This is a genomic window from Halomonas halocynthiae DSM 14573 (genome assembly GCF_000425725.1).
Taxonomy (GTDB): Bacteria; Pseudomonadota; Gammaproteobacteria; order Pseudomonadales; family Halomonadaceae; genus Halomonas; species Halomonas halocynthiae.
Genome location: NZ_AUDZ01000016.1, coordinates 1 through 115,343, shown reverse-complemented (window position 1 = coordinate 115,343; position 115,343 = coordinate 1). Strand labels below are relative to the sequence as shown.

Sequence of the window (115,343 nt, the reverse complement as noted above, 5' to 3'; positions counted from 1 at the left end):
GAACCCTTCGTTGAGTAAGTTCACCGCAGCTGATTAAATTGCTGCACCGCACAAAGACTAGACTTGCCTGTTTTATTTTGCAAGGTGGCAGCCTACAACGCGCCACCCAGCATGCATTACCAAATCAACTTTTTCTTGTGCCACGAGAACTCTTTTCACCCGAGTTGCGCGATGTCGCTGATGCACGACCGGCCTTGCTTTTCTGGGCAGAGGTGCCAGCCGCACTACTTTTACCTGAGCGGGCTTCATCGTCTGGTTGCGCCGCATCAGCCGACGACTGGTTGCGCGATGCACTGGCCGCCTTACCTAGCATATCGAGCATCATCTGCTGATATGAGCCGAAGTTAGCAAGCCCTTGGGAAAGCCCTTGCGAGAGACCTTGCCCTAACCCGGGCTGTTGCAGGAACGGCTGCATCAGGCTCATCGGATCATAGCCATCAACGCCTGATTCCATCTGCGTTTGAATACGCTCCAGCAAGTCCTTCTGAAACGCTTCAACATCAGGTAGCCCTAAAGAGCGGCGAAACTCATCCGGGGTTAGATCAAACTCAACATTTATTTTCACTGGCATGCCCTCTCGGTTGATTCAACAGGGCGAAAATGCCAAGCAGGTTTCTGCTAGGCATCCTCGCCAAGGACGCATCATCCGAGTGTAGCACTCACTCAGGGGGGATATGCACTAACTAATAGTCAGCGCAGACGTGGTGTTGTCACGCTCACATCGGCATTTTGGGCACGCTGACGCAGCAAGTGGTCCATGAGCGTCAGCGCCATCATGGCTTCGGCGATTGGTGTGGCACGAATCCCAACACACGGGTCATGACGCCCCTTGGTAACAACCTCCACAGGCTGGCCATTCACATCAATGGAACGCCCGGGGATCGTGATACTGGATGTTGGTTTCAACGCCAAATGCGCAATCAATGGCTGACCACTAGAGATACCGCCCAATACCCCCCCCGCATGATTAGACAAAAAACCTGTTGGTGTCATTTCATCACGGTGTTCGCTACCGCGCTGGGTAACAGCGTCAAACCCATCACCGATCTCAACACCTTTAACCGCATTAATACTCATCAGCCCATGGGCCAGCTCAGCATCCAGGCGATCAAATACTGGCTCACCCAACCCAGGAGGCACCCCTTCCGCCACCACGGTAATTCTCGCACCCACCGAGTCCTGGTCTCGGCGCAGCTGGTCCATATAAGCTTCAAGCTCTGACAAACGCGTAGGATCAGGGCAGAAAAATGTATTATTATTCACCGCGTTCCAATCGCGTAACTCCAGAGTAATAGGCCCGAGCTGGCTCATATAACCACGCACCTGAATACCCTGACTGGCGAGGTATTGTTTAGCAATTGCACCCGCCGCTACCCGCATCGCTGTTTCCCGAGCACTAGAACGCCCACCACCCCGGTAATCGCGTCGACCGTACTTATGGTGATAACTGTAATCCGCGTGGGCAGGGCGGAATTGGTCCTTAATGGCTGAATAGTCTTTAGAGCGCTGGTCAGTATTCTCAATCATCAGGCCGATAGAGGTGCCGGTGGTCTTACCTTCAAATACACCAGACAGGATGCGTACCTGATCTGGCTCCCGGCGTTGAGTGGTATGACGCGACGTGCCCGGACGACGGCGGTCCAGTTCGTACTGAAGGCTCTCTTCGCTGATAGCAACGCCCGGAGGGCAGCCATCAACAACCGCGCCCAAAGCCGGGCCGTGGCTTTCGCCAAACGTGGTGACACTGAACAGCTTGCCAAAGGTGTTGCCGGACATGGGTGCTCCTCGAAAATTGAATGAATGATTTCAAACAAAGGATGCAGCATGAGCCTCAAGCTCAGCAGCACTCAGTGCAAATACACCCTGGCCACCGCGTTCAAACTCCAACCACATAAACGGTACGTCAGGAAAGGCTGCCTCGAGATGACGATCAGAGTTACCAACTTCAACAATCAGTACGCCATCATCCGTCAGGTGTTCACGCGCTTCACGCAAAATACGGCGCACAATATCAAGGCCATCGTCCCCAGCACCCAACGCCAAGCTAGGCTCGTGGCGAAATTCCTGCGGCATAGTCGCCAGGTCCCGGGCATCCACATAGGGCGGATTAGAAATAATCAGTTCATAGCGCTGCCCCGTCACCCCAGCAAATAGGTCTGACACCAATGCACGCACACGATCACCGACACTGTGACGGGTAATATTAATGCGCGATACGTCTGAAGCGTCAGGACAAACATCAATCAAATCGACTTCACAGCCAGGTAAATGAAGCGCTGTGGCAATACCTATGCAGCCAGAGCCTGCACACAAGTCGAGGACTCTGGCGGGAGGCTCATGGGGGAACCAAGCACTAAAGCCATCCTCAATCAGTTCAGCAATTGGTGAGCGCGGAATCAACACACGCTCATCTACCATGAAGGGGAAGCCAGCAAAAAACGCCTCACCCAGTAGATACGGCAGCGGGCGGCGGCTGACAATGCGCTCTCGGGTAATTGCTACAATGCGCTGACGCTCCATCGGTAGCAGTCGGGCATCCAGCACACCAGGATCAACGTCCCATGGCAGATGCAGCGCACCCAGCACCAGCGCCACGGCTTCGTCCCAAGCTGAGTCGGTACCATGGCTGTAGTGCAACCCTGCCAGGTGAAACTCACTGGCTGCCCAACGCAGGTAATCACGCAAAGAGATTAGCTCTCTGGCAAGCTCTGCATCATCAAAGGTTAACGTAGAAGACGCGGGGAAACGGGCAGGCTCGTCCACGGGATATCATCCTGTTCAGCGGTTCAGCAATGGCATAAAAATCGGCTAACCTTGATTGTACCTTCGCCAGCGGTTCACAGCCACGTCTGGAGCGTTATACTGACGGGCTGTAGTCTACGTCTCTTAGCCACTTTCAATCCCTGAGTGTTCACGATGAGCCAGCATTCTTCTCACCACCATCCGGATCACCTCGACCCGGAGGATGTCAGCGCCTTTCGCAACGCGTTGAGCGAGGCTGGCGTACGCCGCATTGAAAGCAACCAGGCTGACCCAGGCAGGCCAAAAACCCGCGATCAGAGTTCGCAGCGGCGGCGCGAAGCGGCCGCCAGTCATGATCCGACCCATCAGATGGGACGCTCTTCAGATGGTCGTGTCACACCGGTTCGCCCGTCGGAGGTGCTGGAGTTTGCTGTTCCCGATCTACCCTACCGCACGCGCAGCCAGCTCAAACGCGGCCAAATCACGTGGGAGGCAGGGCTAGACCTGCATAACTACACTCTGGACCAAGCCAGAGCAGAGCTAGAGTCATTTCTTAATGACGCGCGTGCGGCCAAAGCGCGCTGCGTCATCGTCGTGCATGGCAAAGCATGGGGTAGCACCGCTGATTATCCGGTCATTAAAAGCCATGTAAATGCTTGGCTACGCGAGTGGCCCAGCGTACTGGCCTTTTGCTCAGCCATCGAAGCCGATGGAGGTGCCGGGGCGGTGTATGTACTCCTCAAGCGCAAACACGCGGCGGATGCGAACAGGTAACGCTACCCTACCTAGCACGCAGCAACAGCCGCTAACTCAGGGCGTTACTGGCTTGGCTGTTTCAGCATATTCATAACGATCCAACGCCTGTTCCGCCAAATGTTTGCCTAGTGCAATCAGTGCCTCAGCACGATGGAACTCATAAGCCCCACACACGGTTTTTGGCACTTCAATCAACAAATCAGGTGGATAACCCGCAACTTTATATTTAGCCAGTGCCGCCTGAGTGGTGTCAAAAGCGGCCAACACGATATCCAGCCGCCCCCAGTCAGCGCCTTTTGGCAATGCCGGCTGGCCCGCCTCTTCACTACTAGCATTGCCCAGCCAGCGCGACGTCAGATCACGCATGTCACTCAGCCAGCGGTCCGGCCCTGCCTGCTCCACGGTGTTTTTCTGCGTACTTTCCTTTTCCCGCGCTTTTTCTCGAGCTAGGTCGCTGGCTGGCAGCAGTGACTCCAACGATACCGGTGAGGGCGTATGTGCCGTCGCGTTAACGGCAATCACCAGGTCGGCACCATTGGCGACGGATGGAATAATCGGTAATGGATTGAGTAGCCCGCCATCAACCAGCATCTGATCACCGCGATGGCTTGGCGTAATAACCCCAGGAACCGCAATCGAGGCACGAATGGCATCAAGTAACGAGCCGTTTTGAAACCAGACTTCACGCTGGTGAACAAGATCGGTCGCGACAGTGGTTACCGGAATTGGTAGGTCCTCAATATTCACCTCACCTATCAACTCTTCAAGCTTGCTCATCACCTTAGCGGCTCGCATGGCCCCCATTGGGTTCAGAGTGACATCCACTAGCTTTAACAAATCAAGGTAATCCAGCTGGGTCACCCAGTCGCGATAGCCTTTTAACTGGCCGGCTGAGTAAACCCCAGCAACTAGCGCCCCCATGGAGCAACCTGAAAGCGCCACGACGTCGTAACCCCGAGACGTCAGCACGTCAATAACGCCGATATGTGCATAGCCTCTCGCTCCGCCGCTGCCCAGCACCAGCCCGACCTTCTTACCATGACGCATTGTGTTGACTCCTCGCCCTCTCGTGATAGGTAGTTATGTTGTGCCATCAGCAAGCTAGGTAGCTAGCTTTTCTCCCAGCGCGGCAGCCACGGCACTCACATGAGCTAGCTCAAGATGCAGATGGTGGCCGCCCGGCAAGACTCTGCGCTGCAAGGCAGGGACAGCCGCTCGGGCACTGACCGCTCGCGCCTGCTCTCCTAGAATGCCTGCTTCCCCTTCAATCAACAGCGTGGGGCAACGGATGGCGGCCAGCATGGCGTCAAGCTGCTCCGGTGTCAGCCTCACCGGTGATGGTCGCAACAAACGCGAGTCGCTTGTTAGGGTAAGCTTGCCGTCGGCCGTGGGCTGCAAATTACGCTGCACCACCGACGTAATGGTGTCGGCATCCACCGGCGTCGCACCACCAGCCACACGCGCATTCACTGCCTGTTGTTGAGTGTCATAACACGGCCTGCCGCGTCGTAAGCGGCGTTGCGACAACAGCGCGCGGCGCAGCTGGTCCGGCGCATCATCAGCCTGAGTCGTGAGCGCACCTAAGCCATCAATAAGACGCAACTCAGCCACTCGTTCCGGCAAGGCAGCAGCAAGCAAACACGCCACACCAGCCCCCATGGAGTGCGCCAACAAAGTGACGCTTTCCAGTGCCAGTTCATCGATGACATCCAGCACGTCGTAGCAGTAGTCCCACAGAGCATAATCATATTCACCAGGCAGGGCTCGAGACTGCCCATGCCCACTGAAATCAATGGCAATAACTCGAATACCCAGCTGCTGCACTAACAACGGAGCTAAGCGTGAAAAGCTTGCCGCATTATCTAACCAGCCGTGCAACGCCAGCCATACCGGCGCTTGGCTATCGCCCCAGCTCAGCGCCGCTAAACGGCCATCGGCAAACTGACAGGCTGTCGCCTCGCTCTTCTTACTCATGCTGATGCGTCCTGTTTTGCCGCAACCCCGTGTTCACTGGTTAGCTTATCGATCATTTTAAGCAGTGCCGAACGCGTCTCCTCTGGGTACTCCATCGGAAACATATGACCACCGGGCACTTTCTCCAGAGCAATACCGCTTGCCATGATTTTGCGACAGCGTCGAGGTGTCAGCAGCTCTGACTCTTGCCCAGCCAACAGCCCTAGTGGCACGCTGATACGCTTTGGCAAACGGCTCAAGTGGTGTGGCAGATGACGAAATATTTCAACTTCAATCTCGGGCTCATACGTCAGCACCCGTTCACCGTTGGCAAGCGACGTTGACGCGCCTTCTAGGTAGTCATCTAGCGCTTGGTCGGTAAAGCGGCGAAACAGCCCCCGCGACTTGAGGTAGTCGCGCATCGCCTCACGGCTAGACCATTGAGCGCGGCGTCCTTTGCTACGTCCCGCAGGCGTCACGCGGTCGGTCAGTTTCATCAACTTGGCAAGGCGCATAGCCTTAGCATCAATCCCCAGCATCAAGGGTGGGTCAAGCATCACCACACAGCGGAAGTGCTGCGGTGCAGCCAGTGCGGCCATGCTCATCAGCACGCCGCCCATAGAATGGCCAACACCAACAACTGGCGTCGGTATGTCCGCTAAGTGAGTCAACAATTCATCGCGCAGTGCCAACCAGTTGTGGCCTACCTGAAAGTTTTGGCTATGGCCCAGTTTGTCAACCGCATAAATAGTAAAGCGTGACTCAAGAGGCGCCAGAAAACTGCGATAGCTGCGCCCCGGAAAGCCATTCGCATGCGAAAATAGCAACGGCTCGCGCGGGTCATTGGCACAATGTGGCATATCGGATTCTCTTTGATTCAATCGGGGCTCCTTGGCTGGTGGTCTACAGACGGCGCCGTTCTACGCTGGAGCTAGCAAGCTAACGATAATACCATGGTCAGCCACGTCAACAGCTTGGCGCTTATCAGCGCTCAGCGACCCAGGAGTGCAATGTGAACCGGCCCAAACGTCCAACGAAAACTCGTAACCGTATCTTTTTCATTACCGTACTGGCAGCCCTCATTGTCGGGTTCTGGATAGTAAGAGGATGAGCCTTTTTGAGGTTTTTCTCAGCACACTAAACGTGACTCTGCCGGTGTTTATGATGGTATTCATCGGCATGCTACTCAAGCGGCTGCGCTGGATAGATCAGGCGTTCATTGCCACTGCATCATCATTGGTGTTCAAGGCCACGCTGCCCACCCTGGTCTTCTTGTCGATTATTCGAGCCGACCTTGATGCCACACTCAACCCGACACTGCTAGTATTTTTCGCGCTGGCCACTTTGGTTAGCTTTCTACTTAGCTGGGGCTGGGCCAACCTACGCGTGCCTAAGCCAGACCGCGGGGTCTATATTCAGGGAGCGTTTCGCGGCAACTGCGGTATCGTCGGCTTGGCTCTGGCGGCAGGTATGTACGGCGAGGCAGGTTTGTCACTTGGTGGTCTTTTATTGGGCGTCGTCATACTAACCTACAATGCGCTATCCGTGATTGCACTCGCTACCTATCAAGACGGTCAGCTCACCGACTGGCATAACTTGCTGAAACAGGTCATCACCAATCCATTAATACTGGCTGTGATAGCAGCGCTGCCGGTAGCTGCCAGCGGCCTCTCATTGCCGGCCTGGGTAGCAACATCCGGCGATTACTTTGCTTCTTTGTCACTGCCATTAGCCCTCATCTGCGTAGGTGCCATCTTGTCTGTTGAGTCGCTACGCCACTCGGGGCAACGAGCACTGGGAGCCAGCTTAATGAAAATGGTCACGCTGCCGTTGCTAACTACCGGGGCGGCTTGGCTGGCAGGGCTTCGCGGCATGGAGCTGGGGGTGCTGTTCGTATTTTTTGCCAGCCCCACCGCCGCCGCCAGCTTTGTGATGGTCAAGGCGATGGGCGGCAATGCCACACTGGCCGCCAACATCATCGCCATCAGCACGTTAATGGCGAGCTTAACCATTACCTTTGGCGTATTTGGTCTACGCTTGCTCGGAGTCGTCTAACCGTCAACCAAACCGCATGGCCTGGTTAGGCTTACCTAAACGTCTCGGCAAGCCTCACGCTCTCTCGGCGTCATCATATGGCGCAGTCTAGCTGCGCCCGACGCCCATACATCAGCTTCAAGATCAGCCACCGCGGCAGTAACAAAGCCCAGGCCACCGTCTGCCCGCCCATCCACTAAGCAGCCGGTAAGCGCACCGACCAAGGGCATATGACTCACCATCACCAGTGGTTGTTGAGCGGGCTGATTAAGCAGCCAGTCCACCACTTCGCTGGGGCAGCCCTCTGGCGTAATTAATTCGAGAGTCTCAACGTCAACAGGTATTCCGGCATGCACCAGAACATCGGCCACCAGCGCTGCCGTTTGCTGAGCACGACGGTAAGGGCTGGCCAGCAGCCTCGGGCGTGCCGCTAAGCCAGCAGCAGATGCCTCTAGCTGAGCCGCCAACCATCCCCCCATGCCACGAACTTCCTGCTGACCGCGCTGGGTTAATTCGCGCTCATGGTCCACTGCACCAAAAGCAGCGTCACCGTGACGCATAATCAACAGCCGTTCAGTCAGGCTCATGACGCCCCTCCCCGTCGGCACCCTGTGTGTCACGGTGCGATTGCAGAACGTCTTCACGAGACAGTACAAATTCAACATCACTACTGTGATCGCCCTGCATCAGCAAACGCGCCATTTCCTGAGCCGGCACACCGCCAAACAACACCTGAAAGAGCCCTTCGGCCAGCGGCATGTACACACCGTCCTGATGCGCTTTATCACGCACCAAGCGCACGGTATTAACGCCTTCGGCAACCTGGCCCAGTGCCTCGACGGCCTCATCCAGTGTATGGCCCTGTCCCAGCGAGAACCCCACCCGATAGTTACGCGACAAGCTCGACGAGCAGGTCACTATCAAGTCACCCACACCAGCCAAGCCCAAAAACGTCATAGGGTTCGCACCCTGGGCAACCGCAAAGCGACTCATCTCAGCTAGCGCACGAGTCATCAACATACTGCGGGTATTTTCACCGGTACCCAGCGCAGCCGCCATACCGGCAGCAATGGCGTAGATGTTTTTCAACGCACCGCCAAGCTCTACCCCGTAACGGTCGTTGCTGGCATAGACGCGAAAATAACTGCACGACAGCGCCTGCTGTACCCGAGTACGGGTCAACGAATCTTCACTGGCAACCACCGTGGCAGTGAGCTGTTTCTCCGCAACTTCCGATGCCAGGTTCGGGCCTGATAACACACCAACCCGAACAGAGCCGGTTTCTTCTTCCAGCACCTGACTCATCAAACGAAACCCATCCTGTTCAATGCCTTTAGTGGTGCTGACTAAAATCTGTTCGCTATCAAGATAGGCGCGCGCCTGACGCACGACCTGTCGAAATGCCTTTGAAGGAATTGAGACCAGCACCAATTCAGCACCGCTAACCACACCAGCGATATCCGTCGATGCCGTAACGACAGGATTAATCGCGTAATCCGGCAGGTAGCGGCCATTACAATGCTCTCGGTTGATCTGCTCTGCTAAAGCACTATCACGCATCCACTGGCGCACCTCAAAGCCATTATCTGCGGCCATACTGGCAAGGGCGGTACCAAAGCTTCCCCCACCGAGCACGGCAACCCGCATTGGTTTGTCTACCATTGGGCGACTCCACATGTGAATAAACCTTGATGAGTCAATACATATGCCTGTCAGTGTAACGAAAAGAGCCCAAGCCGGCATGCGGCTCAGGCTCTTAGCGTGGCTGTTACAGCCAGTATAGCGCTACAAATCAGTCAAGCTGAGACAGCAGTGAATCAACGCTTTCTCTAGCATCACCGTAGAACATGCGCGTGTTCTCTTTATAGAACAGCGGGTTCTCGATGCCGGAATAGCCTGTTCCCTGCCCACGCTTACTGACAAATACCTGCTTGGCTTCCCACACCTTAAGCACCGGCATACCGGCGATAGGGCTATTGGGATCTTCCTGAGCGGCTGGGTTAACGATGTCATTAGAGCCAATAACAATCACCACATCTGTTGAGGCGAAGTCATCATTAATTTCATCCATTTCCAGCACGATATCGTAAGGAACCCTAGCCTCAGCCAGCAGCACGTTCATATGACCAGGCAAACGCCCTGCCACTGGGTGAATACCGAAACGTACTTCCTTACCGGCATCACGCAGTTTGCGTACCAGGTCGCTTACCGCATTCTGCGCTTGCGCCACCGCCATGCCATACCCCGGCACAATAATAACGCTTTCAGCTTCGTTAAGCGCACTGGCTACACCGCCGGAATCAATAGCCACCTGCTCGCCTTCAATCTCCGCTGCCGGCCCAGTACTGCCACCAAAGCCACCCAAAATCACGTTGATGAACTTGCGGTTCATCGCTTTACACATGATGTAGGACAGAATCGCGCCAGAAGACCCCACCAGTGCGCCCGTTACGATCAGCAAATCGCTGGAAAGCGTGAAACCAATCGCTGCGGCTGCCCAGCCTGAGTAACTGTTTAGCATCGAGACCACCACCGGCATATCGGCACCGCCGATTCCCATGATGAGATGCCAGCCGATAAAGAACGCCAGCAATGCCAGTAGCAGCAAGGTCCAGACGCCCGCACCATTGAGGTACAAAATCGCCAGAAGCAGTGACGCCACCGCCGCGCCCGCGTTGAGCATATGCCCACCAGGGAACTGCTTAGGCTTGCCGTCAATCTTGCCAGCCAACTTGCCAAAGGCAATCACTGAACCGGTGAAAGTCACCGCGCCGATAAATACACCCAGCACCACTTCAACCTGCAAAAAGGTCAATTCAGCGGGCGTTTTGGTAGCAACCATCGCAGCAAACGCTGAAAACTGGTCGCTCGCGCCACCCAACATCTGGCTGGCCAGCACACGACGACGCTCTAAGTCCGCATTGAACCCCACAAACACCGCTGCCAAACCCACAAAAGAGTGCAGCGCCGCAACCAGCTGCGGCATCTGTGTCATTTCAACCCGCTTGGCGATATAGGCGCCGATAACGCCACCAATAACCACCAGAGGAATCATCCAGCCGAAGCCACCAACCCCCGGGCCCAGCGCAGTAAAAACCACGGCGACCGCCATACCAACGATGCCATACCAAACCGCACGCTTGGCTTTCTCCTGGTTACTCAACCCCCCCAGGGAGAGGATAAACAAGACACTGGCCGCAATCGCAGCAGCAGTGACAAACTGTTGTCCTAACATTGATTATTCTCCACCGATCAGGATTTCTGGAACATGGCAAGCATGCGGCGCGTGACCAAAAAGCCACCAAAAATATTGATTGACGCAATCAATACCGAGATGCCCGCCAAGAAGGCAACCAGCCCACTACCTGAACCAAGCTGCAGAATTGCCCCCAGAATGATGATACTGGAGATCGCATTGGTCACCGCCATCAGTGGTGTATGCAACGAGTGACTGACATTCCAGATCACTTGATAGCCAACAAAACAAGCCAGTACAAACACAATGAAGTGCTGCATGAAAGACGGTGGCGCAACCATGCCTAACAGCAACATCAAAGCACCACCCACTGCCAGCATGGTGATTTGGCTCTTGGTCTGCTTTTTGAACTCGGCCTTCTCAACAGCCAACTTTTCTTCACGTGTCAGCTCTTTTTCTTTAGGCTTGGGTTTGGCCGCGGCAATAGCTTTTACTTTGGGCGGCGGCGGCGGGAAAGTAATCTCGCCCTGATGGGTCACCGTTGAGCCGCGAATGACATCATCTTCCATATCATGCACAACCTGACCGTCTTTCTCAGGTGTCAGGTCAGTGAGCATGTGGCGAATGTTGTTGCCATATAACAACGAGGCTTGAGTGGCCATACGCGACGGAAAGTCGGTAAAGCCAGCGATGATTACCCCATTGTCGGTAACGATACGCTGATCCGGCACAGTGAGATCACAGTTGCCACCGCGCTCGGCGGCCAAGTCGATCACCACCGAGCCCGGCTTCATAGCCGCAACCATATCTTCCAGCCACAACTTGGGAGCCGGACGTCCAGGGATCAGCGCCGTGGTGATGACAATATCCACGTCCGGCGCTTGCTCGCGAAACAGCGCCAACTGCTTCTCACGGAACTCGGGGCTCGACGGCGCAGCATAACCACCACTTTCCGAGCCGTCCTGGCTGTCTTCAAAGTCGAGGAACAGGAACTCAGCCCCCATGGACTCAATCTGCTCAGCCACTTCTGGGCGCACATCAAAAGCACGCACTACTGCGCCCAAACTGGTGGCGGTGCCGATAGCCGCAAGGCCCGCCACACCCGCGCCCACCACCAGCACTTTAGCTGGAGGCACTTTACCCGCCGCAGTGACTTGACCGGTAAAGAAACGACCAAACTGATTGCCCGCTTCAATAACCGCTCGATAACCGACAATATTTGCCGTAGACGATAGCGCATCCATTTTCTGGGCTCGCGAAATACGCGGCACCATGTCCATGGCAATGACAGAAGCACCTGCTACTTTGCAGCGCTCCAGCATGTCTTCATTCTGGGCAGGCCAGAAGAAAGAAATCAGCGTCTGATCTTTACGCAAATAGTCCGCTTCTGTCTCGCTGGGCTCGCGGACTTTGACCACAATATCCACTGCCTGCCACAACGCCTCAGCGCCCTCGACAATGGTTACACCTGCGGTTTGATAAGCGTCATCAGTAAAGCCTGCGGCTTCACCAGCACCAGCCTGCAAGTAGCATTCATGGCCAAGTTTTTGTATCTGAAGCGCACTGTCTGGGGTCAGCGCAACACGCGCTTCGCCGGCAGCTGTCTCTCTGGGTGCACCAATCTTCACCTTGGACTCCCTCTTTGTGTATGGAACATGAACAATAAACGTAGCTGCATAGAATTACCCTACCCGAGAGTAATGCACAAGCCGGTTAACTTATACAGGCAGAGCTACCAGCGAATTTCCGTACATAGGATCATCTTGTTGGGAGGCCAAAGCCTCATCAAAATTCAGCCCTAACGCGCTCGCCACGCCAGCGCCATAGGCAGGATCAGCGGCATGACAATTACGAATGTGGCGAAATTTAATATACTTCGCCGCATCGCCCATAGCGCGAGCGGTGTTATCAAACAACGCCTGCTGCTGCTCTGGCGACATCAAGTTAAACAACTTGCCAGGCTGCTCAAAGTAATTGCTGTCATCGGCATGAAAGCTCCAGTGCTTGGCATCACCTTTAAGCTTCAAGGGTGGCTCAGAAAACGTCGGCTGGGCCTGCCACTGCTGGTAGCTGTTAGGCTCATAGTGCGGCAAGCTGCCATAGTTACCATCAGCTCGGCCCGTACCATCACGCTGGTTACTAAACACAGGACAGCGCGCCTGATTAACCGGCACTTGGTAGTGGTTAACACCCACCCGGTAGCGCTGCGCGTCAGCGTAATTGAAAAGGCGGGCTTGCAGCATGCGATCAGGGCTAACACCAATGCCTGGTACCAGGTTTGCTGGTGAAAATGCCGCCTGTTCAACATCTACATGATAGTTTTCCGGGTTACGATTCAGCTCAAACTCGCCCACTTCAATCAGCGGGTAATCTCCTTGATACCAGACTTTAGTTAAGTCAAATGGGTTGTCGCGCATTTCGTCTGCTTCCATCTCAGGCATGACTTGCACAAACATTTTCCACTTGGGGAAATCGCCACGCTCAATAGCGTCATACAAATCCCGCTGATGACTTTCCCTATCGTTGCTGACCGTATCAGCGGCCTGTGCGTCGGTCAGGTTTTCAATTCCCTGCTGCGTTTTGAAGTGAAATTTGATCCAAAACCGTTCGCCTTGCTCATTCCAAAAACTATACGCGTGAGAACTAAAGCCATGCATATGGCGATAGCTTTTGGGGATACCGCGCTCACTCATGGTAATCGTGACTTGATGAAGTGCTTCGGGCAGCAGGGTCCAGAAATCCCAGTTATTATCGGCGCTACGCAAATTGGTCCGTGGATCGCGCTTGACGGCCTTGTTCAGGTCTGGAAATTGGCGCGGGTCACGAAGAAAAAACACCGGCGTGTTATTCCCGACCAGATCCCAGTTTCCTTCTTCTGTATAAAACTTAAGCGCAAAGCCACGAATATCGCGCTCTGCATCAGCGGCACCACGCTCACCCGCAACCGTACTGAAACGCGCAAACATCTCGGTTTGCTTGCCAATTTCGCCAAAAATTTTAGCGCGCGTGTATTTCGTGATGTCATGAGTCACTGTGAAAGTCCCAAAGGCACCCGAGCCCTTGGCGTGCATACGGCGCTCGGGAATCACTTCACGCACAAAGTTGGCTAGCTTTTCATTAAGCCAGTTATCTTGAGCAAGCAAGGGGCCACGCGGCCCAACAGTCAAGCTATCTCGATTGGTAGGCACCGGAGCGCCAGCATTCGTGGTGAGATGCGTCATTGGACACTGTGATTTTTTTCCTGAGTCGCTCATTGCTGTCTCCTGCTGGTTTTAACGTCGTGGCCCTAGAGTAATTCTCAGCCACTTAATTAGTCACGACAATCAAAGCAATCAACCCAATAGCAAAACACTATAAAACGGGCCAAACAGTACGCAACAACCTTACGCCATCTATTTGGCATATAACACAGAACCCCGCCGAAGTGGCGGGGTTCGAAGGACTTCACACTGAGTCTCGTCTAGCGTGTATCAAGCGCTCAATAGTGCGTTAAGACGTTGCACATAGGCCGCTGGGTTATCAAGGTGACCACCTTCCGCGATAATTGCCTGATCAAGCAGAATACGCGCCAAGTCAGCAAAGTTATCACCTTCGGTGCCTTCCAGACGAGCCACCAGGGCATGCTCGGGGTTAAGTTCAAGAATCGGCTTAACCTCGGGTAGTGCTTGGCCCGCGGCTTCCATGATGCGCCGCATCTGGAACCCCATTTCATGCTCTGGCAATACCACACAGGCTGGCGAGTCGGTCAGGCGGTGAGTTACTTTAACCTCTTGAACTTCATCAGCTAACGCCTCTTTCACGCGCTTAACCAGTGCCTCTTTCGCCTTAGCGGTTTCTTCTTGGGCTTTTTTCTCTTCCTCGTTTTCTACATCGCCAAGGTCTAGATCACCCTTGGCCACGTCAGCAAGCTTTTTACCATCAAATTCCGTGAGGTGGCTCATCAGCCACTCATCAATACGGTCTGACAGCAACAGCACCTCAATGCCTTTCTTACGGAAAATTTCTAGGTGCGGGCTCGACTTCGCAGCATTGAAGCTGTCAGCGACGATGTAATAGAGGGTCTGCTGACCTTCCTTCATACGAGACACATAGTCAGCCAACGACTGGTCTTGGGTCGCGCTATCAGTGTGCGTCGTGGAGAAACGCAGCAGCTCCGCAATTTTGTCGCGGTTGGAGTGGTCCTCTCCCGGGCCTTCTTTGAGCACACTACCAAACGTGTTCCAGAAGGACTGATAAGCCTCGCTATCTTTGGCCAACTTCTTGAGCATGTCCAATGAGCGCTTGGTCAACGCACTCTTGATCTTGTCGACCTGAGGATCCTGCTGCAACAACTCACGCGACACATTCAGCGACAAATCGCGGGTATCGAGGACGCCCTTAATAAAGCGCAGATACAGCGGCAAGAACTGTTCGGCATCATCCATAATAAATACACGCTGTACATACAGCTTGATGCCCCGAGCACCGTCGCGCTCGTATAGATCAAATGGCGCTCGGCCCGGCACATACAACAGGCTGGTGTACTCAAGCTTGCCTTCGACCTTATTGTGACTCCAGGTCAGCGGATCAGAGAAGTCATGAGCAACGTGCTTATAAAACGCCTTGTACTCGTCATCACTCACCTCGGCCTTAGGGCGTACCCACAGCGCCATGGCTTCGTTGATAGTTTCCCACGTTGTGACTTCGCTACCTTCAACCTCATTGCCTTCATCATCTTTGGCGGTTTCGGTTTTGGGCATGCGTACCGGCACTTCGATATGATCGGAGTACTTACGTACCAGGCTTTGTAAGCGGTAGTCGTCAGCAAACTCTTTGGCGTCTTCCTTAAGGTGCAGCACAATCTCCGTGCCATGCAGTGGGCGTTCCACATCGGCCACACTAAACTCACCCTCACCACGCGAGCGCCACTCAACACCCTCGGCATGCTCTGTGCCCGCTTTGCGAGTGCGTACCGTCACCTCATCGGCAACGATGAAACCAGAATAGAACCCCACACCAAACTGACCAATCAGACGCGCATCTTTCTGCTGCTCGCCAGACATCTGCTTAAGGAACTCAGCCGTACCACTACGCGCGATAGTACCCAGGTTCGCAATCACTTCATCACGGCTCATACCGATGCCATTATCGCGCACCGTCACTGTGCCTGCTTCCTGGTCATGCTCGATTTCGATACGCAGTTCGCTATCGCCCTCATACAGCCCGTCGTTATCCAACGCAGCATAACGCAGCTTGTCGCAGGCATCCGCGGCATTTGAAATCAACTCACGCAGGAAAATTTCCCGGTTGGAGTACAGAGAATGAATCATCAGGTGCAACAGTTGCTTCACTTCGGTCTGAAAGCCGAGTGTTTCTTCGCGAGTGGCGGTGGTCATTGTTTCTGAGCCCTCTTTTCGTTAGTAAGGTCGCTGTCTTAACCGGTGGAATATGCCACCAACTTTATAGATACCAGCGATATGGGGGCCTTGGCTGGCTTTTCAAGCCGCTACAATTGCGTTTCGTCCTGCCGTTGCTACTCGTTATAAGAAGAGGCTTTACCAAGCACAAAGTGTAAGCGTGCCGTTGCTATCGGCGTTTCCGAGTCATCCTGCCAGGCGCTGACCCTGACATTCGCCAAGCGTCGTCCCTCGCGCAGTACGTCACATTGCGCGAAGGTCGGCACTGTTCGCGCTGTTCGCAAGTAATCAATAGACAAATCAACAATGCGCGGTAATGTCGGCACATGAGCAACACGCAGTAAATCAAGAGTTGCGGCTGTTTCCATAAAGGCCGCAACAACGCCCCCATGCAAGGCTGGAAGCAAGATATTACCCACATTGCTATCAAACGGTTCAAGGCGAAATAGCAGGCTCTCTTGCTCATGGTCGAGTGTCGCACTGATACCTAAATAACTGGCGTACGGAATGCGTTCAAGCCAATCGCTGATATCGACACGATTAAACACATCAGTCATGACCGCCCTCCTCTACGTCGTCGCTGGCAAACAGTGCTTCGGCAAAGCCTGGTGGCGTATTGCGCATACCCAGACGCACAAAATTAGCAATACCTCGAGCCACCGGCTGGCTGCGAGTTTGCCATACTAACCCTTCCGTAAAGACGACCGATGCGCTGACCGACACCGCACGCGCCTCAGCGATAATCGCTTGACCTTCCAACGCTGGCCGATAGTGGTCAACGCGTAAATCCAGCGTGGGGCATACTTCTGGGCTAGGTAACGCCGGTAGCACAGCAGCACCACACACCGTGTCGAGCAGCATGGTGAGCGCACCGCCATGCACTAATCCACGCGTTGAGTCACCCAGTAAGTCTGTTCGCCAGGGCAAACGAAAACGCACACCGTCAGGCCCCGCGGCAACAACCTCAACACCCAGTTCACGGGTATGCGGAACCAGCATGACCATCCGCCTGACAGCACGCAGCCAATCATCACTGCTTGGTGTGAAAACACGGCTCATGGATCACCTCGTCAAAGCAGGTAGGAAAGCACAAAGGAGGGTGCCGACTCAGTCGACATCTAATCAAACGTTTGTATTACGCTAACTGCCGAGCGGCAAGCTAGCAACATTATTTGAACAGCACGCCACGATGCCTAACGGCACCAGCAATCATGAATTGTGGCCTCGCCCCTCATCAAACCACAGGCGGTACGCCGCAATGTTTTTATCTACCTGGGTCAGCATCCATCCCACAATAACAACATCATCAAGCAGGCCAATGATGAGCAGAAAGTCTGGAATTACGTCCAGTGGAGAAAGCAAGTAAATACCAGCCCCCGTCATCCATAGTATTGCCGCCCAAGGAACTGGCCGGTACCGACCGCGCAGCACATCAGCCAACATCGGGCCAAATAGCCTAAGTGCTCGCCACATGCGCGCAAACAACAGCGGGCGACGCTTGAGGCGCTGCAACACACTGAGTTTGGGGGGGCTGTTGTCGCGTTTTGTCATAGGGTAAAGACTCCTTTTCTCCCCGCATGGTTAGCAGAATGGTTGTCATATTGGCTGGCTACTTTGCCGTTATTGGGGCACCCTTAAGTCAGGGCAAGCAGGTTAACCATAGCGATTTCAACCTTTGCTTTCCCGCACCACGCTTACCCTAATTAAGAGATGCCCCATGCACTGGCCAATCCGCTCCTTATCGCGCCGCCTGCCGGCTTTATTACTGTGCATCAGCACGCCTTGGCTTTCTTCATCACTGCATGCCAACGACGATAGCGCGCTACGTCAAGCGCTAGCATCAGCACGCGCCGGTGACTGGAGTGCTATCGACCATAGCGCCATTGCCGGTCATCCACTTGAAGGCTATGTGGAATATCACTTGCTCAAGCGACAGCTTCCTAATATTTCGGCAGATGACATTGTCAGCTTCACCAGCCGCTATCATGATTCGCCACTGGCGGGCTGGATCCGTGGAGAAGCCATTTCAGCCTATGGCGATGCCAGACGTTATGACGACATCTTAATGGTGGCTGACGGTGAGCCCAACGGAGCGGAAAACCGCTGCCACTATTTCACCGCACAACTCAAGAACTCACCCAACGCTGCCGCCATGGGCGGACGAGAATTGTGGCATAGCGGCCAATCTCAGCCGCCTGCTTGCGACACCTTGTTTAGCATCCTGCAATCACGAGGTGCCATCGGCCCAAACGAAAGCTGGGAGCGGCTTACGCTAGCTTGGCGTGATGACAACCCAGGCCTAGTCGGCTATTTGGGAAAACAGTTAGACAGCAAGTGGAGTTCGGGCCTAGCAACATTGCACAGTGCCGAGACGCCTCCACACTTGCCAGCCCAGCTACCTGCTTGCGTGGGTAGCAACTGCAGCGGAAACGGCGCGCTGTATTCCGCCATTATGCATAGAGCAACACGTGCCAATACAACCGCAGCGTTAGCCGCCTGGCAGCGCTGGGCACCCAATGCGGCTATATCAGGCGAACGCAAACGCGCTATTGAGCATGACCTTGCCTACTACATTCTGGCTCGCGATATCGAGTCGCAGTACGCCTGGGTTGACAGCGTTTTACCCGCACTGAACAGCGAAACCTTACTTGAGCTGCGCATTCGTACCGCCTTACGTGAACGCGATTGGCATGGCGTGCTCACCTGGGCCAACCGACTTCCAGCCGACGCTGCCAACGATGCACGCTGGCAATATTGGAAAGGCCGCGCACTAGAGCAGCTGGGCAACAGCAGCGAAGCCCAGCAGGCTTACGCTAACGCCGCAACACAGCGTGAATTTTTCGCTTTTGCGGCGGCGGATCGTCTAGAGCAGCCCTATGCACTGAATCTGTCCGACACCACGGTTAGCAAAGACCTGCAGCGCCAAGTGGCGGCCCTACCACCAGTGATTCGCGCGGAAGCACTCTTGCGCATTAACGAGCCGGGGCTGGCGAATAGCGAATGGTATGGTGCGGCCGCTCAGCTAGACCCTGAGTTAGCTCGCGGCATGGCCGATTATGCGTTACAGCGCGGCTGGCCCGCACGCTTAGTGCAAACCACCATTGCTGCCAAACAGTGGGATGCCCTGCCGTGGCGCTTCCCTGAAGCCTACCGTGATGATTTTATGAACTGGGGGCACACCACCGGCGTCGACCCTTATCTGCTAATGGCCATTGCGCGCCGCGAGAGTGCCTACAATCCCGAGGCACTCTCGCCCGCAGGGGCTCGTGGCTTGATGCAGCTAATGCCAGGCACTGCCACTCAACTTAGCCGCCAACTGGGCATCGCAGACCCAGGACCTTACGGGATACTCGACCCAGCCTTGAATATTCGCTTCGGCAGCACTTATTTACACGACATGCTCAACCGCTACGATAACAACCGCTTAGCAGCAACCGCGTCTTACAATGCAGGGCCGGGCCGCGTTGACCGCTGGCTCGCCACCAGTAACGGTGAGTTTGATCTCTTCGTTGAGAGCATTCCATTCCGTGAAACGCGAGACTATGTGCAGGCCGTGCTGGCGTACCGTGTCATCTTTGAAAGCCTGGCCAATAACGGCAGCACACAAGGTGTCTCTCTACTCACACCTGCCGAGCGTCAGGCTGACTATGGACCTTCATTGATGCGCCGCTAATACCAGCCATCGAGATAAACGCGCGTCAGTTAACCGCCTTCAACTACGCAAACTGCCCCAGCGCTTCCTGAGGAAAACAGGGCTGGGGCAGTATTAGTCAGCGCGCTCTGCTATACCGCGAATAGCGGAATATGGCGTTACATCGACTGACGTGTCAGTGCCAGCTTCACTCCCAGCAGCACCAGTACGCTCCCAGTCACCCCATTGAGCCAGCGCGCCACGCTACGCTTTCCCAGCCACTGGCCGGCACGTCCTACCATAACTGCCACACCAATTTGCCACCCATTGGCAATGACGAAATGTATTCCAGCAAGCCACAGCGACTGACTCAAGGCAGCCTCTCCTGGCGCGATAAACTGAGGCAAAAACGCCATATAAAAGATGATTGTCTTAGGGTTCAGTACATTGCATAGCAACCCTTCTCGCAGCGCACGCCACGCCGAAACACTGACTGCCGAACTGCCTGTTACCGCAGCTACCGGCAGCTGATACCCCGCTCTCGCCGCTTGCAGACTATTCAACCCAAGCCACACCAAGTAACCAGCACCAGCCAGCTTGAGTGCGGAAAACACCCAAGCTGACTGAAGCAAAATCAAAGAGATACCCAGTGCCGATATGGTTGCATGCACAAACAGCCCTAAACAAATCCCAAGGCTGGTCATGATGCCCTCACCCACGCCACCACGAGTCGTGTTGCGAATTACCAGTAAGGTATCAACTCCCGGCGTCACACTTAGCAACGTAATCGCAATTAAAAATGACCAGAGGTGAGTATCACCCATCACCCTGCCTCAGCCTTTCTGCTCAGCATGTTTAAGTGAGATCTGTTCATTTAATGTCCAGAAATCATAGAGGATACCTAGCCCGAACAACCCCACTGTCAGCAAATAGATCAACCCACTGATCCATTTGCCCATATAGAAGCGATGCAGACCAAATATCCCCAAAAAGGTTAACAGCAACCAAGCTACCGTGTAGTCAATCGGCCCTGCGCGAAAGCGTAGATCCGCCTCACGGTCCATGCCAGGAATCAGAAAAAGATCAATCAGCCAACCGATGCCCAGCAAACCAAGCGTAAAGAACCAAATTGTTCCGGTCACAGGCTTTCCATAATAGAAGCGATGCGCCCCCAGAAAACCGAATATCCAAAGCAGGTAACCAATCAGCATGTTATGGGTGCTAGATGGAGAGAGCGTCGTCTGGTTCATGAATTTATCTCAAGAGTATCCTGGGTTGTATGGCAGGCGCTGGACGGCCTGCCTGTTTATGCTACAGTGAATCCTGCAAATGGTTAACACAGTGTGTACGCGTGAACGTCTTGGCGCAGTACCGCTGTTGCAACCAGGCGCAGCTTGAGTTGACAAGCTTAGCATTGCTCACTGCATTTCGGCTCTATCGACCGACATGCATCATGTGAACAGCCTGCTTATCTTTCTCAGGCAAACTCGGGTCTATGGCAAGGTTATTCACGACCTGCCGCCCTAGCATCAATATTTAGTTAGTTAAGGAAATCGAGAAATGGCAACTGGCACCGTCAAGTGGTTCAACGACACGAAAGGCTTCGGCTTCATCTCTCCAGACGATGGCGGCGATGACCTCTTTGTGCACTTCTCCGAGGTTCAGGCTGAAGGCTTCAAGTCTCTGCAGGACGGACAGAAAGTATCTTTCGACGTCACTCAGGGCAAAAAAGGTCTTCAGGCTTCCAACGTTCGGCCTGAATAAACCTGACACAGCGCGATCAAGGCCTTTGGCCGTGATCCGACGCTTGAAAACAGCGGCATAACCGCAGCTGTTTCTTGCTGTAGCAGAAGGCCTGCCCGCTGGCAGGCCTTTTTTGTTTCTACTCACTTGCTGTTGGCTACGTTATCCACTACTTGCGCTACTTTTCTTTCTGCTCTCGAGCTGACGATCGCGCCTCACGCACCTCTTCGGGCACATCACGCTCAGCTTCCTTGAAGCTTGATTCAATCTGACGACTAGCCTCTTCAAAGCGCCTTTCAGTTTCTTCCAGGGCAGCTCGCACCTTAGGGTCTGAGCTTGGCCGCAAAATATCTTCAATATCTTGAGACTCTGCACTGGGTTCTACTGGGCTTTCTTGCTCAACCTCGCGAAAGCGTTGCTCCAACTCGCGCTGAGCGGCTTCAAACTGTCGCTCAGTTTCCTGAATGACTTCATCTGCCCCTTTATTGGACTCCAGGGCCGTGCCAAACGTCGACTCAGGCAAGTCATCAGCTGCAGCACCAGCATCAGGCGTCTGAGCCTGTTGCCCTGGTGGGGTAACACTGGACGAAAACTCTCCCTCCTGCTCATTACCCTGCTCTTCTGCGTCCTGACCGTCATCAGCCCGACTCTCCCGAGGCTGATTTTCAAGGGGCTGACTCTCTCTAGCTTGACTCTCTCGAGACAGGCCTTCACTAGACTGTGCCAGCAACTCAGCCGAACTGATCAGACCAACAGCCAGCATGAGCACCGCCAAACAACGAAAACGCATCAACGACTCCTCTTTCACCCAGTATTTCTCACAGATTCAGACATTCATTGACCCTAAGCCAAGCAAGACGTTCCATGCTAAGCGCTAGACGACGTTGCAACATGACGAGCCTTAATCAACGGGCTATGTAATGGTGCAACAAGCGACAACGCCAGCGGGTTCATTTTAACCTTGAAGCCATCTTTCCAGCAGGGCTCCCCGTCCAACGTTAACGGCATGGTTTCATCGCTTTCAAAACTGAGCCAAGCACTACGAAACGTTTCAACATAGGTGCCTTTTTGTGGGCGGCTCTGCAGCTCACGGCGCATACCCCACATATCACGCAGTGACGCCACATCTCTTACCGCGAGCACATCTAACAGGCCATCATCAAGCTTAGCATCAGGGGTTAAGCGCAGTCCTCCTCCCGCACTAATGCCGTTACCCATCGCCAGCACAAACAGGTTGCCATCGTGTTCACCGTTTTCCCACTCCAAACGCCCTGGGTAAGGACGATACTGCCAGGCGCGCAACGCACCAATCAAAGAGTAAGCGCCACCGCCCAGCAAACGCTTAAGGCTTTTGGGTGTACTTGAGGTGATCTCGGCTCCGAAGCCTCCCGTTGCCATATTGATGAAGTACCGGTTATCCATCGACGGGATATCGATTGGGCGCGCGCTCAGAGTTAAGGCGGCTATCAGGGCGCGATAGGATGACATGGGCAAGCTCAGCGAACGCGCCAAATCGTTGGCCGTACCTAACGGCAATATACCCAGCGTCGGACGCTGCTTAGCGGGAACGCGCATCAACCCATTCACGACCTGATGAACCGTGCCATCCCCCCCACCAGCAATCACTCGCTCAATCCCGTCTTGACCAGCTTGCTCAGCAAAGTGTGCCGCATCTTCTGCACTGTGCGTAATACGCACATCCAGAGAAAAGCCTTCTTTACGACAGTTACTGATCGCTGAGCGTAGCGCAAAGCGGCGCGCAGCTTTACCGTTGAGAATCAGTCTCGCCATTAAACATTCCTTACCGCCGCCCTCGGAGCGTTACGTCCAATGTGAATAAGGCAATCTGTTCACGCAAACGTGCCATCTGTCCCTTCACCTGCCTACAATACGTCGTCATGCCACGAAGCACTAACAGGAATTGCTAATGATTGAACCCGCCTTTATTGTTGCGGCCTTTGTCGGGGGCCTCGTAGCCATGGCATGTCGCCTACCGACACTGGTCGGGTTCCTTGCCGGTGGCTTCGCTCTTCGTGTCGCTGGTTACGAAACCACGGCACTACTAGAGCTAATTGCTGATACCGGCGTCACGTTACTGTTGTTCAGTATCGGCCTAAAGCTCAACGTACGCACGTTAATGCGCCGAGATATTTGGGGCAGCACCTCGTTACACATGGCCGCATCCACTACCTTACTGGTACTGATGCTGGCCGCCCTAAAGTGGCTCGGGTTACCCATGCTCGCCAGCACCGGTTGGACCACACTGGCCTTGCTGGGGTTCGCACTGTCATTTTCCAGCACCGTGTTTGTGCTCAAGGTATTGGAAAAACGCAGTGAAACCCAAACCGCTTATGGTCGGCTAGCGATTGGTATCTTGATCATGCAAGACATCATTGCGGTCATTTTCCTCACGGCATCGAGTGGTGAATTACCGAGCTTGTGGGCACTGGGGATTTTCCTGTTAATACCACTAGCACCGCTACTTCGCCGCCTGCTCGACATGCTAGGCCATGGTGAAATGCAGGTGCTGTTTGGCATGCTTATGGCTCTGGTTATGGGCTATACCCTGTTCGAGATGCTTGACCTTAAAGGCGATTTAGGCGCGCTGTTCGTTGGCTTGCTACTGGCGCCCCACCCCGCAGCCCAAGCGCTGGCGCGCTCAATGTTCAGCCTTAAAGAACTGCTGCTGGTAGGCTTTTTCCTCAGCCTTGGGTTAACCGCTGTGCCTACCTGGGATCTGCTTATCATGGCGCTGTTACTCGTCCTGCTGCTGCCAATTAAGAGCCTTACCTACCAGTTGATTTTGATGCGCTTTCATCTACGTCATCGCACAACCTTGCTGGCAACGCTGAGCCTTACCAACTATTCAGAATTTGGCCTGATTGTTGGCGCTATCGCCGTTGAAAGCGGCTGGCTTCCAGAGGTCTGGCTGGTGGTATTATCCCTGACAGTCGCCATCAGCTTTGTTGCCTCTGCCGTCCTCAATAATGCCAGTGAGTTTCTGTATCGCCTTTTTGAACCGTACCTCCCAGCGACCAACATCAATACACTAAACCCCGAGGACCGCCCTATTGAGGTCGGCGATGCCGAAGCAGTAGTGCTGGGCATGGGCCGTATTGGGCGCAGCGTTTACCGTCGTCTGCAAAAAGAATATGGCATGCAGGTGTTAGGTATCGACAGCAACCTCAATACCATCGACAAGCTCAAAGCCCAGGATTTCAATGTGCTAGCCGGCGACGCCGTAGACTCCGACTTCTGGGAAAAGCTGCTAATGTCGTCCAGTGTGCAGCTAGTGGTATTGGCCATGCCACACCACGCGGGAAACCTATTTGCCATCAGCCAGCTTAGATCACGCCACTTTTCGGGGCGTATTACGGCGATTGTTGAATACGCTGAAGAAGTTGAGCCGATCCGTGAGCTGGGTGCTCATGCGGTATACCACGTTTATGACGAAGCGGGCCGCTCGCTGGCTGATAGTGCAGCCAAAGCCGCCGGAGTAGATTCACGCACCCGGCAGCTAGGCTAGCGTCAGGCCAGCGCCATTTCCACAACCTCATAAACATTAGCTGACAGCGGCTGCGCCTGAATACGCTCCAGCTCAGCCTTCATCAGCGCTTGCCGAGTCTCATCAAATCGCTGCCAACGGGTCAGCGGCGTGATGATTCGCGCGGCAATTTCTGGATTCAGGCGGTTCAGTTCAATGACCACATCGGCCACCAGTCGATAGCCCTCACCGTCCAAGCGATGGAAGTTAATCCGGTTTTGGGCAAAGCCTCCGATCAGCGCACGCACTTTGTTGGGGTTGGTTAACGAAAAGGCCGGATGCTCCATCAGGAAACGTACGCGATCCAAGGCATCAGCCTGGGGGCGTGTCACTTGAATATTGAACCACTGATCCATCACCAACGGATCATGCGCCCACTTGTGGCCGAATGCCTTGAGCGCTGGGGCAGAAACAGCTTCATGGTCGCCATGCACGAGCAGGGTCAGCGCATGACGCACATCGGTCATGTTGGCCGCTGCCTCAAACTGGCGCTGCGCCAGCGCCACTACGCCGTCGTCAGGCTGGCTCATCAAGTAAGAAAGCGCGACGTTTTTCAGTTGACGCTGCCCCACCTGTTGCGCCGTTGGTGCATAGGGCTCATCACTCTGGTTGGCTTGATATACCGCAAGCCATAAATCACGCAGTTCGCGAGCCAGCGACTGGCGCACAAACTCACGGGCAGCATGAATGGCATCAACATCAACCCGTATTTGCTGCTCAGCAATATAAGCCTCACTGGGCAGGGTCAGCATTTCGGCTAACACGGCTTTATCGCCGCTGCCTTCTTCTAGCAATTGACGAAACGCATCGCTTAGACGCGAGTCCATGACTTTTTCCACGCCATTACGGTGTGCAGCGATCAGGTCCTCCAGCGCCAACATTGAGAGCCGCTGGCCCGCATCCCAGCGATTAAAATCGTCGCTATCATTAACTAACAGAAAGGCTAAATCCTCTCGTGAGTAAGGCATGTGCAGCTTAACCGGCGCTGACTGCCCTCGCAGCAGTGATACCACCGGTGCCTCGTGCACATCAGTAAACACAAAGGTTTGCTCATCGTCACACAGGTGGATAACTGACTCGCTGCCCAGCGACTGACCACCCAGTGTAAGCGGCAAGTCACTTCCCGACTTACTCCCCACCAGCCCTAGACGAATTGGGATATGCAAAGCCTGTTTGTCGAGCTGTCCAGGTGTCGCCGGTGTGCGCTGACGCAAAATCAAACGGTACTCAGCGTTGGCATAGTCGTATTCACCGTGGGCATCAATCTCTGGGGTTCCTGCCTGACCATACCAGCGCATAAACTGGCTGAAGTCTTGGCCTGACGCTTCGGCCATGCAATCCACAAAGTCTTCAATGGTCACCGCTTGACCGTCAAAACGTGCGAAATACAAATCGCTGCCCTGACGGAATGCCTCAGGGCCGGCCAGGTGATACAGCATGCGCACCAGTTCAGCGCCTTTCTCATAAATGGTCAGCGTATAGAAGTTGCCAATCTGAATGTAATGGTCTGGGCGCACTGGGTGCGCAGTCGGGCCTGCGTCTTCGGCAAACTGGGCCGTACGGAAAAAAGACACATCCTCAATCCGCTTTACTGCCGCCGAATTCATATCCGCCGAAAATGACTGGTCACGAAAAACCGTAAAACCTTCCTTAAGCGACAACTGGAACCAGTCACGGCAAGTCACGCGGTTACCCGACCAGTTATGAAAATACTCATGGGCAACAATACTTTCCACACGCTGGAAGGCGGCATCTGTCGCCGTATCAGGGTGAGCCAACACTGCCGCTGAGTTAAAGATATTGAGCCCTTTGTTTTCCATAGCGCCCATATTGAAGTCATTGACCGCTACGATCATAAACAGATCCAGGTCATATTCACGACCATATGTCTGTTCATCCCAGCGCATGGCATGTTTCAGCGAAACCATCGCATGATCAGTCTTGCCGAGATTTTCTTTCTCGACCCAAATTTCAAGCGCCACCTTGCGCCCGCTCATCGTGGTAAAGCTGTCTTCAACGCGGTGTAAGTCACCGGCAACCAGCGCAAACAGGTAGCTAGGCTTAGGGTGCGGGTCTTGCCAAGTAACGAAGTGCCTACCATCCGCTAACTCGCCGCGCTGAGTTGGGTTACCATTAGAAAGCAGCACTGGGTCGCGGGTCGCATCACCGATCACTGTGGTCGAAAACGTCGCCATCACATCGGGGCGGTCAGGGTAGAAAGTAATGCGACGAAACCCTTCCGCCTCGCACTGAGTACAGAACATACTGCCAGAACGATACAGGCCTTCCAGAGCCGTATTGTCCTCGGGCGATATTTCCACCTCTGTCTCAAGCAGAAAGCGCTCAGGCACGTTAGCTATGCTCAGTCCCTGCTCATTAAGTTGGTATTCGTGCTCGCCCAGCACTCGCCCATCAATCGCCAAGGAAAGCAGCTTCAATTGCTCGCCATCCAACCAAAGCGATTCACCTGCCTCATACTCAGGGTGGCGCTCTAGCTGCAGGCCTGCTTTGACTCGCGTAGCACTGGGGTCAAGTTCAAACGCCAATTCAGTATGAGTGACGCGATAAGCAGGAGGACGATAGTCGGCAAGATATGTGGCTTGAGGCGCTGACATACAGGAAACTCCAGTTAAAAAAGCGAAACTGACCAACGCTGTCACATGGCGTTCACCCAAGGCTGCGCTATGTTTAGTGGCCAGCTTATGAAAGCAAACAAAGTAATAGTAACGATTGTAAGTCGCATACCACGCTAGGCTCAAAGCCTGAAAAAATGCGCCGACGCGAACAACGCGTCAGCGAAGTAGCGAAGACGCACGCGGTGTCGGGCGCGTAATAATCCATGCTGCGATACTCACCAGCCCAGTAAACAGCAGGCCTTTGCCCCACCAGACAAGGTCGCCCAGTACAATAACACCACATGAAGCCGTCAATAACAGGCAAGCCAGTATCTTGGCCCGCCGAGGAATAGCTCGCTCACGCTCCCAGGCCAGAATAGCTGGCCCAAAACGCGGATGATCACGCAGCCAAATGGCAAACCTCGGCGAGCTGCGTGATGCCGCCCATACGGCAATCAGCATAAACACGGTTGTTGGCAGCAGTGGCACAAAGATACCCACCACTCCCACACCGAAGCTCAGTATAGCGACGGCCAAACAAAGGTAGCGAGAAAGCGTTCTCACAATCACAACAGCCGTACCGCCTGTCAGTCGCGGAAATTATCGAACTGCAAAGCCAGATCGGGGCCACTCTCACCGCGCAGCAAAGCCATGACCTGTTGCAGGTCGTCACGCTTTTTGCCTGTAACCCGCACCTTGTCACCCTGAATCTGGGCTTGCACTTTAAGTTTGGAGTCTTTGATGCGCTTAACAATATCTTTAGCTTCTGGCTGCTCCAAGCCCTGTTTAAGCGTCACCACCTGGCGAGCACGAACACCAGAAAGCTCTGACTCCTGAGGGTCCATACAACGCGCATCAATACCGCGCGAAATCAGTTTATTTCTAAGTACATCAAGCATTTGGCGCAACTGAAAGTCCACCTCAGCTTCAAGTGTGACCGACTCGGCATCTAGCTCAAACCCCGCGGTCACTCCCTTGAAATCGAAACGGCCCTGCAGTTCACGGTTTGCTTGATCTACGGCGTTACTAGCTTCGTGTTTATCGAACTCTGAAACGATATCAAAGGAAGGCATCGTGGCATCCGGTCATTAAATGTTGCTACATTCTACGAGGCAGCCGCGCTCTCGGCCAGCCACAACACACCCAGCACGGGCTAATATCAGCTCCAAAGCACCGACAACGGCGTTTCGGGCGAATATTGGTGGGCAATCTGTGCCTGCAAAAGCTCAGCCGTGGCCAACGCATCGACCAAGGCGTTGTGCCCTTGATATAGCGGCAGCCCGTAACGCTTTCGGCTGTCAAATAGCCGGATAGAGGCAGGCGGCCTACCAATCCATCGTCTGAAACGCGCCAACATTGACTGCCGATGAATACGCGCTTCCAACGACATGGTGTCGATGACGGGGAAGATAATCCCCTCCTTACGCCGCTGTTTTATGGCGTAATCCAAAAACGGTCGCTCAATATGTCGATAGTGCACCACCACAATTTTTCCCGCCAGCACCTCCAATAGCTCATCAAGAATCTCGTCAATATCTGGCGCCTGGGCGATATCACTATGCGTTACATGATGAAAAGTCACCGACTTGGAGACCAGTGGCCGCCTAGGCCGCACAACCCAGTACTGACACTGGTTCAGGTAGATACGGTTAAGCGTGAAAGGCACTAAGCCGACACTAACAATGCCGTGTCGCTTCGGGTCTAGCCCCGTGGTCTCTAGGTCCATGGCAACCATAGGGACATCGCTAATCGGCGTATCAGCAGGCAGCAACGGGTGGCTGTAATAACGTTTTGCAAGCGCCGTATACGCCGCTGATTGACGCTGTGCCATGTACTCAGGCCAGCCTGCTTCGGCCTGTCTTTTCGGTGCTTTAATCATGGTGTCTGCCGTGCCTTACCGCGACGTCATCGGGTAGCGGAACTTGAGGAATTTCTGAGCATTACTCAATACCTGAAACGCATCTTTCAACGTATGGCGCTCCGTCGATGACACCAGCTCAGGCTCAATATTATTATCAGGCACTTCGTCATTACTAACACTAAACGCCTGGTGATGGATGCGTGACATCGACATGGCCTCTAACGCATAGCGCAAACGATCACTAACACCAGCCGCCAGCAGTTGGGTTTTGTCGATATCGTCCAAACGCTCGTAACTATTCTGCGCCCGAGAGCCACAGGCCAGGGCATGCACGCGAATCAGGTCAACCAACGGTGCCAACCCTCGGCGTTTGAGGTTGATCGTGTTGTGGTGCTTGCCGTCTTTCTCCATCACAAAGGTGCGGAAAAACCCTAGTGGCGGTGTACGGTTCAGCGAATTTCGCCCCATGGCGGCAAGAAAACGCGGATGCTGCCTAGCTTTGGTGGCCACTAATTCCTGTAGTTCTTCGACAAACACATTTTCGCCATACACTGGGTCAAGGTCGAAGAAGATCGAGCTATGCAACAGCCGTTCAGGGTTCGGCTCTTCTATCCACTCCGTGAAATAATGCTTCCATACCGATAACGGCTGACGCCAGCGATCATTGGTCGCCATCACGTCACCTTTACAGTAGGGGTAGCCGCAGGCATCTAGGCCATCACTGAGAATCTTGGCCATCGCTTTGAAGTAATCATCGTGCTGTTCTGGATCAAAGTCGTCAGCCAATACCAAGGCATTATCCTGGTCTGTCACAATACCCTGCTCATTTCTCGCCATGGAACCCAGCGCCATCAGGCAATAGGCAACGGGCGGAGGCCCTAGCTCTTCTTCGGCAAGCTCCAGCAGTCTGCGCGTAAAACTTCGCCCAATGGTCGATAGTGCGTTACCCACCATCTGTGAGTCCGCCCCTTCTTCGACCAGGCGAGTGAAGGTCGCGGTCACATCTGGCGCCAACCGCGCTAAACCCTCGACACTCGGCTGGTTGAGAATATTGCTAACCAGGTAAAGGCTGCTTTGTGTCTCGTAGCGAATAATATCGGAGAGATGCACAATACCAATGGGGTTGCGACGATGCATCACAGGTAAATGGTGAACATTATTGCGCAACATGCACAACATGGCTTCCTGAACCGACTCATCAGACTGCACAGTAATCAGTCGATCGCCTATCACCTCTGACACCGGCGTCTCCGCAGACAAACCTTCGGCAACAATCTTGGTGCGAAAGTCACTGTCGGTAAGAATCCCACGAAGCTGCCAGAAACGCTCTTCGCTGTCACTGAAGATATAACGCGAACCTGGGCTGGGCGCATCAATGATTAACACCGCCGACGCCTGAAAAGCTGTAATTTGGCGTGCCGCTTCCTGAACGGTGGTCGACGCTTCAACCATGACAGGGTAACGGCTAACCAGCTTACGAATGCGCGTGACCAGCATGTCATTACTTTTACGGTATTGGTCTACCGTGCTTTCCATACGCGAGCGCTGAAGCTCAACAAAATCGGCAAAAATATTGTCAATTTTACATAGATGCTGAAACACCTCATCGGGAATGAAGTAGATCAGCGTGTCTTCCATGGCCTTGGCTGGATACCCCACGGGACAATGACGCAGCAGGCTGAACTGCCCGAAAATATCGCCCTCACCCAGCCGGTTGTGTAGCTCACCACCACGCCGGTAGACTTCCACAGCACCACTGCGGATGTAATACAGATGTTCTAACACTTGATCAAGTTCAAGAATATCTGTTCCCGCTTTGAAATAAGCCACCTCGACAGACTCGGCCACTTCATCCAGCTGTTCGTCTGTCAGCGCTTCGAAGGGAGAAAAGCGCGCCATGTGTTGACGGACTTCCATCAATTCAACGCTCATAATGACACCCTCTGATAATTATCGTCTGCTGACAGTCTGAAAGTTGCCTGCAACACTGTAAAGCGAACTTGTGTTCCCTTGAAGCACGCTACGGCATGGAACTCTGAATGGGGCCCTGTATATCACCTGACTTACGCCTTATATAAAGACACAGGCTAGCGGCCTCCTCAATACAAAAACACGAAGACCACCTTGCTCAGGAAGCCTCCGTGTCGTTTTTAAAACGGCGCGTAAACGCGACGTTCAAGCTTTCAATGTGAAAACAACCTAGCTTGCTTACACAGTTAGCAGGTTAAGCCACTCGTCACTGCTGAACCTGTGCCATCTCTTGCACTTTCTGCAACAGCTCAGGATCATTCTGGATCGCTTCGCCAACCGCATTGAACGTTTCCACACTCAATCCTTGAGTCTCGACGGCCTGAATCATTTTATCGTTAGCTTCCTGACGAACCTGCTGCTGAGCCTCATCACCTTCAGCGCTTTGCAAGCGCCCAGCATACTCTTGGTTAAGCATGGCGATTTCTTTGGAGGCATCAGCAAACTTCATCAACTGTTGATCTGAAAAACTGGAAGCCTGCACCTCTGCTTGCGCCCCTCCATCAGCAGTAGCTGTATCCTGCTGCGCGTAAGCCATACCACTCACAAGCCCGGTGCTAAGCAAGACGATGGCGAAAAAATTGGTCACTCGTTGCATGCTACCTCCAAAAAAACACTTAAATATATGTATCGTGCAGCCTGTGTGATGTCCATAACGCAAAAGGGTTCAGTGGTTTTAATCAACAAAGTAAAAAAACAGCAAAAAATCAGCGGCTAAACATTGGAAAAACACCGTCCACTCATGGAAGATTAGGCCATCAGCCTGCTCTCCAGACACATCACTTCCTTGCCGGAGCCCCATAAGAATGACATTCGCTTTTTTCCGCCGATACAAAGGCGGCAAGCTCTGGTTGGCAGCCATGCCAGCCCTGTTTGTGCTGTTGTGGAGCACGGGATTCATCGGCGCCCGTTTCGGATTGCCCTATGCCGAACCTTTCACCTTTCTGCTAGTACGCTTTTTACTGACGTTAGCAGTACTGATCCCTCTGGTTTTTATGCTGGGTAACCACTGGCCCCGCGGTGTTGGCAACTGGAGTCGACTAGCCGTTTCGGGGCTGCTTGTGCATGGTGCTTACCTAAGTGGTGTGTTCTACGCCATTGAGCTTGGCATGCCGGCGGGACTTGCTTCATTACTCGTCGGCTTGCAGCCCCTGCTGACCACTGCGTTAGCCGGCCCAATGCTTGGCGAGCGCACCACGCCACTGCAATGGCTTGGCCTAGTACTGGGGCTTTTCGGTGTTGGCATGGTACTGACTGGCACCCTTGATCCTGGCGAACAACTGTTTGCCGGTTTTGGGTTTGGCGCATTGGCCTGGGTTTTGTTGGCGCTGCTTGGCATCACGCTCGGCACCCTCTACCAGAAACGCTACTGTGTTGGCCAACCACTACTGGGCGGTGCCGTCGCACAGTATCTCGGAGCCGGTGTCATTCTTGCTTTGGGGGCACTACTGTTCGAAAGCGGAGATATTGAATGGTCACTGAGCTTCGTCATGGCGCTGGTGTGGTTATCAATAGGACTATCCATTGGTGCCATCCTGCTACTGATGACACTGATTGAGCGCGGCGAGGCCTCACGAGTGGCCAGCTTGTTTTACTTAGTACCACCCGCAACAGCGCTGGAAGCTTGGTGGCTGTTTGATGAGCGCTTACCACTACTGTCTATTATTGGCATGGCAACCACCATCGCTGGCGTCGTGCTTACGGTGCGCATGGGGCGATCGCGCTCCTGATAGTCCGCGCCGTATTACGGGGCTGTCATAGCACTGTCATAAAAAAATGTTGTTATTGTCATTAACCCAACTTATTCGCGTCCTGAAAAATAAGCGCCCTGCAGCATTCGCGCACTGAAAAAATGGAGCTTGAGATGACAGCCAAAACAGTCCTAGTTGTCGATGATGAGGCGCCGATTCGTGAAATGATCGCCCTGACGCTGGAAATGTCCGACTACCAGGTTCTGGAAGCAGATAACGCGCTGACGGCTCATGAGCTGATTATTGACCAGCGACCCGACCTGGTCCTGCTTGACTGGATGATGCCTGGCACCAGTGGTATTGAGCTAACACGTCGCCTTAAGCGCGACCCCATCACGGCTGGACTGCCGATTATCATGCTAACCGCCAAAGGTGAGGAAGATAACAAGGTTCAAGGATTAGAAGCCGGTGCCGACGACTACATCGCCAAGCCGTTTTCTCCGCGTGAGCTCATGGCACGCTTAAAAGCCGTCCTTCGACGTGCGACACCAAATGGTATCGACGAAACAGTAGAAGTGCAGGGGCTCGTACTTGATCCCGTCAGTCACCGTGTTAGCAGTAACGACAAACTACTAGAACTTGGCCCTACCGAATATCGCCTGCTGCAGTTTTTTATGGCTCACCAAGAGCGTGTTCACACCCGTGGCCAGCTACTTGACCAGGTCTGGGGAGGCAATGTTTATGTCGAGGAGCGTACCGTAGACGTGCATATCCGCCGGTTACGCAAAGCACTTGGCGACCCCCATCAGCAGCTAATTCAAACCGTGCGCGGCACGGGTTATCGTTTCTCGACAACATACTGAGCTCACCCCATGACACGACGTTGGCAGCGAGAGCTGAGCTACCTGGCCATTCTATGTCTCATTGGCGCTCTGATTGGCGGTTTTTTTTCTGCTGTGGGCGCGGGCATTGCGACTAGCCTAGGCATTTATGTGTTTTATCAGCTTCGCCAGCTGTATGCGCTCCACCACTGGCTGACCCAGCCCACCCATGACAAGCCTCTCACTGGCAATGGCGTCTGGGGTGAGCTGTTTAACCGCCTAGACCGCTATCAAAAAGTTCAACAGGCAACACAACGGCGGCTGCGCGACACCTTATCGCGTATCAAAGACTCCTCAGAGGCCATGCGCGACAGCGTGATCATGCTCGACCGGCAAGGCTATATAGAGTGGTGGAACAGTGCTGCAGAGCGCATGCTAGGGCTTGACTGCCTTCAGGGCCGGCGTCAACACATCACCCGCCTAATCAATGATGAGCGTTTCGTCGATTACTTCAATGCACGAGATTATCGAGACCCGTTGACACTCACCTCCCCCTCTAACGAGCAATTAATTTTACAGTGTCAAATCACCCTCTACGGTAACGATGAGCGCCTGCTGATGGCGCGCGACATTACCCGCCTACATCGCCTGGAGCAGGTACGCCGAGACTTTGTTGCCAATGTTTCTCATGAGCTACGCACACCACTCACTGTACTGACCGGCTACTTAGAGCTCTATCAAGACATGGCCGACGCTCTGCCACCAAGGCTCGGACGCGGCGTCATGCAAATGCAAAAACAAACCGTGCGAATGCAAAATCTAGTGAATGACCTGTTGATGCTGTCACGATTGGAAAACAACGAGCGCAGCGGTAACGACACCCGTATCAACCTTGCTAGCCTGTTGGAAGCTGTACGCCGAGATGCGGAAGCCTTATCTGATAGCCAGCAACAAATTACGCTGGAGGTACACAGCAACCTTGAACTGATGGGCTGCGAACAAGAGCTGCACAGTGCGATATCCAACCTGGCCTTCAATGCCGTGCGCTATTCAGGGCCGGGCAGCCATATTGTGTTGCGCTGGAGAACCCTGGGCCAAGGCGCATGCGTAGAAGTAGAAGATAATGGAGAAGGCATTGCAGCGGCTCATATCCCGCGGCTTACCGAACGTTTCTACCGCATAGACAAAGGCCGCAGCACCGCCACAGGTGGCACTGGACTCGGGCTTGCTATCGTCAAGCATGTGCTGCTTCGCCACGAAGCACAGCTGGAAATCATTTCCCAGCTAGGGCAAGGCGCCACCTTCCGGTGCGTGTTTCCTCAACAGCTTCTGCTGACCCCGTCGTCCTCTATTGGACACGACTAGCCCTCTCTTGACGCTGCTGTATGAATTGCCAGCGCTATCGCTGGCAATTCATACAGAAGCGTCATGTTCATTCTGTCACCGTTTCACCATGAAGATGTCACCATCTTGTCATTAGACCTCAATAGACTGAGGAAACATCGGCTTGGCCGGCCAACGACAAGGAAAATCTCATGCGTATCTGTCTCGTCAGCGAAACCTGGCCACCCGACATCAACGGTGTTGCTCACACCCTCAGCCACCTCACCAACCAGCTGCACAGTCGCGGAGTCACCCTACAGTTAGTCCGGCCTCGTCAGGCAGGCTATTCAAAAAAACACCATGAGATACAGTCAGAACTGCTGGTACGTGGCATAACACTACCCGGCTACCGCGAAGTTCGCCTTGGCCTGCCCGCTCCGCGTCGCCTGCTGCAATTATGGCAAGAGCAACCACCCACGGTGGTCTACCTGGCAACCCAAGGCCCTCTTGGCTGGTCGGCCCGCCGTATCGCCCAACGTCTAAACATTCCTGTGGTAGCAGGCTGGCATACCAACTTTGACCACTACTGCCATGACTATCATGTCTCCTGGCTAGCCCCAACCGTGCTCAACATGCTACGCCGCTTTCACAACGGCTGCACAACAACACTCGCGCCAACTCAAGCCTTAACTGCGGCGCTAGCCTCACAGGGTTTTCAGCGTTTGGCAGTGATGGGGCGCGGCATTGATACCGAGCAGTTTTCACCCCGCCAGCGTAGCTCGCTATTACGTGCGCAGTGGGGTGTCGATGAGCACCAGCCCGTCGCTCTCTATGTAGGGCGCCTCGCACCTGAAAAAAACCTCTCTTTACTTGAAGAAAGCTGTCGCGCCTTGCTCGACTCTCACCCTGACATGGCACTCGTCATCATCGGTGATGGGCCCGCACGACAACGACTCGAACGCACGCTACCTCATGCACACTTCATCGGTTTCGTCCCCCACGAAGCCCTGCCGTCTTATTACGCGAGCGCCGACCTGTTTCTTTTTCCCTCGCTTTCTGAAACCTGGGGCAATGTGGTGCTAGAGGCCATGGCTAGCGGTTTGGCAGTAGTGGCCTTTAAGCATGCCGCAGCAGCAGAGCTGATCGACCATGAACGTAATGGCCTAGTAATTTCCCCTGGTGACAATGCCAGCTTTCACCATGCCGCTGTCACGCTTTGCCAACAACCGCAACGCTATGCCCAGCTCGGTGAGGCGGCGCGTCAACGCGCCCTTGAATATCGCTGGTCAGCGATCGCCGATACCTTTCTCAACGTCCTTCAACAGGCTCAGGAGAATGCCCATGAAAGCGCGCACCCTTGCAGCATTTGAACGCCTTGATCTGATGGAGTGGCGGCTCTGTCAGCGCATTGCTCATTTCAGCCTTTACCGCCCTTGGCTGGCCACATTGCGTTTAGCCAGCAAGCTCGGCGATTGGCCCGTGTGGGTAGCTTTAATTGCCGCACAGCCTTGGATACAGGAAAAAGATGGCGTTACCTACCTTCTGCAGTACAGCATCACCGCATTATTAGCAATTGCCGTTTATCGACTCATCAAAACTCGGCTATGTCGTGAGCGCCCCTTCATTACCTTTAACACAAGCATCACGTGTTTAGAGCCTGCCCGTGATCGCTACAGCTTTCCTAGCGGCCACACCATGCACGCAGTGATGTTTTGCGTACTGACTGCCGCACATGCGCCACTGCTACTTTCCTGGATGGTTCCTCTGGCACTATTGATTGCCATGTCGCGTGTTGGTCTCGGCCTACACTATGTCAGCGACGTTATTGCTGGCGGCATCATCGGCTACGCCTTCGCCGTCACCAGCCTTGCCTTGCTCGGCTAACGCCTGCAGCCAAGGCTACAACATGGCAATAAGAACACCAGCACCGGCCAAAATACCAACGACCACCCAGGCAGGCACCTTCCAAATACTAAGTAGCACAAAGCCTGCTAGTGCAAGGGCGAAGTCATAGGAGCCATGTATCGCGCTAGTCCAAACCGGCTGATAAAGCGCAGCACCCAAAATACCAACAACCGCCGCATTCGCTCCACGCATCAACGCCTGAGTATTACGCCAGCGACGCAACTGCCCCCAGTGAGGCAGCACCGCCACCAGCAGTAACATACCGGGTATAAAAATAGTGGCTAACGCCAAAACAGCACCCAATAAATTATCGCCAAGCGGTGCTATTACCCAACCCAAGTACGCTGCAAAAGTAAATAATGGCCCCGGCACTGCCTGAGTCGCCCCATAGCCAGTCAAAAACTCCTCCGCACTGACCCAGCCAGACGCCACAACTTCAGACTCCAGTAGCGGTAAAACGACATGCCCCCCACCAAACACGAGAGCGCCAGCACGATAAAAGGCATCCAACACCACGACAACGTCAGTGGGGCTGACCCAGGCCAAGAAGGGCAAACCAAACAGCAGGAAGATGAAGAGTAGCCCCATCAAATTACCGACGCGGGCAGAAACTGGCACGGGTACGTCACGAACCTCAACACCGGAACCCGCTCGGCACAGCAGCATACCGGCGATAGCACCAATAGATATCGCAACAACCTGGCCCAGAGGGCCACTGATAAACACCACAGCAAAGACTGCCGCTAACGCAATACCGGCACGCCGAGCATCAGGACAAAGGTTGCGAGCCATGCCCCATACCGCGTGTGCAACGATAGCAACGGCAGTGACTTTTAGTCCATGAATGAGACCCTGTCCCAGAGGACCATCAAACATAGAAGAGCCCAACGCAAACAGGACAAGCACACTAGCCGAGGGAAGAGTAAAAGCAACCCAGGCAGCTATTGCCCCCAAATAACCAGCACGCATTAGCCCTAGCGCGAAACCCACCTGGCTACTAGCGGGCCCCGGCAAGAACTGACATAGCGCCACCAAATCGGCATAGTCTTGCTCAGAAAGCCAGCGCCGCCGCTCTACAAACTCGGTGCGAAAGTAACCTAAGTGCGCGACTGGGCCACCAAATGAGGTCAGGCCCAGTAATAAAAACGCCCAGAAAACGTCACCGCAAGCAGAGTAAGCAGACGGTTTTTTGCTAACCATAGCGACCCGTAATGTAGTCTTCAGCCTTCTTGGTATGCGGCGTTGAAAACATTGCCTTGGTATCGTTATATTCGACCATTTCTCCTAGGTGGAAGAAGGCAGTGTAATCAGCGATTCGCGCTGCCTGCTGCATATTGTGCGTTACCGTGATGATGCTATAGCGGCGCTTTAGCCTATCCATTAAGTCTTCGATCGTCGCCGTAGAGATGGGGTCCAGTGCTGACGTCGGCTCGTCCATCAAAATCACTTCTGGCTGCACAGCAATAGCGCGCGCGATACACAGCCTCTGCTGCTGACCACCGGAAAGTGACGTACCCGGCTGGTGCAACTTATCTTTGACCTCCTCCCACAGACCCGCATCACGCAGCGCGCTTTCTACCAATGCTTCCACATCGGCCTTGCGGCTAACGATATCGTGCATACGCGGCGCATAGGCAACATTCTCGAAGATCGACTTGGGAAACGGATTAGGCTTTTGAAACACCATGCCAACACGGCGGCGTAACGCGACTTCATCCATTTTCGAATCATTCACATCGCGGCCATCCATCTCGACCAGCCCTTTGATGCGAACGCTGGGAATCAGGTCGTTCATGCGATTCAAGCAGCGCAAGAATGTCGACTTACCACAGCCAGAAGGGCCAATCAGCGCTGTAATCTTATTTTGATAGATATCCAGGCTGATAGACTTTAGCGCCTGAGACTCTCCGTACCAAAGATCCAGATCACGCACTCTCACACCAAGTGAGTGGTTGTCGCTAAGGTTACGACTCACCGGCTCACCGCTTGAAGGTCGGTTCATGGACGATAAACTCTCGTGTGATGCAGGAATATTCAAACTCATGTTCAGGCTCATATTCATGTTCATGCTCGTTTGTCCTTTAGTTAGCCAATTGTTGGCGTGGACTACCAGCGCCGCTCGAATCGCTTGCGCAGCACGACAGCGGTTGTATTCATAGTGATCAGTATTGCCAGCAGCACCAGAATGCCGCCCGATGTTATTTCGATAAACGCCCGCTCAGGCTCGCCGGACCAAGTAAATATCTGCGCCGGCATAACGGTTGATGCCTCGGTAAATGAAGCACTGATATCGGGAATAAATGCCACCATGCCGACTATGATCAATGGTGCCGTTTCACCCATAGCCTGAGCCAAGCCAATAATTGCACCAGTCATGATCCCAGGCATCGCCAGCGGCAACACATGGTCACGAACCACTTGCCAGCGCGAACAGCCAACACCAAAACCGGCATGTCGAATCGAGTCCGGCACACTACGTAAGGCCGTGCGAGTAGAAATAATGATCACGGGTAATGTCATCAGCGCCAACGTCAGCCCGCCAACCAAAGGTGAAGAGCGCGGCACACCAAAGAAGTTGATAAAGATCGCCAATCCCAGCAAGCCGTACAAAATAGAAGGAATGGCTGCCAGGTTATTAATATTGATCTCAATTAGCTGAGTTACACGGTTATCTGGGGCGAACTCTTCCAAGTAAACGGCCGTCATCACGCCAATCGGAAACGCAACGGCCAGCGTCACCAGCAAGGTCAACATGGTACCGACCGCTGCCGAGGCAATACCGGCAAGCTCTGGCATTTTTGAGTCGCCGCTAGTAAAGAACCGTGCATTAAAGCGTAGCTCAGCACGCCCCTGGGCCTGCAGCTGGTCCACCAACGCCTGATCACGCTCGCTCAGCTTGCTGTGGTGGCCTTTCAGGTACTGATCTACCTGACTATCGGCCAACACCCACTCGCTACGTGTTGTCCCTTGAAGCTCAGGATTGTCACGCATCCGCGAGGGAACCAAGCGTAAATAGCCACGACTCACCAATGGACGCATGTCCTCAGAAACCGCCGCCATTGGCAGCTGGCTGGCTTGTTCGCTGTAGTCCACTTCAACGTTTATTTGGGCCTGAGAGAAGGCGGGTAGCCCTTTGATTAGCATGTCGGTGAAAAAGAACACCAAGAACAGCGCAGCAAGACCCAGCGCCCCCATAGACAGTCCTTTCAGCCATCGCGTCTTGCGATGCCGCCGCCGAAGCTGAGCACTGATATCATCAAAAGAGTGTGTCATCCCAGTGATTCCTCGGCTTAGAGATTGTTAATCCGGTACTTTTCACGAAAACGGCGAATCATGATCACAGACACGAGATTGAGTGTCAGCGTGACCACAAACAGCACGAGTCCTAGGGCAAAAGCAGACAGTGTCTCGGCACTGGCAAACTCTTGGTCCCCTGTTAGTGCAGCAACAATACGCACCGTTACAGTGGTCATATTCTCTAGCGGATTAGCCGTCAAATTGGGCAACATACCTGCCGCCATGACCACAATCATGGTTTCACCCAGCGCCCTGGAAACCGCCAGTAACGATGCGGAAATGATGCCGGGAAGTGCGGCTGGCACCACTACATCACGAATCGTCTCTCCATGGGTCAAACCCAGTGCCAGCGCGCCTTGACGCATGCTGTCAGGCACCGAGTTGATAACGTCATCAGACAATGAAGAAATGAAGGGAATAATCATGATGCCCATAACAATGCCTGGGGCCAGGGCGTTGTTGAAATCTGCCTTAAGGCCGAACACCTGAGCGGCAGCAACAATCAGAGGCGCGATAGTAATAGCAGCAAAAAAGCCATAAACCACAGTAGGTATGCCGGCCAATACTTCAAGCATCGGCTTAGCAATGCCGCGTATACGCGGCGTGGCAAACTCCGACATGTAAATTGCCGACAGCAAGCCAATCGGAATGGCCACCAGCATAGCGATTGCTGTGATCATGAAGGTGCCGGCAAACAGCGGCACTGAACCAAACTGGGCCGCACTAGCGCCTTCTTCTGCACGACCAGCGGCTTCAAGGAAGCTGGCTCCTGGGTTCCAGACTGTGCCAGTAATAAAGTCCCAAAAATTCTGCATCTGAAAGAAGCGCAGAGCTTCGCCGACAATCGAAACCAATATACCCAGCGTGGTTAAAATAGAAATTAATGTGGCACCCGCCAACATCCAACGCACAAATGTTTCAATCGCACGTCGTGCATGAAACTCAGGTTTAACCATAATAAGCCCGCATACCAAGCCTAAGCAGGCAACGGCAATACTGACGACTAACAACATAGCAACGGGGATCTCTGCCCCCATCAGCAACATGATAATTGCGCCAAGCAAACTCACTACCAGCGCAGGGGCGGCGGTGGACAACACACCAAACCAGCCATACTGGTCAGGCTGGGCAGTCATGTGTGTTCCGCTAGTGCGTACTTTGGTGGCCTTAGCACGCGCCGTGAAGAAAGCGATCAGCCCAAGTAGCACTAACATGGCGCAAAACAGGGCAAGAAGTTGATCGGTGTGCATGGCTATCTCTCGAAGTGATCATCCATAGATGACGCTGAAACCAGACTCTCTGTATCGTCACCGACCGGCAACTCATTGAGCTACCGGTCAGCTTGACGCAGCGGCAATACCGCTTAGTTCAGGTCGCTCAATTCGAGTGCAGTACGGCTTTCAACTACGCCACGAGCGTCGCCACGCAGATTTTCTTCCGCCGGAATCAGGCCAACACCTTTCAGGTAGCCCAGCTCGCCCACCATCTGCTCGCTCATGAACAGGTCAGCGTATTCATACATGGCTGGCACGTCATCGGCATGCTGGTTTTTGATATAGAAAAACAGCGAACGTGATACTGGGTACTCACCGCTACCAATCGCTTCGGGGGTCGGTGCTACGCCATCAATAGTTGATCCCTGCAGGCTGTCAGAATTCTCTTCAAGGAAAGAGTAGCCAAAGACACCGAAGGCACTGGTGTTAGCAGTCAAGCGCTTGACGATCAGGTTGTCATTCTCGCCCGAATCGATATAAGCACCGTCAGCACGGATATCCGTGTATCCCTCACCGCCATAGGCATCGATGGACTCAGAAGCCGCTTCCATCACCAGCTCTTCAAATGCATCACGCGTGCCAGAAGTCGTCGGCGGTCCGTAAACGACGATCTCACGATTCGGCAAGGAAGCGTCGATCTCATTCCATTTTTTATAAGGGTTGTCGACCAGCTCACCGTCTACCGGCACCTTGGCGGCCAGAGCCAAGAATAGCTGCTCGCGGGTCACATCCATCGCTTCGTTCGTACCAGCCTGAGCAAAAGCAATACCGTCATACCCGACAAAGGCTTCGGTGATATCGGTCACACCATTCTCAGCACAACGCTCAAACTCTGAAGGCTTCATGCGACGAGAAGCGTTAGTGATGTCTGGCGTACCCTCGCCAACGCCGTTACAGAACAGACGTAAACCACCGCCAGAGCCGGTAGACTCAATAACCGGTGTCGGGTAGTCGCTGATCGCTCCGAACTCTTCGGCCACATAGCTAGAGAACGGATACACCGTGCTGGAGCCCACAATACGGACCTGGTCACGGGCTTGAGCCACTCCGACAACACCGATAACGGCAACAGCAATGGCAGTAGTCTTGATAGCGCGATTTTTAAAGGTACGGCTCATGGGAGGTGCTCCTGATAAGAGAGATATTCGTCCTTTCGCGACACCGAAGATGCCCGACAAAGATGACAACCTTATGACAGTCAGAAAAAATCACTGCACACCTCTCCTCTCTACTCGCCTCCACCGCATCTTTTTCGTACGCTATATTAAGCGTGAACATCTACCGCGCCTTCACTCTGACGTGACCTGAATCAGCTGACACGCCTCGGCCTCGTGCGTTACTTGCGGCGGCACATGCAGGCCGAAAGTCCTGTAAAAGCTGCCAACGTTCTTCAATGACTACTAATCGTCAAGGCTTACGTGCCTGCTCAGCATTCTCTGCCAGCCGGTCGAGCTTGAGCTGAACCGCCTGCAACTGCTGTAAAATCTCATCACGTTCGTTGTGCGCGGTCTCAGACTCCTTGGCGTTACTCTCCTGGCTCATCACCTCCAGAATCACACCGATCATCATATTTAAAAAGACAAAAGCGGTCAGGAATATGAAGGTCAGATAGTAGATCCAGCTGAACGGATACAGCTCTTGGGTGGCGTACATCACATCGGTCCAGTCCTCGAATGTTGCCACTCGAAATAGCGTCAACATCGATATGGCAACATCGCCCCACAGCGCTTCGTCGACCTGCGCGAAAAATAGCGAGCCAATAGCTGCGTAGATGTAAAAGATGATAAACATCAGCAGGGCGATATAACCCATTCTAGGAATTGCTTTGATCAGCGAATTAATAAGAAAGCGCAATTCCGGCACCACCGACACTAGCCGCAAGACTCGGAATACCCGAAGCAGGCGCCCCAGCAACACCGCTTCGGCGTTGCCCAGAGGTATCAGACTGCCAATCACCACGATGGTGTCAAACACGTTCCAGCCGTCCATGAAAAAGCGCCGTTTATTCGGGCAAGCGGCAAAGCGGAACAGAATCTCCACTAGAAAAAATACCGTAATGCCATTGTCGAGCAGCAACAGCACGTATTCGGCTAATGGCGGCAAGTCATAGGTTTTGGCACCGATGGTAAGAGCCGACAGAATAATGATGGCAATAACAACGGCTTGAAAAGCGGGGCTGCGCTCAATGCGCTGCAGGCGTGAAAAACCCGCGAAGGTGTACTGGGGCGCTGACATTCTGCAAGTCCAAGTAAAGGGTGTCAGCGCGCAATATTACGGGCGTTAGCGGGGTTGCGGTAGCGCTTTTCAAATTTTTAACGATTGTAATACCGTTCTAAAAAATGCATGAACAGCTGAAAAAATGTTTTATTGCTTTAACCTGATTGCAATATTTGCTCATTACTCTCGACGCTGCGAAATGACCTATTCATGTTGCAGTAAAGCACCAAAGGGAGACGTTCTCATTACAACTCTCTATGCTTTATATAGTGCGCCTGAGGCGTGATACCGACTAGACGACCGGGCATATGAGCTTCTGCGCCCGTGGGGAGCCATTGATGGACACAACAAACCCGCACGATAACCAGCATATATCTCGCCAGTTCAGCCAAGAGCTGGAGGCGTTGAAAGCGCACCTGCTACAAATGGGCGGCCTGGTAGAAAAGCAGGTTCAGGATGCGACTCGCTCTCTGCTCGAAGCAGATACAGAACTGGCTCAGCGGGTAGTCACTAACGACCGTAGCGTTAATGACTTACAGATCAGCATCGATAACGAATGCACGCTTGTGCTGTTGCGTCGCCAACCAGCCGCGACAGACTTACGCCTAGTGCTAGCTGTCACCCGAGCCACATCAGATCTCGAACGTATTGGTGACGAAGCCAGCAAAATTGCGCGTAACGTGCTGGACCTGATTAGCAAAAACTCAGGAAGCCGTGGTTTCGTCGAGGTACGACTCATCAGCGAGCATGTATGCCGGATGGTTCGCGATTCGCTAAACTCATTCACTCACTTTGATGCCGACCTGGCTCTGCAAGTGGTACGAGAGGACGAGGATGTCGACAGTGAGTACCGATCTGCAATGCGCTCACTCATGACATTCATGATGGAGGATAACCGCGCGATCTCTCCGATACTGAGTATCATGTGGATGCTGCGCTCATTGGAGCGCATCGGCGATCATGCCAGTAACTTGGCCGAATACGTGATCTATCTGGTTAAAGGCATGGATGTGCGCCATCAAGACATTGACGACGTCGCCAACCACATCAAGGTCAATGCCCAGCAAGACTGACTAACAGGTCTTGCCAGGCGTTGCTACTGAATACTCTTACTGACGTTCTTACCCAGATTTTTCGCTCACCTGTCTCACTAAGCTCTGGCGCCTCACTAAGCTCCGGCCATACGGTGTTCAAAGCAAGCGATACACGTCGGCCACTTTAACGGCTAAACACAACCGTACGACGCTGATGCAAAAAGACTCGACGCTCAACGTGCAAGCCAACTGCCCGGGCGAGCGTCAAACACTCAATATCGCGTCCTGTAGCGACCAGATCTTCCGGATCATCGGCATGGCTGACCGGCTCAACTCCTTGAGTGATGATCGGCCCCTCATCAAGATCATCGTTGATATAGTGCGCCGTAGCTCCCACCAGTTTGACACCTTTTTCAAAGGCTTGGTGATACGGTTTCGCTCCTTTGAAGCCTGGTAGCAGTGAGTGATGAATATTAATCGCCCGGCCAGCCAGTTTGCTACACATCTCGCTGGACAACACCTGCATGTAGCGCGCCAGTATTACCAGTTCAGCACCACTTTCTTCGATAACCTGCCAAACCTTCCCCTCCTGCTCGGCTTTGGTCTGTGGGGTAATCGGAAAATGGTGGTAAGGCAACCCGTGCCACTGCGCTAACGACTCCAGGTCGGAGTGATTAGAAACAATCGCACGTATATCAATGGGTAGCTGTCCTGTGCGGTAACGATATAAAAGATCATTCAAGCAATGATCGGCTTTGGACACCATAATGACCACCGGCACCTTAGCGTCCGGCGAGGTTAATTCAAAATCCATGTTAAACCCAGCAGCTCGCTGGGAAAAATCCGCCTTAAACGCTTCGGCATCAAACCTTTCCTCAGGCGCCCTCTGAGAAGAAAAACCGACCGTCTGGGAATCCTGCTGAGGTATAAACTCAGTACGGATAAAAAAACGCCCTGCATGGATATCATCAAAGGATTGCTGCTCAGTGATATAGCAGCCCTGCTCTTTCAGAAAACGCGTTACCACATCGACAGTGCCCAATAAACTGGGGCACTGAGCAGTCAAAATCCAACTGTCAGCACGACGACCCATGAGATAGCTCCTTATTAGAGGAAAAAACCGGGCACAATGCCCGACTTTCGTCTCAACGGTTCAACAATATAGCGACCATTCAATCAGCCCGCATTAACGCGTTACACCAAGCCCATAGTCTTCACCGGCATCTACCAGCCAACGGTAGCAATAATCAGCAAAACTACGGCGCAGCACTAACTCATAGCGCGTTTCAGAGGGCCTGCGCAAAATAGCACTGGCCTTTGCGAATGCGACACTAACCGCCTTACCCACAGGAAAATTAGACGGGTGAACGTCATAGGTCACCGATTTCATCAGCAGCTCGCGTGCTTTATCACCACTCAACTCAATCAGCGTCTGACCGCCACTAACGTTAACAATGGCGAAGTGTGCTGCACCTAGCACCTCACGCAGCCGGTTCTCCAACTCGAACTCTTCACCGCTGGGCACAATCACAAGCCACTCATCCGGTGACAGCCATTGCACCGAGCGCTGACCGCTGGCGTCAAACACCAGCCCCAGAGGCTGACTCGGCAAGCTGACGCCAAGTACTTCACTCACGGCCTCACCAAGCACCATAGCACTGCCGCGCAGAATCAAATGGCCTAAAAACGGCTTTTCTTCAAACTGAACCTGGCTTTCTTGGCTCACTGCAGGAGCCGGCGTTGACATACTGACTTGATTCACTGCCACAGACAGCGGTGATTCCATAGGAATCGAAACATCCGGGCAGGTGTCAAAGGTCGCAACACTGGCACAAGAGGTATCAGACATGCTGGCGCTCTCCCTTAGGATCAATAAATACGGGGCTGACGATCTCTGCTTCATGAGTCTGTCCATCAGGCATCGGTAGATAGACCTTCTGCCCCATGCGCTCCAACCCTCCTTTAACGACTGCCAATGCAAAACCACTCGCCAATGTCGGGCTGTAATAGCTTGAGGTCACATGCCCTTGCATGCTCATGGGAATCGCCTGGTCCTTGTCGAAGACGATCTGCGCCCCTTCTTCCAACACCACAGCGGGATCCGTCGGCTTAAGGCCAACAAACTGTTTACGATCCTTACGTGCCGTATCCGGCCGAGTTAAAGCACGTTTGCCTAACCAGGAGTACGGCTTGTCGTAGCCGATCGCCCAGAACATACCCAGATCTTCCGGTGTCACCGAACCATCCGTGTCTTGTCCAGCGATAATCAGCCCCTTTTCAGCACGCAACACATGCATCGTCTCTGTGCCGTAAGGCGTTAAATCATACTTTTTGCCATGCTCAAACAGGGTTTTCCACACATGCATCGCGTAGTTGGCTTGCACGTTAATTTCGTAAGCCAGTTCACCGGTAAACGAAATACGGAACACGCGGGCAGGAACATCAGCGACCTTGCCATTGAGCCAGTCCATGAACTTAAAGCGATCTTTATCCAGGTCAATATCAGTCACTTCAGATAATAACTTGCGGGCATCTGGGCCAGTCACCGTCATGGTCGCCCAGTGATCAGTAACCGACGTAAAGTACACTTGGAGCTCTGGCCACTCTGTTTGGTGCCATAACTCCAACCACTCCATCACAGCGGCAGCACCGCCGGTGGTAGTCGTCATCAGGAAGTGGTTATCACCCAGGCAACTGGTGGTACCGTCATCCATCAGCATGCCATCTTCTTTACACATCAGACCGTAGCGCACTCGGCCCGGCGCTAACTTAGCCCACTTGTTGGTATACACACGGCCCAGAAACTCACGGGCATCCGGCCCCTGGATATCAATCTTGCCCAGGGTGGAAGCATCGAGAATTCCAACGCCGTTACGCACCGCCAGACTCTCGCGGGATACCGCTTCGTCCATGGTTTCCAGCTTGCCATTAACCTTGCGCGGAAAGTACCAGGGCCGCTTCCACTGACCGACGTCCTCGAATTCGGCGCCGTTCTCCACATGCCACTGATGCATGGCAGTGTAACGCTCGGGGTCGAACAGCTCTCTCGCATGACGCCCCACAATGGCGCCGAAGGTGATCGGGGTATAATTCGGCCGAAAGATCGTCGTCCCCACCTCTGGAATCGAACGATTCAGCATTCTTGCAGCGATGGCCATGCCGTTGATATTGCCAAGTTTGCCTTGATCAGTACCAAAACCCAGCGCCGTATAACGCTTGACGTGCTCAATAGACTCAAACCCTTCACGAGTCGCGACTTCGATGCCCGCCGCAGTAACATCATTCTGCTGATCAACAAACTGCTTGGGCGCTCTTAATGTCGTCTTCTCGTGAGGCACTTGATACAACGCACAAGCCGGCGACTCCTGGCGAACCTCTGCCTGTGGCAATGAAAGCTCAACCACAGAAGCGATGCCGCTGGCCTTAGCTGCCTCAGCGCCAGACTGCGCACCATCGGCGAGCACATCGCCCAGCGCATAAACACCTTGAGAGCCACCCGCCGGACGCATTCCCTTAACATCACCAGGCACAAAGCCCAGCAGATCCTCACGCCAAGTGGGGCGAACACCAATATGAGACGCCAAATGCACAACGGGGCTGTAGCCACCAGACGTAGCTATCGTGTCACAGACCAGTTCTTCCACCGGCCCAGTCACTGCGAAGCGTTCAAGATCCACCTTCGCGACTCGGGCGCCAGTAACACGATGCGTCCCATTGGCTTCAATTACCGCTGAGCCGGTAATCACGCGAATCCCTTTGGCCCTCGCCTGTTGCACCAGGTCACCATCAGGCTTATCGCGAGCATCAACAATAGCCACTACCTCACGCTCAGCATCGGCCCAGTCAAGCGCCGCTCGGTAAGCGTGGTCATTACTGGTAGACAGCACCAGTTTATTGCCCGGCACCACCGCATAACGGCGGATATAGTTGGATACAGCGCTAGCCAACAAATTACCGGGCACATCATTATTGGCATACACCAATGGGCGCTCATGAGCCCCTGTTGCTAATACCACCTGACCAGCACGCACTCGGTGCAAACGGGCTCGCACCTGGCGGTGATTGCGGAGTTTGGGTGCAGTATCTGACAGGTGTTCAGTGCGCCGCTCATGCAGGGTCACGAAATTGTGATCATGATAGCCATTAGCGGTCGTGCGAGGCAGCAGCGTTACATTATCCATACCTGCCAAGAGGTTAAGCGTAGAAGTCACCCACTGACCTGCTGGCGCGTTGTCCAGCATCTCACGACTATCCAGCAACGAGCCGCCCATTTCCTCCTGCTCATCACATAAAATAACTCGGGCGCCACTGTTGGCCGCGCAAAGCGCCGCCGCCAAGCCCGCCGGCCCAGCACCCACCACCAACACATCACAATGCTGATTGAGGTGATCATAAATATCTGGGTCATTTTCACTGGGTGCACGCCCCAGACCAGCACCTTTGCGGATATATTTTTCGTACGTCATCCACATCGAGGCTGGCGCCATAAAGGTTTTGTAGTAAAAGCCCGGCGGCATAAACCCACCACCCAGCTTGCCTACCCAACTCATCATGTCGCGCTGAACGTTAGGCCAACCATTGGTAGAGCACGCCGCTAACCCTTCATACAGTCCCTGCTGGGTAGCGCGTACATTAGGCACCTGTGCGGCCTCTGTGCTACCTAACTGAACGACCGCATTAGGCTCTTCAGCGCCAGCGGCAACAATGCCCCGCGGCCGAGAGTATTTGAAGCTGCGATTAACAATATCAATACCATTAGCCAGCAAAGCCGAGGCCAGCGTATCTCCGTCGTAACCCCGGTATGTCTTACCGTTGAAGGTAAAGCTCAGCGTGCGGGAGCGATCGATACGGCCACCCTGCTGCAGACGATTGGTCTGGGTCATACCGACTCCTCCTTACGGGTCTTATTCAGCGCCTCGGCTAAACTCTGCTCTGTTACCTTGGGCTGTTCGCCCATGCGATACGTCTCAAAAATTTCATAACTCACCGTATGACGGGTGATATTGAAGAACTTGCGACATCCTAGAGTGTGTACCCACAGCTCGTGGTGAACTCCTCGCGGGTTCTGGCGAAAGAACAAATAGCTCCCCCACTCTTCATCACTACAGCCATCAGGGTCAGCAGGGCGGGTAATATGTGCTTCACCTTTGGGGCTGAACTCTTCTTCCCCACGGTACTCGCCGCAGTAAGGGCAATGAATATAAAACATGGTGTTATCTCCTTAGTGCGCGACGCCAGCAGCGCCATGCTCGTCCACCAGCGCACCGGTATTGAAGCGGTCGATGGAAAACGGCGCAGCAAGAGGATGCATCTCACCCTTAGCCAGGCTTGCTGCAAACACATGCCCAGAACCCGGCGTCGCCTTGAAGCCGCCGGTCCCCCAGCCACAGTTGAAAAACAGTCCCTTGACTTGAGTTTTAGACAAAATCGGGCAAGCGTCCGCACAGGTATCCACAATGCCGCCCCACTGCCGGTTCATACGCACACGAGAGAAGGATGGAAACATCTCAACAATCGCCTGCAACGTATGCTCAACGGTGGCATAACTGCCGCGCTGTCCGTAACCCAGGTAACCGTCAATGCCCGCCCCGATAACCAAGTCGCCTTTGTCAGACTGACTGATATAGCCATGCACATGATTGGACATCACGACAGTATCGAGAACCGGCTTAAGTGGCTCAGACACCAGCGCCTGCAGCGGGTGCGACTCTAACGGTAAGGTCAGTCCAGCCATTTTCGCCAGAACGCCTGAGTTGCCAGCGGCAACGCAACCGATAGTCTTGGACTCAATATCCCCTCGGTTGGTCTGAACACCGTAAACTTGACCATCACGGATCTTGAAGCCTGTCACTTCGGTGTTTTGCAGAATATCAACACCCAGTGCATCAGCGGCCCGAGCATAGCCCCAAGCAACTGCGTCATGACGTGCAACACCGGCGCTTTTCTGCCAAGAAGCGCCAAGAATCGGGTAACGGGCACGTTTAGACGTATCAATGACTGGAACAATCTCTTTAATTTGTTCGGCATTGATCACTTCACTATCGATACCGTTCAGCCGGTTGGCATGGACCCGACGCTGAATATCTCGCATATCCTGCAGGGTGTGACCTAGGTTCATTACGCCACGCTGTGAAAACATCACGTTATAATTCAGGTCTTGAGAGAGCCCCTTCCACAGATCCAGCGAGTGGTCGTACAGTTGCGCCGCCTCGTCCCACAAATAGTTCGAGCGCACAATCGTCGTATTACGCGCCGTGTTTCCGCCGCCCAACCAGCCTTTTTCCAGCACCGCCACGTTGGTAATGCCGTGGTTTTTGGCCAAGTAATACGCTGTCGCTAGCCCATGACCACCACCACCCACAACAATCACGTCATAACGCTTTTTGGGGGTTGGATTTCTCCATTGACGTTGCCAGTTCTCATGATGGCTCAGCGCGTGCTTAACCAGCCCGAAACCTGAATATCGTTGCATGATGCTCTCCTTGAAAACTTCCGCCAGCGCGGCGACGGAAAAAGGGTTCAGGCGATTGATGTCGCAGCGTCAGACATCACCGGACCATAAACTGGATGACGACCACAGACCTCCGCGACCTTTTCACGCACCTCCGCTTCGATGGCGCTAGTATCAGCCTCGGCAGCCAGGGCATCGACGATGTCACAGATCCAGCCAGCCAACGCCGAGCAATCATCTTGACCAAAACCACGGGTTGTCACCGCCGGTGTACCGATACGCAGCCCAGACGTCACAAATGGGCTTTGCGGATCATTAGGAACGGCATTTTTATTAACAGTAATATGGGCTCGCTCAAGCGCGGCGTCAGCATCCTTACCAGTCACTCCCTGCTTAACCAGCGACACCAACAGCAGGTGGTTGTCAGTACCGCGAGAGACAACATCGAGACCTCGCTCGACAAACACCTTAGCCATAGCACGAGCGTTATCAATCACATCGGCCTGGTAACGCACGAACTCCTGGCTCATGGCTTCCTTGAAAGCCACCGCCTTAGCAGCAATAACATGCATCAACGGCCCCCCTTGCTGCCCAGGGAATACTGCACCGTTAAGCTTCTTGTACAGCGCTTCATCACCGGTAGCAGAAAGAATCAAACCACCACGCGGGCCACGCAACGTTTTATGTGTTGTCGTTGTGACCACATGGGCATGAGGCAGCGGGCTCGGATAATGCCCCGCAGCCACCAGCCCTGCCACATGAGCCATATCAACCAATAACCAAGCCCCCACCTCATCAGCGATATCGCGAAAACGGCGCCAATCAACAACACGTGAATACGCCGAAAAGCCCGCAATGATCATTTTCGGCTTGTGGCTACGCGCTAGGCGCTCAACTTCGTCATAATCAATCTCGCCAGTTTCAGTGTTCAAACCATACTGAACTGCATGATAATTTTTCCCCGAAAAATTCGGTGCTGCTCCATGGGTCAAATGACCACCATGAGCCAAGCTCATGCCCAGCACGGTATCCCCCGGTGACACCATGGCCATAAACGCCGCAGCATTAGCTTGAGCACCCGAATGCGGCTGCACGTTGGCATAGTTAGCACCAAACAGCGCACAAGCACGCTCAATCGCCAGTTTCTCTACAACATCGACATATTCACAGCCGCCGTAGTAACGCTTGCCGGGATACCCTTCCGCGTACTTATTGGTTAGCTGAGAGCCCTGAGCCTCCATCACTGCACGGCTGGCATAGTTTTCTGAAGCAATCAGCTCGATATGAGCTTCCTGACGGGCATCCTCGCCCGCAATAGCAGCGGCAATCTGGGGGTCGTAGTCACGAAGCTGAGTCGTATTCATTGTTTGCTCCTTAATTGTTAATTGTTTGCTGCCATTTTAGCCAATGGCATTTTGATAATTGCCGTGCACAGCTCTGGCGTGGCGCCCATACAAGTTATTGAGTGTGTCGGCCGGGTACCAATCAATAATCCAAATGCGGCTATTTAACGCTAATTGACGCGATACACCCTTGAGCGCATCTCATTGTGAACCTGCTGTACATCCATGACTTCCTCGCCCAGCTCGGCCCAGCGGGCCTGCTCTTTCTCGCTAGCCTTGGGCGAGAACCAGCCCGTCCAGCCGTAAATAATGCCGATCAGAGGCGACAGCCAGCAGGCAAAGGCCAGGGGAATATACAAAAGGTTCTCCGTGTTACCGCTGTAGATACCAAGACCCAGAGAGGTCACTACCACAGCGCCGCCAGCATTCCAGGGAATCAGTGGCGACACTAAGGTGCCACCCTCTTCCGTAGCCCGAGACAGGTTAAGCATGGAATACTTCATGCCGCGATAGACGGGGCCGAACATGCGTCCAGTCAGGGCGATCGACAGATAGGGGTCGCCAGCAACCACGTTAGTCGCGATAGAGCTGCTGATGGCGGAAGTCTGCAGAGCACCGAAGCGGCGAATACGTTTAACCACCGATTCAATAATTGCTCGCATGCAACCGACACTTTCCAGAATGCCGCCAAAGGACAACGCGATCAGCAGCAGGGTAATCACCCAAGTCATCGACTGAATTCCGCCCCTATTCAGCAACCCATCGATCTCGGAAACCCCTGTCGCGATTTCATAGCCAGAAAAAGCGTAGACAAAAATCTCCTTGACCGAGGCGCCCTGAAACAGCACTGCAGTCAAGCCGCCCAGCACCACGCCGCTGAACAGCACCGGCATAGCCGGCATCCGCGCAACAGCAAAACCGATGACTAGCACAACCGGAAGTATCGTCCACAGACTAAGCGTAAAACTGTCCACCAAGCCCGCATTGATTGCGGCAATGCGGGCAAAAGAGGCACTCTCGTCGCCCACCATGTTGAAGCCGACGACAATATAAATCGCCAGAGCAATCAGAATAGCCGGCAGAGTCGTCGGCATCAGGTTACGAATATGATCGAACAGGTTCACTCCGGTCACCGCAGGGGCTAGGTTGGTCGTATCCGACAGCGGTGAGACTTTGTCACCAAAGAAAGCACCGGATACCACAGCTCCGGCGGTCCAGTAGGCGGGTATACCAAAGCCTGCCCCGATACCCATCAGCGCGAGACCAACGGTGCCGACAGTGCCCCAAGAGGTGCCAAGAGACACCGAAACCACGGCACACAGCAGTGCCGCTGCCGCTAAGAATACTTGTGGACTCAGCACATCCAGACCGTAATAAATCAGTGTCGGCACAGTGCCGCTGGATATCCACACCCCAGTAATCATGCCCACCAAGATCAGGATACCTACCGCAGGCAAACCCACGCTGACCACGTGCAGCATGCCCTCCTGCATATCCTCCCAGGTACACCCCATGTAACGCCCCACCACTGCGGTAATGGCAATACCTATCACCAAGGGCACATGGGGCGTAAAGGTGTCGAAGATAAATAGCTGTGTACCCAACACCAGAAAGGTGAGCAAAATAGGCAGTAACGCCAAGACCAAGCTCGGCCGAGGCTTTCTCTCACGGGTCATGAGTCGTGCTCCGCAGGGTTGTTGTTATAAAGCAGATACCAGCCATGACGGCTAGCACGCGTTCCTTATTAATAGCCAATCGTTAAATAAAAAAATTGAACAAATGCGCCAATTTTTGGGATAGCCGGACTTATCTTGTCGTTTTTCCGCGCAAGAGCACAAAAGGCTCTGATCTTTCGCACCCAATCAAATTCCACAGAACCAAAAAGCAGGCGCTATTAAAAAACACCTCTTGGAGCGACAAGTGCATTTTTATTATTTTAATTAACGTTAAAACCCAACAGGCTATGAGCTGAGAGGATGCTATTCCAAAGGCACCCACCCAGCGGTTACCAACAGTTATTGGCAGGCCTCACGCTAGAAATCTACCACTATATCTTCTTTAGGCTTACTACAGCATGACAGGATATACCCTTCTGCAATATCCTCATCAGTGATGCCGCCATTATGATCCATCTCTACCTCACCAGAGGTGAGCTTTACCTGGCAGGTTCCACAGATACCCATCCCGCATGCTTTCGGTATATGCAAACCTAACTTAGATGCCGCGGCATGTACCGTTTCACCCGGCTGAATACGTACACTTTTCCCTGACCCCTCAAATTCAACGCTAAGCATTTCTGAGTAGTCCAACTGCTCAGCATCAGCTTCTGCCTGCCCTGCCAGCTCCAGAGCGTCTTCTTTTACATCAAGCGGCGTGGCTCCGAACGATTCTTCATGGTAACGACTCATGTCGAAACCTTTATCACGCAAGATACGTTTTACTGCTTCCATATACGGCGCAGGACCACAGCAAAAAATCTCTCGCTCGAGATAATCTGGCGCCATCAACTCCAGCATTGGTTGTGTTAAATAACCACGATACCCCGCCCAACCTTCACCGATATCATTCTTATTCTCGCATATAACGTGTAACTTAAATTCTGGAATTCGCGAGAATATATGCACTAACTCTCGATGATAAATAACATCTCGCGGAGCGCGCGCACTATGAATAAACTCAACATCAACATCAGCATTTGTATCAAAAAGCCAACGAGTCATCGACATCAGTGGAGTGATACCTACGCCACCAGAAAGAAAGAGCACCTTATCCGCCGAATGGTCCATAATATTAAAATTTCCTACCGGACCATGAACAGCCAGCTCATCCCCTATCTTGATATTATCGTGCAGCCAGTTAGAAACCTTTCCATGAGGCATGCGTTTGACAGTTATCGAGAAACTGTAAGGAACCGAGGGCGAACTAGAGATGGTATAGGAGCGCATAACTTGCTCCCCCTCAATCTCCAGCTCTAGAGTAACGAACTGCCCCGGCTTGAAAAAAAACAGCACTGGCTGCTCAGCCATAAAGCAAAAGGTGCTAGCATCCTGGGTTTCCTGAATCACCTTGACGCAACGCACCAGATGCCTGCCATTAGCCCAAGTCTGGGTCGTGATTTGGCTATAGTAGTTCATTATCATATTGTTTCTACCTGGCAATACCGTGACTAGGCATCGCTGACCATAGCGGATAGCACCATTCCAAGTCAGCTTTCTCGCACCTGCATTGTGAGCACCCCCTCCAAAAGGATCTTGTCTCCCAGCGACATAGACATACCTAGCAAGCCCAGCCGAAAGCAAAAAAACACACAGCTTAGCGCGGAGTACGTCGCAGGCATGTCACTCGACGTCGCCAACAGATAATCAATTTTTCGCTTCTCTTCCCATACTCAAGTTTAATAATAATTTTCCAAATAACTTGGCACCGACCTCATGAAAAGACGGTGACTTCGAGGATTTCGTGATGAACCTGATTGCAAGCTCTCAATTGAATAGCCACTTGATCAGCGCGCGGGAAGTGGCAACTACGCTCCTCAGTCGACGTGAACCGGGCTTCTCTCTGGATCAACCCTTCTATAACGATAGCCAGATTTTTTCCCTCGACATGCAAGAGATTTTTGAAAAAGAGTGGCTGTTTGCTGGCATGACTTGCGAAATTCCTACCAAAGGGAACTTTATTACTTTGGATGTCGGTGACAACCCGATTATCATCGTACGCGGCGCCGAGAACCGCATCCATGCCTTCCACAATGTCTGTCGTCACCGCGGCTCACGGATATGCCTTAATGAGAAAGGCAAAGTGGCTAAACTCGTATGCGGTTACCATCAGTGGACCTATGAGCTCGATGGCCGACTGTTATTTGCCGGCAGCGATATGGGCGAAGATTTTGATCTCGCCAGCTACGGCCTTAAGCCAGTCAACGTAGAAAGCGCTGGTGGCTTCCTTTTTGTGCACTTAGACGATAATCCTCCATCCATCGACCAGCTCCTGGAAACACTGGACCACTACCTTGAGCCCTATCAGATGGACAACGTAAAAGTTGCCGTCGAGTCGAGTATTATCGAACAAGCCAACTGGAAGCTGGTGATTGAGAATAATCGCGAGTGCTATCATTGCAACGGCTCCCATCCAGAGCTACTCAACTCTCTGCAAGAATTCGACGATAGCGACGACCCTCGTGCCACACAGTCTTATAAAGAACTAGTTGCGCGCAAACAAGCGGATTGGGACAAAGAAAATATACCTTGGCAGCTTAAGCGCATTGGCAAACGCAATCGTCTCACTCGCACGCCTTTGTTAGATGGCACTGTTTCAATGACGATGGACGGAAAGCAAGGCTGCAAAAAGCTCATGGGGCGGCTTACCAACCCTGATATGGGGTCACTACGTATTTTGAACCTACCCAACTCATGGAGCCACTTCATGGGAGACCATGCCGTGGTATTTCGCGTTCTACCTCTCGGCCCTCAGAAGACCGTGGTAACAACTAAATGGCTCGTTCATAAAGATGCTGTTGAGGGTGTTGACTACGATCCCGAAGAGTTGCGCAAGGTTTGGGATGCGACCAATGATCAAGACCGCCGCCTAGCGGAACAAAATCAGCGTGGAATTAACTCAAAAGCTTATCAGCCAGGCCCTTACTCCAAGACATTTGAGTTTGGTGTTATTGACTTCGTTGACTGGTACTGCGAACGCTTGCTAAACAACATCGAACAATCCTCGGCACAGTCATCTTAGCCATTAAAATGGCCGGCATTTCCCATAAACTTACCGCCTGGCTCATACTTATATGGCCAGGTTCTCACTTCAACTAGAACTAGCTACTTATTTTATTTTTCAATTAAAACCCACATAAATTTTATGTGGGTTTTTTCGCATCAAACATAGCAAATGTCGCTCTCAACAACCCATAAGAGCGACATGTATTAGCCTCAACACCCCAACATTAGGCTGCGCTAGAAATCATTCCATGAGGGTCGATGACAAACTTTTTCGCAACTCCCCCATCGAAATCGGCGTAACCCTGAGGAGCCTCATCCAACGAAATGATTTGAACATTCACCGCCTTAGCAATCTGCACCCGATCAAAAAGAATGGCTTGCATCAACGACCGATGATACTTCATTACTGGGCACTGCCCTGTATGCAAAGAATGAGACTTCGCCCACCCTTGACCAAGGCGCAGCGACAAATTCCCGCTTTTGGCGTCGTCACTTGACGCCCCTGGGTCTTCAGTCACATAAAGCCCCGGTATACCTATTTGGCCACCCGCGCGAGTGATATCCATACAAGCATTTAATACCGTTGCAGGCTGTTCATGGCCATGATCATGCCCATGACAACGCGCCTCAAATCCGACAGCATCTACGGCGCAATCTACCTCTCGCTCACCCAGAATCGGCTCAAGCATTTCCGCCATAGGTATATCTTGGCGTAAGTCTAGCGTCTCACAACCGAAGCTTCTTGCTTGCTCAAGGCGCTGTAAATTCATATCACCAACGATGACACAAGCTGCACCTAAAAGCTGAGCAGATACCGCTGCGGCCAAACCTACTGGCCCTGCTCCAGCAATATAGACAGTACTTCCTGGTCCCACGCCAGCAGTAACACAACCATGGAACCCTGTAGGCAAGATGTCCGACAAAAGTGTCAGGTCCTGAATTTTATCTAGCGCAATATCACGATCTGGGAATTTCAGTAAGTTGAAGTCTGCATAGGGCACCATAACAAACTCGGCCTGACCGCCAACCCACCCGCCCATATCCACATAACCATAAGCAGCACCAGGACGCGCAGGATTCACCTGGAGACAAATTCCCGTTTGCCCCTCTTTACAGTTACGGCAACGCCCACAGGCAATATTAAAGGGAACAGAAACGATATCACCAACCTTAACAAACTCCACATCTCGGCCACACTCAATCACTTCGCCAGTAATCTCATGCCCCAGCACCATTCCGGATGGAGCTGTGGTGCGCCCTCGTACCATGTGCTGATCGCTACCACAAATGTTGGTCGCGACAACTTTCAAAATAACACCATGCTCACACTTTCGTTTACCCAGCGCTAGTTCAGGAAAAGCAATCGGCTGAACCTCGACACTACCGGGCCCCGTATAAATGACCCCGCGGTTGGCTGCAGTCATGGTTGAGCTCCTTAAGTTTATTATTTAACGCGGAAACCCCGCTTCTTGACCATAGCAACAGAAAACGCCAGCACTGTTCTATATGAGTCATCGCCATACCTAATAGAGACATCAAAAAAGGCGTTTTTCAGATTATTCATCTTCTCTTAGAAAAACTGGATTATGGCTATGAAGGTATTATGAGGATAAATGACAAATTAACGTCGCTTCTATGTCATGGCTATTTCCTTACTTCTTAAAAAATATACCGGCGAAATCATGGCTTGCCATACTATTCGCTACTGGCATGGGTGTCGTTCTGATGTGATGGAGCGCGGCCGAACCCGTAGCCTATTATACCAACGAGTATGTATTGAACGTCAGCAACGTGACATAACCCAACCTTAACAAGTGCTTGATTTTTAGCCAGTAAAACCGCCTCCCCTGGTCACACAGCCATTTTAACCACACAAGAAATCCCAACAACCCGCCTGATGAAGGTACGCCATGATGTATAACAAACGACGAGTCGAGGACCCAGTAAACAGAACTAATTAACCATAAAAAGCACAAAAAAAACCGCCAGCATAGTAATTCGCTGACGGTTTTTTACTACGTTTTACATCAATAATCAGCGCAGTACTTTTTCCTCTTTGAGTAACGCGAAGATTGCCTCAGCACCCTGCTCTGGCGTTATATCAGTCAGCACCTTCCCGCCTGCTGATGCCTTAGCAGTCGCTGCTCTCATCCGCTCAGCTCCGGTCTTGGCTTTAATCACTTTAAGGCGTTTCGGGCGCGGGCGCGCCGTCTGCATACTCGCTTCGCTAAGCAACATATCTTCGACAACGGCCACTTTTTGCGACTGTAGCTGCCCTCGCTGAGCGGGGCCAAACGCGCTCTGCCTTGCCTTAGGAGCCGCGCTATCTACACTCGCGACAAAAGGTAAGCGCACTTGCAAGCGCCGACGCTGGCCACGAGGCAAAGCTTGCAATACCTGCGCGACACCGCCCTTCACACTTTCTACTTCAGCCAACCCAACCACTAGTGGCCAATCAAGCTGTTCGGCCAGGAGGTAAGGCAGCATGCCAGAACCTTCTCCGATTTCCGCCTGACTCCCCGTTAGCACTAGCTGGGCATCAGTGGCACCCAAATAACTACCCAAAGCGGGTAAAATATCTGCGTGCAAAGGCTGCTGCAACACCGTCATTTCTGCTAAGCCCATTCCCAGGTAGCCACGCAACGCCTCTGATTCAGCGTCACCAGCATGTAGAAGGTGAAGGTGCTTACCAGCCAAGCACAGCCCTAGCTCAACAGCGCGAGCATCTTGCTCAGCACGCCGTGGCCGCCCTGTGACCGGATGAGCACCAACAGAAACTAATGCAACAACCTTCAGTAGTTCATGCGGCATCATGCATGCCTCCCTGACGATGTTCTCTGACACGCTCAATCAACGCTTGAAGAATCGCTGCCGAATCGCCAATCACAGCAAGGTCAGCGCGCTTGACCATATCGCAAGCAGGATCCTGGTTAATGGCCACGACCTTGTCACAAGTGGCAATACCTTGAAGGTGCTGGACAGCACCAGAAATGCCCACCGCCAGATAAACTTGCGCAGTCACCCAGGTGCCTGTCGCGCCAACCTGCCGTGCGCGCGGCATGAAGCCATCATCAACCGCCACCCGTGATGCCCCCTCTGTGGCACCCAGAGTCTCAGCCGCCTGATGAAACAGCTCCCAGTCTTTAACACCATTCCCCCCCGAAAGAATAAATTCCGCTTCAGCCATGGGGGTTAGTGCCGGATCGACAGCGACAGCACCGAGGTTATCGAGCCGCCCTACACGATGGAAAAGCGTTTCGTTCAACTCAATAGCACGAACTTCATGACGCGTGTCGCTCACCGGATCAGCACACTCCGCTGCGGCCAAAATCAGTCGCGGTGCAGTACGCGCCATATCCTGCTGACCCGCACCTGCACGACCGATGCATTGCCCATCGGCCACTTGCCAAACCCTTGTGGCTGGCCGCTCACCAAGCTTAGCCGCTAGTCGGCGTCCTAGCTCACCACCACCTGTGCGGCTATCCGGCACCAACCAATGGGCTGGGTTCAGCTGGGTATCTAGTGCGCAGAGAGCCGTAACGCGCTGCTCTGGAGAGTAGTCAGCAAACGCCTCACCCTGGAGGTGCAACAACCGATCGACACCAGCCGTATCAAAACCACCCTCCTTATGCGCTTGAAATACCACGGCGACTACCGCCCCCTCATCACCCGCAAGTGTATTAGCCAGTCCAAGTAAGTCCTTGTCATGACTACTCAAGCGACCATTCACCATATCCGGCACCACCACAATGTAAAAAGATGGCTGTTCGATGATGCGCAACGGTAACTGAACCGCTGCCTTAGTGCCTGAGCGTTGACTGCCTCCACCTTGCTGAACGCCACTACGGTCAATACGCTTAAGACCATTAGGACCTATAAAACCTGATACGTGAGGGTTCTTACGAACCAAACCGCTAGGTCCTATCCAGCTGGCTTCTTGGGTTTGCAACGCGCTATACAACGGATGCAGACGGTTACGAGCGATCCACTCATTGCGTGGATCACGACGAAAACTCTCCTTCATCAGTGCACCTCCATAGCGTCAGAGCGAGTCGCCGACCGCTGAGGTACGGGCGCTTCAATCAATACGTCTGCGACCAGTTCAGCAATATCTTTAACATACGGCCTCGGCTCGACCACACCTTCAAACATCGCAGTACATTGTGGACAACCCACCGCCACCAGTTCAGCGCCGGTCTCCTTAATATCGTCCATACGCATGTCAGGAATTCGCTGCTTGCCTGGGATATCGGTAATCGGCGCGCCACCGCCGCCGCCACAACAGCGAGAGCGGAAACCTGATCGCTCCATTTCTTTGACCTCAATACCAATCGCTTTAAGCACATTACGCGGCGCGTCATATTCGCCGTTATAACGACCGAGGTAACAAGGATCATGGTAAGTGACGCTGCCACCTTTATGCTGCCCCAAATTAAGGCGCTGGTTAGCAATCAGTTCCCCAAGGTAAGTACTGTGGTGCCGCACGTCATAATTGCCACCCAGTTCGCCATATTCATTTTTCAGCACATGAAGGCTGTGCGGATCACAGGTTACAATCGTATTGAAGTGATATTTCGAAAGGCTGGCAATGTTTCGCTTGGCCAAGCCTTGAAACGTTGCTTCATCACCCAAGCGTCGTGCCACGTCGCCGCTATCGCGCTCTTCCAAACCTAATACAGCGAAATCAACACCTGCGGCCTTAAGCACGCTAACGAAAGCACGCAACGTACGCTGATTACGCATATCGAAAGCGCCATCCCCAACCCAAAACAAGACATCCGCCTGCTTTTTCTCACTCATCAGGGGCAAGTTCAGGTCGGCAGCCCAGTTCAGGCGACCGCCAGGATCAAACCCGCCGGGGTTGTCAGTAGCGATTAGGTTATCGAGAACATCCGCTCCCTTGTTTGGCGTAGAACCCTGCTCTAACGTCAGATGACGACGCATATCAACGATTGCATCGACATGCTCAATCATCATTGGGCACTCCTCGACGCAAGCACGGCACGTCGTGCAAGACCACAACGTATCAGCGCCAACCAGCCCTTTGCCCTCTTGGCTGACGATGGGCTGGTGCGGACCGCCTCCATGCTCACCTAATGGCACACCCGGATAGGGGCTGCCGGCAAAACTAGCGTCATCCCCTCCCGCTAGCCCAATAACCATATCCTGAATCAGCTTTTTAGGATTGAGTGGCTGACCAGCGGCAAAGGCAGGGCATACCGCTTCGCACTTTCCACACTGCACGCAGGCATCAAAGCCAAGTAACTGGTTCCAGGTAAAATCCGTGGGCTTTTCTACGCCCATCACAGCATTCGGTTGATCCAGGTCCAGTGCCTTGAGACCCGTCGAACGACCTCCACCGAAGCGTTCAGCACGGCGGTGCCAAGCTAAATGCAATGCGCCAGCGAAAGCGTGTTTCATTGGGCCGCCCCAGGTCATGCCAAGAAACATCTCTGACACACCCCAAGCCACACCAATGAGCAGAATTAACGCAACAACCCAGCCACCCATGTCAGCCGGAATAACACCAGCAACCGGCAATGTAACAACGAAGAAACTCGCCGAGAACATTAACAGGCTTTTCGGTAGCCGGTTCCAGGCACCCGTCGATAATCGTGCGGGCGGATTTCGACGCCGCTTCGCGACAAATAGCGCGCCGACGAACATCAGCACGGTGGCGCCAAGCAAAGCGAAACCCAGGATTCGATTGTGCAGGCCAAAGCCATGCACAATGATCATTAGCAGCGCCGCCAGCACAAAACCGCCGGCAGTGGCCACATGCGTCTTGGACATGTACCTGTCTCGCTCGACCACATGGTGCAAATCAACGAGATAGCGACGCGGCATAGCTGCCAGTCCCCGTATCAGCGGCACCGGCGATGGCCGTCCTTGGCGCCATAAACTCAGGCGCCGCCAAGCACCAAGCACCATAACAGCTAGGGCACAGAAAATTAGTATTGGCAGGAGGGTATCGAGCATTGAGGCTCACCTCGCAAACTTGGAATTGTTATGCGGCCCAGTGGTTATACTGGGCCGTTGAAAGCGTCATGAGCGACCGCTATAGACGTTGGCTTAAAAGTCTTTGCAAAGGCGCAAGGCATCATAGATCGCCGCATGTGTATTGCGCGGCGCAGTACAGTCACCTAGGCGGAACAGTAAAAACCCTTCTCCTTCCTCCGCCAAACAGGGTTGCGGCTGAATGGCATAAAGCGCCTCCAAATCCACCTGCCCCTTGTTACGTGACTGCTCTTTGAGGGCGTAATAAAGCGCTTCATCTGGCCGTATGCCGTTCTCTACTACGACTTGATCTACCACGCGCTCTTCTTGAACACCGCTATATTCGTTTTCAAGCACGGTCACCAAAGCATCACCTTCTCGATAGACATGGTGAAGCATCATGTCAGAGGTCATAATCACCTCTTTCTCATAGAGGCTGCGGTAATAGGTCGGAAAGGTTGTTCCCCCTGCGGCGTAACCGGGCTTGATATCATCAGTGACAATTTCGACCTTAGCGCCTTTATCGGCAAGAAAGTCTGCTGCGGACACGCCTGAAAACTCACATAATGCGTCAAAAATCAGCACATTTTTACCTGGCTCAACCTTGCCGCTAAGCACATCCCACGTACTAACAATCAGGCTTTCGTCAGGGTTTTCTGAGTATCCCCAGTCCGCATATTGATCAAGGAAGGGGCGACCACCCGTGGCAAGCACCACAATGTCCGGCCGCAACTCGAGGATGGATGCCTCATCGGCACAGGTTGATAAGCGAAGATCAATTCCAAGGCGCGCTAGCTCAAGCTGAAACCAACGAGTAATGCCCGCGATTTGGTCGCGCTGTGGCGCTTTAGCAGCAATAGTGATTTGCCCGCCTAGCGCATCGCTTTTCTCGAACAAGGTCACGTCATGGCCTCGCTCAGCGGCAACGCGTGCTGCTTCCATGCCAGCAGGACCACCGCCAACCACCACTACCTTGCGTTTAGCACCGGTCGTCTTCTCAATAACATGTGGCAACCCCATGTACTCACGGGTAGTCGCCGCATTCTGGATACATAGTACGTCAACGCCCTGATACTGACGGTCGATACAATAATTTGCCCCAACACATTGTTTGATCCGGTCAACTTGGTCCATCTTAATCTTAGTGATCAGATGCGGGTCGGCGATAAGCCCACGAGTCATGCCAACCATGTCAACGTAGCCGCCCTCAAGAATACGTGTAGCCTGGTTTGGGTCTTTGATGTTTTGCGCATGCAGTACCGGGACCTGAACGACATCCTTGATACCCGCCGCCAGGTGCAAAAAAGGCTCTGGTGGAAAACTCATATTGGGAATGGCATTAGCCAAGGTGTTATGCGTATCAGCGCCTGATCCAACTACGCCAATGAAGTCGAGCATGCCGGTATCGTCGTAATACTTGGCAATCTGCTTCATGTCTTCATGAGATAAACCATCCGCATGAAATTCGTCGCCAGACAGTCGCATACCCACACAAAAATCATCACCAACTTCTGCACGCACCGCCTTAAGCACCTCTAGGCCAAACTTCATTCGGCCTTCGAAGTCGCCACCCCACTCATCGGTGCGCTTATTAACCCGTGGACTCCAGAACTGGTCGATCAGATGCTGGTGAACCGCGGACAACTCAACACCATCTAGCCCGCCGGCTTTAGCCCGGCCAGCGGCCTTGGCAAAATCACCAATGATTCGCCAGATTTCCTCCGGTTCAATCGTTTTACAGGTTGCCCGATGAATCGGCTCGCGAATGCCCGATGGCGACAGCAGTGTCGGCCAGTCATTACCATGCCAGCTGGAGCGCCGCCCCATGTGCGTGATTTGGATCATTATCTTAGCGCCATGCTTATGCATCGCATCCGCTAGATTCTGAAAGTGAGGAATGATCCGATCGGTAGAAAGATTGACTGAGCTCCACCATTCGTGCGGGCTGTCAATGGAAACCACTGATGAGCCGCCACATATGGCCAGACCAATGCCGCCCTTGGCCTTTTCTTCGTAATACTTAACGTAGCGCTCGGTCGTCATACCTCCGTCTGTGGCGATAACCTCAGCGTGAGCCGTAGAGATGACGCGGTTACGGATAGTCAGCTTGCCGAGTTGAATCGGCTGAAACATTGCTTCGAAAGCCATGATAGATTCCTCGGTTTAAAGCGGTGTAACAGCGAAAAGACCATGATCGCGGCCTTCTTCTGACGCCCCGTAAACTTGTTCTGCACGCGTTCTGATACTGCTGCCTTGAGCCTGCAATATCTGGTCAATCGCTCCAGCGAACCAACCCGTGAACATATAGTCGACTTTACGGCCGCACTGTCCATAAACGTAGACAAATGCTGAGTGATCCAGACGCACTTCGCAGGTGCCTTTTTCAAGGTCGATCGACAAGGTCTCAAACAGCCCCCAGCCTCGCTGAGACAAGCGCTTCATATAGTGCTCAAACACTTCTTCCCCAGACAACCCGTGGCATTCAGCCTCTTTCTCACACCAGTGCCAAGCTGACTTGTAACCCGCTTTGTAAAGTATTTCTGCGTAAGCTTCAGCGCCCAACGCTTCTTCAATACCCATATGGTTATTGACAAAAAAATGACGCGGCACATAAAGCATCGGCAAAGCATCCGTCGTCCAGACACCGGTTTCGCTATCAACGTCTATAGGCATTTCAGGGGCATGCGTCGTCATGTATTCAAACTCCAGAATTCAATTAATTACTTTACCGGCCACCCAGTTAACGTAATAAGTAGCACAGCACTACTCATCAAATAAATGGGCATTAAATACACGCTATATATGCGCCGGTTAGTTTAAGACTTGCTTACGCGTCTGCACGCAGACAGAGTCAGGCGGCAACTATTCGCCCCAGACATCCTTAAGCACGCGGGTCCAGTTCTCACCCATGACCTTACGTACCACCTGTTCAGGCATGCCTCGGTTCAGCAAGGTCTCAGTAAGATTGGGGAACTCACCAACGGTACGAATGCCCAGCGGGTTAACAATTTCGCCAAAACGGGTCAAGCGACGAGCGTAGCCTTTGTCATGAGTCAGCCATTCAAAGAACTCTTGACCATGCCCCTGAGTGAAGTCTGTACCAATACCAATAGCATCTTCACCGACGATGTTCATCACGTATTCAATAGCTTCCGCATAGTCCTCAATGGTTGAGTCAATACCTTTAGCAAGGAAGGGAGCAAACATGGTGACACCGACGAAGCCACCGTGGTCGGCAATAAACCTGAGCTCTTCATCAGACTTATTACGTGGATGCTCTTTTAAACCTGATGGCAGGCAGTGTGAATAGCACACTGGTTTTGAAGACGCTAAGATCACCTCTTCACTGGTTTTACTACCAACATGCGACAGGTCGCACATCATACCTACACGATTCATTTCACCGACGATCTCTCGACCAAAGCCAGACAAACCGCCATCACGCTCATAGCACCCTGTACCAACCAGGTTCTGGGTGTTGTAGCACATCTGAACAATACCCACTCCCAGCTGCTTGAATACCTCAACATAACCAACCTGGTCTTCAAAGGCATGGGCATTCTGGAAGCCAAAGATAATGCCCGTCTTACCCTGGGCTTTTGCCGCATGAATATCGTCGGTGGTTCGTACTGGAATCACAAGATCAGCATTGTCACGAATCAATTGCTGATTAGCGACAATGTTGTTAACTGTCTCTTGAAACCCCTCCCAGACAGAAACAGTACAGTTCGCTGCAGTCAGCCCACCTTTACGCATATCCTCAAAAAGCGCACGGTTCCACTTGGCGATAATCAGACCATCAATAACGATGGCATCGTTGTGCAAGTCGGCTGGTGTCATGGGTGGCTCCCTCATTGTTATATAATAATGCCACCAGCATAGCTCTCCACCTGAACACCCCACCGCCTAGAAGCGACCGCTGAAATTCCAAAAACGTCATACCTGACAAGATTACGACACGAAAACCCTCTTTGCCGACTTTTCCCTACCCAGCGAGTTCCCTACGAATCGAGCCGTACACTGCCATACGTCGGTTCGCCTTGAGCCTGGCTCAATGCATCCGTGGCGGCTGATACTGGCTCATTCATCAATGGCGTAAAAGCAGAGTTCTTTAACATTGACGCAACCTTTTCATCTGCCCGCACTGCCCCACAGCCTTGTGAATGCCTCAAACGCTCATTTCTGGGCGGCATACCAAAGTACTCGCGATAACATTTGGAAAAATGCGGCGTGGATACAAAGCCGCAGACCATGGCCACTTCAATAATCGACATAGAGGTCTGCTTAAGCAATTGACGCGCACGCGTCAGACGCAATCTCAAATAATATCGTGACGGCGTGCAGCTCAAATTACTCTGGAACAGTCGCTCCAGTTGCCGACGAGACACCTGAACGTAACTGGCTAGCTCATCGAGGCTGATGGGCTCCTCAAGGTTTGCCTCCATCAAAGCAACAGCTTCCAGCAGCTTGGGTTGGGTCGTGCCTAGCACATGTTTCAGCGGTATACGCTGCTGATCCTGCTCTCCGCGCATCCGTTCATATACAAACATCTCAGAAATTGCTGCTGTTAGCTCATGCCCATGATCTCGACTGATCAATGTCAACATCATATCTAACGGAGCCGTACCTCCCGACGAGGTGACACGATCACGATCAATGGAAAAAAGGCGATGGGTCAACGCCACTTTTGGAAACGCTTCCTGCATCGCAAGCAGGCACTCCCAGTGCGTACTGACTTCATACCCATCGAGCAAACCTGCCTGAGCCAGAGCCCAGCTTCCTGTGCATACGGCACCCAGACGCCGCGACCGTCGCGCCTGCGATTGAAGCCAAGAGATATGACCCGGCCTTACACTGCGCTGGTGCGCAACGCCACCACATACGATGACAGTATCCAGCGTTGCAGGCATCGATGTCGCCAGATCAGGGGTGACATGCAGACCATCACTAGCATGAACTGGAGCACCATCTAAGCTTAACGTGTGCCAACGATAAAGCTTACGCCCTGCCAACTGGTTAGCCATACGTAGCGGGCCAATCGCTGATGCCAGTGAAATCAGCGTAAAATTATCCAGGAGCAAAAAACCTAAAGTCTGTGGTGCAGCAAGGTTATTCAACTCCTCATGGACAGCCGTCATGGGGCTCCTCCTGATGTCAGCCCACCCACACCAAGCCAGTAAAGTGAAGGAAGCGACTCATCATTATCAGTTATAGTTATTTACAACCATGCTCTTAGACTATTAAAAATAACCACAGCACGCTGCCCTCACGAAAGGCAAGCGTCATGGCCATGAGCTTGCCGCTAATCGACACAGGAAACAAGCACTGACACAGCATAAAAACAGCCAACACAAAGTGGCTATTGAGGAGGGGGCTAACAGATGTTGCCAGAAAGGGAAAACCAGGCGCGTTTGAAGCGTCAAACCGACGACCTTGTCGCCATTAGGAATTTCAATGAGTGATGGCAGCTGCATGTTGTTCTCCTTACCTAAGGTGTTTGCGACCGTCGAATGTTTTCGACCCGGCGTTCTCCGGCTGTCCCTAATGACTATCGACAGAGCGCTATACCAAGGCAAATGACAACGACAAATGTCTCCATTTGCTTAATAAAAATCAGCTAAAAATCAAAATGATAAGAAAAAATTTCAATAAATTATTGCCACTTCATACGACAAAACTCGCCCTAAAGAAACAGCGCATCAGCTAAGCCAGAAAAGTACTCCAGTCACTAGCTGAGCGTCTTACCTTCAATGTGCAAAAAAAACGGGTCCGCCAACGCTGCATCGCCTTCTGTTGCTTTGCGGCGCATAGCACTGGGCGTCATATCAAAAGCCTTACGAAAATGGCGCGAGAAATGAGCCGTATCAGAAAAACCACAGCGTTCACCTATTTCTGTAATGCTATGGGGAGAATAGTGTAACAACCAAAGTCCATAGCGCAGACGCAGGTCTCGTGCAAAATGCTGGGGTGTCATGCCTAGCGTTTCCTGAAACTTGCGCTCAAGGCTACGCCGTGAAATAGCAAGACGCTTGGCCAGCTCATCAACACTGATCGGTTGCCCCAAGTGCTGCTCCAGAAGGGAAATCGCTCGGCGCACCTGGCGATCCTCAACTTTAGTAAAAACTACCGGCTGAGGCTGAGGAGACTCCCCCCTACGAACCTCATCAATTTGCATGATATGCAGGCTCTTCATTGCCCAGGCTTTGCCTAAATGACGCTCAACCAAATAAGCCGCCAAATCAGCAGCAGCAGCGCCGCCGGCACAACTCAGCCGGTCACCTTCATCCAAATAAAGCCGGTCAGCGACTGGTGTAACATCGGGGAAACGCCGGCGTAAATCCGCATGGTGATACCAGCTCACACAGCAACGCCGGCCTGCCATCAAGCCTGCTTCAATCAACGCAAAAACCCCTGTGCACAGGCCAATCAGGGGCACACCTTGTCGACTGGCATCACGAAGATAGCTAAGAGTCGCCAGATCGAGCTGGCCCTCTCCGTCCTGTACACCACCAATGACGACTAAATAATCAAACATCTCAACCGGCTGAAATGACTGACACGGAGTGATCGCCGCACCACAACTGGACAAGGCATTTTCTCCTGCTTCCGTCATAAACACCCAGTGGCAGCGTAACTGACGGCTACGGTCCCCTTCGTCCGCCGCTAACCTCAAGCAGTCGACAAAGGCAGCAAAAGGCAGCAAAGTAAACCGGTGAAGCAAGACAAAACCTACCGATAACATCGGTGTTGAGTCCACCGGCGATACCCGCAACGGCTTAGTGATAGCTTGTGTCATGGTGGCCCCTTAACCGGCTGCAGGTCGCTGGATCGAGTTGACTCAGCTCTGCGTAATACGTACCTCATGATTCGTTGCATGCACCCCGTAACAGCTGGGTGCGCAATAGCACTGTCTAACATCGTGATCTAGCACATATGTCATTCTCTTTCACAATTATCTTGCTTTTATTCGGCCTCAAGGGGTCGACCTAGGTCAGACAAACAGGCATTGTAAGCGGCAACATTCGGCCTGAGACACTGGCTCATAAAACGTTTAACCTGTTGAGCTAGTATGTTTCGTTTCACCACCAAGGAGTCAACCTTCTAATGTCTACCCGTTTTGCAAAACGCCTGAGCCTGCTCGGCCTCCTAGGTCTATTCAGCCTACTCCCTGCTGCTTTCGCTCAGTCAAACAACACCAATGTAACAACAGAGCAGATTCAGGATTGGCAGGTAGAGTGCCCCACCGATGGCGGCCGCTGTGCGATGTCACAACTGGTCAACAATCCTTCAGATAACCAGCCGGTAATGCGCGTTGTCGCCATGTATCCTGAGCAGTTTGACGGCGCAGCGTTAACCTTCCTAGTACCGCTAGGTGTTATCCTTACGCCAGGACTTGAGCTGACCGTTGATGGTAGTGCAGCCGCCGCTTTCCCGTACCAGAGCTGCCAACCAGGTGGCTGCCGTGCCGACCTGCCCGCACAGCCTGAACTGCTCCAGCGCCTGCGTGGCGGAAGCGTTGCGACACTGAGCTTTATTGACCCCAGTGGCATGCAGCGCGATCTCGACTTTTCTTTGTCAGGCTTCACTGCTGCGCTTAACCGCATCGCGCCATAAGTTCTGAGCGACGACTATCGTCTTTAGCACAATATATTAAGGCCCTGGCAACCATTACCGGGGCCTTAATAGTTATAATAAACGCTTTATTGCAGACTTATAGCTTCTAGAGCCGCTTAAGATACCCTTGACCCAGGTTATCCATCTGCTGGCGGATCCATTGCGCGCGGCGCTCAACATACGCGGAAGGGTGCGAAGCGCTCCACTCTCTCGGGTTCGGCAAAATTGCGGCCAACCGACTGGCTTGCACAGCACTCAACTGATCGGCGCTGACACCAACGTAATGTTGGGCAGCCGCCTCCAGTCCGAAAACGCCGTCATCCCACTCAGCAATATTGAGATAAACCTCAAGAATGCGCTCTTTAGACCATAAGGCTTCAATCAACAGAGTAAACCAAACCTCCAGCAACTTACGAACCCAGCTGCGCCCAGTCCACAAGAAAACATTCTTGGCTGTTTGCTGTGACAACGTGCTGGCGCCACGCAATTTATCGCCCCGCCGAGCATCCACAATGGCCCGCCGCAGCTCAATAAAGTCGATGCCGCGATGCGAAGGAAACCGCTGATCCTCAGAGGCAATCACTGCTAATTGTGCATTGGGGGACAGCTCGCTGAGTGGTCGCCATTGCTGCTGCTGGGCCACCCACTCTCCCGCCATGAGCGACTGCACTTTACGCTCCAGCATCACCATGGAATAAGGTAGCGGCACAACGCGCAGCATTAGTACCACCAACACGGAAAAAGCCACCCAGCCTAACAGCGCTAACATCAGCCAGCGCGCGATCTTCCTGATCAATGCGCTCATCACAGTTTACCTGGCAGACGAGCTCTGACGGCGAGCCCATGAGAAAAAAAGGGACATTGAGCCGTGCTTCAAGTCACTCGTCATAGCCCCAGCTGCCAGTCATACTAGCACGCCAGTGATAACTGCAACACGCCGCCCGAAGGCGGCGCGTACCTACCCAACTGATGGGCAATATACAAACTCAGCTTACACACTCAACGAGAGGCAAATAACCGCTCAGCATGATAACGCAAGTGGTCGTCGATAAAGCTGGCAATAAAGAAGTAGCTATGATCGTAACCCGGCTGACGTCGCAGTGTTAGCGGGTGGTCGTGCTCAGCACATACCGCCTCTAAACGCTCAGGACATAGCTGCTCTTCGAGGAAATTATCGGCTTCTCCTTGATCGATAAATAGTGGCTGACTCGATGCGCCTTTGGCCACTAGTTCACAAGCGTCATATTGAGTCCACTGAGTAACATCCTCACCCAGGTAGCCCATAAATGCCTTACGCCCCCACGGACAGTGAATCGGATTTACCACCGGTGAAAACGCCGATACCGAGCGATAGTGACCTGGTCGACGCAGTGCCAGAATCAACGCCCCATGCCCACCCATAGAGTGGCCACTGATCGACTCTCGCCCGTTGACGGGAAAGTGCTGGCGCACTATCGAGGGAAGCTCGTCAGCGACATAGTCATACATACGATAGTGACTTTTCCAGGGTTCCTGGGTCGCGTTAACGTAAAAGCCGGCACCTGAACCAAAGTCATAACTGTCATCTTCGCCGGGAAGGTCTAGCCCCCGTGGACTGGTATCTGGGCAAACAATGGCGATGCCCAGCTCTGCTGCCATTTTCTGAGCACCGGCTTTTTCCATAAAATTAGCATCGGTACAAGTCAGCCCCGACAACCACCACAGCAACGGAACGCGCTCTGTTTCAGCCTGGGGTGGTAAGTAAATTGCAAAAACCATCTCACAACCCAGTGCCCGCGAGCGGTGCCGATAACGCTTATGCCAACCACCAAAGCTGCGGTTGGCCGAGACCAGCTCGATATGTTCCGTCATGGTCATGCTCGACTCTCCTTAACTCAACACTCAACAACGTAACGCAACAGTCCACGTTATACAGATGTCCGCGCATCAATAGTGCAGCACGGTACGAATGCTTTCCCCACGGTGTAACAGGTCAAACGCTTCGTTAATTTTCTCAAATGGCATGTCATGGGTAATGAAGTCGTCGATGTTAATTTCGCCATTCATGTAACGATCCACATAGCCAGGCAGCTCACTGCGCCCTTTCACACCACCAAAGGCAGATCCCTTCCAAACGCGCCCTGTCACCAGTTGGAATGGCCGCGTAGAGATTTCCTCTCCTGCGCCCGCTACGCCAATAACCACCGACTCGCCCCACCCCTTGTGGCAACACTCTAGTGCTGAACGCATTACATTGACATTACCAATGCACTCAAAAGAATAGTCGACGCCTCCATCGGTCATATCAACAATAATTTCTTGAATGGTCCCGGCATGATCCTTGGGATTCACGAAATCAGTGGCCCCAAACTGCCTAGCCAGCTCAAACTTATCAGGGTTAGTGTCAATGGCAATGATACGGGCGGCCTTCGCCATAACAGCCCCTTGAATGACGGCCAGCCCAATGGCACCCAGTCCAAAAACTGCAACTGTCGACCCTGGCTCTACCTTAGCCGTGTTCAGCACCGCACCGATCCCCGTCGTGACACCACACCCCAGCAGGCAAATTTTGTCGAGTGGCGCCTCAGGTGAAACAACAGCCAATGACACCTCTGGCACTACCGTATACTCACTGAAGGTAGAGCAGCCCATATAATGGTGCAGCGGTTTGCCGTCCAATGAAAAGCGGCTGGTACCGTCGGGCATCAATCCTTTCCCTTGGGTTGCACGCACTGACTGGCACAAATTCGTTTTTCCAGACAAACAGAACTTACACTGACGGCATTCAGCTGTGTATAACGGGATGACATGATCACCTGGACGCAAGCCCGTCACTCCCTCACCCACTTCCTCAACAATCCCCGCCCCTTCATGGCCAAGCACTGAAGGGAACAGGCCTTCTGGGTCAGTGCCGGAAAGCGTGTAGGCATCGGTATGGCAAACACTCGTTGCAGCCATACGTACCAAGGCTTCACCCGCCCTGGGGCCTTCAACATTAATTTCAGCCAGCTCTAATGGCTTACCGGCTTCTAACGCGATAGCGGCGCGTGATTTCATAGCGCGATCCTTTGGTTGATTAACTTGCCACAGTCTACGCAATATTCCGCATTGGGATAAACTGCATCAAACACATCACATTATTGCCAACCAGCAACAATCAAGGAATCTAGCCATGCAACGATGGGATCGCATTGAAGCGTTTGTCGAGGTGGTACGCCATGGCGCGTTCAATGCAGCAGCTGAGCACCTTAAGGTTTCCAGCTCCCATGTCAGCCGGCTGGTCAGTCAGCTGGAAAATCATTTGGGCATCACTCTGCTCTACCGTACCACTCGACGCATACGCTTGACCGAGGCTGGCGAACTTTATTATCAGCGCTGCCACCATTTGTTTGAGGCGTTTTCCGAGGCTGAAGCCGCCGTTAAAGAACTGCAAGAGCAACCCATAGGGTTACTTAGCCTAACCTCAGCAACTACCTTTGGCGAACGCTTCATTGCCCCTTTGGTTAATGACTTCATGCAGTTGCACCCACAGTTAAGCGTGCGACTTCACTTAACTAACCGCCAAGTAGATATTATCGATGAAGGCTTCGACATTGCTATTCGCATGGGAGCCATGAATAATTCAACATTGATTGCACGGCGCCTATGTGAACGACGCGAATATATTGTGGGCTCACCCGACTACTTCACTCATTATGGCCAACCACATACGCTATCGGAGCTTTCCCGCCATCGCTGTTTAGTGGGGTCGCGCCCTCACTGGCGCTTCGATGTCGAAGGCGTACGACGTGACGTTCGCGTCGATGGTCCCCTGCAAGGCAATTCAGGAGCGGCTCTGCTGGATGCGACACTCAAAGGGCTTGGCATGGCTCAGCTGCCCGGCGACTATGTCGACACATACTTAGCCAGTGGCCAGCTGCTCAGCGTTCTTGATAGCTATCGCCATAGCGATACGGGTGTCTGGGCTGTCTACCCACACCATCGACACCGCTCCCCAAAAGTTCGTCAATTTATCGACTTTCTTGTGGAGCGCATTGCGCACTCCCTGCCCATCTCCAAATCACAATAACAAAGAGCGCCCAGCGTTAATGAGCACTCTTTGTCATTTTTTACTTGAATCCCACAATAAATCAGCGAAAAACACCAATACCTCATACGATACAGACAGGGCTATTTGAAGTTTTTCCGCACCATTTTATTAATCTCACCAACAATCCCACTACGGAATGCCAAGACACAGACCACAAAAATGATACCGAGCACTACGCTAACCCAATTGCCTAGTGGCGACTGCGACAGTAAATGCTGAAGACTAACAACCAAGCCGGCTCCTAGCGCAGGACCAAATAGCGTACCCACTCCGCCCAAAAGTGTCATCAAGATTACTTCGCCCGACATATGCCAGCTGGCATCTGTCAGCGATGCCAGTTGAAAGACGATTGTCTTTGTCGAACCAGCCAGTGCCGCCAATCCCGCGGATATGATGAAGGCCACTAATTTGTAAGCGTCCACATTATAGCCCAGCGATACAGCGCGCGGCTCGTTCTCGCGAATCGCTTTAAGCACCTGGCCGAACGGTGAATGTACTGCGCGCTGAATGACAGCAAAACCAATCAGAAACACCGCAAATACAAAGTAATACATCGACAAGTTGCTATTCAGGCTAATCACACCAAACAAATCACCACGCGGCACACCGTGCAAGCCATCTTCGCCTCCAGTAAAAGGCGCCTGAACATAGACAAAGAACATCAGCTGGGCCAAGGCCAAAGTGACCATGGCAAAATAAATGCCTTGACGACGGATTGACAGAACCCCAAACACGCCGCCCAGCACCAGCCCGGCTAACGTACCAGCCAGTATGCCCAGCTCAGGCGTAATACCTGGGTAGCTCGAAAGCAGATAACCTGTGACATACCCGCCTGTCGACAAAAATGCCGCATGGCCAAAAGACAGCAGGCCCGCATAACCAAGCAATAAATTAAAGGCGCAGGCAAACAACGCAAAACACAGCACCTTCATTAAAAATACAGGGTAGGCAACGAAAGGGGCGACCAGGCCGACACCAATAAGTAACGCATAAAGCGCATAACGGCGCATACCCGCACGTCGCTGACGTTTCATGGAAGGGGTTAATGTCTGAGAATTCGCCATCATCAAGCCTCCTTACCGAACAGGCCGGCGGGTCGAATGAGCAGCACCAGGATCATGACAACAAAAATCACGGTACTGGCTGCTTCTGGATAATAGACCTTGGTTAGCCCTTCTATCAGCCCCATCCCCAGGCCGGTCAGTACTGCACCAATGATAGAGCCCATTCCACCAATCACGACAACGGCGAAAACTACGATCAGCAAATTAGAGCCCATCGTAGGCGACACCGGATAAAGCGGCGCCGCCAACACGCCAGCGAAAGCCGCCAACGCCACACCAAAACCATAGGTTAGCGTAATCAGTAGCGGAACATTGACGCCAAAGGCTTGCATTAACGCAGGGTTTTCTGTGCCCGCTCGCAGGTAAGCACCAAGGCGGGTACGCTCAATCATGTACCAAGTGAACAGGCAAACCACCAGTGCAGCACCTAACACCCAGGCGCGGTAAGTTGGCAGGAACATGAAACCTAGCTTAAAACCACCCTGCAAAGCTTCTGGGGTTGGGTAACGTGCTCCGGAAACACCAAAGAAATTAACCAGTGTTCCTTCAAAGATCAGCGCCAGCCCAAACGTCAGCAACAGACCGTAAAGGTGGTCCAAATGCGCGATACGCCGCAGCAACACCCGTTCAATCAGCATACCGAACAGACCAACGATCAACGGCGTAATAATCAAAGCCGCCCAGTAGTTGATGCCTAGATAGTTCATTCCCAGCAAGGTTGTGAAAGCGCCCAGCATATACATGGCACCGTGGGCAAAGTTGATGATTTTCAACAGCCCAAAGATCACCGCCAAGCCTAGGCTTAGCAACGCGTAGAAAGCGCCATTAATCAGCCCTAGCATCAGCTGCCCCATGAATACCGCTAGGGGCACCCCAAATATCATTGTCATTTCAGGCATCTCCCGTCACACAAGCAGCGGCATGTGCCGCCGCTCATGGGTTGCAAAATCAGTTGTTGACTAGCTTGCACTCGCTCTCAGAGAGCGGACGGAAGGCTTCTTCTGCGGGAATAGTCGAAAGCACTTCATAAAGATCCCAGTCATGAGTCGATTCTTCCGGCGACTTCACCTTTACCAAGTACATATCGTGGACCATGCGGCCGTCTTCACGAATGCGTCCATTGCGGGCAAAAAAGTCATTAATCGGGTTTTCGGCCATCGCTTTACGCACCGCCACAGGGTCATCACTGCCCAGCTCGGCCACGGTATTCAGGTAGTGGGTGGTACTAGAGTAGATGCCCGCATGGACCATACCGGGCATGCTGCCCATACGCTCATAATACCGCTCAGCCCATTCACGGCTTTCGTCATCCATGTTCCAGTACCAGCCCGTCGTCAACAGCAGACCTTGCGTGGCGTCTAGACCCATGGCGTAAATATCGTTAAGGAACACAATCAGGCCCGCCAGTTGCTGGCCCGACTGGACTAAGCCGAACTGACTAGCCGTGTTGATCGCATTGACTGTATCAGCGCCGGCATTGGCAAGCCCAACAACCTTGGCACCTGAACCTTGTGCCTGAAGAATATATGACGAGAAATCATTGGTAGGGAACGGGTGACGCACACTGTCGACAATGGTACCGCCACTCTCTTCCACGACTTCCGTAACATCTTTCTCCATTGCATGACCAAAGGCGTAGTCAGCAGTCAGCAAAAACCAACTGTCGCCCCCCTGCTCAACGACGGCTTTAGCTGTGGCATTAGCCATAGGGTACGTGTCGTAGACCCAGTGGATGTGGGTCGGCGCGCAGTGTTCATTGGTGATACTAGAGGCGGCAGAGCCAGAAACAATCGCCAGGCCATTTTTCTCTTCAACCACCTTCAGAGCAGCGAGAGATACCGACGACGCCACCAAGCCTGACACCATGTCGACGTTACGCTCATCAAGCCACTCGCGTACGGTACTGGCCCCCACGTCAGCACTGTTACGATCGTCAGCACTGAAAACTTCAATTGGTACCCCATTAACGCTACCACCGAAATCCTCAATCGCCATTTTCAGTGCTTCTAAACCACCAGGGCCCGCTAAGTCACGATAGCTGCCTGACATATCGGCCAGATAACCAATGCGCACTTCATTATCGCTCATATCAGCCTGAGCGCCGCTTGCCATCAAGGTAGTGGCGGCAATGGCAATGCTGCTGGTCAAAGTTTTCCTGATAAACGTCATGTAACGCTCCTATTACCCTGTATGGGCTATTGTTACTATTGTTATAGATAGTGCGATAACGCGTTGCAAACATCATAAGTACTCAGAGTCACGCGCTCTAAGCTCACTCAGACGCCGAGTAACGTATTTAGGTGCTCTCGCTGAGACGGCAGTTCAGCGGCGGAAATTTCCTCAATAATCCGTCCATGCTCCATCACAAAGTGCCGGTCAGCCAGTGGTGCGGCAAAGCGGAAATTCTGCTCGACCAGCACAATAGTCATGCCCCGCTCTTTAAGTGTCATTAGCACCTCACCCAGCGTTTGATTAATCACAGGTGCCAGACCTTCGGTGATTTCATCAAGCAGCAGCAAACGTGCGCCAGTGCGAAGAATACGAGCCAACGCCAACATCTGCTGTTCACCGCCGGAAAGCTTGGTACCTTGGCTACGCCGACGCTCATAAAGGTTAGGAAACATCGTGTAAATTTCATCCAGGCTCATTCCGCCTGAACGCACTGTAGGCGGTAGCAACAAGTTCTCTTCGACATCAAGACTGGCAAAAATGCCTCGCTCTTCAGGGCAATAGCCAATTCCCAGGCGAGGAATGCGATGAGGCTTCATGCCCAATGTCTCATTACCATTGATGGTGATCGACCCCGTACGCCGCCCGACCATATTCATGATGGCTTTGAGCGTAGTGCTGCGCCCAGCTCCATTGCGGCCAAGCAATGTCACCAACTCCCCACGCCTCACGTCAAAATCAACACCATGCAGAATGTGTGATTCCCCGTAATAGGCGTGCAAATCGCGGATACGCAGCATCTCTCCACCTAGGCTGTCACGGAACTCAGGAGCGACCTCGGCAACTGTTTTCATGCGCTGGCCTCCTCGTCAACATCCGTTCCCATGTATGCCTCACGCACCAGCGGGTCCTGGGATACCTGCTGGTAGTTCCCTTCAGATAACACGCTGCCACGGGCAAGTACGGTAATACGATCACACAGCCGACTCACCACGCTGAGGTTGTGCTCCACCATCAACACAGTTCGCCCTTTGGCCACACGCCGAACCAGCTCGACGATACGATCCACATCCTCAGCGCCCATTCCCTGCGTGGGTTCATCAAGCAGCATCATGACTGGGTCCATCGCCAAGGTGGTTGCCACCTCTAACGCACGCTTACGCCCGTAGGGCATTTCTACCGTCAACACATCGGCATACTCAGCCAAGCCAACCTCTTCGAGCAGCTCGATGGCGCGATCATTAAGGTGGTCAAGCGAACGTTCAGACTTCCAGAAATGAAACGAGGTTCCCATGGGGCGCTGCAGCGCCACGCGTACGTTTTCCATGGCAGTCATATTGGCAAACACTGCCGATATCTGAAAAGAACGCACCAATCCTTGCTGGGCAATCTGATTGGCCTTAAGCCCAGTGATTGCCTTACCGCGATAGAGAATCTCGCCTCGGGTAGGTGGCAGGAACTTGGTCAACAAGTTGAATACTGTTGTCTTACCGGCCCCATTAGGGCCGATCAGGGCATGGACATGTCCTTTCTGTACTTTCAGGTCGACACTGTCCACGGCGGTAAAGCCGCGAAATTCCTTGGTCAGACCACGCGTCTCAAGCATGAACTCCTGGGTCATGTGGCATCCTCTCGGAACCGCCGTGGCGATCCGTCATACGTTTCATTGTTGTTGTGGGACGGCAAAAAGCCAAGCCTTACGTTAACGTAAACTAGAGGACGATGACAAACAGAGCAACTGTTTGACCACAGCACTCGACCAATGGGCTAGAGAATTTTCTATCTACTGCTGCCATGAGCCTGAATAGCCACAAAAAAAACGCGCCGCAAATGCGACGCGCGCTTCTCCAAGCAAAACCTCATGCTTAGCAGAGCCGACCTAGAGACATCGGTCAGTGAACAACTCAACAGGCGATCACATTAACCGCCAACCCCCCTTTGGACGTTTCCTTATATTTTTCCTGCATATCTGCTCCCGTATCACGCATGGTGCGAATCGCCTGATCTAACGAAACAAAATGCTCACCATTGCCACGCAGCGCCAACTGGGTCGCATTGATTGCCTTAACCGATGCAATGGCGTTGCGCTCAATACAAGGCACTTGCACCAAGCCACCGACCGGGTCGCAGGTTAAACCAAGATTATGCTCAAGACCGATCTCAGCGGCATTTGCTACCTGCGCAGGAGAACCGCCTAATACCTCGGTCAGCCCAGCCGCCGCCATAGCACATGCTGAACCGACCTCACCCTGACATCCAACTTCAGCTCCAGAAATCGAGGCATTCTTTTTACACAGAATACCAACGGCTGCTGCGGCCAATAAAAAATTAGCCACGCATCTTTCATCCGCCCCCTTCTGAAACTTCATGTAATAGTGCAATACGGCAGGAATAATACCCGCGGCCCCATTGGTTGGAGCTGTCACCATACGGCCACCCGCCGCATTTTCTTCATTAACGGCCAAAGCAAACGCATTGACCCAGTCCATGGCCGAAAACGTTGTTGAGATCAAACTGTCATCACATTCCACTGCGACTAAGCGCCGTTGCAACTCTGCCGCACGCCGCTTGACATTAAGCCCACCAGGCAGCACACCTTCACCCTTAAAACCTTGCGCTACGCATGCCTGCATAACACCCCATATGCGCCACAGTTCAGCGCGAATTTCTGTCTCGCTGCGCCAGACTTTTTCATTTTCCATCATCAGTTCGCTAACGCTTAACCCCGCCTCCTGACACATCGCCAGCAGTTCGTTACCGCTATTGAAATCATAAGGCAACACCGTGTCGTCAGCATCCAGCGCACCCTCAGCGGCCTGGTCCTCGTCGACCACAAAGCCTCCGCCTACCGAATAAAACACCTTGCGGCACAACTCGTCAGCATGTGAATACGCCACCAATGTCATCGCATTAGGGTGGTAGGCGAGGCTTTCGTCGTTCCACTGCAAGTCACGCGACCACAGAAAAGGTATCGGCAAATGACCGTCTAACATCAGGGTGCCGGACTCCTTCAGCTCTTCAATACACGGCAACACAATTGCCGGATCAATGGTGTCCGGCTGCTCACCCATCAGCCCCATAACTACCGCCGTGTCGGTATTGTGCCCCTTACCCGTCGATGACAGTGATCCATGAAGACAAACCTCAATACGCGCCACTCGCTCAAGCTGATCACGCTTTCGCAACAATTGGACAAAATCAAACGCCGCACGCATTGGTCCCACTGTGTGAGAGCTGGATGGGCCGATGCCGACCTTGAAGAGATCAAAAACACTGATAGCCATGAAAACCTCTGTTTAATGCCAAATGCCTGGGGCGCCATGTCAACGTCATCACACACTGCAATAGCCAGGCTAAAACATTATTTCTTCTGTTATAGTTAAAATTTGACTTGAGCCCATGCTGGCGTGATCACGCTTTACCATCAATCGATAGTTTCTGTCCCAGCTTATAGAATTTCTAAACCATGAGCCGAATTGTTACCGCCAAAACCCATGCTTGGCTAAAAGTCTTCTCTGTTAGCGCTCGTCACCTGTCTTTCACTCGGGCAGCCGAAGAGCTCCATGTGACGACTGGAGCCGTTAGCCAGCAAGTTAAGCAGCTAGAGGACCAGCTTGGCTTCAAGCTATTTCGTCGTCTGCCAAGGCAGCTGGCACTGACAGAGGAGGGGCGACGTTTAGCCGATGTCGTAGAAAATGCCTACCAAGCCGTCGGCACAGAAGTCCGACGCCTGAAAAGTGGGGTAATGAGTGGCGTAGTCCGCCTACGCTCAGTCCCTTCGTTTCTGTACAAATGGCTAGCCCCGCGCTTACCGCGCCTACAGGCACGCTTTCCCGAAATAGAGCTGCACATTCGCGCCGAGGACAGCAGTGTGTCGCTGCGCGAGGGAGACTTTGACCTCGCACTTGACCTCAATGACGGCCATTACTCTGGCTTTTCAATTACGCCTCTAATGGAAGAAGTCATCTTTCCAGTTTGCGCCCCAGGGCTACTCAAAGACCGCCCTTCGCTACGCGATCCTGAAAACCTAGCTTGGTATCCGCTACTTCACGACATCACTGCTTGGCGCGGTAGCCATGACTATGCTGAATGGGAGCGCTACCTGAGCGCCATCGACGCTCCACAGACCAACGTCCGCAGGGGCTATACGTTCAACCGCAACCACCTAACCATGGAAGCGGCTATTGCCGGAATGGGTGTCGCCATTGCCCGCCTGACGCTGATTCGCGACGAACTCAACAGCGGTCGCCTAACCGCGCCTTTCAGCCAGCAAATACCCACCGGCATGCACTACGGCATCGTGCACGCACCAGGGGCACTGGACGATCGACGCATACGTGCCGTACATGATTGGCTAGTAGAGGAAGTCGCCCGTGGCTAAGCGCACGACCCTCAGTAGGAAAGAAACAACAGAAAAAACGCCCGCAAAGCGATGCTTTGCGGGCGTTTTTATCAACGAAACAAAGGCGTCAGAACACCATCTAGCCGCTGTTACTCATCAAGAAATGAGCGCAATGGCTCAGAACGAGACGGATGACGAAGCTTGCGCAGCGCCTTGGCCTCAATCTGACGAATACGCTCACGGGTTACGTCGAACTGCTTGCCGACTTCTTCCAACGTATGATCAGTATTCATATCGATACCAAAGCGCATACGCAGCACTTTAGCCTCACGCGCAGTCAACCCACCCAGCACGTTACGCGTCGCCTCAATCAACCCTTCATCGGTGGCTGAGTCCATTGGCATCAGCACGGTCGCATCTTCAATGAAGTCGCCTAAATGCGAGTCGTCATCGTCACCTATTGGCGTCTCCATGGAGATCGGCTCTTTGGCAATCTTAAGCACCTTCCGCACCCGGTCCTCAGTCATCTCAAGACGCTCACCCAACTCTTCTGGAGTGGGCTCACGCCCCATTTCCTGAAGCATCTGGCGCGCAACACGATTGAGCTTATTAATGGTCTCAATCATGTGAACGGGGATACGAATCGTACGCGCCTGATCAGCAATCGAGCGAGTAATCGCCTGGCGAATCCACCAGGTCGCATATGTCGAGAACTTGTAACCGCGACGATACTCAAACTTATCAACCGCCTTCATCAGGCCAATATTACCTTCCTGAATCAGGTCCAGGAACTGCAGCCCACGGTTGGTATACTTCTTGGCAATTGAGATAACCAAACGCAGGTTAGCCTCAACCATTTCCTTCTTGGCGCGACGCGACTTGGCTTCACCAATCGATAAACGACGATTAATCTCCTTAATCTCGCCTACCGGCAAGCTGACCATGTCTTCTTCAAAGGCCACCTTACGCTGCGCACGCTGAATATCTGCTTTGAACGGCAATAGCCGCTCAGCATAACGGCTGTTCTCGGCAACGAATTCGTCAAGCCATTCCTGACGCGCTTCATTACCAGGGAATGCTTTGATAAATGTTCTGCGCGGCACCCGAGCCTTTTTTGTACAAATCTGCAGCACCGCACGCTCTTGCAGACGCACCTGCTCTACACTAATACGTATCTGGCCCACCAAGCGCTCAAAGTGCTTAGGCACCAACTTGATTGGCGAGAACAGCTCGGCCAACCGCTCCAACTCAACCTGAGCTTCTTTACTATGACGACCATGCGCCTCAATAACCGCCTGGGTCAACTTAAGCTCTTCACGAATCTGTTCGAAGCGCGCGCGGGTCTCCTCAGGATCAGGGCCGCCTGCTGGCGCCTCATCATCTTCGTCACCCTCACCGTCGTCGTCATCACCGACGATGTCATCATCAGCACTAATTTCCAGCTCAGACTCGTCAGCTTCAGCAACGCCCGGCGTTCCTTCATCTGGATCAATAAATCCTGAAAACAGATCGGTCAGGCGTCCAGGCGCTTCTTCATCCTGAGTTGCGTCGTAAGCCTCAAGAATCGATTCTACTGCGCCAGGCACATAAGCCAGCGCAGCCATGACCTCACGAATCCCTTCTTCGATCCGTTTGGCAATTTCAATCTCGCCTTCGCGGGTCAAAAGGTCTACCGTGCCCATTTCACGCATATACATGCGCACTGGGTCGGTGGTACGTCCAACATCATTTTCCACCGCAGCCAGCGCCGCAACGGCCTCTTCGGCTGCCGAATCATCGGTGGAATTGTCAGACATCATCAGGGTGTCTTCATCAGGAGCAACCTCAACGACTTTGATACCCATGTCGTTGATCATGCCAATGATGTCTTCCACCTGATCGGGGTCGGCGATATCCTCGGGTAGATGATCGTTGACTTCGGCATAGGTCAGGTAACCCTGCTCTTTGCCGCGCGCGATCAACTCCTTCAGACGCGACTGTTGCTGCGCATTTCCAGCCATAGAAACCCTATCTCGACGAAGAAGAATGAAGCACTGACTAAAGTATTGTAGAACTCAACAAGCGCGACAGTATAGCGGAAGCTATCATCATCGCGCCAGTTTGAGTGTTTTCACACTCAGCCAGGTATGGTAGTTTGTCAGGTTGCGCCTATTGACGCATCTTATTGCTATATGCTGCCATTATTGGTGATTTCAACCCCTTGAGCAGCCATTTACCGAAAAATCATTTTTTCAGTTCGGCCAATAACTGCATCAGGTGCTGTCGCTCCTCTTTACTCAACGCCTCACCATTACGCGCGCGCTCAAGCAAACTATCGTACGCTTCTCGCGGCGAGCGCTTACGCTGATGGCGCTGAAAATAAGCGACCCAGTTGTCTAGCTCTGTTCCACGCAGCCCAGCAGGCACCAGCGGCGCCTGACTCGCCAGTGCTGCCAGCCGCTCACCTTCTGGCGTGCCAAGAAAGTGCGCCAGAAGCACCTGAGAATTGCGATAACGCCCCGCCTTAAGCAGCTTTACCACTTCGCGACATAGGCTGGCATCTGGGTCATCTTGATCACACCAGTCATCGCTATCAGGAAGGCGCTCCACAAGACCGGGTTCATGCACGAGCAACTGCAATGTACGCCCCATCTGATCAAGCGCCAACTTCCCCGCTCGGGAAGTGCCTGCAACCGCTGGCGGGTCATTAGACTGGACAGTGGCGCGATTCGTGGCATCAGCGGCCATTCCCGCCTTTTCTGCTCCCTTCTCCAGCAGCGATTGAAACCTCGCGACATCAACCCCAGTACGTCGCGATAGCTCCGTCAAAAGAATCGACTTGAGAACACCTTCCGGCAAACGATCCACTGCCGTCAGCACCTGAGTAGCATAACGCTCACGCTCCTCGAGATGCCCCAAGTCCCGCCCTTGTGCTGCCTGCTCAAACAGAAACTCAGATAACGGGCTAGCACACTCAACCCGCTCTTCAAACGCTGCGGCCCCCTCACCACGCACTATAGTGTCCGGGTCCTCACCCTCAGGCAGGAACAGGAAGCGCGCCTGACGCCCGTCAATCATCAGCGGCAAGACAGTTTCCATTGCCTTAACCGCCGCTTGACGCCCAGCCCTATCACCGTCAAAGCAGAACACCACGTCCGGTACCAAACGAAATAACCGAGCAAGGTGGTCTTCAGTGGTGGCCGTCCCCAGAGTAGCAACCACGTTATGGATGCCAAATTGCGCGAGTGCCAGCACATCCATATAACCTTCAACAATCAGCAACCGATCAAGCCGCCCTAACGCTTGGCGCGCCTCATAAAGGCCATATAATTCACGCCCTTTATGGAAAACCGGCGTTTCTGGCGAGTTCAGGTACTTGGGCTTGGCATCACCCAGCACTCTGCCACCAAACCCCAAGGTGCGACCACGCAGATCGCGAATGGGAAATACCACGCGATCACGAAAACGGTCATAGGTGCGGCCACTTTCTTCGTGCTGAACCAGCAAGCCGTATTCCACCTGAGTCGCCTCAGCAATACCTCGCTCACCAAGGTGGCGTTTGAGGCCATCCCAGGCATCAGGGGCATAGCCCACACCAAACAGCTGCTGCACCTCTGCAGACAAGCCCCTCTTCTCCAGGTAGCCACGAGCCTGATTCGCCTCGGGCATTTTCAAGCGCTCACGAAAAAAGCTGCCAGCCAGCTCCAGCAAATTTACCGCTTCTTTATGCTTGCGCTCACGCGCCTGGGCTCGCGGATCATCAGCGCCTTCCCGCGGCACCTCTAACCCTAGCCGGGAAGCCAGATATTCCACGGCTTCTGGAAAGCGCATCTTGTCGTATTCCATCAAGAAACGCAGCGCATTGCCATTAGCGCCGCAGCCAAAGCAGTGGTAGAACTGCTTGTCACCACTCACGGTAAACGACGGTGATTTTTCCTGATGAAAAGGACATAGGCCGGAATGATTGCGCCCAGACTTTTTCAAGGTAACACGCTCACCCACTACCTCGACGACATCAACGCGAGCGAGCAGGTCATCAATAAAGCGCTGAGGTATCTGGCCGGCCATTCGATTAACTCGATATCTTGCTATCAGTGGGCCCAAGCCCAAAAAACAAGCGGCCGCCTAATGGCGACCGCTTGGCGTCCCTCTGGGGTGACCTGTTCATCACAGGCCAACCCATATACGGATCAATAAAGCCGTTCGAAACGCTTGCGCTCACGCTGAAGTTTCTTAGCATGACGCTTAACAGCAGCTGCCGCCTTACGCTTACGCTCGGCCGTGGGCTTTTCGTACTGCTCACGACGACGGACTTCAGACAACACACCTGCTTTTTCACAGGAACGCTTGAAGCGACGCAGCGCGACGTCGAACGGTTCATTATCACGTACTTTAACAGAAGGCATTAAGCACTCACCTACCTTGGAAAACTTGAGTTCGGTTTGAACGCACGCCTTCCTTTGCGGTATTCGAACGCATATCTGAATAGTCATTTATAGCGACTAACGTAATACGACGGTACCGCGGGCGTACGACCCAGTCTTGCAGAGCAGCGTATTCTAGTCGTGCGCGCGCATAGGTGCAAACCGTTTTTACATCATTCCATCGTCACATCACTGCCGTCGACACGCTAAAACAGTTAGAATACTGGCCTTACTTTGACTAACCGAGCCACTGATCATGCGCGTATTGGGAATAGAAACCTCCTGCGACGAAACGGGTGTCGCCCTGTTCGACACCGAACGGGGCTTGGTGGCCGACGCCCTGCATAGCCAGGTTGCCATGCATGCCGAATACGGCGGCGTAGTACCTGAGCTTGCCTCCCGAGACCACACCCGGCGCTTGCTACCGCTAATTGAAAACGTGCTTCACGAAGCCCGAATCACCCGCCACGAGCTGGACGCTATTGCCTACACCGCAGGACCAGGACTGGTCGGCGCACTAATGGTTGGCGCCAGCACCGCTCATAGCATGGCACGAGCACTAGACATCCCCGTACTCGGCGTTCACCACATGGAAGGCCACCTACTCGCACCAATGCTAGAGGAAAACGCGCCAGCCTTCCCTTTTGTGGCGTTACTGGTATCGGGCGGACATACCCAACTGGTGCGAGTTGACGGCATTGGACGCTATCAGCTGCTTGGCGAGTCTGTGGACGATGCTGCTGGCGAAGCCTTCGACAAAACGGCCAAAATGCTTGGGCTCGACTACCCTGGTGGCCCCTTAGTGGCAGCCTTAGCAGAGCAAGGCGATCCGACACGCTGGCGCTTCCCTCGCCCCATGACCGACCGCCCTGGCATGGACTTCAGCTTCTCTGGCCTTAAAACCCATACGCTAACAACGCTTCGCAGACTAGAGGCCGACGGCCTGCTTGATGATCAAGCCCGCGCCGACATCGCCCGCGCCTTCGAAGACGCCGTCGTTGATACGCTAGCGATCAAATGTCGACGAGCCCTGGATGCCACCGGCCTGACACGGCTGGTTGTCGCAGGTGGCGTCAGTGCCAACCGCCGCTTGAGAGCAGGCCTAGAACAGGAAGCGCGAAAACGCAGCGCCACAACCTACTATCCTCGGGGGCGCTTCTGCACTGATAACGGCGCGATGATTGCTTATGCTGGTGCTCAACGACTGATAGCTGGCGAACACGACCAGCTCGGTATCATGCAGGCCGTACCGCGCTGGCCCATGGAGCAGCTTAATCCCCCCGCTGGAAAAGATGCCTCAGCGAACTAAAGCCTAGGTTCTTCGCCGCGCCTGACGCGGCGAATATTAATGGCATGACGCCCCAGCACCAGCAGTGCGAATACCACCACTACAGCAGTGTAGTCTGGTGCCAGCCATAGGCTAATCAGCGGTGCCAGCGCTGCACTAACCAGTGATGCCACCGCTGCCGTACGCACCTTCCAGGCCAGCAGCCCCCAGGTCATTGCACACAGCAGCGCCACACCAGGCACCAGCAACAACATGACACCAAAAGCGCTAGCCACCGCCTTTCCACCACGAAAATGATTCCATTGCGGATAACAATGGCCGAGCAGAACACTAACACCCACCAAGCCAAGCCCCCACGGTGGCAGGTTCAGCACCAGGCCAATGATCAGCACAGGCCAGCTTTTGAGCGCATCAATCAGCAAAGTCGCTAACGCCAAGTGCTTGCCATATAACCGCAGCACATTGGAAGCACCTGGGTTGCAAGAGCCACTGTAGCGAGGGTCCGGCTTGTTAGTTAGCCGACAAACCGTCACCGAGCCAAGCCAGCTGCCGCTGACATACCCCATTATTATCAGTGGCACCAGCCAATAGTTATAGGCGTCCACGCGCGGTCCTCAACAAGTGATCCGGCTCAGTGTGCCATCACCAACGACGCGACAACAGCGCGCCTGCGTCTACCAGCCTGCTGACGTACAATCATACGGTGTTTTTTCATCACTAAATCAGAAGGGGGAGCAAAGTAATGGACCGAGTATTAATTGAAGCGCTCGACGTCGACACCGTGATCGGCGTATATGACTGGGAGCGAACTATCACACAAACGCTGTCTCTGGACCTGCAATTGGCAACCGATATCCGCTCTGCTGCCCAAACCGACGACCTTTCCCTGACACTGGACTACGCTGCCATCAGCCAGCGCATTGACGCCTTCGCCAAACAGCATGCGTTTGCCCTAGTGGAAACCTTCGCTGAGCGGCTAGCCGCCATGCTACAAGAGGAGTTTGGAATTGCCTGGCTACAGCTCACAGTGCGCAAACCTGGCGCCGTTCCCAATGCCCGCGCCGTGGGCGTAACCATCGAGCGCGGAACGCGTCTGGCGAATCACTAATGGCACTGGTTACTCTGAGTATCGGCAGCAATGTTCAACGCAAGCTCAACATCACCGCCTGCTTGAACACATTGACTGAAACATTTGGCGACCTGTCCATTTCACAGGTTTATGAAAGCCAGCCCATCGGGCTCCGCCATGGCCAGACTAGTGCTAATTTCTACAACCTGGTGGTCGCTCTAGTTTCTGATTGGCCGGTCGGGGAGCTGCAGGCACACGTTAAGGCGCTGGAAGCAAAACAAGGACGACAGCCTCATGCGCCAAACAAGTACGCACCAATCATCCAACCACTGGATATCGACGTGTTGAGCGTCGGAAAACTGACTGGCCAACATGACGGTATCGAGTTACCGCGTAACGATATACTGCGCCACGCTTTCGTGCTTAAGCCACTGGCGGAGTTGCTACCCAATCAATGCCACCCGCTAACTCAACAACGTTATGCCTCGCTATGGCGGGCTTTCGAGGCCAACCCTGCATTAGGCGGATCACAGGAGCTTTGGCCAGTGCCGTTTACATGGCACGTTGCCCTGCCACACATTTCAACACAGTTAACTGACTCATAAAAACAGGTTAACCAGCTGGTTAGCTTATCGATTCTATCGCCGTCACCAGCACTTGATAGCGGCGACGGCTTAACGCCCGTCCCAGCTCACTCCCTTTAAAGCCCTCATCAACCAGTGCCTTAGCCTGCACCGCGCTGGCTGCCTGCCAACCCACATTAACTTGTGCTGCCAGCTCAGGCATGTCCAGCGTCATAACCTCGATTAACGGCACAACTCGCTCACTACGCCGCCAAGCATCAATATGATTCAGCCAGCTCATGATCGCCTCAGCAACGTTCGGCCTGTCAAACACGCCGCGCGTTAGCTTACGCGTCTCAGCAAGCAACTCACCCACCTGCCGATAGGTATTGGGTAATTTAAGTCGCTCAGCGAGCGCACCACGCTCGCCGCTCCCCAACACCTCAACGAGTCGCCCCCAGCGCCATACAGCGATGTCACCTAGTGACTCGGGCAGCTTTTTCATCCGCTCCGCTGCCACTACAGTGCCTTTCTCAGACGCCAGTTCGGGGACCAGTTCTGGCATCAGCACAGCCAGAGCACCGCATTGCTCAAGGGTACGAAAATACACACCAGGCGTAGGCTCATTCAGTGCTTTTTCTGTTTCCACCCAGACTCGCTCAGCCACCAGATGTTTCAACTCACCACTGGTGGACAGTTGAGTCATCAAGGCCATGGTATCTGCAGCGATAGTAAAGCCTAACTCTGCATAGCGCGCTAAAAAGCGAGCGGTGCGTAGCACTCTCAACGGGTCCTCAACAAACGACTGAGAAACATGGCGCAAGCACCGAGCCTTAAGGTCAGCTTGCCCACCGAAGGGGTCCACTCGCTGCCCATCAATAGACTCAGCTATCGCGTTGATGGTCAAGTCGCGGCGCGCGAGATCCTCCTCCAGAGTGACGTCAGGACTGGCATGAACGACAAAGCCCGTATAACCATGGCCAGACTTGCGCTCGGTACGCGCCAGCGCAAACTCTTCTTGGCTGTACGGATGCAAAAATACGGGGAAATCCCTACCCACTGCACGAAATCCCCGGCGCCGCATATCGCCTTCAGTGGCTCCAACCACCACCCAGTCAGTGTCTTTGACCGGCCAGCCAAGCAACGCATCACGCACCGCACCGCCAACACGATATACCCTCAGCCCCGCACAAGGGTCAGCCATTATTGCCCCCATCTCAGTGCTCATTATTATCGGCTTGTTTCCACCTGCGCGGGAAAACGTAACTGCCACTCACTGTAACCGCCATCAAGGCTATATACGTCGTCAAACCCCTGGGCTACCAACCAAGAGGCTACCTGCATACTGGAATGGCCGTGATAACAGACCACCACAACAGGTTGCTCAGCAGGTGCGTCGTGCATCAATGCTGAAACGCTCTGGTTATCTAAGTGCTGGCTAGTCGGAATATGACCTATAGCAAAGCTACTGGGGTCACGAATATCCACCAGCGTCACCGGCGTGGCGTCCTTGAGCCAGCGCTCAAGCGTCACGGCATCCAGGTGCTGGAAAGTCGGTGCTGTCATGGGCTCCACCTTTTGATCAATGTTTAAATGCAGATCCACCGGCAGGTACGCTAATTCGCTCACCGCTTTCAAGGTTAATAGCAGTCAGGCTGCCTCCCCAGACGCAGCCAGTATCCAGCGCCTCGGCGCGTACCTGACTACCAGGCGTCGTGCCTGAAAGCGCCGCCCAATGGCCAAACAAGATACGTATATCATCGCAACGTGGATACTGAAACCAAGGGCGGTATCCCGCAGGCGCACTGTCTAGCCCCTGCTTGGCAGCAAAGCTCAAGCGGCCCTCTGCATCAATAAAGCGCATACGAGTTAACGTATTAACGATTACTCGATGACGATTCGTACCTTGCAGCGATTCATCCCAGCGATCAGGGTCATTGCCATACATCTGAGCCAGGAACTCACCTGCCGACTCACTAACGAGCAGCGAATGAACTTCATCAGCCAAGGCAGCAGCCTGGGCCTGCCCCCAGCTTGGCAACAGACCAGCATGACACATCAGCGTATCACCCTGACATACCACCAGCGGCCGGCTTTGCAGCCAGTCAAGCATGGCTTCACGATCATCCGCCGCAAGCACTGCCTGCAGGGTATCATGAGGTTTAATGCGCCCATTGCCACGCGCCACAGCCAATAAATGCAAGTCGTGATTACCTAACACCGGCCTAGCACTGTTGCCCAATGCCATAATTTCGCGCAGGCACTCAAGCGATGCCGGACCACGATTGACCAGGTCCCCTGCCAACCACAGCTCATCACGACCCGGCCGAAAAGAGAGCCGTTCCAGAAGCTCGACAAACTCGGCATGGCAGCCTTGAAGATCACCTACGGCATATGCAGTCATGTCAGCCTCTGTTTTTTCATGCGCTTGATGTGTTAATGCACCTGATTAGGCACTGCCAGACGAAACGCTGAAATAGCCACCTCAAATGGCCTTTGGCTTGCCGTATCGACACAGGTAAAAGAGCCTTCCATCACCCCAACAGGGCCGTCAATTATTGCTCGACTGGTGTAGCTAAACGCCTGGCCAGGAGCAATCATTGGCTGCTGGCCCACCACACCCTTGCCACGCACCTCATGGACCTCTCCGCTGGACTGGGTGATTTTCCAGTGCCTAGCCAGCAGCTGCATGTTTTGCTCAGAATGATTATGCACATTGATGGTGTATTTAAAGACAAAGCGCGACTCATCCGCATCAGACTCTTCGTCGCAAAAGCTCGGCTCTACCTGAACATCAACCTGGTCGGCATACACTCGGCTCATGAGTTCTGCTCCTCACTCTCGGGCGTATGGTCAAAAATATAGTCAGCGATACGCACAAACTCTTCAACACTCAACGTTTGAGGTCGGCGCACGGGGTCAATCTCCAACTCAGCAAAAGCGGCATCATCCAAGTGTGGTTTGAGGTTATTGCGCAACGTTTTACGCCGTTGAGCAAACGCCTCTCGAACAACAGAAAACAGCAGAGCTTCATCTTTGGCCTGGTACGGCAAGGTGCTGTGTGGCGTAAGCCGTACCACCGCAGATACCACTTTGGGTTGCGGGACAAACGCTTCTGGCGGGACACTAAACAACGACTCAACACAGCAATAGTACTGCGCCAGCACCGACAAGCGACTACGCTGAGCGGTATTTTCAAGTGCTGCCAGCCGCTCAACAACCTCCTGTTGCAGCATAAAGTGCATATCTGCCACTGCATCACCCGCACCCAATAAATGGCTAATCAGCGGTGTGGAAATATTATAAGGCAGATTCCCCACCACTCTGAGCGGCGCGCCTTCGCCGCGCAGTTTTCGAAAATCCATTTTTAACGCATCGCCTTCGTGGATGACGAACCCTGGATGATTAAAAAACTGCACACGCAAACCTGGAATCAAGTCACGATCAAGCTCAATAACTTCCAGCGCCCCCTGAGTCGCCTCAATCAAGGGCTCAGTCAGCGCTCCCTGCCCTGGACCAATTTCTACGAGACGTTCGCCAGGCGCCGGCCCAATAGAACGAACAATGGCTGAAATAATGCCACGATCACGCAGGAAATTCTGACCAAAACGTTTACGGGCGCGGTGTGGCGCAGGTCGGGAGGCCATTCGGGAATCCTTCTTTTACGTAGTCTTTTGCCGCACTTGATGTGTGCTAAGCACGTCAGTTTAGTGCTTTCAACACAAACATTGCGCGTCACAGATAGTCGCTGGTACTAACTCTAGTCGCTGGTGCTAACTCGCTGGCAACAATCACTGACACGATAGAACCAAGCAGGCTAAGTCAGCCTGCCACGCGTTGCCATGTCTGCCGCCAAGTTCACTGCCACTTGCAGGCTCGCCGGATCAGCAGCACCCGTGCCGGCAATGTTTAGCGCGGTGCCGTGATCTACCGACGTCCGCACCAAAGGGAGCCCCAGCGTGATATTGGCAGCACGCCCAAAACCGGCATATTTGAGCACGGCCAACCCCTGGTCGTGATACATGGCAAGCACTGCATCAACATCAGCGAGATGCGGCGGGGTAAACAGCGTGTCCGCGGGTAAGGGGCCATCAAGGCAATACCCCCGTTGACGCAATCGCTGAAGAGTTGGCGCAATAATATCGCGCTCTTCAGTACCAAGATGGCCGTCTTCCCCAGCATGAGGGTTCAAGCCACAAACCGCGATGCGCGGCTTTTTCAAGCCAAACCAGCGCGTCAGATCAGCCGCAAGCAATTCAATAATCTGCTCAAGCCGCGTGGAGGTAATAGCATCAGCCACATTCCGCAACGGCAAATGTGTCGTCACCAAGGCGACTCTCAACGCATGACTTCCCTGCCAGCCCGGTATGCGAGCGTGCAAGGCCTGGTCTGTCGCCAGCAGCATGACAACTTCATCAGCCCCACACGCATCGCGCAAGTATTCGGTATGGCCAGTAAAATCATGCTGTCCCGCGTCGCGAATCACTCCCTTGTGCAACGGTGCCGTCACCATGGCCTGGGCAGCGCCGCGCTGGCAAGCCGATACGGCAAGATCAAGCGTCTTGAGCACATAGTTTGAATTAGCGGTATTCAGCACACCAGGAGACGACGGTGCTGACAGTGCCACTGGCCAGACCGGCAAACAGCCTGGCTTAGCGGGCGGCACCTCGTCATCAGGGCCTAACTCAATAATCTCCAGCGGCGACAAGGCAAACTCATCTAACAGCGCAGCACGCTGAGCCAAAAGCTCAGGATCACCAATAGCCACCACACGCTGCTTAAGATGAGCCCTACCAACCAGCATAGCGGCAAGCTCTGGACCGATCCCTGCGGGCTCACCGGTTGTCAGTGCCAGTATCGGACTCGCTGTCACGAATTAAACCCGAGCCGCTCATCAACAAAAGCATCAGCGCGAATTTCCTGCAGCCAGGTTTCCATTTCGCCATTCACTTTACGCTGAAACAATTCCTGTCGCGCTTGCTCACGGCTGATGGCGTTGCCCTGCTGCTCAATAAAGCGATCCACCTCGCTCTCGGAGAGGTTGACTCGGCTGGCCACCTCGCGCTGCTGCAGCTCACGCATTAGCATTTCACGACGCACCTGTTCGCGCACAACACCAAGCGACATACCATCAGCTTCCAGGCGGTCAGCAAACTGCTCCAGGCTCATGCCATTACCTTCAGCAACGGCACGTAGCTGTCGATTCAACTCAGTAGGGTCCACGCTGAGGTTGGCCTCTTGTGCGCGCTGAAGCTGAATTTCTTCAAGAATCATGCGGTCTGCGACCTGCTCGCTAAGAATCTGGTTAGGCGGTATCTCAATGCCACGACTCTGTAGCTGCATTTTCGTTTGCTCAATGCGGTCATTTAATTCAGAGACCATTACCGCCCCTTCGTTAACCACAACGGCAATACGATCCAGCGGCTCGCGCTGCTGTGCTTGCGCACTCAAAGCACCCAAGCTCAGGCATAGCGCCATACCCAGCGCCATGATACGTTGACTCATCATCTGTTTTTTCCCTCTGTGCATGGTTGGCAATCCTGCGGCTTATTCAAGTTCAACACCACGATACCCTGGTATCGAGCTACTGAAATATGTATCGGCTGTTCCGCCTACGCCACCTAACCCTTTAAATACGAAGCGCAGAAAAATACCCCGATCTGTTGTGTCGTCAGCTAGCGTGCTCGCCGTGCTATTGTCATCGATCCACTCTCGCCAGACTAATTGCAGACCATAACAACAGTCATTCCACTGCACACCAGCCAGCTGCTCCAGCGCACGGTCGTTAGTGTTGTCGTAAATCAAGCGCCCGATAACATCAAGTTCCGGCAGGGCTTTCACGGCAAACGACATATCATATTCTTCACGGTTATAGCTCAACCGGTCATCACCGTCAGCATAGGGGTTAAACCCTTCGGTTTCCCAGCGATAACCCAGGTTAAGCACATGCCCTGCCTTAGCACGATACTGAACTCCCAGCGTCGCTCGGTCGGTGCGGCGCCGATGGTCGTCATACAACCATTCCCAATAACTGCGCCATTGGTCCGTGACCTGCCAATCCACCCGAGTTACCAACGGTGAGCGCTCACGCGTGCTCTGATAGTACTTTTCGGTATCGCGCGGCAAGGTGTCCAGGTCGCCATCCATGCCAATCTGGCGATCTTCGAAATACAGTGCCTGCCCTACGCCCAGCGACAGGCGTTGGCGTCCATTGTCATCTTCAAGGAAACGGCTACTCAGCCCCCAGGACACCCGGTTGATATCGCCAACTCGATCCCCACCGCTGAAGCGATAAGGCGACCACAGCTGGTGCCAAGAGAAAGCTAGCTCACTGGTGTCAAAATCAGGAAATTCACTCTGATCTCGCGCTGGTGCATAGGCATAATTAAGTCGCGGCTCCAACGTTTGGCGCCAGTCCTCTCCCAGCAGCTTAAACTCCCGCTCAAAAATCAGCCCCATGTCCACCGAGCTAACTGGCACCGTCTGAGACAGGCTCTCACTGTTATCGGTTTCACGCTTGCCGTAATCAAGTTCATAGGAGGTGTGAATCAGCGAAACGTTTGGCTCGAAAAAACTCCAGCTGTTTTCATGCCGCCAGCCAACATCAGGCGATAGCCTTAAGCGAAAGCCATTGGCTGCCTCTCGCAGAGGCACGCGACGACGCCCCTCATCGAAGTTATAAAACCCCTGGTCATCTCCGATATGATCACGCCAGAAATAGGTCAGGTTAGAATTCCAGTTCTGGTACAACCCATTTTCCTGCCCCCAACCCGCCGAAGCCGTCAAACTGGGCAAGCGATAAAAGGGCTTATCAATAGGATTCAGCGGGTCATCCATGCGCTGATACCCTTGGGCTGTCGCGTTAAGTCGCCACACATCACCTTGGTGCGTTATCGTCGCCAGACGCGGCATAGCAACCGTGTCATTTTCTGCAAAGCTACGACCAAAATCTTTGAAATAGTTACCATCACTGGCTGCTCCATAGCGCAGCCGATAACTGGTACGCGGGTCAATACGCCCTTCATGTCGATAGTCGATATACCAGCGCTTATCACCATCCTCAAGTTCGGAACGTGACGACGCCTCAGCACCAGCACGGTCATCTTCTCCCAGGTAAGCGCCCTCAAGAATGCCCGCAGAAGACGGCAGCAGGTAGCGGTACTCTCCGCCCAGCATCAAACCACGCCGACTAAACCACCGCGGTACTAAGGTTGCATCTTGGTTAGGAGCAATATTCCAGTAATAGGGCTGAGCGTAATCCAGAGACTTGTTGCTCATACCAATTGTTGGCCAGAGAAAACCACTCTTACGCCGATCGTCAATAGGGAAGCTCATCCAGGGCCAATAAAACACTGGCACCTTACCCACCTCTAACCGTGCATGACGCGCCGTACCGACGCCGGTTTCTCGGTCAAGCAGAATATCGCTGCCCACCAGTCGCCAAAGGCTGTTACCTGGTTCGCAGGTGGTAAAGCTCGCTTCGCTAAGCCGATAACGCTGCGCATCCAGTCGGGCCAGCCGTTGTGCGTCACCGCGCAGACCTTGCTGATGGGCAACGTAATGGGCAGAGTCAATACTGGCCGACTCGCTGTTCAAAGAGAACTCGCCACGATCACCGCGCACCAGTAAATTCGGGTCGCGCAGTGTCAGCGTCTCATCGGCAACGACTTTATCTCTAGCCGAAGTGACGCGTAAGTTCGGTGCTTCTACCTGGGTATCCCCTCGGCGCAGCACAACTTCACCCAAAAGAATGGTTTCTCCATCCTGAGTGTAAGCACCACTGTCTGATTCGCTGGCGACTCGGTCACCGGTGGTTGGTGGAAGCCGGTATTCAGGCATGACATAACGGCCACTACACAACGCACCCTGGGGACGTTCAGCGCCCCAGGGTTGCCAATCCATCTGATCGGCCGGCAATGATGCCGGCGGTGCCGCCAGCAGCGGAGAAGCCACGCCACTGATCAACAGGCCAGTCATGGCAATCCATTGGGGTCGTTTGCCCATGTGTCACGGTGTCCTTGGCAAAGAGAAACGGTATTATACAGGCTCCATGCTGCCTGTCGTCCTGTCCATTCTGTACTTTTTCGTCACTGATTACAGCCGCTGCCCTTGTTTTCAGACAGTACCATGCCAGAGGATAGCCGCCTCGCAGGACCGAACACCCAGCATGGGGCGACGCCCAGCAGGCGTCAAATCACCCCCAGCCTGCCGAATTCAAAGAGGAATATGATGCCAGACGCTAACGCCCGCCTGCACCAGCTGCGTCAGTGGAGTGCGACCAACCACGGTCTCGCCAGCGACGCCGTGAACCTCGAGCTGGCTGCTGGAGATGCCAGCTTTCGCCGCTACTACCGACTGACATTGGCGGATGCGAGCACCCGCATGCTGATGGACGCCCCACCAGCGCAAGAAGATAGTGGTCCCTTCGTAGCAATTGCCAAGCAATGGGCGCTGGCTGGCTTGCCTGTTCCGCAGATACACTCCATGGATCTTGACGCCGGTTTTATCGAGCTAGACGACTTGGGCGACACTCCCATGCAATGCCGCCTGGATGGCCACAGCGGCGAGGCGACCCTTGCCTGGTTTACCCGAGCCATTGATGCTATTCACGAGCTTCAAAATCGCGCCAATCCCGAACCACTGCCAAACTACGACGCAACCCTGTTCAATACGGAACTGGCGCTGTTCCCGGAATGGTGCCTGTCACGCTGGCTTAGCCTACCAACACCAGACAGCTGGCCAGCGCTGCGTGACAGCCTGGTCAACACGGCACTGCAACAGCCCATCGTTACAGTTCATCGCGACTTCGACGCCATGAATCTGATGGTACACGGCGACACACTTTATCTAATTGATTTCCAGGACGCCGTCGCCGGCCCGATTAGCTACGACCTGATTTCATTGCTGCATGGACGTTACTGTCGCTTCAGCCGCGAACGCCGTCTAAGCTGGCAAGCCAGCTTTCACGCCCGCGCCCAAGCCGATGGTCGTTTATCTCAACAGCTTTCGGTCGATGATTTTCATCGCCAAGTGGCGGCTATGGCAGCTCAACGCTCACTCAAAGTACTGGGCATTTTCTGTCGACTGACATTGCGCGACCATCGCCATGGCTACTTGGCACGCTTGCCGCACTTTCTCGACCATCTCAGCGATGCGCTTCACGACCTGAGCATATCAGCCACTGGCAAGGCAGAGCACTCACTGACTGCCTTCCAGGGTTGGCTGGAGAATACACTGCGTCCCGCCCTGCTAGCACGCGTTGCGACTGACACGGAGCCCCATCCATGAAGGCCATGATTCTCGCTGCTGGGCTAGGCACCCGGATGCGCCCACTGACCGATCACTGCCCCAAGCCGCTGCTCCATGTCGGCGGCAAACCATTGATTGTTCACCACCTAGAACGCCTGGCTGCGGCCGGTATTGATGACGTGGTGATCAATGTCAGCTACCGTGCAGAACAAATCATTGCAGCACTTGGCGAAGGCGATGCGTTTGGCCTACGCATTCACTGGAGTGAAGAGCCCACCCCATTAGAAACGGGGGGAGGTATTCGTCAGGCTTTACCATTATTAGGTAGCTCGCCTTTTGTGTTGGTCAATGGTGACGTGTGGAGTGACTTCGATCCTGCGCAGCTTGAGTGCTGCAGTAAAGACTGCGCCAACAACCTTGCCCAGCTGGTCATGGTGAATAATCCTGAGCACCACCCAAACGGAGATTTTCACCTAGATATCCACGGCAAACTCCATGCCGATGGCACGCCGCGCTTGACCTACTCAGGCATTGCGCTGATTAATCCATCACTAGTCGCACACCATTCACCGGGGCGCTTTCCATTAGCCCCGTTGCTGCGTGACGCCATGCAACAAGGCAAGGTGAGCGGCCTTCACCATTGTGGCCAATGGGTAGACGTTGGCACACCGGAACGCCTGCAAATGTTGGATAGTTTGTTACATCAGACTCACACCTGACCCTCAGTCACCACACTTACCACAAGGAGTTTTTCATGCAAGCCACCGTTAAATGGACAGATGCTCGCCAGTTTGTTGCTGAAAGCGGCAGCGGACACAGCGTGGTCATTGATGGCCCACCAGACCATGGTGGACGCAACACCGGTCCTCGCCCCATGGAAATGCTGCTAATCGGCCTCGGCTCCTGTGCCAGCTTTGATATTCTGGACATCCTCGAAAAGTCTCGCGCTGATATCAGCGACTGCGTCGCCAGCGTCGAAGCCGAACGCGCCGATGCCGTGCCTGCCGTGTTCACCAAAATTCACGTGCACTTCACGGTCACTGGTCGCAATCTCAAGGAAAGCCAAGTCAAGCGGGCTGTTGAGCTGTCAGCTGAAAAGTATTGCAGCGTCTCGATCATGTTAGGCAAAGGTGGCGTAGCGGTTAGCCACAGCTACACGATCGTCGAAGCATAAGTATCGGGCCGGGGCTTCAAGCCCGGCCGTACTGCATCGGCACATACAAATCGAACATGTACAAATCAACCCTGTACAAATCGGCATAGGCACAAAGCATCCACGCGACTGCAAAGGAGTGACGTCATGCGTTGGAGAGGCAGGCGACAGAGCCGCAATATTGATGACCGACGGGGGCAGCCTACAGGGTTTTCCTCTGCATCTTCGCGCGGTGGAAGCAGAACGCTTCTTCGGCTATTACCCATGCTGCTCAGAAGCAAAGGTGGGCGAGCGATTCTTGTGGTTGGTGGACTAGCCGTGGCAGGCGCCAAGCTAGCGGGTATCGACCTGCTTCCCATGCTAATGGGCGGTGGAAGCCTCAGCACGGCCAGCCATCCTTCTCAAGCGATGAGCCAAGAGCAGGAGGAGCTGGCCAATTTTGTTGGCGTCGTACTAGCAGATACCGAAGAGACTTGGCAGCAAGTGTTCCAACGCAACGGTGCCACTTATCAAGAACCAACGCTGGTACTATTCACGGGGCAAGTCAGCTCTGCGTGTGGGCGAGCCAGTGCTTCCGTCGGGCCTTTTTACTGCCCGAGCGACCAGCAGGTGTACCTAGATCTTTCGTTCTTTGAAGAACTCGGCCATCGTCATGGTGCGCCTGGCGACTTCGCTCAGGCCTATGTGATCGCTCATGAAGTAGGCCACCATGTACAAACGCTTATGGGCATCAGCAACCAAGTGCGTCAAGAACAGGCTAACGCCTCTCAGCAGGTCGCCAACGACTTATCAGTTCGCCAAGAGCTTCAGGCCGACTGCTTCGCCGGTTTGTGGGGCTACTATGCCAATAACCACAGCAACATGCTGGACCCAGGCGACTTAGAAGAAGCTCTGCAAGCCGCCAGCGCTATTGGTGACGACCACCTGCAACGACAGGCTGGCAGAGCCGTGATGCCAGACAGCTTCACCCACGGCAGCTCGGCCCAGCGCGTTCGCTGGTTCAAGCGCGGTTTCGAAAGCGGTGACCTGCAGTCCTGCAACACGTTTAGCGCTAACAGGCTTTAACGTCATACGCCCTTACAGGCGATAAACACTTTTGGTCATCACTTTAGACATCAGTGTCATACCAAGCTTCACTGGCGCCGGAAAGCGTGCCCCGCCGGCTTCCAGTGCTTGCTGCGCATGCTGCGCTTCATCGATAGCCATCTGCTCAAGCACCGCACGCGAGCGACGGTCTCCCGTTGGTAACGTGTGGAGATGTTCCTCAAGATGCTTACCCACCTGCTCTTCAGTGGCTGCGACAAAGCCCAGGCTCACTTTGTCACTTACCGCACCCGCAAGCGCACCAATACCAAATGATGCGGCGTAGTACAGTGGGTTCAGTACACTGGTGTGGCCGTCAAGCTCTTTGATGCGTGACTCACACCAAGCAAGGTGGTCAATCTCTTCCTCTGCGGCCTCTTCCATCTGCTCACGAACCTCGGGCAACTTGGCCGTCAGGCTTTGTCCCTGATATAGCGCTTGGGCACAAACCTCACCCGTATGATTGATTCGCATCAATCCCTCGGCGCGGCGGCGCTCATCATCATCAAGAGGTTCATCTTGAATATCTGCAGTCGCCGGTGAGAGGCGTATTTGCTGAGCCACACCGGGCACAAGCGTTCTCAGTGCGGCATCAAACTGACCAATCAAACGATCAGCGCGGGTAAATTGACGGGCCATGATTCCCCCTTGACCAATAAATGGAAGCGACAGCTCAACACCACTCATACAATTAGCCAGCAGGCCACGTAAATTGACGACCACCCATCAGATGCATATGAATGTGGTATACCGTCTGACCTCCCATCTCATTGCAGTTCATGACCACACGATAGCCGTCATCGGCAAAACCTTGCTGACGCGCCAATTGAGCAGCGGTGTACTGCAAGCGCCCCACTACCTCAAGATCCCGTTCCTCGATATCGTTCAGCGTCGAAATATGCTTTTTAGGGATAATCAGTATATGAGTTGGCGCCTTGGGGTCGATATCGTGAAAAGCCAACACATGCTCATCTTCAAATACGATATCAGCCGGAATCTCTCGATTAATGATCTTACAAAACAAACAGTCCATGAAATCCAGTCTCCTAATGACACCTTGATAGTGAGCCCAACGTCTCAGCGAAAACGGCGTTGCGCCATTAAATGGCGCACCAACGGTGCCAGAATCAGCTCCATGGCCAGCGATAAGCGCGCGCCAGGCACCACCAGCGTATGCGGCCGACTCATAAAGGCATCTTTAATCATCGTCAGCAAATAGGGAAAATCAACGTTAGAGGGATCACGAAAACGGATCACCACCAACGATTCCGCATCCGATGGGATATCCTGCATACCAAACGGGTTAGACGTATCTACCGTTGGCACCCGCTGAAAATTGATATGAGTACGTGAAAACTGGGGCTGAATATAGCGGACATAATCATCCATACGCCCCAGAATCGTGTCTATCACCGCTGCCTGCGAGTGGCCACGAAAGTGCATGTCTCGATCAATTTTCTGGATCCACTCTAGGTTAATGGTCGGCGCCACACCCACTAGCAGATCAACGTGACGCGCAATATCAAACTCTGGCGTAACCAGGCCACCATGTAAGCCTTCATACAGAAGCAGGTCTGTGCCGTCAGGAATTGACTCCCAGTCGGTGAAGGTGCCTACCTGGTAGCCCGCTTCTACCATTTCTTTATCTTCAGCATGAATATAGTGGCGATAAAGACCACTGCCACAGTCGCCGTAAGTTTGAAACAACGCATCCAACTCATCTAATTGGTTCGCTTCAACCGAAAAGTGCGAAAGCTCTCCCTTGCGCTCAGGCTCTTCTCGATAAATACGCGCCAGCTCCTTGCGCGTATAACGGTGAAAAGCGTCGCCATCAACATAAGCCGCGTGCACATCATCTCGAGAGAACATCCGCTCGAAAGTGCGCCTTACGGTGGTTGTGCCTGCGCCCGATGAGCCGGTTACCGCAATGATCGGGTATTCCCGAGACATCAGGCTGAACCACTGAGGCGATCTCGCACCTCATCCGGCACCGCAACCGGTCGCCCGGTTTGCATATCAATCAGCATTAGGTTGATACGTGCCGTTGCCACGACTTTAGCGTCAGCTTCACGACGAATACGCTGAAAAACCGTTACGACCTTGCCAGTCGGCGCAGGAATCGCCGTATCGACCACCAGCGCATCGGGAAAACGAGCTTCAGCCTGATATTGAACAGCAATATCTGCCGCAACGCTTGGGTAGCCGCCCATATCGGCTTCGGACAGCCCCAAGGCTTTCAATGCTTGAGCGCGCGCTTCATGCAACAACGAAATCACCGCATCATGGCCCAAATGACAGCCATAGTTCATGTCGGTAACGCGCACCGTCAGTGGGTGCTGATGTCGAAGCTCGGCATCAGGAAACTCAAGCCTTACACGTTCCATTAAACCTCCTGGGTCTCAACTCGGGCACGGCGGGAAAATCCTGTCGCAGGAACAATTATTCCGGCGCGCCTTGCTCTCTGACAATGGCACGATGGGCAATATCATGCCGAAAAGTGACGCCATTCCAGTTAATTTCTGCTACCCCTTGATAAGCCAGGTCACGCGCTGACGATACACTATCGCCCAGTGCCGTCACACACAATACGCGACCACCACTGGTTAGCACCTGCCCCGCATCGCCTTGGGCAGTTCCTGCATGAAACACCTTGGTGCCAACCGCTTCGGCAGCCTCCAGACCAGTAATAACATTTCCCTTTGCATAATCACCAGGATAGCCGCCCGCCGCCAGCACCACGCCGACCGCAGCGCGAGGGTCCCAATGGCACTCATGACCTGCCAAATCACCTCGGGCACCGGCCAGGCAGAGCATCGCTAAATCGGAAGTCAACCGCAGCATAATGGGTTGTGTTTCGGGATCGCCAAAGCGGCAGTTGTATTCAATAACTTTAGGGTTGCCTTCGGCATCAATCATCAAGCCAGCATATAGAAACCCCATGTAAGGCGTGCCCTCTGCCGCCATGCCTTCAACCGTTGGACGAATAACTCGCTCCATGATGCGCTGATCGACATCAGGAGTGACCACCGCTGCCGGTGAGTACGCCCCCATGCCACCCGTATTGGGGCCTTTATCACCGTCCAGCGCCCGCTTGTGGTCTTGGCTGGTGGCCATGGGCACGATAGTTTTCCCATCGACCATGACGATAAAGCTGGCTTCCTCTCCATCGAGAAATTCTTCGATCACCACTCGCGCACCAGCATTCCCGAAGGCATTGGCTTCCAACATATCGCGCACTGCAGCTTCAGCATCGGCCAGTGTTTCAGCAACCACTACGCCTTTACCCGCCGCCAAGCCGTCAGCCTTAACCACGATAGGTGCGCCCATTTCAGCCAGATAAGCGAGGGCTGGCTCAACGTCAGTAAACGTGCAATAGGCAGCACTAGGGATAGTATGGCGCGCAAGAAAGTCCTTAGTGAAAGACTTTGATCCCTCAAGCTGAGCCGCGGCCTGAGTCGGGCCGAAAATAGCAAGACCGGCTTGCTGAAAACGATCTACAACACCCGCCACCAGCGGAGCCTCAGGGCCCACGACGGTCAAATCAACGGCTTCGGCCTGCGCCAGGTTCAGTAATCCCTCAATGTCATCCGCCGCAACCGGCACATTACGCAAACTGGATTCCCGAGCGCTACCTGCATTGCCCGGCGCCACCAACACGCCACTCACTTCAGGCGACTGCGCCAGTTTCCAAGCCAGTGCATGTTCACGACCACCACCGCCAATAACAAGAACTTTCATCCGCTCGGCACCCTTAACTGTCGAAGTAATATATCGCCGTATTATGTCAGAAAGCGCATCAAAAGTGGCCTGTCAGCACCCCACCTCAGCCGCCCTTATCAGCATCATCGTCCTTGGAAGTAGCCCCCCCTCCCATCTTGCCGAGATTTTGCTTCCAAAAACGCATGTTTTCTTCTGCCATCTCACGCATCAGCTCCATAGGCGTATGGCGCATGGCCTGATGCCACTGGTCCTGCACCCGCTTTTGCTGCTCCATCATCAACTTGGTGCCCTGCTCAAGATAACGTGCCAGCGGTAGCGGTTTAGCCATGTCATACACACGAATAAACTGCGCCAACAGATCATTGGAGAATACCTCGGCATCGCCACCGATCTGCTCTTGTTCAATAATAATCGTCAGCAGGATGGTGCGTGTCAGATCCTCTCCCGACTTGGCATCTTCTACCCGAAACGCAACATCCTCCAGCACAAGCTCGCGCAAATCCTCAAGGGTTACATAGCGACTCTGTTCGGTATCATAGAGGCGGCGGTTGGCATATTTGCGAATCACTCGCACTGTGCTGCTCCTTTGTTGTCATTCATTGCGATGGGCGAAACCCCACATTGTGCGACTATTGTGCATCGCATCACCCACCATGCAAAACATAGCGGCCAAGCCAGAATCCATGAACCTGATCCTGCTGTCACCTGATGATGTTGAAAACACCACCCTCGCCCGTGTTCGCTGCCCACGGCGACTAACACACCTACGTAACATTCATCGCGCCTGTCAGGGCGACGAATTCACGTTAGGCATCGAAAACGGCCTACTCGGCAAAGGTAAATTACTTACCCTCAACACCCAAGAAGCCGTGTTTGATATCAGCCAGCTCAATCAATCGCCACCACCAGCGCTACCCGTGCACTTGGTGTTGGCTCTGCCGCGCCCTCGCATGCTTGCGCGCAGCCTTGAGCACATTACCGCTCTTGGCGTAAAACAGCTGACTCTGCTACACACTCGGCGGGTCGAAAAGAGCTACTGGCAGTCGCCCGAGCTAAACGAAGATAAAATCCGTCAACATCTTGAACTGGGGCTCGAGCAAGCTCGCGACACTCGGCTTCCCGAGGTGACGCTGGCGCGCGGCTTTCGGCCTTTTATCGAAGACCACCTGAGCACGCTGCTGCAAGGACGACGCGGCTTACTGGCTCATCCGGGCATGCCGGAGGCTTGCCCTCGTGGCATCGAAACACCGTCGTTACTACTGATTGGCCCCGAAGGTGGGTTTATTGACTGGGAGGTCCAGCAGCTGCTGGCTGCCGGCTGCCAGGGCATCCATTTAGGCCCGCGCATTCTTCGCGTAGAAACGGCAGTAACAGCACTGCTGGCCCGGCTGTTTTAAGCGCTCTCATCGTCAGCCTTGTCTTCGGCATCAACATCATCGTCAGCTTTGTCTTCGGCGCTAACGTCATCGTCAGCTTTGTCTTGGGCACTGACGTCATCTTCAGCACCCTCTTCTTCTGCCACATGGGCCATCAGCGGCGAGTCTTCGTCGCAGCTGGCCTCTGTCAGAAACGTTTCGTTTACACTCAGCAGCCCTAGATGACCAATAGTGCGCCGACCCAGCAACATGGGATAATGCATCTCTTCGCGATCACGCAGGCTAAACTGCTCTTCATAACGCGTATCCCCCACGCACACTTCCAACAGCACCACAGGACGTTCGTCACGACCACCTGCACCACGTACCGTTAAGTCGCGATACAGTGGACGCTCAAGGTTAACTGACAGCGTCTCATCACTATCTTCGTCGTCAAGCCTGAGGCGAAAGCGCACCCACTCTTGATCATCTTTTTCAAACAGCTTGATATCCCTGGCATCTAATGACGAGGTCAAGGCGCCACTATCAAGCTTCGCCTTGACCTCAACTCCCCAGGGCTCAACTGTCACTTTCTCAACCCAGCCAACGACGTTATCCGATGTCTCGGCCAATACCGCACCAGAGCCAGATAAAAGTCCGAGCCCAAGTGTGAGCAAAGCGGCTGACAGGTGAGGACGTATTCCCTTGGGCATGACATTTCGCTCCAGTACTAATCAGATGAGGGTACGGTTTACGGGTTATTGAAGTCGCTGCAGCAGGTCAAGTGTGGCGAATCCATCTGGCACCAACCCTTGTTCACGCTGAAACTCCCTGAGACCGCGACTGGTATTAGGGCCAAAAATACCGTCAGGAGTTCCCACATCGAAGCCCCGCGCCTGCAAATAATGCTGCATTTGCTTGACCTGATCTCGGCTCAACGCCTTTAGTTCGCGCGGCCACTCACCGCGAATACCATCACGCCCAGCAATGCGGTCACTCAGCACCGCCACCGCTAAAGCGTAGCTAGTGGCATTGTTGTAACGCAAAATAACGCGAAAGTTCTGCCCTACCAGAAACGCTGGGCCTCGCGCACCGGCAGGCGCAATCACTGCCGTTTCTTGCAGGTTAGGCAAAGGACTGCCGTCGCGGGCAGTCACACCCAGCTGTGCCCAGCTCTGGCTTGAGCGGCGCTGCGATGCATCAGCCAGGCTGTAATCAAAGCCTTGGGGGAGTATCACTTCAACCCCCCAGGGCTCATCACTACGCCAGCCTGCTTCAGCCAAATAGTTGGCCGTTGACGCCAACACATCAGGAATGCTGTTCCAGATATCACGTCGCCCATCACCGTCGCCGTCTTTGGCATAGGCCAGAAAGCTTGAAGGTATGAACTGGGTATGACCCATAGCACCCGCCCAAGATCCTTTCATCTCTTCAGGCGCAATATCACCCGCCTGAATAATACGCAGCGCACCCAGCAGCTCAGTCGAGGCAAACTCTTGGCGACGCCCATCATGGGCGAGGGTCGCTAGCGATTCCAGCGTAGAAAAATCACCCAGGTAGCCGCCATAACTGCTTTCAATACCCCAAATGCTAACCATTACTTCAGGTGGCACACCATATTGCGCTGAAGCACGGTTTGCCGCGTCACGATGTGTTGCCAGCTTGTCGCGCCCGTTGCTCACTCGCGAGGCAGACACCGCGCTATCCAAGTAATCCCATATCTGACGTGAAAACTCAGGCTGTTTACGGTCAAGCTCAACGACTTGTGGGCGATAACGTACGCCATCCAGCGTTCTTGCCAATGTTGCTTCACTGATTCCTTCAGCCGCAGCATAGCGACGGAATTCAGCCAACCAGTCATCAAAACCAGCAGCACCGGGAGCGGCACGATGAGGCGCTGCTACCGTTTTTTTGGACGTTGCGCCTTGGCCTGAGGCAACAAGGTCAGCGCTCGCACGGGGCTCAGCAGAGTCAGCAGCCACTGCCTGAGAAACTGGAGCTGCTACACTTTGGCAACCTGCCAGAGCAGCACATAACACAGCAAGAGAAATACATCGGGGCATCATGAAAAAGCGTTCCTTGCAGAATTTGACATTCAGATGATCCCTTACAATGGCCCGATGAGCCAGCCCTAGACGCAAGCTGACACACTTTTATCAGCCAGCCGCTCCAAAAACCGGCTCACACTACCAACCTCTGAGTCGCTGTCACTTGTCTCGCGGCACCCGACCCATCAAATAAAACTCAGGATTGGGCGGCGTTCCCGTCAAACTTACCAATCGGTTCGACAAGCCAAAAAAAGCGACAATGGCACCAATGTCCCAAATATCTTCCTGGGTAAAGCCAGCCTCAGTCAAACGAACGATCCAGCTATCCGTTAGCTCCCCTACCTCAGTACTGCAATACAAAGCAAAGTCGAGCATTACACGATGACGCTCACTGATCGGCGCAGTGCGATGATTAACAGCCACCTGATCCGCCAGCAGCGGGTCTTTGCTATAAATGCGCACCAAAGCACCATGTGCCACTACGCAATAAAGGCAGCGGTTACGTGCACTGGTCGCCACAACAATCATCTCTTTTTCAGCTTGGCTGAGCGTATCTGACTCACGCTCCATCAATGCATCGTGATAAGAAAAAAAAGCGCGAAACTCGGCAGGGCGGTGCGCTAGCATCAAAAATACGTTGGGAACAAACCCTGCTTTCTCCTGAACCGCGAGAATCGCCTCACGAATATCCTGCGGCAGCGCTTCTAACGTGTCGGGTACAGAAAAGTGGCTAATAGAGGCTGACATAATGGTTCCTGTTATTGTGATTAACCATGTGACTATAGCGTGGCTGCAGCCACCATATGACAGTTAACGTTAACGTTAATGCCGTGTCTACACGTCTGTAACTAAAAACCCCGCCTCGCATAGCGTGCGGGCGGGGTGATTAGCTAAAACGTAATATCAGCCTAGAACGTCGTCTCAGCTCAGTGAAATGGTGCTATTGATACCGCTGGAAACATTTTCAGGCTCGAACCAACGCGCCGTCACTGTTTTCGTCTGCGTCCAGAAGCTGATCGCTTGCTTGCCATTGGGACCAAGGTCTCCCAGTTTAGACGCTCGTGATCCGGTAAAGCTGAAGTAGGCCACGGGCACCGGAATGGGCACGTTGATACCCACCTGCCCTACATCAATATCAGTCTCGAAACGCCGTGCCACCCAGCCAGAGTTGGTAAATATTGAGGTGCCGTTACCATTAGGATTGGCATTAATAAAGTCAATGGCGTCGTCTAGCGTCTCGACATTGACCACACACAGCACCGGACCAAAGATCTCTTCTTGGTAGATCGTCATATCAGCAGTCACATTGCTGAATAGTGTCGGGCCAACAAAGTTTCCATCAGCATAACCTTCAACTTGGCAACCACGGCCATCCACTTCCAAAGTGGCACCTTCCTGCTCACCCGTTGCAATCAAGCGCTCAACACGCTCTTTAGCCTGAGGAGACACCAGGGGTCCGAGATCGGCGTCTTTCTGAGTGCCTGGGCCAACTTTCATACTACGTGTGCCCTTCACAATATCGTCAAGCCATTCACGCGCCTCGCCAACCAACACGACTACTGAGTTGGCCATGCAACGCTGACCAGCAGCGCCATATGCCGAGCCCATCAAGTTATCAATCGCCTGGCTGCGGTTAGCATCAGGCATAATCACACAATGATTTTTGGCTCCCATCATCGCCTGCATGCGTTTGCCCGCAGCAGCGGCACGGTCATAAAGCAGTGAACCAACATGGGTAGACCCGATGAAAGACAACGCGTTGATATCCGTATGGTCAGCAATCTGGTTAGCCACTTCTGGCCCACCATGTACCACGTTAAGCACACCGGGCGGCACACCCGCTTCATGGGCAAGCTCAACCAGACGCATGGACGAACTAGGGTCCTGTTCAGAGGGCTTGTAGACAAAGGTATTTCCCGTTGCGATAGCCAGCGGGAACATAAAACACGGCAGCATGATCGGAAAGTTGAATGCGGTGATACCCGCTCCCACGCCCAGCGGCTGATTCAGGGTATAAACATCCACCTCATTAGCGGCGTTTTCTGCTCGCTCCCCCAGCTGCAGTGAAGTAATCGAGCAAGCATGCTCAACGACCTCTAGGCCACGCCCAACCTCCCCCGCCGCGTCAGGTAACGTTTTTCCGTGCTCTTCGCTGATCAACGCAGCCAGTTCATCAGTATGCTCACGAATCAACGCTTGAAACTTGAGCATGATACGCATGCGCTTACCCAGCGGGACTTTACGCCAAGTTTTAAATGCCTGTTTGGCATTCGCAATAGCTAACTCAACCTCCTCAGTGGTACAGAACGGCACTCTGGCGACAACTTCCTGCGTCGCTGGGTTCACGACATCACGCCAATCCTGGCTCTGAGACGTTACCGCCTTGCCGTCGATATACATGGGAATTTCACGAATAGTCATGAAAAAACTCCTTAACCAATGAGGTGAGAGATAACGAAACTGACTACGACTTTATGTGCACAATGGCACGAAACTGTCATATTCTGAGTCTATCTACAGGGCGGATGGTCAGACAACGGGTAGTCTGGCACATTGTTTGTGCAAAAATGCACAAAGCAGCGATTATCCGCCACGCCAAAGAGGGGCCATCATGCTCGACTGGCAAGACATACAAATATTTCTCGAAGTGGCACGCAGCGAGCGCCTGACGGATGCCGCCCGACGCCTAGGACTCGACCACTCCACCCTCTCGCGACGCACCCGCCGCTTCGAACACAAGCTTAATACCCAGCTATTTGAACGCAGTACCCACGGCTACCATCTGACCACAGCAGGCCAACAGCTGCTGGCCCACGCCGAAGAAATGGCGCGCCACGCTTTTGACGCTGGCGAAAGCTTGAGCGACAAGAACCACCAGATCAACGGACAAATCCGCTTGGGCGTTACCGAAGGCTTTGGCACTTGGGTAATTGCTCCACTACTCGCCGTTTTCTGCGAGCGACATCCAGGCGTCACCCTAGAGCTACTGACCTTGCCGCGCGTTATCAACTTGAGCCGCCATGAAGCAGACTTAGCCATTACCATTGAGCGCCCCACTAGCCCTGGCGTGGTTACCACACGGCTATGTGATTATCGCCTGCGGCTGTACGCCAGCCAGCACTACCTAAAACATCACGGCACGCCCAGTACGCGATATGAGCTAAGTTCTCACCGTTTAATTGGCTACGTCGATGATTTGATCTTCAGCCAGCAGCTGAGCTATCTAGACCCGTTGCTAGAGCCCGCTTTCAACGGTAACCATGGCCCCCATTTCGCCATGCGTAGTACTAGCGTCACCACCCAGCATGCCGCCGCGCTAAGCAACGCGGGCCTAGCGGTACTACCGTGCTTCATGGCAGAAGCCAGCGACACACTGAGCAGCATACTCAGGGAGGAAGTCGATGTGGTGCGCCAATTCTGGATCACCGCACGCCAGGAACAGCGCCGCTTAGCACGTGTCAGACTGCTGTGGGACTTCCTGCGTGAAGCGCTGGAAGCCAATCGGGATTTTCTGATGGGTAGAACCAGGCAGCTGACGATACCATCACCCACGCCAGATGCCTGAGACTTTTACAGCAGAGCCAATGTCAGCCAAGGCTGCCAAGCCAGCAGCACGAGGGCTAATAAGCTCATGATCAGGAAAGGTATTAATGCGCGAAAAATCTTCATTGGTGGCACCCCGGTCATGGACGAGCTGATAAACAGCCCTGCTCCTACCGGCGGGGTCAACAGGCCCAACACCAACGTCAAACACACCACGACACCAAACTGGAAAGGACTGATGCCAAACTGGTCTTGAGCAATCGGCAGCAGGATCGGCACCACCAAAATAAGCGCAGCAATACCATCAACGACCATACCCACAACAAGCAGCACTCCAATGACTAGCAGCAGAAAAACAAAGGGGCTTTCAGTCATCGACGCAATCCAGATAGCCGCCATTTGGGGCAACTGCTCGTAGATAATAACCCAGCCGAAAACACCCGCAGCAGCGATCAGCATGATCACCAGGCTCGAGTTAATGGCCGTTCTCTCAAGCAGCTTGGGCAAACCACTGAAACTCAGGTCACGGTATACATAGCGGCCTATCAGCAGCGCAGCCAGCGATGCAAGCGCAGCGGATTCCGTCGGCGTCGCCACACCTGTGAGAATGCCGCCAATAATAATCAACGGGATTGCCATGGCTGGCAGCCCCATCAACAGATATCCACGTGCTTGAACACGCGTTGGCCACTCGCCTTTGGGATACTGCTGAACCAAACCCACCAACGTAATGGCAACAAAAAACAACAACCCCATCAACAGTCCCGGCAGAATGCCCGAAATAAACATATCGGCGATTGGCACCTGCGCGATAACGCCAAATAGCACAAATAACATGGAGGGAGGAATAATCGGCGACATCAGCCCGCCAGCGGCAGTGACTGCGGCAGCATAGGGCCGATCGTACCCTTCATCTTCCATCGCAGGCACCATAGCCCGAGACATAATCGCTATTTGTGAAGCTGCCGAGCCAACAATAGCCGCCATCATCATATTGGCGACTAGGTTGATGTACACAAGACCGCCGCGGAACCCACCTACTAGCAAACGCGCCAAATCAATTAGCCTGCGCGTCAGGCCACCTTCATTCATCAACTCACCGGTTAACATGAATAGCGGTATAGCCAGCAAACCATAGTTTTCAATAGCCCCAAACAACTGCTGCGGATAAGACGCAAACAGTAGAAGGTTCCCTGAATCGTAGATATACCAAACCGCTGAAAGCGCTAAGACCAGAGCAATAGGGACCGCAATCATCAGCAGAAATACAAACACGATAAGCGTCATATTGACTCCCTTGCGACGGCTCTGACGTCAGCCATGCTGTCAGTGATATTGACCAAACCATGCAACAGCAGAGACAACGAAAACACAGGCAAACACAGCCACGACCAAAACTTGGGTAAACCCAAGGTGCTTGTGCGCTCCGAGTAAATAAAGTTAAAGGTATCCATCTGGAAAGCACTAATATCAAAACCCGAAACAAATAACGCCACAGGGTCATACCAGCGCCAACACAACCACAATAGAAAGCCCCCGAAAAACAGCACGATGGCATCAACCACGAACTTAGCGATAGCGTGAAAGCGCGGAGAAAATAAATCCACCAAGAGCGTCACTGCAATACCCTCACGACGCTTGAGCACTACGGATGTGGCAAGAAAAGTCATCCAGACCATCGAGTGAATCGCCAGTTCATCCGTCCAATACAACGCATAACCCAGCGAACGAGTCGTAATGTTAAGCAGGATCAGCAGCGTGACCAGCCCTGCCAAACCTGCCGCAATAATCACCTCACACCTAGCGACACCAGACGAAAGTTGTTTGAGCATGGCGTTCTCCAAACGCCCCGACACTAGGCCGGGGCAATATTGCGTTGCAGCAAGAATTACTCAGCCAGCTGAGCCGCTGTCTCGCGCAGGGCTGATAATGATGGCGCTTTAGGCGCCCAGATTTCTTCCCACTCTTCGATGGCTTGTGCAAAGAAGTCAGGGCCAACTTCTGTAACCGTTATATCTTGCTGACGCAGCTCCTCTCCCCAGGCATCATGATTTTCCTGAAAGTGAGTCAAAATATTGTTCGCGTGCTCAGCCATACTGCTGCGGATCATGTCACGATCCTCATCATCCAGCTGAGCCCAGACACGGCCGGAAACAACCGCGACCATCGGAAACATCATATGGTTAGAAACCACCAAGTGGTCCGCTTTCTCATAGAATTTGAGTAGCCGAATGGAGTCATAGTCCATGTCAATGGCGTCAACTTGGCCATTAGCCAGCGCATCATAAACAGCCGGTAGCGGTAATGGGGTAGGCGCTGTTCCAGCTGCAATAAAGAAGTCACGCAGAGGGTCGAAGGGTGTAATTCTCACCTTAAGGCCACTCAGGTCTTCAGCGCTTTCTATCGGCTCACGACTGAGAATCTGGCGTAGACCGGCCATGCCATATCCCATACCGACGAGACCAGCTTGCTCCGGCATCAGATCAAGCATATCCGTTGCCGTATCAGAACGTAGAAGCGCAGCCGCCTGATCAATATTCTCTACCAAAAAGGGCGCGTACAGGGCACCAAAGTCAGGAATGCGGTTGGAGACTTCCGCAAGGGTAAGGAATGCCATATCCAGCGACCCTGCCTGGAGCTGCTGTACCATCTGCGCCTCACTTCCTAGCTGCTGAGCGGGGAAGATGCTAACACTGTGCTCGCCCCCCGAGCGCTCAGCTAGGTCGTTGGCAAAGCCTTCCGCTTCCTGCGACCAAATGTGCGATTGAGGAGTCACCAGCCCGAGCCGAAAGTCTCTGGCCTCTGCCGTGGAGATAGCCAGAGAAAGCATTGCCACTGCACCCGTGGCCACCAAGGTATTTATTCGCGTCATGGGAAAAATCTCTTGTTGTTATGTAGAGCCCTTCAAAGAGCTCTCTCCAGTTACCAAATATTCAACCACTGTGGTTAAACCTTAGCGGTACCCGCCAGTTGACTTTCCTGGGTCGCATTTTCCTTGGCACGAGGGCGCTTATGTCGTGCCTGAAGCTCAACGTCCT

Annotated in this window: 106 protein-coding genes; 24 read left to right on the top strand and 82 right to left on the bottom strand. The window is 53.5% G+C overall.

Annotation, left to right across the window (positions count from 1 at the left end):
• Nucleotides 1-124: 124 nt before the first annotated feature.
• The 3 genes from H616_RS14180 to prmB form a co-directional block, all read right to left on the bottom strand.
• Nucleotides 125-565: a hypothetical protein gene (locus tag H616_RS14180; protein ID WP_051233974.1), complete on the bottom strand. Its 441-nt coding sequence runs from the start codon at nucleotides 563-565 to the stop codon at nucleotides 125-127.
• Nucleotides 566-690: 125 nt separating this feature from the next.
• Nucleotides 691-1,776, bottom strand: coding sequence for a chorismate synthase (aroC, locus tag H616_RS0104440; protein ID WP_027966281.1), 1,086 nt, complete (start codon nucleotides 1,774-1,776; stop codon nucleotides 691-693).
• Between the two features lie 30 nt (nucleotides 1,777-1,806).
• On the bottom strand, nucleotides 1,807-2,763 hold the full coding sequence (prmB, locus tag H616_RS0104435) for a 50S ribosomal protein L3 N(5)-glutamine methyltransferase (protein WP_027966280.1): 957 nt from the start codon (nucleotides 2,761-2,763) through the stop codon (nucleotides 1,807-1,809).
• 153 nt (nucleotides 2,764-2,916) lie between these two features.
• Here prmB and H616_RS14175 point away from each other — a divergent pair, with 153 nt between their 5' ends.
• On the top strand, nucleotides 2,917-3,516 hold the full coding sequence (locus tag H616_RS14175) for a Smr/MutS family protein (protein ID WP_035572543.1): 600 nt from the start codon (nucleotides 2,917-2,919) through the stop codon (nucleotides 3,514-3,516).
• A gap of 36 nt (nucleotides 3,517-3,552) precedes the next feature.
• Here the strand turns inward: H616_RS14175 and H616_RS14170 are convergent, their stop codons facing one another.
• From H616_RS14170 to H616_RS0104415, 3 genes are read right to left on the bottom strand one after another with little or no spacing between them, the layout of a single operon-like run.
• Entirely contained in the window at nucleotides 3,553-4,545 is a 993-nt protein-coding gene (locus tag H616_RS14170) for a patatin-like phospholipase family protein (protein WP_035572541.1), read from the bottom strand.
• A 54-nt stretch (nucleotides 4,546-4,599) separates the two neighbouring features.
• Complete coding sequence (locus tag H616_RS0104420) at nucleotides 4,600-5,472, bottom strand: alpha/beta fold hydrolase (protein ID WP_027966279.1); 873 nt, start codon at nucleotides 5,470-5,472, stop codon at nucleotides 4,600-4,602.
• On the bottom strand, nucleotides 5,469-6,311 hold the full coding sequence (locus H616_RS0104415; RefSeq protein WP_027966278.1) for an alpha/beta fold hydrolase: 843 nt from the start codon (nucleotides 6,309-6,311) through the stop codon (nucleotides 5,469-5,471). The genes H616_RS0104420 and H616_RS0104415 overlap by 4 nt, the downstream gene beginning before the upstream one ends.
• A gap of 247 nt (nucleotides 6,312-6,558) precedes the next feature.
• Here H616_RS0104415 and H616_RS0104410 point away from each other — a divergent pair, with 247 nt between their 5' ends.
• Complete coding sequence (locus tag H616_RS0104410) at nucleotides 6,559-7,506, top strand: AEC family transporter (protein WP_027966277.1); 948 nt, start codon at nucleotides 6,559-6,561, stop codon at nucleotides 7,504-7,506.
• A 35-nt stretch (nucleotides 7,507-7,541) separates the two neighbouring features.
• On the opposite strand, the gene sixA is transcribed toward H616_RS0104410, so the two are convergent.
• The 9 genes from sixA to H616_RS0104365 form a co-directional block, all read right to left on the bottom strand.
• Nucleotides 7,542-8,072 (bottom strand): phosphohistidine phosphatase SixA, encoded by a 531-nt coding sequence (gene sixA / locus H616_RS0104405; protein WP_027966276.1) that lies wholly within the window; start codon nucleotides 8,070-8,072, stop codon nucleotides 7,542-7,544.
• Nucleotides 8,059-9,147, bottom strand: a complete 1,089-nt coding sequence (locus H616_RS0104400; RefSeq protein WP_027966275.1) for an NAD(P)H-dependent glycerol-3-phosphate dehydrogenase — start codon at nucleotides 9,145-9,147, stop codon at nucleotides 8,059-8,061. Before H616_RS0104400 ends, sixA begins: the two co-directional genes overlap by 14 nt.
• A 130-nt stretch (nucleotides 9,148-9,277) precedes the next feature.
• Nucleotides 9,278-10,720 carry an NAD(P)(+) transhydrogenase (Re/Si-specific) subunit beta gene (locus H616_RS0104395; protein WP_027966274.1) on the bottom strand — a complete coding sequence of 481 codons (1,443 nt, stop codon included), beginning with the start codon at nucleotides 10,718-10,720 and terminating at the stop codon, nucleotides 9,278-9,280.
• 17 nt (nucleotides 10,721-10,737) lie between these two features.
• On the bottom strand, nucleotides 10,738-12,309 hold the full coding sequence (locus H616_RS0104390; protein WP_027966273.1) for a Re/Si-specific NAD(P)(+) transhydrogenase subunit alpha: 1,572 nt from the start codon (nucleotides 12,307-12,309) through the stop codon (nucleotides 10,738-10,740).
• A 90-nt stretch (nucleotides 12,310-12,399) separates the two neighbouring features.
• Entirely contained in the window at nucleotides 12,400-13,935 is a 1,536-nt protein-coding gene (locus tag H616_RS0104385) for a catalase (RefSeq protein ID WP_027966272.1), read from the bottom strand.
• Nucleotides 13,936-14,151: 216 nt separating this feature from the next.
• The gene (htpG, locus tag H616_RS0104380; RefSeq protein ID WP_027966271.1) at nucleotides 14,152-16,056 is read right to left on the bottom strand and encodes a molecular chaperone HtpG; all 1,905 of its coding nucleotides are present in this window, start codon (nucleotides 16,054-16,056) and stop codon (nucleotides 14,152-14,154) included.
• A gap of 137 nt (nucleotides 16,057-16,193) precedes the next feature.
• Nucleotides 16,194-16,634 (bottom strand): PaaI family thioesterase, encoded by a 441-nt coding sequence (locus H616_RS0104375; RefSeq protein ID WP_027966270.1) that lies wholly within the window; start codon nucleotides 16,632-16,634, stop codon nucleotides 16,194-16,196.
• Entirely contained in the window at nucleotides 16,627-17,136 is a 510-nt protein-coding gene (locus H616_RS0104370) for a PaaI family thioesterase (RefSeq protein WP_027966269.1), read from the bottom strand. The genes H616_RS0104375 and H616_RS0104370 overlap by 8 nt, the downstream gene beginning before the upstream one ends.
• Nucleotides 17,137-17,286: 150 nt before the next feature.
• Nucleotides 17,287-17,628, bottom strand: coding sequence for a YkvA family protein (locus tag H616_RS0104365; protein WP_027966268.1), 342 nt, complete (start codon nucleotides 17,626-17,628; stop codon nucleotides 17,287-17,289).
• Between the two features lie 166 nt (nucleotides 17,629-17,794).
• On the opposite strand from H616_RS0104365, the gene H616_RS0104360 reads away from it, so the two are divergent.
• Complete coding sequence (locus H616_RS0104360; protein WP_084155712.1) at nucleotides 17,795-19,750, top strand: transglycosylase SLT domain-containing protein; 1,956 nt, start codon at nucleotides 17,795-17,797, stop codon at nucleotides 19,748-19,750.
• 137 nt (nucleotides 19,751-19,887) lie between these two features.
• Here H616_RS0104360 and H616_RS0104355 read toward each other — a convergent pair whose 3' ends face one another.
• Together H616_RS0104355 and H616_RS0104350 are read right to left on the bottom strand one after the other, a co-directional pair.
• Nucleotides 19,888-20,532, bottom strand: coding sequence for a LysE family translocator (locus H616_RS0104355; RefSeq protein WP_027966266.1), 645 nt, complete (start codon nucleotides 20,530-20,532; stop codon nucleotides 19,888-19,890).
• A 9-nt stretch (nucleotides 20,533-20,541) separates the two neighbouring features.
• Nucleotides 20,542-20,958, bottom strand: coding sequence for an NINE protein (locus H616_RS0104350; RefSeq protein ID WP_027966265.1), 417 nt, complete (start codon nucleotides 20,956-20,958; stop codon nucleotides 20,542-20,544).
• A gap of 310 nt (nucleotides 20,959-21,268) precedes the next feature.
• Between H616_RS0104350 and H616_RS0104345 the strand changes: the two genes are divergently transcribed.
• Nucleotides 21,269-21,472: a cold-shock protein gene (locus H616_RS0104345; protein WP_027966264.1), complete on the top strand. Its 204-nt coding sequence runs from the start codon at nucleotides 21,269-21,271 to the stop codon at nucleotides 21,470-21,472.
• A gap of 157 nt (nucleotides 21,473-21,629) precedes the next feature.
• Here H616_RS0104345 and H616_RS15205 read toward each other — a convergent pair whose 3' ends face one another.
• Nucleotides 21,630-22,241, bottom strand: a complete 612-nt coding sequence (locus tag H616_RS15205) for a hypothetical protein (RefSeq protein WP_027966263.1) — start codon at nucleotides 22,239-22,241, stop codon at nucleotides 21,630-21,632.
• A 77-nt stretch (nucleotides 22,242-22,318) separates the two neighbouring features.
• Entirely contained in the window at nucleotides 22,319-23,242 is a 924-nt protein-coding gene (yegS, locus tag H616_RS14160; RefSeq protein ID WP_035572536.1) for a lipid kinase YegS, read from the bottom strand.
• Nucleotides 23,243-23,378: 136 nt separating this feature from the next.
• Between yegS and H616_RS0104330 the strand changes: the two genes are divergently transcribed.
• Nucleotides 23,379-24,977: a cation:proton antiporter family protein gene (locus tag H616_RS0104330; RefSeq protein ID WP_027966262.1), complete on the top strand. Its 1,599-nt coding sequence runs from the start codon at nucleotides 23,379-23,381 to the stop codon at nucleotides 24,975-24,977.
• A gap of 2 nt (nucleotides 24,978-24,979) precedes the next feature.
• Here the strand turns inward: H616_RS0104330 and pepN are convergent, their stop codons facing one another.
• The 6 genes from pepN to H616_RS0104300 form a co-directional block, all read right to left on the bottom strand.
• Entirely contained in the window at nucleotides 24,980-27,610 is a 2,631-nt protein-coding gene (pepN, locus tag H616_RS0104325; RefSeq protein ID WP_027966261.1) for an aminopeptidase N, read from the bottom strand.
• 177 nt (nucleotides 27,611-27,787) lie between these two features.
• Nucleotides 27,788-28,180, bottom strand: coding sequence for a YbaN family protein (locus tag H616_RS0104320; RefSeq protein ID WP_240470524.1), 393 nt, complete (start codon nucleotides 28,178-28,180; stop codon nucleotides 27,788-27,790).
• A gap of 17 nt (nucleotides 28,181-28,197) precedes the next feature.
• On the bottom strand, nucleotides 28,198-28,683 hold the full coding sequence (locus H616_RS0104315; RefSeq protein ID WP_027966259.1) for a YajQ family cyclic di-GMP-binding protein: 486 nt from the start codon (nucleotides 28,681-28,683) through the stop codon (nucleotides 28,198-28,200).
• A gap of 86 nt (nucleotides 28,684-28,769) precedes the next feature.
• Nucleotides 28,770-29,489 carry a 3'-5' exonuclease gene (locus tag H616_RS0104310; protein WP_027966258.1) on the bottom strand — a complete coding sequence of 240 codons (720 nt, stop codon included), beginning with the start codon at nucleotides 29,487-29,489 and terminating at the stop codon, nucleotides 28,770-28,772.
• Between the two features lie 15 nt (nucleotides 29,490-29,504).
• On the bottom strand, nucleotides 29,505-31,403 hold the full coding sequence (locus H616_RS0104305; RefSeq protein WP_027966257.1) for a DUF294 nucleotidyltransferase-like domain-containing protein: 1,899 nt from the start codon (nucleotides 31,401-31,403) through the stop codon (nucleotides 29,505-29,507).
• Nucleotides 31,404-31,707: 304 nt separating this feature from the next.
• Nucleotides 31,708-32,097 (bottom strand): DUF4168 domain-containing protein, encoded by a 390-nt coding sequence (locus tag H616_RS0104300; protein ID WP_027966256.1) that lies wholly within the window; start codon nucleotides 32,095-32,097, stop codon nucleotides 31,708-31,710.
• 208 nt (nucleotides 32,098-32,305) lie between these two features.
• On the opposite strand from H616_RS0104300, the gene H616_RS14155 reads away from it, so the two are divergent.
• The 5 genes from H616_RS14155 (at nucleotide 32,306) to H616_RS0104270 (ending at nucleotide 37,218) form a co-directional block, all read left to right on the top strand.
• A complete protein-coding gene (locus H616_RS14155) occupies nucleotides 32,306-33,229 on the top strand; it encodes a DMT family transporter (RefSeq protein WP_084155710.1) in 924 nt (307 codons plus the stop codon).
• A gap of 134 nt (nucleotides 33,230-33,363) precedes the next feature.
• Nucleotides 33,364-34,053 (top strand): phosphate regulon transcriptional regulator PhoB, encoded by a 690-nt coding sequence (gene phoB, locus H616_RS0104285; protein ID WP_027966255.1) that lies wholly within the window; start codon nucleotides 33,364-33,366, stop codon nucleotides 34,051-34,053.
• 9 nt (nucleotides 34,054-34,062) lie between these two features.
• Complete coding sequence (gene phoR / locus H616_RS0104280; protein WP_027966254.1) at nucleotides 34,063-35,376, top strand: phosphate regulon sensor histidine kinase PhoR; 1,314 nt, start codon at nucleotides 34,063-34,065, stop codon at nucleotides 35,374-35,376.
• Nucleotides 35,377-35,546: 170 nt separating this feature from the next.
• Entirely contained in the window at nucleotides 35,547-36,704 is a 1,158-nt protein-coding gene (locus H616_RS0104275; RefSeq protein ID WP_027966253.1) for a glycosyltransferase family 4 protein, read from the top strand.
• On the top strand, nucleotides 36,676-37,218 hold the full coding sequence (locus H616_RS0104270; protein WP_027966252.1) for a phosphatase PAP2 family protein: 543 nt from the start codon (nucleotides 36,676-36,678) through the stop codon (nucleotides 37,216-37,218). Before H616_RS0104275 ends, H616_RS0104270 begins: the two co-directional genes overlap by 29 nt.
• 15 nt (nucleotides 37,219-37,233) lie before the next feature.
• On the opposite strand, the gene chrA is transcribed toward H616_RS0104270, so the two are convergent.
• The 6 genes from chrA to H616_RS0104240 all read right to left on the bottom strand — a co-directional run bounded on the left by chrA (nucleotide 37,234) and on the right by H616_RS0104240 (nucleotide 44,045).
• A complete protein-coding gene (gene chrA, locus H616_RS0104265) occupies nucleotides 37,234-38,439 on the bottom strand; it encodes a chromate efflux transporter (RefSeq protein ID WP_027966251.1) in 1,206 nt (401 codons plus the stop codon).
• The gene (gene pstB, locus H616_RS0104260) at nucleotides 38,432-39,241 is read right to left on the bottom strand and encodes a phosphate ABC transporter ATP-binding protein PstB (RefSeq protein WP_027966250.1); all 810 of its coding nucleotides are present in this window, start codon (nucleotides 39,239-39,241) and stop codon (nucleotides 38,432-38,434) included. Before pstB ends, chrA begins: the two co-directional genes overlap by 8 nt.
• A gap of 104 nt (nucleotides 39,242-39,345) precedes the next feature.
• Entirely contained in the window at nucleotides 39,346-40,512 is a 1,167-nt protein-coding gene (gene pstA, locus H616_RS0104255; RefSeq protein ID WP_027966249.1) for a phosphate ABC transporter permease PstA, read from the bottom strand.
• A gap of 17 nt (nucleotides 40,513-40,529) precedes the next feature.
• Nucleotides 40,530-41,786: a phosphate ABC transporter permease subunit PstC gene (pstC, locus tag H616_RS0104250; protein ID WP_027966248.1), complete on the bottom strand. Its 1,257-nt coding sequence runs from the start codon at nucleotides 41,784-41,786 to the stop codon at nucleotides 40,530-40,532.
• A gap of 113 nt (nucleotides 41,787-41,899) precedes the next feature.
• Nucleotides 41,900-42,928 (bottom strand): substrate-binding domain-containing protein, encoded by a 1,029-nt coding sequence (locus tag H616_RS0104245; protein ID WP_027966247.1) that lies wholly within the window; start codon nucleotides 42,926-42,928, stop codon nucleotides 41,900-41,902.
• A gap of 289 nt (nucleotides 42,929-43,217) precedes the next feature.
• Nucleotides 43,218-44,045, bottom strand: a complete 828-nt coding sequence (locus H616_RS0104240; protein ID WP_027966246.1) for an ion transporter — start codon at nucleotides 44,043-44,045, stop codon at nucleotides 43,218-43,220.
• A 320-nt stretch (nucleotides 44,046-44,365) separates the two neighbouring features.
• On the opposite strand from H616_RS0104240, the gene phoU reads away from it, so the two are divergent.
• Nucleotides 44,366-45,100, top strand: coding sequence for a phosphate signaling complex protein PhoU (gene phoU, locus H616_RS0104235; protein ID WP_027966245.1), 735 nt, complete (start codon nucleotides 44,366-44,368; stop codon nucleotides 45,098-45,100).
• Nucleotides 45,101-45,245: 145 nt separating this feature from the next.
• On the opposite strand, the gene purU is transcribed toward phoU, so the two are convergent.
• From purU to H616_RS0104195, 8 genes are all read right to left on the bottom strand, one after another.
• Nucleotides 45,246-46,154: a formyltetrahydrofolate deformylase gene (gene purU / locus H616_RS0104230; RefSeq protein ID WP_027966244.1), complete on the bottom strand. Its 909-nt coding sequence runs from the start codon at nucleotides 46,152-46,154 to the stop codon at nucleotides 45,246-45,248.
• 93 nt (nucleotides 46,155-46,247) lie between these two features.
• Nucleotides 46,248-46,910 carry a sarcosine oxidase subunit gamma gene (locus H616_RS0104225; protein ID WP_027966243.1) on the bottom strand — a complete coding sequence of 221 codons (663 nt, stop codon included), beginning with the start codon at nucleotides 46,908-46,910 and terminating at the stop codon, nucleotides 46,248-46,250.
• Nucleotides 46,903-49,944, bottom strand: coding sequence for a sarcosine oxidase subunit alpha family protein (locus H616_RS0104220; RefSeq protein ID WP_027966242.1), 3,042 nt, complete (start codon nucleotides 49,942-49,944; stop codon nucleotides 46,903-46,905). Before H616_RS0104220 ends, H616_RS0104225 begins: the two co-directional genes overlap by 8 nt.
• Nucleotides 49,941-50,270 carry a sarcosine oxidase subunit delta gene (locus H616_RS0104215; RefSeq protein WP_027966241.1) on the bottom strand — a complete coding sequence of 110 codons (330 nt, stop codon included), beginning with the start codon at nucleotides 50,268-50,270 and terminating at the stop codon, nucleotides 49,941-49,943. The genes H616_RS0104220 and H616_RS0104215 overlap by 4 nt, the downstream gene beginning before the upstream one ends.
• 12 nt (nucleotides 50,271-50,282) lie before the next feature.
• Nucleotides 50,283-51,533: a sarcosine oxidase subunit beta family protein gene (locus tag H616_RS0104210; RefSeq protein ID WP_027966240.1), complete on the bottom strand. Its 1,251-nt coding sequence runs from the start codon at nucleotides 51,531-51,533 to the stop codon at nucleotides 50,283-50,285.
• A gap of 47 nt (nucleotides 51,534-51,580) precedes the next feature.
• Entirely contained in the window at nucleotides 51,581-52,876 is a 1,296-nt protein-coding gene (gene glyA, locus H616_RS0104205; protein WP_027966239.1) for a serine hydroxymethyltransferase, read from the bottom strand.
• Nucleotides 52,877-53,025: 149 nt separating this feature from the next.
• Nucleotides 53,026-54,531 (bottom strand): Na+/H+ antiporter NhaC, encoded by a 1,506-nt coding sequence (gene nhaC, locus H616_RS14150; RefSeq protein ID WP_051233964.1) that lies wholly within the window; start codon nucleotides 54,529-54,531, stop codon nucleotides 53,026-53,028.
• A 357-nt stretch (nucleotides 54,532-54,888) separates the two neighbouring features.
• Entirely contained in the window at nucleotides 54,889-55,995 is a 1,107-nt protein-coding gene (locus H616_RS0104195; protein ID WP_027966238.1) for an FAD-binding oxidoreductase, read from the bottom strand.
• A 322-nt stretch (nucleotides 55,996-56,317) separates the two neighbouring features.
• On the opposite strand from H616_RS0104195, the gene H616_RS0104190 reads away from it, so the two are divergent.
• Entirely contained in the window at nucleotides 56,318-57,592 is a 1,275-nt protein-coding gene (locus H616_RS0104190; RefSeq protein WP_027966237.1) for an aromatic ring-hydroxylating oxygenase subunit alpha, read from the top strand.
• 208 nt (nucleotides 57,593-57,800) lie between these two features.
• On the opposite strand, the gene fdhA is transcribed toward H616_RS0104190, so the two are convergent.
• The 9 genes from fdhA to H616_RS0104140 all read right to left on the bottom strand — a co-directional run bounded on the left by fdhA (nucleotide 57,801) and on the right by H616_RS0104140 (nucleotide 70,369).
• On the bottom strand, nucleotides 57,801-59,000 hold the full coding sequence (gene fdhA / locus H616_RS0104185; RefSeq protein WP_027966236.1) for a formaldehyde dehydrogenase, glutathione-independent: 1,200 nt from the start codon (nucleotides 58,998-59,000) through the stop codon (nucleotides 57,801-57,803).
• A gap of 610 nt (nucleotides 59,001-59,610) precedes the next feature.
• A complete protein-coding gene (gene etfB, locus H616_RS0104180) occupies nucleotides 59,611-60,390 on the bottom strand; it encodes an electron transfer flavoprotein subunit beta (RefSeq protein WP_240470523.1) in 780 nt (259 codons plus the stop codon).
• Nucleotides 60,377-61,600: an electron transfer flavoprotein subunit alpha gene (gene etfA / locus H616_RS0104175; protein ID WP_027966234.1), complete on the bottom strand. Its 1,224-nt coding sequence runs from the start codon at nucleotides 61,598-61,600 to the stop codon at nucleotides 60,377-60,379. The genes etfB and etfA overlap by 14 nt, the downstream gene beginning before the upstream one ends.
• The gene (dgcB, locus tag H616_RS0104170) at nucleotides 61,600-63,555 is read right to left on the bottom strand and encodes a dimethylglycine demethylation protein DgcB (protein WP_027966233.1); all 1,956 of its coding nucleotides are present in this window, start codon (nucleotides 63,553-63,555) and stop codon (nucleotides 61,600-61,602) included. Before dgcB ends, etfA begins: the two co-directional genes overlap by 1 nt.
• A gap of 93 nt (nucleotides 63,556-63,648) precedes the next feature.
• Nucleotides 63,649-65,721 carry a dimethylglycine demethylation protein DgcA gene (gene dgcA / locus H616_RS0104165; RefSeq protein ID WP_027966232.1) on the bottom strand — a complete coding sequence of 691 codons (2,073 nt, stop codon included), beginning with the start codon at nucleotides 65,719-65,721 and terminating at the stop codon, nucleotides 63,649-63,651.
• 15 nt (nucleotides 65,722-65,736) lie between these two features.
• On the bottom strand, nucleotides 65,737-66,267 hold the full coding sequence (locus H616_RS0104160) for a DUF5943 domain-containing protein (RefSeq protein WP_027966231.1): 531 nt from the start codon (nucleotides 66,265-66,267) through the stop codon (nucleotides 65,737-65,739).
• Nucleotides 66,268-66,435: 168 nt separating this feature from the next.
• On the bottom strand, nucleotides 66,436-67,413 hold the full coding sequence (locus tag H616_RS0104155) for a dipeptidase (protein WP_027966230.1): 978 nt from the start codon (nucleotides 67,411-67,413) through the stop codon (nucleotides 66,436-66,438).
• 161 nt (nucleotides 67,414-67,574) lie between these two features.
• On the bottom strand, nucleotides 67,575-68,711 hold the full coding sequence (gbdR, locus tag H616_RS0104150) for a choline metabolism transcriptional regulator GbdR (protein ID WP_027966229.1): 1,137 nt from the start codon (nucleotides 68,709-68,711) through the stop codon (nucleotides 67,575-67,577).
• Between the two features lie 590 nt (nucleotides 68,712-69,301).
• A complete protein-coding gene (locus H616_RS0104140) occupies nucleotides 69,302-70,369 on the bottom strand; it encodes a GlxA family transcriptional regulator (RefSeq protein ID WP_084155708.1) in 1,068 nt (355 codons plus the stop codon).
• Nucleotides 70,370-70,677: 308 nt separating this feature from the next.
• On the opposite strand from H616_RS0104140, the gene H616_RS0104135 reads away from it, so the two are divergent.
• On the top strand, nucleotides 70,678-71,187 hold the full coding sequence (locus H616_RS0104135) for an invasion associated locus B family protein (protein WP_027966227.1): 510 nt from the start codon (nucleotides 70,678-70,680) through the stop codon (nucleotides 71,185-71,187).
• 106 nt (nucleotides 71,188-71,293) lie between these two features.
• Here the strand turns inward: H616_RS0104135 and mtgA are convergent, their stop codons facing one another.
• The 3 genes from mtgA to H616_RS0104120 form a co-directional block, all read right to left on the bottom strand.
• Nucleotides 71,294-71,992 carry a monofunctional biosynthetic peptidoglycan transglycosylase gene (gene mtgA / locus H616_RS0104130; RefSeq protein WP_156906414.1) on the bottom strand — a complete coding sequence of 233 codons (699 nt, stop codon included), beginning with the start codon at nucleotides 71,990-71,992 and terminating at the stop codon, nucleotides 71,294-71,296.
• Nucleotides 71,993-72,186: 194 nt separating this feature from the next.
• A complete protein-coding gene (gene fghA / locus H616_RS0104125) occupies nucleotides 72,187-73,044 on the bottom strand; it encodes an S-formylglutathione hydrolase (RefSeq protein WP_027966225.1) in 858 nt (285 codons plus the stop codon).
• Nucleotides 73,045-73,113: 69 nt separating this feature from the next.
• Nucleotides 73,114-74,223 (bottom strand): S-(hydroxymethyl)glutathione dehydrogenase/class III alcohol dehydrogenase, encoded by a 1,110-nt coding sequence (locus H616_RS0104120; RefSeq protein ID WP_027966224.1) that lies wholly within the window; start codon nucleotides 74,221-74,223, stop codon nucleotides 73,114-73,116.
• Between the two features lie 115 nt (nucleotides 74,224-74,338).
• On the opposite strand from H616_RS0104120, the gene H616_RS0104115 reads away from it, so the two are divergent.
• Entirely contained in the window at nucleotides 74,339-75,235 is an 897-nt protein-coding gene (locus H616_RS0104115; protein WP_027966223.1) for a LysR family transcriptional regulator, read from the top strand.
• 101 nt (nucleotides 75,236-75,336) lie between these two features.
• Here the strand turns inward: H616_RS0104115 and H616_RS0104110 are convergent, their stop codons facing one another.
• The 6 genes from H616_RS0104110 to H616_RS0104085 form a co-directional block, all read right to left on the bottom strand.
• Nucleotides 75,337-76,320 (bottom strand): branched-chain amino acid ABC transporter permease, encoded by a 984-nt coding sequence (locus H616_RS0104110; protein WP_027966222.1) that lies wholly within the window; start codon nucleotides 76,318-76,320, stop codon nucleotides 75,337-75,339.
• 2 nt (nucleotides 76,321-76,322) lie between these two features.
• Nucleotides 76,323-77,210, bottom strand: a complete 888-nt coding sequence (locus H616_RS0104105; protein ID WP_027966221.1) for a branched-chain amino acid ABC transporter permease — start codon at nucleotides 77,208-77,210, stop codon at nucleotides 76,323-76,325.
• 58 nt (nucleotides 77,211-77,268) lie between these two features.
• Entirely contained in the window at nucleotides 77,269-78,489 is a 1,221-nt protein-coding gene (locus H616_RS0104100; RefSeq protein WP_027966220.1) for an ABC transporter substrate-binding protein, read from the bottom strand.
• 107 nt (nucleotides 78,490-78,596) lie between these two features.
• Nucleotides 78,597-79,343 (bottom strand): ABC transporter ATP-binding protein, encoded by a 747-nt coding sequence (locus tag H616_RS0104095; RefSeq protein ID WP_051233962.1) that lies wholly within the window; start codon nucleotides 79,341-79,343, stop codon nucleotides 78,597-78,599.
• Nucleotides 79,340-80,110: an ABC transporter ATP-binding protein gene (locus H616_RS0104090; RefSeq protein WP_027966218.1), complete on the bottom strand. Its 771-nt coding sequence runs from the start codon at nucleotides 80,108-80,110 to the stop codon at nucleotides 79,340-79,342. Before H616_RS0104090 ends, H616_RS0104095 begins: the two co-directional genes overlap by 4 nt.
• A gap of 283 nt (nucleotides 80,111-80,393) precedes the next feature.
• Nucleotides 80,394-81,773, bottom strand: coding sequence for an L-serine ammonia-lyase (locus H616_RS0104085; RefSeq protein WP_027966217.1), 1,380 nt, complete (start codon nucleotides 81,771-81,773; stop codon nucleotides 80,394-80,396).
• Nucleotides 81,774-81,955: 182 nt separating this feature from the next.
• Between H616_RS0104085 and H616_RS0104080 the strand changes: the two genes are divergently transcribed.
• Nucleotides 81,956-82,870 carry a LysR substrate-binding domain-containing protein gene (locus H616_RS0104080; RefSeq protein ID WP_027966216.1) on the top strand — a complete coding sequence of 305 codons (915 nt, stop codon included), beginning with the start codon at nucleotides 81,956-81,958 and terminating at the stop codon, nucleotides 82,868-82,870.
• A 110-nt stretch (nucleotides 82,871-82,980) separates the two neighbouring features.
• Here H616_RS0104080 and rpoD read toward each other — a convergent pair whose 3' ends face one another.
• From rpoD to rpsU, 3 genes are all read right to left on the bottom strand, one after another.
• On the bottom strand, nucleotides 82,981-84,831 hold the full coding sequence (gene rpoD, locus H616_RS0104075) for an RNA polymerase sigma factor RpoD (protein ID WP_027966215.1): 1,851 nt from the start codon (nucleotides 84,829-84,831) through the stop codon (nucleotides 82,981-82,983).
• 223 nt (nucleotides 84,832-85,054) lie between these two features.
• A complete protein-coding gene (gene dnaG / locus H616_RS0104070; protein ID WP_027966214.1) occupies nucleotides 85,055-86,878 on the bottom strand; it encodes a DNA primase in 1,824 nt (607 codons plus the stop codon).
• A gap of 122 nt (nucleotides 86,879-87,000) precedes the next feature.
• Entirely contained in the window at nucleotides 87,001-87,216 is a 216-nt protein-coding gene (gene rpsU / locus H616_RS0104065) for a 30S ribosomal protein S21 (protein ID WP_013333229.1), read from the bottom strand.
• 274 nt (nucleotides 87,217-87,490) lie between these two features.
• Between rpsU and tsaD the strand changes: the two genes are divergently transcribed.
• A complete protein-coding gene (gene tsaD / locus H616_RS0104060; protein WP_027966213.1) occupies nucleotides 87,491-88,543 on the top strand; it encodes a tRNA (adenosine(37)-N6)-threonylcarbamoyltransferase complex transferase subunit TsaD in 1,053 nt (350 codons plus the stop codon).
• On the opposite strand, the gene plsY is transcribed toward tsaD, so the two are convergent.
• The gene (plsY, locus tag H616_RS0104055; RefSeq protein ID WP_027966212.1) at nucleotides 88,540-89,103 is read right to left on the bottom strand and encodes a glycerol-3-phosphate 1-O-acyltransferase PlsY; all 564 of its coding nucleotides are present in this window, start codon (nucleotides 89,101-89,103) and stop codon (nucleotides 88,540-88,542) included. The genes tsaD and plsY overlap by 4 nt on opposite strands.
• Before the next feature lie 161 nt (nucleotides 89,104-89,264).
• Between plsY and folB the strand changes: the two genes are divergently transcribed.
• Nucleotides 89,265-89,630, top strand: coding sequence for a dihydroneopterin aldolase (gene folB / locus H616_RS0104050; protein ID WP_027966211.1), 366 nt, complete (start codon nucleotides 89,265-89,267; stop codon nucleotides 89,628-89,630).
• A complete protein-coding gene (gene folK / locus H616_RS0104045) occupies nucleotides 89,630-90,196 on the top strand; it encodes a 2-amino-4-hydroxy-6-hydroxymethyldihydropteridine diphosphokinase (protein WP_027966210.1) in 567 nt (188 codons plus the stop codon). The genes folB and folK overlap by 1 nt, the downstream gene beginning before the upstream one ends.
• 19 nt (nucleotides 90,197-90,215) lie before the next feature.
• Here folK and H616_RS0104040 read toward each other — a convergent pair whose 3' ends face one another.
• The 8 genes from H616_RS0104040 to H616_RS0104005 form a co-directional block, all read right to left on the bottom strand.
• The gene (locus H616_RS0104040) at nucleotides 90,216-91,382 is read right to left on the bottom strand and encodes a tRNA nucleotidyltransferase/poly(A) polymerase-related protein (RefSeq protein WP_027966209.1); all 1,167 of its coding nucleotides are present in this window, start codon (nucleotides 91,380-91,382) and stop codon (nucleotides 90,216-90,218) included.
• Nucleotides 91,383-91,384: 2 nt separating this feature from the next.
• A complete protein-coding gene (glpE, locus tag H616_RS0104035; RefSeq protein WP_027966208.1) occupies nucleotides 91,385-91,720 on the bottom strand; it encodes a thiosulfate sulfurtransferase GlpE in 336 nt (111 codons plus the stop codon).
• A gap of 16 nt (nucleotides 91,721-91,736) precedes the next feature.
• Nucleotides 91,737-92,558 carry a symmetrical bis(5'-nucleosyl)-tetraphosphatase gene (locus H616_RS0104030; protein WP_027966207.1) on the bottom strand — a complete coding sequence of 274 codons (822 nt, stop codon included), beginning with the start codon at nucleotides 92,556-92,558 and terminating at the stop codon, nucleotides 91,737-91,739.
• A 32-nt stretch (nucleotides 92,559-92,590) separates the two neighbouring features.
• Nucleotides 92,591-92,977: a Co2+/Mg2+ efflux protein ApaG gene (gene apaG / locus H616_RS0104025; RefSeq protein ID WP_027966206.1), complete on the bottom strand. Its 387-nt coding sequence runs from the start codon at nucleotides 92,975-92,977 to the stop codon at nucleotides 92,591-92,593.
• Nucleotides 92,974-93,801 carry a 16S rRNA (adenine(1518)-N(6)/adenine(1519)-N(6))-dimethyltransferase RsmA gene (rsmA, locus tag H616_RS0104020; RefSeq protein ID WP_027966205.1) on the bottom strand — a complete coding sequence of 276 codons (828 nt, stop codon included), beginning with the start codon at nucleotides 93,799-93,801 and terminating at the stop codon, nucleotides 92,974-92,976. Before rsmA ends, apaG begins: the two co-directional genes overlap by 4 nt.
• 170 nt (nucleotides 93,802-93,971) lie before the next feature.
• Nucleotides 93,972-95,027: a 4-hydroxythreonine-4-phosphate dehydrogenase PdxA gene (pdxA, locus tag H616_RS0104015; protein WP_027966204.1), complete on the bottom strand. Its 1,056-nt coding sequence runs from the start codon at nucleotides 95,025-95,027 to the stop codon at nucleotides 93,972-93,974.
• Entirely contained in the window at nucleotides 95,024-95,683 is a 660-nt protein-coding gene (locus H616_RS0104010) for a SurA N-terminal domain-containing protein (RefSeq protein WP_084155706.1), read from the bottom strand. The genes pdxA and H616_RS0104010 overlap by 4 nt, the downstream gene beginning before the upstream one ends.
• Before the next feature lie 18 nt (nucleotides 95,684-95,701).
• Complete coding sequence (locus H616_RS0104005) at nucleotides 95,702-98,158, bottom strand: LPS-assembly protein LptD (protein WP_027966202.1); 2,457 nt, start codon at nucleotides 98,156-98,158, stop codon at nucleotides 95,702-95,704.
• Between the two features lie 225 nt (nucleotides 98,159-98,383).
• On the opposite strand from H616_RS0104005, the gene H616_RS0104000 reads away from it, so the two are divergent.
• From H616_RS0104000 to ypfJ, 4 genes are all read left to right on the top strand, one after another.
• Nucleotides 98,384-99,442, top strand: a complete 1,059-nt coding sequence (locus tag H616_RS0104000) for an aminoglycoside phosphotransferase family protein (protein ID WP_027966201.1) — start codon at nucleotides 98,384-98,386, stop codon at nucleotides 99,440-99,442.
• Nucleotides 99,439-100,122: an N-acetylmuramate alpha-1-phosphate uridylyltransferase MurU gene (gene murU / locus H616_RS0103995; RefSeq protein ID WP_027966200.1), complete on the top strand. Its 684-nt coding sequence runs from the start codon at nucleotides 99,439-99,441 to the stop codon at nucleotides 100,120-100,122. Before H616_RS0104000 ends, murU begins: the two co-directional genes overlap by 4 nt.
• A gap of 35 nt (nucleotides 100,123-100,157) precedes the next feature.
• Nucleotides 100,158-100,577, top strand: coding sequence for an OsmC family protein (locus H616_RS0103990; protein WP_027966199.1), 420 nt, complete (start codon nucleotides 100,158-100,160; stop codon nucleotides 100,575-100,577).
• A gap of 126 nt (nucleotides 100,578-100,703) precedes the next feature.
• Nucleotides 100,704-101,621 (top strand): KPN_02809 family neutral zinc metallopeptidase, encoded by a 918-nt coding sequence (gene ypfJ, locus H616_RS0103985; protein WP_027966198.1) that lies wholly within the window; start codon nucleotides 100,704-100,706, stop codon nucleotides 101,619-101,621.
• Between the two features lie 12 nt (nucleotides 101,622-101,633).
• Here the strand turns inward: ypfJ and coq7 are convergent, their stop codons facing one another.
• From coq7 to phaR, 6 genes are all read right to left on the bottom strand, one after another.
• Nucleotides 101,634-102,278, bottom strand: a complete 645-nt coding sequence (gene coq7, locus H616_RS0103980) for a 2-polyprenyl-3-methyl-6-methoxy-1,4-benzoquinone monooxygenase (protein ID WP_027966197.1) — start codon at nucleotides 102,276-102,278, stop codon at nucleotides 101,634-101,636.
• A 52-nt stretch (nucleotides 102,279-102,330) separates the two neighbouring features.
• Nucleotides 102,331-102,672, bottom strand: coding sequence for a histidine triad nucleotide-binding protein (locus tag H616_RS0103975; RefSeq protein ID WP_027966196.1), 342 nt, complete (start codon nucleotides 102,670-102,672; stop codon nucleotides 102,331-102,333).
• A gap of 44 nt (nucleotides 102,673-102,716) precedes the next feature.
• Nucleotides 102,717-103,589, bottom strand: a complete 873-nt coding sequence (locus H616_RS0103970; RefSeq protein WP_027966195.1) for a phosphoribulokinase — start codon at nucleotides 103,587-103,589, stop codon at nucleotides 102,717-102,719.
• A complete protein-coding gene (locus H616_RS0103965; protein ID WP_027966194.1) occupies nucleotides 103,589-104,023 on the bottom strand; it encodes an acyl-CoA thioesterase in 435 nt (144 codons plus the stop codon). Before H616_RS0103965 ends, H616_RS0103970 begins: the two co-directional genes overlap by 1 nt.
• Nucleotides 104,024-104,078: 55 nt before the next feature.
• Entirely contained in the window at nucleotides 104,079-105,377 is a 1,299-nt protein-coding gene (gene purD / locus H616_RS0103960) for a phosphoribosylamine--glycine ligase (protein WP_027966193.1), read from the bottom strand.
• A gap of 85 nt (nucleotides 105,378-105,462) precedes the next feature.
• Nucleotides 105,463-105,933 carry a polyhydroxyalkanoate synthesis repressor PhaR gene (phaR, locus tag H616_RS0103955; protein ID WP_027966192.1) on the bottom strand — a complete coding sequence of 157 codons (471 nt, stop codon included), beginning with the start codon at nucleotides 105,931-105,933 and terminating at the stop codon, nucleotides 105,463-105,465.
• A gap of 109 nt (nucleotides 105,934-106,042) precedes the next feature.
• On the opposite strand from phaR, the gene H616_RS0103945 reads away from it, so the two are divergent.
• Nucleotides 106,043-106,756 (top strand): 16S rRNA (uracil(1498)-N(3))-methyltransferase, encoded by a 714-nt coding sequence (locus H616_RS0103945; RefSeq protein ID WP_027966191.1) that lies wholly within the window; start codon nucleotides 106,043-106,045, stop codon nucleotides 106,754-106,756.
• Here the strand turns inward: H616_RS0103945 and rloA3 are convergent.
• The 4 genes from rloA3 to H616_RS0103925 form a co-directional block, all read right to left on the bottom strand.
• A complete protein-coding gene (gene rloA3, locus H616_RS14145; protein WP_084155704.1) occupies nucleotides 106,753-107,427 on the bottom strand; it encodes a retropepsin-like aspartic peptidase RloA3 in 675 nt (224 codons plus the stop codon). The two genes, H616_RS0103945 and rloA3, sit on opposite strands and share 4 nt — an antisense overlap.
• Nucleotides 107,428-107,472: 45 nt before the next feature.
• On the bottom strand, nucleotides 107,473-108,780 hold the full coding sequence (locus tag H616_RS0103935) for a lytic murein transglycosylase (protein WP_156906413.1): 1,308 nt from the start codon (nucleotides 108,778-108,780) through the stop codon (nucleotides 107,473-107,475).
• Between the two features lie 141 nt (nucleotides 108,781-108,921).
• Nucleotides 108,922-109,509, bottom strand: a complete 588-nt coding sequence (locus tag H616_RS0103930) for a peroxidase-related enzyme (RefSeq protein ID WP_027966189.1) — start codon at nucleotides 109,507-109,509, stop codon at nucleotides 108,922-108,924.
• Nucleotides 109,510-109,683: 174 nt separating this feature from the next.
• Nucleotides 109,684-111,183 carry a CoA-acylating methylmalonate-semialdehyde dehydrogenase gene (locus tag H616_RS0103925; protein ID WP_027966188.1) on the bottom strand — a complete coding sequence of 500 codons (1,500 nt, stop codon included), beginning with the start codon at nucleotides 111,181-111,183 and terminating at the stop codon, nucleotides 109,684-109,686.
• Between the two features lie 190 nt (nucleotides 111,184-111,373).
• On the opposite strand from H616_RS0103925, the gene H616_RS0103920 reads away from it, so the two are divergent.
• Nucleotides 111,374-112,327, top strand: coding sequence for a LysR family transcriptional regulator (locus tag H616_RS0103920; RefSeq protein WP_027966187.1), 954 nt, complete (start codon nucleotides 111,374-111,376; stop codon nucleotides 112,325-112,327).
• Nucleotides 112,328-112,332: 5 nt separating this feature from the next.
• Here H616_RS0103920 and H616_RS0103915 read toward each other — a convergent pair whose 3' ends face one another.
• From H616_RS0103915 to H616_RS0103905, 3 genes are read right to left on the bottom strand one after another with little or no spacing between them, the layout of a single operon-like run.
• The gene (locus H616_RS0103915; RefSeq protein ID WP_027966186.1) at nucleotides 112,333-113,592 is read right to left on the bottom strand and encodes a TRAP transporter large permease; all 1,260 of its coding nucleotides are present in this window, start codon (nucleotides 113,590-113,592) and stop codon (nucleotides 112,333-112,335) included.
• Entirely contained in the window at nucleotides 113,589-114,137 is a 549-nt protein-coding gene (locus tag H616_RS0103910) for a TRAP transporter small permease (protein ID WP_027966185.1), read from the bottom strand. Before H616_RS0103910 ends, H616_RS0103915 begins: the two co-directional genes overlap by 4 nt.
• Nucleotides 114,138-114,193: 56 nt before the next feature.
• Complete coding sequence (locus tag H616_RS0103905; RefSeq protein ID WP_027966184.1) at nucleotides 114,194-115,177, bottom strand: TRAP transporter substrate-binding protein; 984 nt, start codon at nucleotides 115,175-115,177, stop codon at nucleotides 114,194-114,196.
• Nucleotides 115,178-115,343: the final 166 nt, after the last annotated feature.

Excerpts from the sequence above, each read along its gene's own strand:
- aroC (WP_027966281.1), bottom strand. The coding sequence starts at position 1,776 with ATGTCCGGCAACACCTTTGGCAAGCTGTTCAGTGTCACCACGTTTGGC.
- H616_RS14175 (WP_035572543.1), top strand. The coding sequence starts at position 2,917 with ATGAGCCAGCATTCTTCTCACCACCATCCGGATCACCTCGACCCGGAG.
- H616_RS14170 (WP_035572541.1), bottom strand. The coding sequence starts at position 4,545 with ATGCGTCATGGTAAGAAGGTCGGGCTGGTGCTGGGCAGCGGCGGAGCG.
- H616_RS0104420 (WP_027966279.1), bottom strand. The coding sequence starts at position 5,472 with ATGAGTAAGAAGAGCGAGGCGACAGCCTGTCAGTTTGCCGATGGCCGT.
- H616_RS0104415 (WP_027966278.1), bottom strand. The coding sequence starts at position 6,311 with ATGCCACATTGTGCCAATGACCCGCGCGAGCCGTTGCTATTTTCGCAT.
- H616_RS0104410 (WP_027966277.1), top strand. The coding sequence starts at position 6,559 with ATGAGCCTTTTTGAGGTTTTTCTCAGCACACTAAACGTGACTCTGCCG.
- sixA (WP_027966276.1), bottom strand. The coding sequence starts at position 8,072 with ATGAGCCTGACTGAACGGCTGTTGATTATGCGTCACGGTGACGCTGCT.
- H616_RS0104400 (WP_027966275.1), bottom strand. The coding sequence starts at position 9,147 with ATGGTAGACAAACCAATGCGGGTTGCCGTGCTCGGTGGGGGAAGCTTT.
- H616_RS0104395 (WP_027966274.1), bottom strand. The coding sequence starts at position 10,720 with ATGTTAGGACAACAGTTTGTCACTGCTGCTGCGATTGCGGCCAGTGTC.
- H616_RS0104385 (WP_027966272.1), bottom strand. The coding sequence starts at position 13,935 with ATGAGCGACTCAGGAAAAAAATCACAGTGTCCAATGACGCATCTCACC.
- htpG (WP_027966271.1), bottom strand. The coding sequence starts at position 16,056 with ATGACCACCGCCACTCGCGAAGAAACACTCGGCTTTCAGACCGAAGTG.
- H616_RS0104375 (WP_027966270.1), bottom strand. The coding sequence starts at position 16,634 with ATGACTGATGTGTTTAATCGTGTCGATATCAGCGATTGGCTTGAACGC.
- H616_RS0104370 (WP_027966269.1), bottom strand. The coding sequence starts at position 17,136 with ATGAGCCGTGTTTTCACACCAAGCAGTGATGATTGGCTGCGTGCTGTC.
- H616_RS0104365 (WP_027966268.1), bottom strand. The coding sequence starts at position 17,628 with ATGACAAAACGCGACAACAGCCCCCCCAAACTCAGTGTGTTGCAGCGC.
- H616_RS0104360 (WP_084155712.1), top strand. The coding sequence starts at position 17,795 with ATGCACTGGCCAATCCGCTCCTTATCGCGCCGCCTGCCGGCTTTATTA.
- H616_RS0104355 (WP_027966266.1), bottom strand. The coding sequence starts at position 20,532 with ATGGGTGATACTCACCTCTGGTCATTTTTAATTGCGATTACGTTGCTA.
- H616_RS0104350 (WP_027966265.1), bottom strand. The coding sequence starts at position 20,958 with ATGAACCAGACGACGCTCTCTCCATCTAGCACCCATAACATGCTGATT.
- H616_RS0104345 (WP_027966264.1), top strand. The coding sequence starts at position 21,269 with ATGGCAACTGGCACCGTCAAGTGGTTCAACGACACGAAAGGCTTCGGC.
- H616_RS15205 (WP_027966263.1), bottom strand. The coding sequence starts at position 22,241 with ATGCGTTTTCGTTGTTTGGCGGTGCTCATGCTGGCTGTTGGTCTGATC.
- yegS (WP_035572536.1), bottom strand. The coding sequence starts at position 23,242 with ATGGCGAGACTGATTCTCAACGGTAAAGCTGCGCGCCGCTTTGCGCTA.
- H616_RS0104330 (WP_027966262.1), top strand. The coding sequence starts at position 23,379 with ATGATTGAACCCGCCTTTATTGTTGCGGCCTTTGTCGGGGGCCTCGTA.
- pepN (WP_027966261.1), bottom strand. The coding sequence starts at position 27,610 with ATGTCAGCGCCTCAAGCCACATATCTTGCCGACTATCGTCCTCCTGCT.
- H616_RS0104315 (WP_027966259.1), bottom strand. The coding sequence starts at position 28,683 with ATGCCTTCCTTTGATATCGTTTCAGAGTTCGATAAACACGAAGCTAGT.
- H616_RS0104310 (WP_027966258.1), bottom strand. The coding sequence starts at position 29,489 with ATGATTAAAGCACCGAAAAGACAGGCCGAAGCAGGCTGGCCTGAGTAC.
- H616_RS0104305 (WP_027966257.1), bottom strand. The coding sequence starts at position 31,403 with ATGAGCGTTGAATTGATGGAAGTCCGTCAACACATGGCGCGCTTTTCT.
- H616_RS0104300 (WP_027966256.1), bottom strand. The coding sequence starts at position 32,097 with ATGCAACGAGTGACCAATTTTTTCGCCATCGTCTTGCTTAGCACCGGG.
- H616_RS14155 (WP_084155710.1), top strand. The coding sequence starts at position 32,306 with ATGACATTCGCTTTTTTCCGCCGATACAAAGGCGGCAAGCTCTGGTTG.
- phoB (WP_027966255.1), top strand. The coding sequence starts at position 33,364 with ATGACAGCCAAAACAGTCCTAGTTGTCGATGATGAGGCGCCGATTCGT.
- phoR (WP_027966254.1), top strand. The coding sequence starts at position 34,063 with ATGACACGACGTTGGCAGCGAGAGCTGAGCTACCTGGCCATTCTATGT.
- H616_RS0104275 (WP_027966253.1), top strand. The coding sequence starts at position 35,547 with ATGCGTATCTGTCTCGTCAGCGAAACCTGGCCACCCGACATCAACGGT.
- H616_RS0104270 (WP_027966252.1), top strand. The coding sequence starts at position 36,676 with ATGAAAGCGCGCACCCTTGCAGCATTTGAACGCCTTGATCTGATGGAG.
- chrA (WP_027966251.1), bottom strand. The coding sequence starts at position 38,439 with ATGGTTAGCAAAAAACCGTCTGCTTACTCTGCTTGCGGTGACGTTTTC.
- pstB (WP_027966250.1), bottom strand. The coding sequence starts at position 39,241 with ATGAACCGACCTTCAAGCGGTGAGCCGGTGAGTCGTAACCTTAGCGAC.
- pstA (WP_027966249.1), bottom strand. The coding sequence starts at position 40,512 with ATGACACACTCTTTTGATGATATCAGTGCTCAGCTTCGGCGGCGGCAT.
- pstC (WP_027966248.1), bottom strand. The coding sequence starts at position 41,786 with ATGCACACCGATCAACTTCTTGCCCTGTTTTGCGCCATGTTAGTGCTA.
- H616_RS0104245 (WP_027966247.1), bottom strand. The coding sequence starts at position 42,928 with ATGAGCCGTACCTTTAAAAATCGCGCTATCAAGACTACTGCCATTGCT.
- H616_RS0104240 (WP_027966246.1), bottom strand. The coding sequence starts at position 44,045 with ATGTCAGCGCCCCAGTACACCTTCGCGGGTTTTTCACGCCTGCAGCGC.
- phoU (WP_027966245.1), top strand. The coding sequence starts at position 44,366 with ATGGACACAACAAACCCGCACGATAACCAGCATATATCTCGCCAGTTC.
- purU (WP_027966244.1), bottom strand. The coding sequence starts at position 46,154 with ATGGGTCGTCGTGCTGACAGTTGGATTTTGACTGCTCAGTGCCCCAGT.
- H616_RS0104225 (WP_027966243.1), bottom strand. The coding sequence starts at position 46,910 with ATGTCTGATACCTCTTGTGCCAGTGTTGCGACCTTTGACACCTGCCCG.
- H616_RS0104220 (WP_027966242.1), bottom strand. The coding sequence starts at position 49,944 with ATGACCCAGACCAATCGTCTGCAGCAGGGTGGCCGTATCGATCGCTCC.
- H616_RS0104215 (WP_027966241.1), bottom strand. The coding sequence starts at position 50,270 with ATGTTTTATATTCATTGCCCTTACTGCGGCGAGTACCGTGGGGAAGAA.
- H616_RS0104210 (WP_027966240.1), bottom strand. The coding sequence starts at position 51,533 with ATGCAACGATATTCAGGTTTCGGGCTGGTTAAGCACGCGCTGAGCCAT.
- glyA (WP_027966239.1), bottom strand. The coding sequence starts at position 52,876 with ATGAATACGACTCAGCTTCGTGACTACGACCCCCAGATTGCCGCTGCT.
- nhaC (WP_051233964.1), bottom strand. The coding sequence starts at position 54,531 with ATGACCCGTGAGAGAAAGCCTCGGCCGAGCTTGGTCTTGGCGTTACTG.
- H616_RS0104195 (WP_027966238.1), bottom strand. The coding sequence starts at position 55,995 with ATGATAATGAACTACTATAGCCAAATCACGACCCAGACTTGGGCTAAT.
- H616_RS0104190 (WP_027966237.1), top strand. The coding sequence starts at position 56,318 with ATGAACCTGATTGCAAGCTCTCAATTGAATAGCCACTTGATCAGCGCG.
- fdhA (WP_027966236.1), bottom strand. The coding sequence starts at position 59,000 with ATGACTGCAGCCAACCGCGGGGTCATTTATACGGGGCCCGGTAGTGTC.
- etfB (WP_240470523.1), bottom strand. The coding sequence starts at position 60,390 with ATGATGCCGCATGAACTACTGAAGGTTGTTGCATTAGTTTCTGTTGGT.
- etfA (WP_027966234.1), bottom strand. The coding sequence starts at position 61,600 with ATGAAGGAGAGTTTTCGTCGTGATCCACGCAATGAGTGGATCGCTCGT.
- dgcB (WP_027966233.1), bottom strand. The coding sequence starts at position 63,555 with ATGCTCGATACCCTCCTGCCAATACTAATTTTCTGTGCCCTAGCTGTT.
- dgcA (WP_027966232.1), bottom strand. The coding sequence starts at position 65,721 with ATGGCTTTCGAAGCAATGTTTCAGCCGATTCAACTCGGCAAGCTGACT.
- H616_RS0104160 (WP_027966231.1), bottom strand. The coding sequence starts at position 66,267 with ATGACGACGCATGCCCCTGAAATGCCTATAGACGTTGATAGCGAAACC.
- H616_RS0104155 (WP_027966230.1), bottom strand. The coding sequence starts at position 67,413 with ATGACACCAGCCGACTTGCACAACGATGCCATCGTTATTGATGGTCTG.
- gbdR (WP_027966229.1), bottom strand. The coding sequence starts at position 68,711 with ATGACGGCTGTCCATGAGGAGTTGAATAACCTTGCTGCACCACAGACT.
- H616_RS0104140 (WP_084155708.1), bottom strand. The coding sequence starts at position 70,369 with ATGACACAAGCTATCACTAAGCCGTTGCGGGTATCGCCGGTGGACTCA.
- H616_RS0104135 (WP_027966227.1), top strand. The coding sequence starts at position 70,678 with ATGTCTACCCGTTTTGCAAAACGCCTGAGCCTGCTCGGCCTCCTAGGT.
- mtgA (WP_156906414.1), bottom strand. The coding sequence starts at position 71,992 with ATGAGCGCATTGATCAGGAAGATCGCGCGCTGGCTGATGTTAGCGCTG.
- fghA (WP_027966225.1), bottom strand. The coding sequence starts at position 73,044 with ATGACCATGACGGAACATATCGAGCTGGTCTCGGCCAACCGCAGCTTT.
- H616_RS0104120 (WP_027966224.1), bottom strand. The coding sequence starts at position 74,223 with ATGAAATCACGCGCCGCTATCGCGTTAGAAGCCGGTAAGCCATTAGAG.
- H616_RS0104115 (WP_027966223.1), top strand. The coding sequence starts at position 74,339 with ATGCAACGATGGGATCGCATTGAAGCGTTTGTCGAGGTGGTACGCCAT.
- H616_RS0104110 (WP_027966222.1), bottom strand. The coding sequence starts at position 76,320 with ATGGCGAATTCTCAGACATTAACCCCTTCCATGAAACGTCAGCGACGT.
- H616_RS0104105 (WP_027966221.1), bottom strand. The coding sequence starts at position 77,210 with ATGACAATGATATTTGGGGTGCCCCTAGCGGTATTCATGGGGCAGCTG.
- H616_RS0104100 (WP_027966220.1), bottom strand. The coding sequence starts at position 78,489 with ATGACGTTTATCAGGAAAACTTTGACCAGCAGCATTGCCATTGCCGCC.
- H616_RS0104095 (WP_051233962.1), bottom strand. The coding sequence starts at position 79,343 with ATGAAAACAGTTGCCGAGGTCGCTCCTGAGTTCCGTGACAGCCTAGGT.
- H616_RS0104090 (WP_027966218.1), bottom strand. The coding sequence starts at position 80,110 with ATGACCCAGGAGTTCATGCTTGAGACGCGTGGTCTGACCAAGGAATTT.
- H616_RS0104085 (WP_027966217.1), bottom strand. The coding sequence starts at position 81,773 with ATGGCTATCAGTGTTTTTGATCTCTTCAAGGTCGGCATCGGCCCATCC.
- H616_RS0104080 (WP_027966216.1), top strand. The coding sequence starts at position 81,956 with ATGAGCCGAATTGTTACCGCCAAAACCCATGCTTGGCTAAAAGTCTTC.
- rpoD (WP_027966215.1), bottom strand. The coding sequence starts at position 84,831 with ATGGCTGGAAATGCGCAGCAACAGTCGCGTCTGAAGGAGTTGATCGCG.
- dnaG (WP_027966214.1), bottom strand. The coding sequence starts at position 86,878 with ATGGCCGGCCAGATACCTCAGCGCTTTATTGATGACCTGCTCGCTCGC.
- rpsU (WP_013333229.1), bottom strand. The coding sequence starts at position 87,216 with ATGCCTTCTGTTAAAGTACGTGATAATGAACCGTTCGACGTCGCGCTG.
- tsaD (WP_027966213.1), top strand. The coding sequence starts at position 87,491 with ATGCGCGTATTGGGAATAGAAACCTCCTGCGACGAAACGGGTGTCGCC.
- folB (WP_027966211.1), top strand. The coding sequence starts at position 89,265 with ATGGACCGAGTATTAATTGAAGCGCTCGACGTCGACACCGTGATCGGC.
- folK (WP_027966210.1), top strand. The coding sequence starts at position 89,630 with ATGGCACTGGTTACTCTGAGTATCGGCAGCAATGTTCAACGCAAGCTC.
- H616_RS0104040 (WP_027966209.1), bottom strand. The coding sequence starts at position 91,382 with ATGAGCACTGAGATGGGGGCAATAATGGCTGACCCTTGTGCGGGGCTG.
- glpE (WP_027966208.1), bottom strand. The coding sequence starts at position 91,720 with ATGACAGCACCGACTTTCCAGCACCTGGATGCCGTGACGCTTGAGCGC.
- H616_RS0104030 (WP_027966207.1), bottom strand. The coding sequence starts at position 92,558 with ATGACTGCATATGCCGTAGGTGATCTTCAAGGCTGCCATGCCGAGTTT.
- apaG (WP_027966206.1), bottom strand. The coding sequence starts at position 92,977 with ATGAGCCGAGTGTATGCCGACCAGGTTGATGTTCAGGTAGAGCCGAGC.
- rsmA (WP_027966205.1), bottom strand. The coding sequence starts at position 93,801 with ATGGCCTCCCGACCTGCGCCACACCGCGCCCGTAAACGTTTTGGTCAG.
- H616_RS0104010 (WP_084155706.1), bottom strand. The coding sequence starts at position 95,683 with ATGCACAGAGGGAAAAAACAGATGATGAGTCAACGTATCATGGCGCTG.
- H616_RS0104005 (WP_027966202.1), bottom strand. The coding sequence starts at position 98,158 with ATGGGCAAACGACCCCAATGGATTGCCATGACTGGCCTGTTGATCAGT.
- H616_RS0104000 (WP_027966201.1), top strand. The coding sequence starts at position 98,384 with ATGCCAGACGCTAACGCCCGCCTGCACCAGCTGCGTCAGTGGAGTGCG.
- murU (WP_027966200.1), top strand. The coding sequence starts at position 99,439 with ATGAAGGCCATGATTCTCGCTGCTGGGCTAGGCACCCGGATGCGCCCA.
- H616_RS0103990 (WP_027966199.1), top strand. The coding sequence starts at position 100,158 with ATGCAAGCCACCGTTAAATGGACAGATGCTCGCCAGTTTGTTGCTGAA.
- ypfJ (WP_027966198.1), top strand. The coding sequence starts at position 100,704 with ATGCGTTGGAGAGGCAGGCGACAGAGCCGCAATATTGATGACCGACGG.
- coq7 (WP_027966197.1), bottom strand. The coding sequence starts at position 102,278 with ATGGCCCGTCAATTTACCCGCGCTGATCGTTTGATTGGTCAGTTTGAT.
- H616_RS0103975 (WP_027966196.1), bottom strand. The coding sequence starts at position 102,672 with ATGGACTGTTTGTTTTGTAAGATCATTAATCGAGAGATTCCGGCTGAT.
- H616_RS0103970 (WP_027966195.1), bottom strand. The coding sequence starts at position 103,589 with ATGTCTCGGGAATACCCGATCATTGCGGTAACCGGCTCATCGGGCGCA.
- H616_RS0103965 (WP_027966194.1), bottom strand. The coding sequence starts at position 104,023 with ATGGAACGTGTAAGGCTTGAGTTTCCTGATGCCGAGCTTCGACATCAG.
- purD (WP_027966193.1), bottom strand. The coding sequence starts at position 105,377 with ATGAAAGTTCTTGTTATTGGCGGTGGTGGTCGTGAACATGCACTGGCT.
- H616_RS0103945 (WP_027966191.1), top strand. The coding sequence starts at position 106,043 with ATGAACCTGATCCTGCTGTCACCTGATGATGTTGAAAACACCACCCTC.
- rloA3 (WP_084155704.1), bottom strand. The coding sequence starts at position 107,427 with ATGCCCAAGGGAATACGTCCTCACCTGTCAGCCGCTTTGCTCACACTT.
- H616_RS0103935 (WP_156906413.1), bottom strand. The coding sequence starts at position 108,780 with ATGATGCCCCGATGTATTTCTCTTGCTGTGTTATGTGCTGCTCTGGCA.
- H616_RS0103930 (WP_027966189.1), bottom strand. The coding sequence starts at position 109,509 with ATGTCAGCCTCTATTAGCCACTTTTCTGTACCCGACACGTTAGAAGCG.
- H616_RS0103925 (WP_027966188.1), bottom strand. The coding sequence starts at position 111,183 with ATGACTATTCGTGAAATTCCCATGTATATCGACGGCAAGGCGGTAACG.
- H616_RS0103920 (WP_027966187.1), top strand. The coding sequence starts at position 111,374 with ATGCTCGACTGGCAAGACATACAAATATTTCTCGAAGTGGCACGCAGC.
- H616_RS0103915 (WP_027966186.1), bottom strand. The coding sequence starts at position 113,592 with ATGACGCTTATCGTGTTTGTATTTCTGCTGATGATTGCGGTCCCTATT.
- H616_RS0103910 (WP_027966185.1), bottom strand. The coding sequence starts at position 114,137 with ATGCTCAAACAACTTTCGTCTGGTGTCGCTAGGTGTGAGGTGATTATT.
- H616_RS0103905 (WP_027966184.1), bottom strand. The coding sequence starts at position 115,177 with ATGACGCGAATAAATACCTTGGTGGCCACGGGTGCAGTGGCAATGCTT.